Source organism: Trichocoleus sp. DQ-A2, from assembly GCF_039961915.1.
GTDB lineage: Bacteria > Cyanobacteriota > Cyanobacteriia > Cyanobacteriales > FACHB-T130 > FACHB-T130.
On the sequence record NZ_JAMPKD010000005.1, the window covers coordinates 114,897 to 230,239 of the forward strand.

At 44.2% G+C, this 115,343-nt stretch carries 86 protein-coding genes (2 of these 86 cut by a window edge); 48 read left to right on the top strand and 38 right to left on the bottom strand.

Going from position 1 to position 115,343, the window contains the following annotated elements; translation table 11 throughout:
* A protein-coding gene (gatA, locus tag NC997_RS06185; protein WP_190525276.1) for an Asp-tRNA(Asn)/Glu-tRNA(Gln) amidotransferase subunit GatA crosses the window boundary here: on the bottom strand, nucleotides 1–1,038 show its 5' portion. It extends 420 nt beyond the left edge of the window; 1,038 of the gene's 1,458 nt are visible here — the first part of the coding sequence; its start codon is at nucleotides 1,036–1,038; its stop codon lies off the left edge, out of view.
* 236 nt (nucleotides 1,039–1,274) lie between these two features.
* Here gatA and NC997_RS06190 point away from each other — a divergent pair, with 236 nt between their 5' ends.
* Entirely contained in the window at nucleotides 1,275–2,063 is a 789-nt protein-coding gene (locus tag NC997_RS06190; RefSeq protein ID WP_190525277.1) for a thioredoxin domain-containing protein, read from the top strand.
* Nucleotides 2,064–2,171: 108 nt separating this feature from the next.
* Here NC997_RS06190 and NC997_RS06195 read toward each other — a convergent pair whose 3' ends face one another.
* Nucleotides 2,172–5,294 (bottom strand): PAS domain S-box protein, encoded by a 3,123-nt coding sequence (locus NC997_RS06195; RefSeq protein ID WP_190525278.1) that lies wholly within the window; start codon nucleotides 5,292–5,294, stop codon nucleotides 2,172–2,174.
* Nucleotides 5,295–5,821: 527 nt separating this feature from the next.
* On the opposite strand from NC997_RS06195, the gene NC997_RS06200 reads away from it, so the two are divergent.
* Together NC997_RS06200 and NC997_RS06205 are read left to right on the top strand one after the other, a co-directional pair.
* A complete protein-coding gene (locus NC997_RS06200; protein ID WP_190525279.1) occupies nucleotides 5,822–6,538 on the top strand; it encodes a CAP domain-containing protein in 717 nt (238 codons plus the stop codon).
* A 5-nt stretch (nucleotides 6,539–6,543) separates the two neighbouring features.
* Nucleotides 6,544–7,395 (top strand): alpha/beta hydrolase, encoded by an 852-nt coding sequence (locus tag NC997_RS06205; protein ID WP_190525280.1) that lies wholly within the window; start codon nucleotides 6,544–6,546, stop codon nucleotides 7,393–7,395.
* 220 nt (nucleotides 7,396–7,615) lie between these two features.
* Here the strand turns inward: NC997_RS06205 and NC997_RS06210 are convergent, their stop codons facing one another.
* The 6 genes from NC997_RS06210 to trpD form a co-directional block, all read right to left on the bottom strand.
* Nucleotides 7,616–7,903, bottom strand: a complete 288-nt coding sequence (locus NC997_RS06210) for a DUF1816 domain-containing protein (RefSeq protein WP_190525281.1) — start codon at nucleotides 7,901–7,903, stop codon at nucleotides 7,616–7,618.
* Nucleotides 7,904–7,964: 61 nt separating this feature from the next.
* A complete protein-coding gene (rlmB, locus tag NC997_RS06215; RefSeq protein ID WP_347276055.1) occupies nucleotides 7,965–8,885 on the bottom strand; it encodes a 23S rRNA (guanosine(2251)-2'-O)-methyltransferase RlmB in 921 nt (306 codons plus the stop codon).
* Nucleotides 8,886–9,297: 412 nt separating this feature from the next.
* The gene (locus NC997_RS06220; protein WP_242028867.1) at nucleotides 9,298–9,735 is read right to left on the bottom strand and encodes a ribonuclease III domain-containing protein; all 438 of its coding nucleotides are present in this window, start codon (nucleotides 9,733–9,735) and stop codon (nucleotides 9,298–9,300) included.
* 340 nt (nucleotides 9,736–10,075) lie between these two features.
* Nucleotides 10,076–10,444, bottom strand: coding sequence for an anti-sigma factor antagonist (locus tag NC997_RS06225; protein WP_190414821.1), 369 nt, complete (start codon nucleotides 10,442–10,444; stop codon nucleotides 10,076–10,078).
* Nucleotides 10,445–10,666: 222 nt separating this feature from the next.
* Nucleotides 10,667–11,818, bottom strand: coding sequence for a glutamine-hydrolyzing carbamoyl-phosphate synthase small subunit (gene carA / locus NC997_RS06230; RefSeq protein WP_190414798.1), 1,152 nt, complete (start codon nucleotides 11,816–11,818; stop codon nucleotides 10,667–10,669).
* 247 nt (nucleotides 11,819–12,065) lie between these two features.
* Entirely contained in the window at nucleotides 12,066–13,190 is a 1,125-nt protein-coding gene (trpD, locus tag NC997_RS06235) for an anthranilate phosphoribosyltransferase (protein WP_190414799.1), read from the bottom strand.
* A 382-nt stretch (nucleotides 13,191–13,572) separates the two neighbouring features.
* On the opposite strand from trpD, the gene NC997_RS06240 reads away from it, so the two are divergent.
* From NC997_RS06240 to NC997_RS06250, 3 genes are all read left to right on the top strand, one after another.
* Nucleotides 13,573–17,979 (top strand): PAS domain S-box protein, encoded by a 4,407-nt coding sequence (locus NC997_RS06240; protein WP_190525283.1) that lies wholly within the window; start codon nucleotides 13,573–13,575, stop codon nucleotides 17,977–17,979.
* A gap of 140 nt (nucleotides 17,980–18,119) precedes the next feature.
* Complete coding sequence (locus NC997_RS06245) at nucleotides 18,120–20,915, top strand: PAS domain S-box protein (protein WP_190525284.1); 2,796 nt, start codon at nucleotides 18,120–18,122, stop codon at nucleotides 20,913–20,915.
* 212 nt (nucleotides 20,916–21,127) lie between these two features.
* Nucleotides 21,128–21,601 carry a hypothetical protein gene (locus NC997_RS06250; protein ID WP_190525285.1) on the top strand — a complete coding sequence of 158 codons (474 nt, stop codon included), beginning with the start codon at nucleotides 21,128–21,130 and terminating at the stop codon, nucleotides 21,599–21,601.
* A gap of 279 nt (nucleotides 21,602–21,880) precedes the next feature.
* On the opposite strand, the gene NC997_RS06255 is transcribed toward NC997_RS06250, so the two are convergent.
* The gene (locus NC997_RS06255) at nucleotides 21,881–22,720 is read right to left on the bottom strand and encodes a hypothetical protein (protein ID WP_190414804.1); all 840 of its coding nucleotides are present in this window, start codon (nucleotides 22,718–22,720) and stop codon (nucleotides 21,881–21,883) included.
* A gap of 555 nt (nucleotides 22,721–23,275) precedes the next feature.
* Here NC997_RS06255 and NC997_RS06260 point away from each other — a divergent pair.
* Nucleotides 23,276–25,672: a PhoX family phosphatase gene (locus tag NC997_RS06260; protein ID WP_190525286.1), complete on the top strand. Its 2,397-nt coding sequence runs from the start codon at nucleotides 23,276–23,278 to the stop codon at nucleotides 25,670–25,672.
* Nucleotides 25,673–26,038: 366 nt separating this feature from the next.
* Nucleotides 26,039–27,283, top strand: coding sequence for an RNA-guided endonuclease TnpB family protein (locus NC997_RS06265; protein WP_190525287.1), 1,245 nt, complete (start codon nucleotides 26,039–26,041; stop codon nucleotides 27,281–27,283).
* On the opposite strand, the gene NC997_RS06270 is transcribed toward NC997_RS06265, so the two are convergent.
* Genes NC997_RS06270 through hisG form a run of 3 tightly spaced genes read right to left on the bottom strand, consistent with a single transcriptional unit; the run spans nucleotide 27,272 to nucleotide 30,068 of the window.
* Nucleotides 27,272–29,146 (bottom strand): ABC transporter ATP-binding protein, encoded by a 1,875-nt coding sequence (locus NC997_RS06270; RefSeq protein ID WP_190425955.1) that lies wholly within the window; start codon nucleotides 29,144–29,146, stop codon nucleotides 27,272–27,274. The genes NC997_RS06265 and NC997_RS06270 overlap by 12 nt on opposite strands.
* 29 nt (nucleotides 29,147–29,175) lie before the next feature.
* On the bottom strand, nucleotides 29,176–29,409 hold the full coding sequence (locus NC997_RS06275; RefSeq protein ID WP_190414807.1) for a hypothetical protein: 234 nt from the start codon (nucleotides 29,407–29,409) through the stop codon (nucleotides 29,176–29,178).
* Nucleotides 29,410–29,423: 14 nt separating this feature from the next.
* A complete protein-coding gene (hisG, locus tag NC997_RS06280) occupies nucleotides 29,424–30,068 on the bottom strand; it encodes an ATP phosphoribosyltransferase (protein ID WP_190525288.1) in 645 nt (214 codons plus the stop codon).
* An 86-nt stretch (nucleotides 30,069–30,154) separates the two neighbouring features.
* Between hisG and rppA the strand changes: the two genes are divergently transcribed.
* Complete coding sequence (rppA, locus tag NC997_RS06285; protein WP_190525394.1) at nucleotides 30,155–30,862, top strand: two-component system response regulator RppA; 708 nt, start codon at nucleotides 30,155–30,157, stop codon at nucleotides 30,860–30,862.
* 531 nt (nucleotides 30,863–31,393) lie between these two features.
* Here the strand turns inward: rppA and NC997_RS06290 are convergent.
* The gene (locus NC997_RS06290) at nucleotides 31,394–32,797 is read right to left on the bottom strand and encodes a hypothetical protein (protein ID WP_190525289.1); all 1,404 of its coding nucleotides are present in this window, start codon (nucleotides 32,795–32,797) and stop codon (nucleotides 31,394–31,396) included.
* Between NC997_RS06290 and NC997_RS06295 the strand changes: the two genes are divergently transcribed.
* On the top strand, nucleotides 32,796–32,996 hold the full coding sequence (locus NC997_RS06295; protein WP_190525290.1) for a hypothetical protein: 201 nt from the start codon (nucleotides 32,796–32,798) through the stop codon (nucleotides 32,994–32,996). The two genes, NC997_RS06290 and NC997_RS06295, sit on opposite strands and share 2 nt — an antisense overlap.
* Before the next feature lie 96 nt (nucleotides 32,997–33,092).
* Here NC997_RS06295 and NC997_RS06300 read toward each other — a convergent pair whose 3' ends face one another.
* The 8 genes from NC997_RS06300 to NC997_RS06335 form a co-directional block, all read right to left on the bottom strand.
* Nucleotides 33,093–33,875: a DUF72 domain-containing protein gene (locus tag NC997_RS06300; protein ID WP_190525291.1), complete on the bottom strand. Its 783-nt coding sequence runs from the start codon at nucleotides 33,873–33,875 to the stop codon at nucleotides 33,093–33,095.
* A 242-nt stretch (nucleotides 33,876–34,117) separates the two neighbouring features.
* Nucleotides 34,118–34,663: an NUDIX hydrolase gene (locus tag NC997_RS06305; protein ID WP_190525292.1), complete on the bottom strand. Its 546-nt coding sequence runs from the start codon at nucleotides 34,661–34,663 to the stop codon at nucleotides 34,118–34,120.
* A 190-nt stretch (nucleotides 34,664–34,853) separates the two neighbouring features.
* Entirely contained in the window at nucleotides 34,854–35,252 is a 399-nt protein-coding gene (locus tag NC997_RS06310; protein ID WP_242031265.1) for a hypothetical protein, read from the bottom strand.
* Nucleotides 35,253–35,453: 201 nt separating this feature from the next.
* The gene (gene hflX / locus NC997_RS06315; protein ID WP_190525293.1) at nucleotides 35,454–37,154 is read right to left on the bottom strand and encodes a GTPase HflX; all 1,701 of its coding nucleotides are present in this window, start codon (nucleotides 37,152–37,154) and stop codon (nucleotides 35,454–35,456) included.
* A 500-nt stretch (nucleotides 37,155–37,654) separates the two neighbouring features.
* A complete protein-coding gene (locus NC997_RS06320) occupies nucleotides 37,655–39,280 on the bottom strand; it encodes a glycosyltransferase family 39 protein (RefSeq protein WP_190525294.1) in 1,626 nt (541 codons plus the stop codon).
* A 643-nt stretch (nucleotides 39,281–39,923) separates the two neighbouring features.
* A complete protein-coding gene (locus NC997_RS06325) occupies nucleotides 39,924–41,492 on the bottom strand; it encodes a response regulator (protein WP_190525295.1) in 1,569 nt (522 codons plus the stop codon).
* Nucleotides 41,492–47,518, bottom strand: a complete 6,027-nt coding sequence (locus tag NC997_RS06330; RefSeq protein WP_190525296.1) for a hybrid sensor histidine kinase/response regulator — start codon at nucleotides 47,516–47,518, stop codon at nucleotides 41,492–41,494. Before NC997_RS06330 ends, NC997_RS06325 begins: the two co-directional genes overlap by 1 nt.
* Before the next feature lie 334 nt (nucleotides 47,519–47,852).
* Nucleotides 47,853–49,292 (bottom strand): NCS2 family permease, encoded by a 1,440-nt coding sequence (locus NC997_RS06335; RefSeq protein WP_190525396.1) that lies wholly within the window; start codon nucleotides 49,290–49,292, stop codon nucleotides 47,853–47,855.
* A gap of 105 nt (nucleotides 49,293–49,397) precedes the next feature.
* On the opposite strand from NC997_RS06335, the gene NC997_RS06340 reads away from it, so the two are divergent.
* Nucleotides 49,398–51,008 (top strand): phospholipid carrier-dependent glycosyltransferase, encoded by a 1,611-nt coding sequence (locus NC997_RS06340; protein ID WP_190525297.1) that lies wholly within the window; start codon nucleotides 49,398–49,400, stop codon nucleotides 51,006–51,008.
* Between the two features lie 82 nt (nucleotides 51,009–51,090).
* Here NC997_RS06340 and trmB read toward each other — a convergent pair whose 3' ends face one another.
* Nucleotides 51,091–51,726, bottom strand: a complete 636-nt coding sequence (gene trmB, locus NC997_RS06345; protein WP_190525298.1) for a tRNA (guanosine(46)-N7)-methyltransferase TrmB — start codon at nucleotides 51,724–51,726, stop codon at nucleotides 51,091–51,093.
* A gap of 280 nt (nucleotides 51,727–52,006) precedes the next feature.
* Here trmB and NC997_RS06350 point away from each other — a divergent pair, with 280 nt between their 5' ends.
* The 4 genes from NC997_RS06350 (at nucleotide 52,007) to NC997_RS06365 (ending at nucleotide 55,460) form a co-directional block, all read left to right on the top strand.
* Entirely contained in the window at nucleotides 52,007–53,107 is a 1,101-nt protein-coding gene (locus tag NC997_RS06350; protein WP_190525299.1) for a metallophosphoesterase, read from the top strand.
* Nucleotides 53,108–53,248: 141 nt separating this feature from the next.
* Complete coding sequence (locus tag NC997_RS06355; RefSeq protein ID WP_277877460.1) at nucleotides 53,249–53,377, top strand: hypothetical protein; 129 nt, start codon at nucleotides 53,249–53,251, stop codon at nucleotides 53,375–53,377.
* Nucleotides 53,378–53,792: 415 nt separating this feature from the next.
* Complete coding sequence (locus tag NC997_RS06360; protein ID WP_190525300.1) at nucleotides 53,793–54,548, top strand: acyltransferase; 756 nt, start codon at nucleotides 53,793–53,795, stop codon at nucleotides 54,546–54,548.
* Nucleotides 54,549–54,650: 102 nt separating this feature from the next.
* Complete coding sequence (locus tag NC997_RS06365; protein ID WP_199306060.1) at nucleotides 54,651–55,460, top strand: acyltransferase; 810 nt, start codon at nucleotides 54,651–54,653, stop codon at nucleotides 55,458–55,460.
* Between the two features lie 116 nt (nucleotides 55,461–55,576).
* On the opposite strand, the gene NC997_RS06370 is transcribed toward NC997_RS06365, so the two are convergent.
* A complete protein-coding gene (locus tag NC997_RS06370) occupies nucleotides 55,577–56,827 on the bottom strand; it encodes an FIST N-terminal domain-containing protein (protein WP_190525301.1) in 1,251 nt (416 codons plus the stop codon).
* A 411-nt stretch (nucleotides 56,828–57,238) separates the two neighbouring features.
* Between NC997_RS06370 and NC997_RS06375 the strand changes: the two genes are divergently transcribed.
* The 9 genes from NC997_RS06375 to hpsP all read left to right on the top strand — a co-directional run bounded on the left by NC997_RS06375 (nucleotide 57,239) and on the right by hpsP (nucleotide 67,893).
* Complete coding sequence (locus NC997_RS06375) at nucleotides 57,239–57,460, top strand: Calvin cycle protein CP12 (RefSeq protein WP_190410417.1); 222 nt, start codon at nucleotides 57,239–57,241, stop codon at nucleotides 57,458–57,460.
* 457 nt (nucleotides 57,461–57,917) lie between these two features.
* Nucleotides 57,918–58,517, top strand: coding sequence for a DUF3177 family protein (locus tag NC997_RS06380; RefSeq protein ID WP_190410416.1), 600 nt, complete (start codon nucleotides 57,918–57,920; stop codon nucleotides 58,515–58,517).
* 92 nt (nucleotides 58,518–58,609) lie between these two features.
* Nucleotides 58,610–58,909, top strand: a complete 300-nt coding sequence (locus NC997_RS06385; protein WP_190525302.1) for a hypothetical protein — start codon at nucleotides 58,610–58,612, stop codon at nucleotides 58,907–58,909.
* A gap of 153 nt (nucleotides 58,910–59,062) precedes the next feature.
* Nucleotides 59,063–61,036, top strand: coding sequence for an ATP-binding protein (locus tag NC997_RS06390; protein ID WP_190525303.1), 1,974 nt, complete (start codon nucleotides 59,063–59,065; stop codon nucleotides 61,034–61,036).
* Between the two features lie 73 nt (nucleotides 61,037–61,109).
* On the top strand, nucleotides 61,110–62,573 hold the full coding sequence (glmM, locus tag NC997_RS06395; RefSeq protein ID WP_190525304.1) for a phosphoglucosamine mutase: 1,464 nt from the start codon (nucleotides 61,110–61,112) through the stop codon (nucleotides 62,571–62,573).
* 103 nt (nucleotides 62,574–62,676) lie between these two features.
* The gene (gene hpsL / locus NC997_RS06400; protein WP_190525305.1) at nucleotides 62,677–64,359 is read left to right on the top strand and encodes a hormogonium polysaccharide biosynthesis protein HpsL; all 1,683 of its coding nucleotides are present in this window, start codon (nucleotides 62,677–62,679) and stop codon (nucleotides 64,357–64,359) included.
* 49 nt (nucleotides 64,360–64,408) lie between these two features.
* Nucleotides 64,409–65,386 (top strand): hormogonium polysaccharide biosynthesis glycosyltransferase HpsN, encoded by a 978-nt coding sequence (hpsN, locus tag NC997_RS06405; protein WP_347276053.1) that lies wholly within the window; start codon nucleotides 64,409–64,411, stop codon nucleotides 65,384–65,386.
* A 95-nt stretch (nucleotides 65,387–65,481) separates the two neighbouring features.
* Entirely contained in the window at nucleotides 65,482–66,657 is a 1,176-nt protein-coding gene (gene hpsO, locus NC997_RS06410; protein WP_190525306.1) for a hormogonium polysaccharide biosynthesis glycosyltransferase HpsO, read from the top strand.
* 36 nt (nucleotides 66,658–66,693) lie between these two features.
* Nucleotides 66,694–67,893, top strand: a complete 1,200-nt coding sequence (gene hpsP / locus NC997_RS06415; protein WP_190525307.1) for a hormogonium polysaccharide biosynthesis glycosyltransferase HpsP — start codon at nucleotides 66,694–66,696, stop codon at nucleotides 67,891–67,893.
* Between the two features lie 84 nt (nucleotides 67,894–67,977).
* Here hpsP and chlG read toward each other — a convergent pair whose 3' ends face one another.
* From chlG to NC997_RS06430, 3 genes are all read right to left on the bottom strand, one after another.
* Complete coding sequence (gene chlG, locus NC997_RS06420; protein WP_190525308.1) at nucleotides 67,978–68,970, bottom strand: chlorophyll synthase ChlG; 993 nt, start codon at nucleotides 68,968–68,970, stop codon at nucleotides 67,978–67,980.
* A gap of 90 nt (nucleotides 68,971–69,060) precedes the next feature.
* A complete protein-coding gene (locus tag NC997_RS06425) occupies nucleotides 69,061–70,158 on the bottom strand; it encodes an ArsA family ATPase (protein ID WP_190525309.1) in 1,098 nt (365 codons plus the stop codon).
* Nucleotides 70,159–70,164: 6 nt separating this feature from the next.
* Nucleotides 70,165–70,359 carry a DUF2862 domain-containing protein gene (locus NC997_RS06430; RefSeq protein ID WP_190410406.1) on the bottom strand — a complete coding sequence of 65 codons (195 nt, stop codon included), beginning with the start codon at nucleotides 70,357–70,359 and terminating at the stop codon, nucleotides 70,165–70,167.
* A gap of 438 nt (nucleotides 70,360–70,797) precedes the next feature.
* Between NC997_RS06430 and NC997_RS06435 the strand changes: the two genes are divergently transcribed.
* The 15 genes from NC997_RS06435 to rfbC all read left to right on the top strand — a co-directional run bounded on the left by NC997_RS06435 (nucleotide 70,798) and on the right by rfbC (nucleotide 89,302).
* Nucleotides 70,798–71,643: an ABC transporter permease gene (locus NC997_RS06435; protein ID WP_190525310.1), complete on the top strand. Its 846-nt coding sequence runs from the start codon at nucleotides 70,798–70,800 to the stop codon at nucleotides 71,641–71,643.
* Nucleotides 71,644–71,688: 45 nt separating this feature from the next.
* Nucleotides 71,689–72,978, top strand: coding sequence for an ABC transporter ATP-binding protein (locus NC997_RS06440; RefSeq protein WP_190525311.1), 1,290 nt, complete (start codon nucleotides 71,689–71,691; stop codon nucleotides 72,976–72,978).
* A gap of 9 nt (nucleotides 72,979–72,987) precedes the next feature.
* Nucleotides 72,988–76,875: a glycosyltransferase gene (locus NC997_RS06445; RefSeq protein ID WP_190525312.1), complete on the top strand. Its 3,888-nt coding sequence runs from the start codon at nucleotides 72,988–72,990 to the stop codon at nucleotides 76,873–76,875.
* On the top strand, nucleotides 76,872–78,140 hold the full coding sequence (locus NC997_RS06450; protein ID WP_190525313.1) for a glycosyltransferase: 1,269 nt from the start codon (nucleotides 76,872–76,874) through the stop codon (nucleotides 78,138–78,140). The genes NC997_RS06445 and NC997_RS06450 overlap by 4 nt, the downstream gene beginning before the upstream one ends.
* 55 nt (nucleotides 78,141–78,195) lie before the next feature.
* Nucleotides 78,196–78,870, top strand: a complete 675-nt coding sequence (locus NC997_RS06455) for a methyltransferase domain-containing protein (protein WP_190525314.1) — start codon at nucleotides 78,196–78,198, stop codon at nucleotides 78,868–78,870.
* 216 nt (nucleotides 78,871–79,086) lie between these two features.
* A complete protein-coding gene (locus tag NC997_RS06460) occupies nucleotides 79,087–79,731 on the top strand; it encodes a hypothetical protein (RefSeq protein WP_348257769.1) in 645 nt (214 codons plus the stop codon).
* A 114-nt stretch (nucleotides 79,732–79,845) separates the two neighbouring features.
* Nucleotides 79,846–81,237 (top strand): hypothetical protein, encoded by a 1,392-nt coding sequence (locus NC997_RS06465; protein ID WP_348257770.1) that lies wholly within the window; start codon nucleotides 79,846–79,848, stop codon nucleotides 81,235–81,237.
* Nucleotides 81,238–81,820: 583 nt separating this feature from the next.
* Nucleotides 81,821–83,659: a hypothetical protein gene (locus NC997_RS06470; protein WP_190525317.1), complete on the top strand. Its 1,839-nt coding sequence runs from the start codon at nucleotides 81,821–81,823 to the stop codon at nucleotides 83,657–83,659.
* A gap of 60 nt (nucleotides 83,660–83,719) precedes the next feature.
* Nucleotides 83,720–84,190, top strand: coding sequence for a hypothetical protein (locus tag NC997_RS06475; protein WP_190525318.1), 471 nt, complete (start codon nucleotides 83,720–83,722; stop codon nucleotides 84,188–84,190).
* Nucleotides 84,187–85,311 (top strand): FAD-dependent oxidoreductase, encoded by a 1,125-nt coding sequence (locus NC997_RS06480; RefSeq protein ID WP_190525319.1) that lies wholly within the window; start codon nucleotides 84,187–84,189, stop codon nucleotides 85,309–85,311. Before NC997_RS06475 ends, NC997_RS06480 begins: the two co-directional genes overlap by 4 nt.
* 5 nt (nucleotides 85,312–85,316) lie before the next feature.
* Nucleotides 85,317–86,315 (top strand): glycosyltransferase family 2 protein, encoded by a 999-nt coding sequence (locus NC997_RS06485; RefSeq protein ID WP_190525320.1) that lies wholly within the window; start codon nucleotides 85,317–85,319, stop codon nucleotides 86,313–86,315.
* Nucleotides 86,316–87,131, top strand: a complete 816-nt coding sequence (locus NC997_RS06490) for a glycosyltransferase family 2 protein (RefSeq protein ID WP_199306061.1) — start codon at nucleotides 86,316–86,318, stop codon at nucleotides 87,129–87,131.
* 25 nt (nucleotides 87,132–87,156) lie between these two features.
* Nucleotides 87,157–87,921 (top strand): NAD-dependent epimerase/dehydratase family protein, encoded by a 765-nt coding sequence (locus NC997_RS06495; protein ID WP_190525321.1) that lies wholly within the window; start codon nucleotides 87,157–87,159, stop codon nucleotides 87,919–87,921.
* A gap of 20 nt (nucleotides 87,922–87,941) precedes the next feature.
* Entirely contained in the window at nucleotides 87,942–88,754 is an 813-nt protein-coding gene (locus tag NC997_RS06500) for a TIM barrel protein (protein ID WP_190525400.1), read from the top strand.
* A 2-nt stretch (nucleotides 88,755–88,756) separates the two neighbouring features.
* Nucleotides 88,757–89,302, top strand: a complete 546-nt coding sequence (rfbC, locus tag NC997_RS06505) for a dTDP-4-dehydrorhamnose 3,5-epimerase (RefSeq protein WP_190525322.1) — start codon at nucleotides 88,757–88,759, stop codon at nucleotides 89,300–89,302.
* A 99-nt stretch (nucleotides 89,303–89,401) separates the two neighbouring features.
* Here rfbC and NC997_RS06510 read toward each other — a convergent pair whose 3' ends face one another.
* From NC997_RS06510 to NC997_RS06560, 11 genes are all read right to left on the bottom strand, one after another.
* The gene (locus tag NC997_RS06510) at nucleotides 89,402–91,648 is read right to left on the bottom strand and encodes a hypothetical protein (RefSeq protein WP_190525323.1); all 2,247 of its coding nucleotides are present in this window, start codon (nucleotides 91,646–91,648) and stop codon (nucleotides 89,402–89,404) included.
* Between the two features lie 10 nt (nucleotides 91,649–91,658).
* A complete protein-coding gene (locus tag NC997_RS06515) occupies nucleotides 91,659–93,230 on the bottom strand; it encodes a hypothetical protein (RefSeq protein WP_190525324.1) in 1,572 nt (523 codons plus the stop codon).
* On the bottom strand, nucleotides 93,220–94,356 hold the full coding sequence (gene rffA, locus NC997_RS06520) for a dTDP-4-amino-4,6-dideoxygalactose transaminase (RefSeq protein ID WP_190525325.1): 1,137 nt from the start codon (nucleotides 94,354–94,356) through the stop codon (nucleotides 93,220–93,222). Before rffA ends, NC997_RS06515 begins: the two co-directional genes overlap by 11 nt.
* Nucleotides 94,357–94,363: 7 nt before the next feature.
* A complete protein-coding gene (locus NC997_RS06525) occupies nucleotides 94,364–95,233 on the bottom strand; it encodes a class I SAM-dependent methyltransferase (RefSeq protein ID WP_190525326.1) in 870 nt (289 codons plus the stop codon).
* Nucleotides 95,230–95,592: a hypothetical protein gene (locus tag NC997_RS06530; RefSeq protein WP_190525327.1), complete on the bottom strand. Its 363-nt coding sequence runs from the start codon at nucleotides 95,590–95,592 to the stop codon at nucleotides 95,230–95,232. Before NC997_RS06530 ends, NC997_RS06525 begins: the two co-directional genes overlap by 4 nt.
* Before the next feature lie 5 nt (nucleotides 95,593–95,597).
* Complete coding sequence (locus tag NC997_RS06535; RefSeq protein WP_190525328.1) at nucleotides 95,598–95,891, bottom strand: hypothetical protein; 294 nt, start codon at nucleotides 95,889–95,891, stop codon at nucleotides 95,598–95,600.
* A 420-nt stretch (nucleotides 95,892–96,311) separates the two neighbouring features.
* Nucleotides 96,312–97,211 (bottom strand): hypothetical protein, encoded by a 900-nt coding sequence (locus tag NC997_RS06540; protein ID WP_190525329.1) that lies wholly within the window; start codon nucleotides 97,209–97,211, stop codon nucleotides 96,312–96,314.
* A gap of 10 nt (nucleotides 97,212–97,221) precedes the next feature.
* Complete coding sequence (locus NC997_RS06545; protein ID WP_190525330.1) at nucleotides 97,222–97,884, bottom strand: acetyltransferase; 663 nt, start codon at nucleotides 97,882–97,884, stop codon at nucleotides 97,222–97,224.
* Between the two features lie 34 nt (nucleotides 97,885–97,918).
* A complete protein-coding gene (locus NC997_RS06550; RefSeq protein WP_190525331.1) occupies nucleotides 97,919–98,557 on the bottom strand; it encodes a class I SAM-dependent methyltransferase in 639 nt (212 codons plus the stop codon).
* Nucleotides 98,547–99,482, bottom strand: a complete 936-nt coding sequence (locus NC997_RS06555) for a glycosyltransferase family 2 protein (protein ID WP_190525332.1) — start codon at nucleotides 99,480–99,482, stop codon at nucleotides 98,547–98,549. Before NC997_RS06555 ends, NC997_RS06550 begins: the two co-directional genes overlap by 11 nt.
* 1 nt (nucleotide 99,483) lies before the next feature.
* Nucleotides 99,484–100,176: a WbqC family protein gene (locus NC997_RS06560; protein WP_190525333.1), complete on the bottom strand. Its 693-nt coding sequence runs from the start codon at nucleotides 100,174–100,176 to the stop codon at nucleotides 99,484–99,486.
* A gap of 342 nt (nucleotides 100,177–100,518) precedes the next feature.
* On the opposite strand from NC997_RS06560, the gene rfbD reads away from it, so the two are divergent.
* The 9 genes from rfbD (at nucleotide 100,519) to NC997_RS06605 (ending at nucleotide 113,074) form a co-directional block, all read left to right on the top strand.
* Nucleotides 100,519–101,421 (top strand): dTDP-4-dehydrorhamnose reductase, encoded by a 903-nt coding sequence (gene rfbD, locus NC997_RS06565; RefSeq protein WP_190525334.1) that lies wholly within the window; start codon nucleotides 100,519–100,521, stop codon nucleotides 101,419–101,421.
* The gene (locus tag NC997_RS06570) at nucleotides 101,393–102,466 is read left to right on the top strand and encodes a glucose-1-phosphate thymidylyltransferase (protein WP_190525335.1); all 1,074 of its coding nucleotides are present in this window, start codon (nucleotides 101,393–101,395) and stop codon (nucleotides 102,464–102,466) included. Before rfbD ends, NC997_RS06570 begins: the two co-directional genes overlap by 29 nt.
* Nucleotides 102,463–103,308 carry a glycosyltransferase gene (locus NC997_RS06575; protein ID WP_190525336.1) on the top strand — a complete coding sequence of 282 codons (846 nt, stop codon included), beginning with the start codon at nucleotides 102,463–102,465 and terminating at the stop codon, nucleotides 103,306–103,308. The genes NC997_RS06570 and NC997_RS06575 overlap by 4 nt, the downstream gene beginning before the upstream one ends.
* Nucleotides 103,309–103,310: 2 nt before the next feature.
* Nucleotides 103,311–104,384, top strand: coding sequence for a glycosyltransferase family 1 protein (locus tag NC997_RS06580; RefSeq protein WP_190525337.1), 1,074 nt, complete (start codon nucleotides 103,311–103,313; stop codon nucleotides 104,382–104,384).
* Between the two features lie 165 nt (nucleotides 104,385–104,549).
* Nucleotides 104,550–105,440: a lipid kinase gene (locus NC997_RS06585; RefSeq protein ID WP_190525338.1), complete on the top strand. Its 891-nt coding sequence runs from the start codon at nucleotides 104,550–104,552 to the stop codon at nucleotides 105,438–105,440.
* Nucleotides 105,441–105,505: 65 nt separating this feature from the next.
* A complete protein-coding gene (locus tag NC997_RS06590) occupies nucleotides 105,506–108,352 on the top strand; it encodes an HAD-IC family P-type ATPase (protein ID WP_190525339.1) in 2,847 nt (948 codons plus the stop codon).
* 106 nt (nucleotides 108,353–108,458) lie between these two features.
* Complete coding sequence (gene recF, locus NC997_RS06595; protein ID WP_190525340.1) at nucleotides 108,459–109,622, top strand: DNA replication/repair protein RecF; 1,164 nt, start codon at nucleotides 108,459–108,461, stop codon at nucleotides 109,620–109,622.
* A 197-nt stretch (nucleotides 109,623–109,819) separates the two neighbouring features.
* Nucleotides 109,820–110,302: a hypothetical protein gene (locus NC997_RS06600; protein WP_347276054.1), complete on the top strand. Its 483-nt coding sequence runs from the start codon at nucleotides 109,820–109,822 to the stop codon at nucleotides 110,300–110,302.
* A 483-nt stretch (nucleotides 110,303–110,785) separates the two neighbouring features.
* Nucleotides 110,786–113,074 (top strand): CBS domain-containing protein, encoded by a 2,289-nt coding sequence (locus NC997_RS06605; protein WP_190525402.1) that lies wholly within the window; start codon nucleotides 110,786–110,788, stop codon nucleotides 113,072–113,074.
* A gap of 56 nt (nucleotides 113,075–113,130) precedes the next feature.
* Here the strand turns inward: NC997_RS06605 and NC997_RS06610 are convergent, their stop codons facing one another.
* Nucleotides 113,131–115,343 carry the 3' portion of a CHAT domain-containing protein gene (locus tag NC997_RS06610; protein ID WP_190525341.1) on the bottom strand. It continues 409 nt past the right edge of the window, so 2,213 of the gene's 2,622 nt are visible here — the last part of the coding sequence; its start codon lies beyond the right edge, outside the window; it ends in the stop codon at nucleotides 113,131–113,133.

The window sequence follows — 115,343 nt, forward strand, 5'->3', positions numbered from 1 at the left end:
GCGGGTCTGAGTATACATTGACAACAGATTATCCGCGTCAGGCGTCCGGAAGCCATACTTCACGCCGTCGTAACGGGCGAGATTGGCGGATGCCTCGGAAGGAGCAATGATGTAATAGGTGGGCAAACCGTAGCGGAAGCGGGGACAAGAAATTTCTTGAATTTCGGCTCCCAAATTTTGCAGCTGCTCAATCGCTTTTGTGACTGCTTGCCAGACGCAGGAGTCTACACCTTCGCCAAAAGTTTCTTTAATAAAACCGACTCTCAACTGACCTCTAGGTCTCAGGTCAGGTCTCAAGGATTTGGCATAGTTTGGGATTTTTACGTCGAGACTGGTGGAGTCCTTGGGATCGTAACCCGCGATCGCTCCCAGTAAAATTGCCGCATCTTCGACTGTCCGCGCAAATGGCCCAATTTGGTCCAAAGAAGACCCATAAGCAACCAGACCAAAACGGGAAACCAGCCCATAAGTCGGTTTTAACCCGACAACGCCGCAGAAAGATGCTGGCTGACGGATAGACCCCCCTGTATCGGAACCGAGAGACACCACACACTCTCTTGCCGCCACCGCCGCCGCCGAACCGCCAGACGATCCTCCCGGCACCCGCTGTAAATCCCAAGGGTTGGCGGTGACTTGATAGGCAGAGCTTTCTGTAGAACTGCCCATCGCAAACTCATCCATATTCGTTTTGCCCACCATCACCGCACCAGCATCTGCCAGTTTTTGGGTCACGGTTGACTCGTAGGAGGGGACAAAATTTTCCAAAATCTTGGAACCGCAAGTGGTGCGAATTCCCTGGGTACAGAGATTGTCCTTGATGCCAATGGGAATGCCAGCCATCAGCCCAATTTCTTCACCAGCAGCGATTTTGGCATCCACAGCTTGAGCCTGTTCTAATGCTCTCTCTGCCGTCACGCTCAAAAAACTATTCAATTTCGGCTCTAGTGCCTGAATGCGGTCTAAAGCTTCTTGAGTGAGTTCTACAGCGGAGCGTTCTTTACTAATGAGTTGTTTGTGCAACTCGCGGATGGATGGCATGCTTTGCTTCTACCTTTAGTGACTCAAAGTCCAGATATTTAGTATAGGTCGTGGTTTAGACGCGATGGTTAATTCAGCAATCCTTTGGGATTGTGAAATTTTAGCGGGAAGTTTGGCAAACCCGGAAATGCCGAACCGAAGGTTGTTCTACACAAGACATCCCTTTCCCGACGCTGTCCAGTTACCCTCCAAGTCGAGCATACTGGATCGTGTCCGTAACACACGCCAGGTCAATTATGCGTCGATTTCAGTTTTGCGCGATCGCTCCCATCCGCTTTCTCGCTCAGAAAGTTTTGAGACTCGCAACCCTATTGCTATTGTCTCTAACATTTTTCGGTTGGACACTTCCAGCGCAAGCAGCGACCCAAATCAGCCCGCGATTGGAAGAGCAAATTTTACAGGTGATTCGCCAGCACCCAGAAGTAATTTTGGAATCTGTTCAGGCATATCAGCAGCAACAACAACAGCGGCTAAGCCAAGCCCAGCAGTCATTCTTGCAGGAGTTCAAGGCTAACCCCAAGGCAGTGATTGGTGAATCTCCGACGACGGGAACTGAGCCGTCAAAGGTTGTAGTAATCGAATTTTCAGACTTCCAATGTCCTTATTGTGCCCAAGCGCATGACACGCTAAAGGAGCTGATCGCAAAGCATCCGGATGAAGTGACCTTAGCATACAAGCATTTTCCCCTCGCTCCGATCCATGCGGAAGCCATGCCAGCGGCTAAAGCGGCATGGGCGGCAGATCGGCAAGGCAAATTCTGGGAATATCATGATGCTTTATTTGCCAAGCAAGACAAATTGGGCGAGGAGTTGTATGTGGAGATTGCCCAAACACTCAACTTGGATTTAGAGCAATTTAACCGCGATCGCGCTAGCGATACGGCTAGTGCTGCGATTGGACAGGATGTTCAGCTAGCCGAGAGTTTAGGGCTTGCAGGCACTCCCTTTTTCTTGATCGATACTGAGACTTTCTCAGGTCCTATCCAACTGTCAGATATGGAAAATCTACTCACTGCTGCCAAATAGTTCTAGCGTCATCAAGATTGAATCTGGATGGAGCGCTTTAAGCGTTCATTGCCTTTGAGCGCTTCTGACAGCCTCAGTCATTTAGTTCTGAGTTGACAGAATGCCAGATTACAGAGAGGCTGTCACTTTGGTAACTAAAGGCAGTGTAATCAGAAACTCAGCTCCCTTACCGGGAGAAGAAATGCACTCCAGCTGACCACCATGTTTTTCGACGACCACTTGGTAGCTGATGGACAAACCCAATCCGGTGCCTTTGCCAATCGATTTGGTGGTAAAGAAAGGTTCAAACAGGCGCTGTCTAACCGTTTCAGTCATCCCCCGTCCATTGTCAGCGATGCGGATTTGCACCTGCTGGGGGTTCAGTAACTGGGTATAAATGGTGATTCGGCTGGGATTTTCTTTGATGTCCTGAGGCGATCGCTGAGCGTCCCGTTCGTCTAGGGCATCCATCGCGTTGGAAAGCACATTCATAAACACCTGATTCAACTGACCGGCGTAGCATTCCACCAAGGGCAAATTTCCGTATTCCTTGATGATTTCAATGCCGCGACGGTCAGATTTGTCTTTCAGACGGTTGTGCAAGATGGTTAGCGTGCTGTCAATTCCTTCGTGAATGTTGACAGCTTTCACTTCTGCCTCATCCATGCGTGAGAAGTTGCGGAGTGCCAGCACGATCTCCTGAATTCGGTCGGCTCCAACTTTCATCGACGATAGCAGCTTCGGCAAGTCTTGCATCAGGAATTCTAGGTCAATCGCTTCAGCTTCTTCCTGAATTTCTGAATGTGGGTGAGGATAGTGCGTTTGATACAGTTCCAGCAACCTCAGCAAGTCTTGCATATAGTTGTTGGCATAAGTGAGATTGCCGTAGATGAAGTTGACGGGGTTGTTAATTTCATGGGCAACGCCAGCAACTAACTGTCCCAGACTGGACATTTTTTCAGTTTGTACCAATTGCGCCTGAGTCTGCTGGAGTTCCTTGAGTGTCTGCTCTAACTCGTGTGCTTTAGTACGGGTTTGATTGTACAGGTCTGCCTGGTTGAGCGCGATCGCAAACTGCTCGATCACGACCTGTAACAACTCGACCTCGCTATCGTTCCAGCAACGCGGTTCGGTGCTGTGGCTACAGCAAATTGCGACAACCATACCCCCAGGTAACTGAACGGGGATAATCAGTACTGTTCGCATTCCTAGCGTGCGTACAAAGTCTCGCCAAGTGGGATCTTCTACCGTCTCGATATCTTCTATTCGTAAGGTTTCCAGCTTTAGAAGTTTGGTCGCTAACACACCGAATGCCGATGCAGGATAGCGTCCGGTCAAATCGGGTAGGTGAGCAAGGCGAACTTCCGGAGAAATTTCCCAGTATGGCTCCTCTACATTGCCGTGATACCAGCCAAGATGACATCGATCGGTCTGAAGGACTTTCTGGATTTCGTGCAATGTTGTCTCTAAGATGGCATCAAAGTCAAGAGAATTGCGAATCTGGTTGGTGAGCCGATTAATTAACTGTTCGCGCTGTGCTTGCTCTTTTAGCTGCTGAACGGACAATCGCAAGGCATCTTCTACCCGTTTGCGATCGCTAATATCCCTCGTGATGACAACGATACCCAGAATGTTACCGTGAGCATCCCGCCAAGGAGCTTTTGTGGTTAAAAAGGTGGTGTTGATGTCACCATTAGAAACCACTTCCTCATAAGCTTCAGTAACGCCTGCTTCCATAATCTGACGGTCTCTCGCCATGATTTGGTGGGCAATGTCAGGAGGTAGCAGTTCAGAATCGTCTTTGCCAAGAATCTCCTCAATTGGCTTTCCAAAGAAGTTTGCCAAATTAGAGTTGAGCGCGATATGACGCCCCTGCCGATCTTTGACAAGGATGAAGTCTGGTGTACTTTCCAAAATAGAGTTTAAGAGGGCATTGCGTTCGCGCAGGTCTGCTGCTGCTTGTTTGCGTTCGTCTTCGACGCGCTTGCGATCGCTGATATCCGTCGAAATCCCACCCAGCGCGTAAGGCACACCAGCTTCATCCAGAATTGGGAAATGCACCGAAACGTAGGTATGCAAACCATCTTCATGGAGGATAACTTCTTCTGAGACGATGGCTTTTCCCCCTGCCAGAATCCGTCGGTCGTTCTGTGTAAACTGCTGAGCCATTTCTTGGGGAAACAAGTCGTAATTCGTCTTTCCTTTAATCTCCTCTCTGGTAATGCCAAATAACCGTTCAAATTCCCGATTAACCCGAATGTGTCGTCCTTGAATATCCTTTAAATAAATCACTGCCGGACAGTTATCGATAATCGCTTGTAGTTCTGCCTCGCTCTCTTTCAAAGCGGCTTCTGCCTGCTCTCGCTCTCGAATTTCGTCTTGCAGGTGTGCCACCACCGCTCGGAGTTCCTGGGTGCGTTCCTCGACTCGTTGTTCTAGCTCTAGCTTCCCTTGGTTCAGTGCTGCTTCCGCTTCCTTTCGCTCCGTGATATCCAGCAGCACCCCACAGAAGATGATTTCACCCTGATTGTTTTTTGTAGGGATAGAACTACCCTGCCACCAGCGTATCTCTCCATTTGGCTTGATTAATCGCCCTTCATAGTGCCAAGGGATGGATTGCTCAATCACTTCAGTGACCGATGCATAATAGCTTTCTAAGTCGTCAGGATGCACCTGACGAATGAACGCGCCGAAATCTGCCATGACCACCTCAGCCGTCACGCCTAGGAGATTCCAGATTCCTTCGCTCATATAATCTACTCTCCAGACATCCTTCCGGTTGGTGAACTGGAAAATCACCCCAGGTAGATTCGCGGTGGTATCTCTAAATCGTGCCTCCTTAACGGCTAAAGCTGCCTCAGCTTGTTTGCGCTCCGTGATATCTTCAGTTGCCAGGATGATGCCGCCCATCACTCCGGTTTCATCTTGCCAAGGACGAATCTCCCATTTGCGCCAGCCAGTTGAGCCATCCGTTCGCTGAAACGGTTCTTCAACCAACATCTCGACTGCTTCGGTCAAACAACGTTGGTATGCTGCCTGTAAGGGTTCCCAATCCGAGGGGCAAACCTCAGGATGCGATCGCCCAATAATTTCTGGTTGCTTCAGTCCCAGTTCGCTCAACCACCGCTGGCTGAAGAGCAGATAGTTGAGGTTGCAATCGAGAATGGCAGCCGCTAAGGGTAGGTTTTCAATGAATTGGAAACAAAGGCAATCGTGCTTCATCTGGCTCTGAGCCGGGAAGTGCTGTTTCATGAATTAGGGATTGGTTCCTACACTGGACAGTATCCAATACTGCGGCTTCTGCCCCTCCCCATCTGCATACCAAAGTGCATGATGACGAAGAGGATTCAATATCTAGAGTTCCCTCTACACAAAGGCTAGTAACATTTGTTGAAATAACGAATTGCAAAAAAAACAGAAGAATTCTGCGTATATAGATAAGTTTTGTCGCTGACAAACACAAGTGAGAGGCGTGCTACCACTCCACCTTACCAGCGCGCTAAATTCTGAATCAGGTTCAATACAAGAATTTAATTGTGTCGAATTATACAAACTTACTGAACGCGGCTTCCAAGCTAACTTCAAGGCTAAGTAGTACGCGATCGCACCGATGACATCGACTGTAACGCGATTCAAAATGAAACTCAGCTAGCACAAACACTGAAAATTTTAGACGATCCCCTCGTAGTCAAAAATGGGGAAACTTTCTCGTCGGGTGCTGTCTATTTATCTAATACGGACAGTTTATCAACTCGTGGCAGCGAGTCTTAAAGTAACTTATGCGTCGAATTCAATTTTGGGCATTTGCCCCCATCGTTCTACTCGCTACGTTCTCTCCTTTGATGGTTCAAGCGCGGCAGCCTCTAGCAAATGTTAGCGGTAATATTGTCCCCGTTGGTTTTTCTCAAGAAGGCTCTCTCTTGCTAGCGCAGGCAACTACTCTCTCACCGCTGGAACAAGGAGTGATTGCTGAAATGAATAAGGCGCGGAAAAATCCCGCCGCCTATGCCGCCGTACTGGAGAATTGGAAAAAACGCTTCCAAGGTAAGCAAGTGAGAATGTCTGGAAACATCTTTTTACAAACCCAAGAAGGTGTGAAAGCCGTCGATGAAGCGATTCGCTTCCTGAAATCCACTCGTCCTCTCCCACCTCTAAGTGCATCTAAAGGGATGTCATTGGGGGCTAGGGATCATGTGAAAGACCAAGGACCAAAAGGTAAGGTTGGTCACAATGGGAGCGATCGCAGCGATCCGTTTTCTCGCATCAACCGCTACGGTTCCTGGCAAACCACCGCAGCCGAAAATATTAGTTACGGCTCTGACACCCCTCAATCTATCGTCATGCAGTTAATCATTGATGATGGAGTTCCGGATCGCGGTCACAGAAAAAACATTTTCAACCCGGCTTTCCGAGTCGCAGGAGTGGCTTTTGGGTCTCACGCAAAATACAAATCGATGTGCGTGATTACCTATGCTGGAGGATATAAAGAGAAATAGGCTTCATGCATCACTCGTCCTCTTCATCTCATCACCTCAGCGTTCTCCGCCAGGGAAAAGGCTTTCCAATTCTCTGTCTACACGGTCATCCGGGGTTAGGCAGCAGTATGTCTGTCTTCACTAACCACTTATCCCAAAAATTCCAAACTTTTGCCCCTGACCTCCGGGGATACGGCAATAGTCGCATCAAGGGTAATTTTAGAATGGAAGACCATTTAACCGATTTGGAGGCGCTTCTAGACCGCTTCCAGATTGAGCGTTGCCTGGTATTGGGTTGGTCGTTAGGGGGGATTTTGGCGATGGAGTTGGCGCTGAAGCTACCAGAGCGAGTCACGGGTTTGATTTTGATTGCCACAGCAGCACGCCCCCGTGGGAATCATCCGCCAATCAGCTGGCAGGATAATTTCTACACGGGGCTGGCTTCGATCGTGAACCGAGTACAGCCTGGGTGGGAGTGGAATATCGAGACCTTTGGGAAGCGATCGCTCTATCGCTACCTGATCGGACAACATACCCCTGGCGCTTACCGCTACCTCGCATTGGAAGCGATGTCAGCTTACTTGCAAACCTCAGCGGCGGCAACGCAGGCACTCAATACTGCTCTGAGAGCTGGTTACAACCGATTGGCGGATCTCCAGCAAATCCAATGTCCGAGTTTGATGCTGGCAGGAGCAAGCGATCGCCACATCACCCCTGAGTCCAGTTTAGAAACGGCTCATCACCTCAAGGATTGCCAATGGCACTGCTACCCGAATACCGCTCATTTATTTCCCTGGGAAATTCCCGAACGGGTACTGCGGGACATTGACTTTTGGCTCGATAGCCATCCACAAGTCGTGACGCCAGCCGGAGTTTAGATACCATCGTCGCCTCACCCTGTCCCGAAGTGATGCAGCCCCGACCAGAGGAGATGCATGTTCAAGTCTGGTATCCTTCCAATCTTGTGAATTCTTAGCATCCCAGAAGCATCTATTCCTAGCGAGCGTACCCCTCTGGCAAACCCAGAAAGGTTAGGGGTAAGGTGCCAAAGATGGGGATTCAAAGGAAGTAGATATCACCTGTGAAAAAGCTCAAAACCTAAGAAGGCTGACCGCTAAAAAACGTGGATGTTCTTTGGCGGTCAAAACGCTCCCCCGACTCATCGTAAATCGTCAGCTTCTCTGGCTTACAGCGCTTCACAGTAGCCTTAATGCCTTTCGCTCCTTCTGCTTCCAGGTCTTCGATATAACCAGCTTTGGTTCTATCAGCTTCCTGGGAGCTGAGGAAAGGGCCAAAGTAGTAAGTACAACGGGGGTTGTCTGTGACAATCTCAACCCACGAAGCCCATCCAAAGAAGTGGAGAATGTTAATCAAGAATTCCTTCATGTTTTTGGCCTATCTTAGGGGATACAAAGCAGTCTTCTAAAAGGTTGTTCTTTACATTCTGTTATATTCTGTCATCTTTCTTTTTGAAAGTCTCTTTTGAAAGATTATTCAAGTAGAGCCGATTCGACCAGCGCTGACGATATATCTCATAAAGAGCCATTCCCCCTGCGACTGACGCATTCAGGCTCGGTGTGTTTCCCTGTAGCGGAATCGAAATCAGGAAGTCACAACACTTTTGTGTCAGAAGATTCAATCCTTCACCTTCAGAACCAATCACCAATACTACTGGCCCAGTAAATTGAGTAGTGTGTAACATTTGACCATCGCCTGCGGCGGTGCCATAAATCCAAAAGCCAGCCGCTTTCAATTCTTCTAAGGCACGGCTGAGGTTAACCACTCTGGAAACAGGAAAAGTTTCTAAAGCTCCGACTGCCACTTTCATGACGGCGGATGTGATTCCCACTGCTCGTCGTTGAGGGATCACCAATCCCTGGGCACCCAAAGCTTCTGCCGTGCGAATAATCGCTCCTAGATTGTGGGGATCGGTAATGCCATCCGCTACCACCAGCACTGGCTGCTCCGAGACGGATTTTGCCTGAGCGATTAACTCACTCAGGTCAGTGTAAGCGTAGGGTGCGACTTGAGCGACCACTCCTTGGTGATTTGCCCCGTGGCTAATTTGCTCTAAGCGGCGCGCACTAACTTCATCGATTACCGTTCCCCGTTCCTTGGCTTTCAGTAGGAGGGAGTGAAACCGGGAATCATAACGCAAATTTGGCAGTATCCAAACCCGATTCAGCTGGCGATGTTTTTCCAACGCTGTGAGGACAGGATGCCGTCCATAAATCAGATCGCTTTCTTCTTCGGGTGCGGCTGCTGCTGCTCGATCCTCGTCCTGAAAACGACCTCTGGGGATCTCCCGTTCGTGACGGTTGGGAATTGACTTCTTTGGCTTGAAGTTGTCTGTCGGGCGCGTGTCAATTGAGTCTGTGTTTTTGTGGCGGGAAGCAGGACGGATTTGTTGACGCTCCCGGCGCGTGTCAGTTAAGTCTGTGTCTTTGTGGCGGGAAGCAGGACGGATTTGCTGACGCTCCCGGCGCGTGTCAATTGAGTCTGTGTCTTTGTGACGGGAAGCAGGACGGATTTGCTGACGCTCCCGGCGCTGGAGAATTGGCTTGACTTGCTCGTGCTTCCCAACTGGGCGCGAATCCCGATTGACATCCTCGTTATCAGAGAAGGAACGATCCTGGGGCGTCTGTTGCTCTACAATTCGCTTCCCAATCCGATTGTCCCCAAGACGCTTTGGGAAGGCACGCTTGGCTCGAATGGGCTTCCCTCGACTGGCGCTGGATCTGCTTGGAGGCTGAGGGCGGCGATGTTGATCGGCCATATTGTTAAGAATCTTTAACTTGTGGAAGTGGATTTAGCTCTAAGTAGCTCAGCAGCTGATTCAATCGCTGGGGATCTGTTAGGTAAAGATAGCCCATCAAAGTCTCTAAGCTGCTAGCTTGTTGATAAATTTCGGGATCGAGGCGCTTGGGACGACCTGCCGCAGCGTTACGTCCCCGCCGCAAGATTTCTAATTCTGTGTTGGTAAGGTGGGGTTCGAGCGATCGCAATGCTTTTGCCTGACTTTCAGCTCTCACTTGCGCCACTACCATGTCATGATAAGCGTGGGATCGCTTGGGTGGCAGTAGATAAAAACTACGGATATAAAGCTCATACACGGCATCTCCTAGATAAGCTAAAGACGCCGGGGAAATCCGCTGAATTTGCGTGCGACGATCTGCGATCGCCCAGATCGAGTTCAACGATATTTTGGTTTCACCCAGTACGGGGTTAGTATTCAGCCAATCTGAACACTCTTCCTCCTGTGAACTCACATCTATGCCCTACCTCGCCCTCTAGTTGATCTTAATGCTTTTGCCTGAAAATCAGGGGATGGGGTATGGGGAGTCGGGAGTCGGTAGGGGGTAATCGGTAATTACCTGTTCCCTTGTCTCCTGCGCCTCTGCACTGCTGCTCTTTGTTTCCCCATCATTCCCGGTTCAGGACTTTTGAAAATGATTGGGGCGGGGGCTTTAGAACCCGCCCCTCAAGCGCGAGTAGCCGAATCATCGCGGCATACGAAAAGCGCATCCGCGCCGCTACGCGATCGCGCCTCTGTATAGGTCAAGCAGGCTTGACATTCTCCAATGCCGCTTCGACTGAAGGCTGCAATGACAGAAACTGTTCTAAGCGAACCAGCTTGACAGTTTGAGTCACTCGGGCATTTGTAACAATTTGCAAACTACCCTCAAGGCTTTGAGCCTTTTTCACCAGCTGCACTAGAGCGCCCAATCCAGAGCTATCAACAAAATCAATTTTGGAAAGATCCAGCACAACGTTGCTGGGTCCATCTTCAATACACTTGCTGATAACTTTCCGAAATGTGGGTTCGGAAAAAGCATCCAATAAGCCTGTGAGGCGGAATAGCTGATAATTGTCCCTAACTTCGCGAGTGCCTCTTAAGCTGACAGTTAGGGTTAGTGGCTCAGGAATAACACCCTCCTAGCTGGATTGTCCTTAGTCGAGGCTTTATTATAAAACACAATGCGCGGATATACGCATCTGTTGTAATTCGTCCTTAGTTATTCGCGACCGAGCAAGGATATTAAGACTTTCTACTTCATCCGGGACACCCTTCACCCCTCTTTCCCCCTCTCCCTCAAAGAGGGGGAAATCTACTCGCTAACGGGTCTTATCGAGGCAATGAGATCGCATCTAGGCGCTACGCTTATGCGATCGCATCTGCTCAACAAATTGCTCAAACAGATAGTCGGCATCGTGAGGGCCAGGGCTGGCTTCTGGGTGATACTGCACGGAAAAGAAGGGTAGAGATTTGTGACGCAACCCAGCCACGGTGCGGTCGTTCAGGTTTAGGTGGGTAATTTCTACTTCTGGATTTAGAGAATCTGCGTCAATGGCAAACCCGTGATTTTGGCTAGTAATCTCCACTCGCTGCTTCTCAAAACCGGCGGGTTGATTTAAGCCCCGATGACCAAATTTGAGCTTGAAGGTGTCAGCCCCCAGCGAAAGACCAAGAATTTGGTGCCCCATGCAGATCCCAAACATCGGTTTCTGGCTTTCTAGCAGCGCCCTTGTGGTTTCGATGCCTTCGGTGACAGCAGCGGGATCGCCGGGACCATTGGAAAGAAAAATTCCATCCGGGTTGTGCTTGAGAATTTCTTCGGGGGGTGTATTGGCGGGAACCACGACCACGCGGCAACCGTAACTCGCCAGACGCCGCAGGATGTTCCGTTTGATGCCAAAATCAATGGCAACCACCGTGAGGGGTTCCCCGCTTTCTGAGGGGATTCCAGGGCTAAATTCCCAACTCGACTCGGTGGGGTCAGACCACTCATAGACTTTGGCAGTGGTCACTTCCCGAACTAGATTCAATCCTGCCATGCTGGGAGCTTCTTGCACTTTCTCCAACAATTCAACGGGGTCAAGAATTTCGGTGGAAATTGCGCCATTCATGGCACCAGCAGAGCGAATCTTTCGGGTAAGGGCACGGGTATCGATGCCGTAAATGCCTGGAATGTTGTGTTGCTTGAGATAATCGGGCAAAGACTGGCTGGAACGCCAATTGCTGGGACGGGAGGCAATGTTACGAGCGATCGCGCCCCGCACTTGGGGACCATTCGATTCTTCATCATCTAGATTGACACCAGTGTTGCCTAATTCTGGATAGGTAAAGGTGACAATCTGACCGCAGTAGCTGGGATCTGTCAAGACTTCCTGGTAGCCGGTGATACCTGTGTTAAAGACCACTTCACCGATAGCTGTTCCAGGAGCACCAAAAGACCAGCCTTTGTACGACGTGCCATCGGCAAGGACGAGCAGAGCTGGTTGAGGAGAAGAAATAGACATAAGGGAGTGGTTAGTTTTTAGAAATTACTTCTTAGTTGGTAAGTTAGCATCTCACAGCCGTTGGGATAAGAGGTAGGGGGTACTGTGTGAGAATGCGATCGCATTTGGCAGCTCCTAATTGAAGGGGCGACGATAGCAATTTCAAGGTTGGGTGTATTGGATAGTAGGGGCATGACATTGCCATGCCCCTACTATCGGGAGACCTACTGTATAAACATCGCCCATTCAAAAAAACATGAGCGAATGGCTAATTTTTCAGAAACTCAACTAACTGCTCCAACTTCGACCAGGCAGTACCGCTACTCAAGATTTCTCTAGCCATTGTAATGCCCTCCGCATGGCTACCCATTGCGATCGCGCCGCCAACTTGGAGTGCCAACGCCGCATTCAAAGCCACTACATCTTGCTGTGCAGATGTTCCTTTTCCTTGAAGGACATCGCGCAAAATTTCGGCATTTTCCTCAACATCTCCACCCCGAATCGACGTGGTGGGTGCTGGTGTCAAGCCTAATTCGTGGGGATGCAGCGTTGTCAGTTGTACCTCACCACCAGACAGCACTGCTAAATCTGTCGCGTCTGCTAATCCAGCTTCATCCAGTTTCTCTCGTCCGTGCAGAACAATTGCCTGCTGAGTTCCTAACTGTCCTAAAGCATGGGCAATCGTTACGACCAAGTTAGGATCGCACACCCCAATGATCTGCCCGGTAGGGCGTAACGGATTTACTAATGGGCCTAATAAATTAAAGACCGTCCGCACTTTCAAGGTTCGCCGCAGCGATGCCACCGCTTTGAGCGCTGGGTGCCAACCGGGTGCAAATAAAAAGGTAATCCCGACTTCCTCTAGTGCGGCTTGTGCTTTCTCACTGCTGGCGTTTAGGTTAACTCCCAGCGCTTCTAAGACATCCGCCGATCCAACTTTGCTCGAAGCTGAGCGATTGCCATGTTTGGCGACTGAGACGCCAGCAGCAGCGGCTACAAAGGCGACGGCGGTAGAGATATTAAAGGTTGATGCCCCATCTCCTCCAGTTCCACAGGTGTCAATGACTGGAGTGAGGATTGGGGATTGTGGGCGCTTCGCCTTCTCGGCGAGTGGACTGAGTGGGGAGGATTGAGACTGCAACACCTGAGCCATCCCAGCGAGTTCGTCTGCCGAAACCCCCTTTGCTTGCAGGGCGGCTAAAATTGCCCCCGATAGCACTGGTGGAATTTCCTCGTTTAACCATGCCTGCATGAGAGAGGCGGCTTGGTCATGAGGCAGGGATTGCCGATCGAGTAGCTGTTGTAGCAGGTTAGGCCAAATGGATGTGTCGGTAGAAGCGATCGCTCCTGTCGTCCCAGCATCTTGGCTTATCAGTGAAGGAGTATTAGTCATTGACAGGTCTGGGTGCAGCGCACTCAGTTCAGAGGCATTTTGCAAAAGCTTATCGGATCGCCAAGCTCTCTAGCAACGTCCTGCACGCTTCTGTGTCGTAATTTTCCTGAGAGCGCACAGTGGGTTTTTGATAAATATTAAGATTCAGCTATTTTGCTGATTCCAATTAGACCCTTTTAGTTTGATGATTTTAAATATTCATACTTGTCATTATCAGTATCACCCTATTTATTAACTTTATTTGTGCGTAGGTATACAGCGTTGATTCGCTTCATCAAAACTTTATATTACTAACTTTTTATAAATAAACGAAGCTTCTCAGGCAAAAATGAGTATTTTACGAATTGCCTAAATTAAGGGTAGTTACGGAGGTTTTCTGTTGATGCAGTCTTTCAAGCCAAAAGTGTCTGAAGAGGAAATAAAATTAGATCCTGTATTTGTTCCGGAAAACCATTCTAAAAGACCTCCGAATAATTGGCTAAAACAGCTAATCCGTCGCTTAAGTATCCGGCAGAAAATTGGTTATGGATATGCAGTTGCCATTGGAATAGCAACTTTGGGGGCGAGTGCAGGGCTGCTCGTTGGCGAATATTACCAGCGACAGATGTCCCAGCAACTCAAATATGCACAGCAAGAAGCTTATCTTTTGAATAGTTTGAAAATTGCTGTACTAGAAGCAAGAAACCAGCAGCAGCAGTTAATTTATCGGCTAGGAAAACCAAAAGAGTTTCAACGCGAAGTTTTGCGCTTAGTAGAGAAAATTGAAAAGGTTAAAAAACTTTATTCACAAGTAAAATTATTTGGTAATGAATCTCAATTATTCAAGCATTCAGCTCAAGAGATTGCAGAAGTCGAAAATTGGTTGAAAACTTACGACGGAACTGTAGAAGTTTATAGCCAAAACCTAAATGTAATCTTAAATAAAATTGATAAAGATGGTGGGTTACAGCCTGAAACAGTTCTAATAATCCAAAATTCCTTGCTGAATTTTACCAATACTCAGGAGGCGCTTAAGTTTGATAGTCTCTCAGATGATTTAACAAAATTGATTGAGGTTGCTAATCACGATGAGGAAGAAACAGCGATCGCTTTACAGCAGGTAGAGAAACTGCGAATCCAGATAATTGTTACCAGTATGTTGCTGTCAATGGCGATCGCCGCGATAATCGCCCGCTATTCCAGTCGAGCGATCGCGCATCCTCTGGAAACTGCAACTCAAATTGCTCAGCAAGTTACCGAACAAGCAAATTTTACTCTCCAGGCACCCGTAATTACCGAGGATGAAGTTGGACGCCTGACAACCTCCCTCAACCAGCTAATCCGCAGCGTCGGCACCCACACCCAGGAACTGAAGCAAACCCAAGCACAGCTTCATCGCTTCTTCAACCTTTCATTCGATATGCTTTGTGTCGTCGGGTTTGACGGCTATTTTAAGCAGATAAACCCAGCTTTTGAAACAACACTTGGCTACACTGGCGAAGAAATTTTAGCAAAGCCATTGTTGAATTTTATTCATCCTGAAGATCGAGCAACCAGCATTGCTGAGGCAAGGAAACTTGCTAGCGGAGTCATGGTTAGCTCCTTTATAAACCGCTACGGCTGTAAAGACGGTTCCTATAAATGGCTGGAGTGGACGTGCGTCCCCTTTGCTCCAGAAGGTTTAATCTATGCGGTTGCCCGTGACATTAGCGATCGCATACACGCCGAAACAGCACGGCAGGAAAGCGAGCAGCAATTCAGAGCTTTGGTTGCTAATATTCCAGGTGCCATCTATCGGTGTAGCTGCGATGACGACTGGAAGATGGAGTTTATCAGCGATGCGATCGCAGAAATTTCTGGTTATCCGCCTGGAGACTTTATTCACAATCAAGTTCGCAGTTTTGCCAGTATTATTCATCCTGAAGATACCGCGATAGTGGACAGGCTTATCCAAGAGGCTGTGCAGAAAAAACAGCCTTTTATCATTGAGTACCGAATCATTCGAGCCGATGGAAGTATCCGATGGGTCTACGAGAAAGGTCAGGGCATATTCAATTCCACCGGACAGCTTCTGTGTCTAAACGGGGCAATCTTTGATATTAGCGATCGCAAGCAAACAGAAGAGGCATTACACTCATCAAACCGGCGAGTCTTCAAGGTTCTTGAAAGCATCACGGATGCTTTTTATGCCCTCAACCATCAGTGGCAGTTCACCTATATCAACAAGCAAGCGGAGCTACTTTTACAGAGAACCCGGTCCGAACTTCTGGGCACGAATATTTGGGATCGGTTTCCCGCTGCAATTGGGTCAAATTTTTACAATCAATATCACCAGAGTGCTGCTGAACAAGTCTCTATCACGTTTGAAGAATTTTACCCAGCTCTTGATATCTGGGTTGAAGTCCGTGCCTACCCCAGTGAAGAGGGGCTTTCTGTCTACTTCCACGACATCACTGAGCGGAAAGCTGCTGAGAAAGCCCTAGCAGAGCGAGCTAGACTAGCCGCATTTCGTGCTGATATTGGATCTGCCCTCACTCAAAGCGACACTTTACAAGGTATCCTGCAACGCTGCGTCTTGGCTGTGGTTAAACACCTGGATGCAGCATTCGCCCGCATTTGGATGCTCAATGTTGAGGAAAACGTACTAGAGCTGCAAGCTAGTGCAGGAATATACACTCACCTAAACGGCAATCATCGCCGCGTTAAAGTCGGACAATTCAAAATCGGTCTGATTGCTCAAGAGCGAAAACCACACTTAACGAATTCTGTCCTTGACGATCCTCGTGTTAGCGATAAAGATTGGGCGAAGCGAGAGGGAATGGTTGCTTTTGCTGGCTATCCCTTAATGCTCCAAGGTCAGATGGTAGGGGTGATTGCCATGTTTACCCGCCATACCTTGAGCGAATCTATTTTCAAGGCGCTAGAATTTGCCGCAGATGAAATTGCCATAGGGATTAAACGCAAGCAGGCAGAGGAAGCACTCCAAAGATCGCTCAAAGATTTGTCAGACGTCAAATTTGCCTTAGATCAGGCGGCGATTGTTGCTATTACCGATCGAAGAGGAATGATTAACTATGTCAACGATAAATTTTGTGAAATATCCAAATATTCCCCAAAAGAACTGATAGGACAAGACCATCGAATTCTTAATTCTGTTTATCATCCACAAGAATTTTTTAGCAAGCTTTGGTCAACAATTTCTAGCGGCAAGGTTTGGAGAGGTCAAATTAAGAACAGAGCTAAAGATGAAACTTATTACTGGGTTGATACTGCCATCGTTCCTGTTCTGGACGAGCGAGGAAATCCTTTCCAGTATTTAGCAATCTGCTCCGACATCACCGATCGCAAAGCCGCTGAGGAAGCATTGCGGCTATCGGAAGCCCGGTTCCGAGAACTGGCGGCTCAAGAAGAACTTTTCAATCATTTAGCTAGCCAGATCCGTAACTCTTTAGAACTGGATACCATTCTAGAGACGGCTGTTCATGAAATCTATCATCGGTTACACCTAGATACGTGCATCTTTTCCTGGTACCGTCCTGACATGGAGCCTGTTAGTTGGGAAGCGGTGAAGGAAGCCAAAAAGACCGATCTTCGTAGTTGGGTGGGTTTTTTCCCGGATGAAGCCTTTGGTGCATTTACTGAGAAAATCCTGCGCCAAGAAATTGTTCGCGTCGATGATGTCAAGACTCTAAACAACGATCTGCCGTTACAGCAGCTGTTATTGACAACGGGTGCGGCTTCTGTGTTGGGGCTACCACTTCAAACACAATTCGGTAGGATTGGCTTGATAATTTGTAATCGCATCCAAGAAGCAAAACCTTGGACGGATGCTGATGTGGCACTGCTTTGCGCGATCGCTAATCAGATGGCGATCGCAATTAACCAAGCTGAACTCTACGCCGACGCTAGTAATTCTGCCCATCTTGCCCAAGATAAAGCCTTGCAACTGGAACAAACATTGCAAGAACTCCAAGAAACTCAAATTCAGCTGATTCAAGCTGAAAAAATGTCCAGCCTCGGTCAGATGGTTGCTGGCATTGCCCACGAATTTAATAACCCAGTTAACTTTATCCACGGCAATCTGCAACACACGAACGACTACGTTCAAGACTTACTTAACTTAGTGAAACTTTATCAGCAACAATATTCTAATACCGCGCCTAAAATTCAGAGTTTTGTAGAGAAAATTGACCTAGAATTTATCGCTCAAGACCTACCCAAAATGCTGTCTTCTATGAAGATAGGGACGCAGCGAATTCGAGAGTTAGTCTTATCCTTGCGGAACTTCTCGCGTCTTGATGAAGCGGAGATGAAAGCCGTTGATCTCCACGAAGGCATGGACAATACGCTGTTAATTTTAAATAACCGTCTCAAAAAAGAGATTAATGTTATTAAACACTATGGCAAGTTACCTCTTGTTGAGTGTTATCCTGCACAGCTCAATCAAGTATTTATGAATATCCTGAGTAATGCGATTGATGCACTGCTGGCTCAGAAAGAGCGGGAAGATAAACAAATTGTTATTTCTAGCCAAGTATTAGGAAAAAATCAGATAATCGTGAGAATTCGGGATAATGGTTCTGGAATCCCCCAACCAATTCTAGAGAAAATATTTGACCCGTTTTTTACAACTAAAGATGTCGGGAAGGGAACTGGCTTAGGACTTTCGATTTCCTATCAAATTATGGAAAAGCATCATGGAAAAATTATGGTGAGTTCCCAGATGAATGAAGGAACAGAATTTGCAATTTACCTTCCGATTAAGCAGTCAGGTTTGTCTGCAAAATCGGTTCTAGCCAAGTCAAATTAAGATTCGTATGCTGTAATTTGCTTTCCGCCAACACAAGTCTTGGTTAAACAGTTTTAATCCAAATTTTTGTAGCTGAAGAATCTGAACCAATAGCACCATCATGTAGAATCAACAAATTCTGAATAAGCATCTCAAAAAATATGTCAGAAAGTCGTGTAACCTTCAACGCCGAGGAAGTGTTGCCGGACGAGCGCAACTTCGTCGCCGCTGTTCTAGATACAGCAGCAACTTTGGTAGTGGTTCTCGATACCCAGGGGCGAATTGTCGTTTTTAATCAAGCTTGCCAGCAAACCACTGCTTACTCGGCGGAGGAAGTCAAAGGCAGACCATTCTGGGATTTATTTCTGCTGCCAGAAGAAGTGGAATCTGTCAAAACGGTCTTCAAAAATCTTCAAGCGGGTCAGTTTCCAAACCAGTATGACAACTATTGGTTAACGCGCGATCGCGATCGCCGTTTGATTGCTTGGTCGAATACGGCGCTGCTCGACTCCTCTGGTGGGGTCAAGTACATCATCGGTACGGGGATTGACATTACCGAGCGTCACCAGGCAGAGCAAGCCCTAAAAAAGGCAAAGGCTGAGCTAGAAATCAGGGTCGAAGAGCGGACGGCTGAACTTAGGAAAGCCAACGAGCAATTGCAGGAAGAAATGCTAGAGCGCCAGCGTACCGAGGTGGCGCTCGAACAGAGCTATAGCCTCTTGCAGGCAGTTATTGAAGGAACACCCGATGCCATCTTTGTCAAAGATCTACAATGCCGGGTGGTGATGGCGAATTCAGGTGTTGGCACGATTTTCAATCGGCAGGTAGAGGAAATTATCGGTAAGAATAATGCCGAGTTGTTGCCACCTGAGATTGCCTGTCAGATAACCGAAACTGACTGCCGGATTATGGAATCAGGTGAACCTGAGATAGTTGAGGAAGTTCTCATTATCAAGGGCGTTACCAAAACTTATCTCTCTACAAAAAGCGTTTTGCGTGATGCTTCTGGAAATGTCATAGGTCTAGTCGGCGTCTCGCGGGATATCACCGAGCGTAAAGCTGCTGAGGAGGCGCTACGAGAATCCGAAGAGCGTTATCGTCACTTTATTGAGACTGCCTTAGAAGGAATTTGGGTGATCGACGCTGAAAGCAAGACGATTTTTGTCAATCGCACACTGGCAGAAATGCTTGGCTACAGCATTGAGGAGATGCAGGGTAGGTCGCTATTTGATTTCATGGATGATGAAGGGAAAGCGATCGCGGCTCGCCAAGTCGAGCTTCGCCGCCAAGGTATCGAGGCCAAGATTGATTTTAAATTATGTCGCAAAGATGGCTCGTTTCGATGGGCAATTGTTTCGACCTCTCCCATCTTCGACTCAGCAGGGAATTATGCTGGAGCCTTTGCGATGATTACGGATATCACCGATCGCCGACAGGCGGAAGAAGCACTGCGCGAAAGTGAGGCGCGGCTAAGAGAGCAAGCAAGGCGGGAAAACTTGCTCAACCGTCTCGCTAGCCAAATCCGTAACAGTCTTAACTTAGACAAAGTTTTGGAAACAACCGTGCAAGAGATCCGCAATTTGTTGCAGATTGAGCGGTGTCATTTTGCCTGGTATTACCCTGACAGAGAGGAACCCGGTTGGGCAATTGTCAAGGAAGCTCGCAATTCGGAGCTTTCCGATCTCAGAGGTTATTACCCGATTGCTGCTGTCGGATCGATGGGGCAAAAACTTTTGAACCTGGAAATGCTGCGGATAGATGATATCGAGAAACTGAGCCAGAAGCCGCGAAGCGCAGCTCAGCCAAGCGAGAAGCCGCGAAGCGTGGCATACGCTAGCGATCGCCTGTGGCGTAGATTTCTGCGTTCGATGGGCTTCGCCTCTATCTTGGTGCTGCCCATTCAAACTCGATCGGGTACCATTGGTATCCTGAGTTGTTGCCAGAGTTCTGCACCCAGACCTTGGAGCGATTGGGAAGTCGAACTGCTGCACGCTGTAACCGACCAACTTGCGATCGCGATTAACCAAGCCGAACTCTACGCTGCCACCCGCACCACTGCCAAACAATTCCAAGAACAAGCCGCCAAGCTCGAACAAACCCTCTCCGAACTCCAACAGACCCAAGCTCAGCTGGTACAGACAGAAAAAATGTCGAGTTTAGGGCAGTTGGTTGCCGGTATTGCCCATGAAATTAATAATCCCGTCAACTTTATCTATGGAAACTTAGCTCACGCAGATGAATATACGAAAGACCTCCTCAATCTGCTACAGCTCTACCAACAGCACTATTCCCATCCAGTCCCTGAGATTCAAGACGAAATGGCGGCTATCGATCTCGATTTTCTGATCGAAGACCTTCCTAAGATGCTAGCTTCAATGAAAGTAGGTGCTGAGCGTATTCGTCAGATTGTCTTATCGCTGCGGAACTTCTCCCGTCTGGATGAAGCAGAAATGAAGGCGGTTGATATTCATGAAGGGATTGAGAGCAGCCTCCTGATTCTACAAAATCGCCTGAAAACAAAGCCTGACCATCCTGACATTCAACTAATGAAGGAATACGGCGACTTGCCGCAGGTAGAATGCTATGCCGGACAATTGAATCAAGTCTTTATGAATCTACTGACGAATGCAATCGATGCCTTAGAAGAGAGAATGGAACGTGGGGAAGAAAATACTAAGTTCTACATCCCTAAAATTTGCATTCGCACCTCTGTTGTCAACTCCGATCGGGTATTAATTAGCATTGCCGATAACGGTCTAGGGATGACGGAAGCTATGAAAAAACAGCTATTCAATCCCTTTTTTACAACCAAACCTGTAGGCAAAGGTACGGGGTTAGGTTTATCAATCAGCTATCAAATTGTGGTGGAAAAACATGGGGGTCAATTGCACTGTCTCTCGGAACTGGGGCAAGGTACAGAGTTTGCGATCGCAATTCCCATTCAGCAGCACGGTTAGGCTCCATTGGATAAGATTTTTACTTAAATACACTACACCTAACCACCATCTTCGATTTTTCGTCTTTACTGAGAATTAACCTTAGCTTAGTGGCTGATTAATTCTACGAGTGTTAGTCTGTTAATGCTGAAGTGCGATCGCGGAGATAAGCTGTGTCAAAAGTAACTCTCAGTAGAAGAAATAAAGCCATAAAATTTTAATGAGTAACAGCAATGGATATCCATCGCGGGATCGTTTCAGCTACATTTTTAATTTTGGCAGGATTGAGCGCGATCGCTCCGCCTGTTCTCCCTCAAATTCAGGAGTTTACAAGTCAACAACCGGAACTTCAACAAATCGATTTAATTTTTAGTCCGAATACCAATCAAAGTTTTGAAGAGGTGCTTGAGCAAGCAGAATCTATTGCTAGCAATTCTGTTGAGCAGGGATTCGCACAAAATCCGGAGGTTACACAAATTTATATCAGAATATTCGGTGATGTCAAAGGACTAATAGCCCCGCTTCTATTTTCAAAAGTGTATCGTTCTGATTGGCAAACAGAACCTAAAATTGATCGTTGGATTCGATATTTTGATAATTCTGGATTGCTACTAGGCTTTTATAATTCATCTGATTCCTTCTCATCTCCAATTCCTCCTACACCAACCCTCAGACCCGAAGACGATCCAGGTTTCCGGGATGATTAATATACAGTTAAATATACAGATAAAGGCGCAATAATTGCGCCTTTAATACACTTCGTTAAGATTAAAAAAACTTCAGCATTTTCCAATATTGCCTTAACAAGGCGCAAAAAAAGTAAAAAAGAGTTTTTTCAATATCTATCTGCTTTTTTACTGCTACGCTTAAGCTTTTTTTAAGCTCCTATTCTAATTAATGGAGTTTTGGGAGAATCTAAGAATTACAGCAGTAACCGAAAATTATTCATTGCGTCTCTAAGTATAAAAAACGCTAAAATAATTTTTTTAAGACAACAAACCTGAATTTTTCTTTCTACCCTTTAACCTGGTTACTGCTGCTAAAGTTCCAAAAAGAAGTATACCCAATGTAGGAGTATTTTCAGGAACAACTGCTGCCTCTGCCTCATCAACCACTAAGGCAGAAATCCGTGTTCCATCCCCAACATCCACAACCCCAATCCCTAAAGTATATTCCCCTGAGGCTGGAAGAATATAAGAAAAAGCTTGCCATCCAGTTTCTTTATTAAAGACACTTGAAGAGTTACTGAATTTTGAAATCGTATCCGCTAAATTAAAGAATTGAGTACCAGAATCTGACTGAAGACTTACAAAAGCAAAGTCATTAAAATCAGGATAGGTAAAGTCATCAACCGCAGATTGCTCAACAGCCTCATTCGTGAGGAAGTTCCAAGAAAAAGATAACTTTTGCCCAGCACTGCCTTTAAAAGTTTGCTTAATGGCAGATCCCTCAATCGGCTCTGCGGTAGCTATAGCGTATAAAGATTGATCGCCCAAGAAAGTTGAGAAACCCAAGAATCCTTCTAAAGTTTCTTCTTCAGCAAAGCCAGAAATGAAAGTGACGGGAGCAGCATTACCGCCAATAATCGGATTAGAATTATTGTCGAGACTAAAAGTTTCTTGGTATGCAGTTGAGAGAAAAGCCTGGTTTTTTCCTTGGAATGGCTTAATTCCAAAATCTGAAGTTTCTATTCGATAATCGCCTAGGGCTTTCCAACTCTGAAACCCTTGTTCAAATCCTTTATTCAGAACAGCAGCCTTTACTGTAGATGGAAAAACTACACTTACACTGATAGCCAGTGCTGCAAGACTAATTGTTTTTATCATTAAGTTAACTCCTAATTTTTTTTGCCAAAAAGGTCATTTTTAAAGTTTTGCTAATTTTTAAAAGCAGGCTTAGTTTAGCTTTTTAAGTATTTTCACTGATATCTCTATTAAAAGCATTTTTGGTTAAGCGAACATTAATAGAGGAATAAGACCTGCTAAAATTTGGCTTAACAATCTTATTGACAACTTCTTGATAAATTTATATTTTATTAATCTTTTATTAACCCAGAGATTAAAGAAGCTTAATTCTACGTCAGTAGTATTCCAGAGGGTGCGTAGAAACACTCAGATTTGGCGGTGGAAGTCGAGTATGAGGGAGCCGCCCATTCGACTAAAGAGAACAAAAAGCAGGCAGGATGCTACAGGTATAGATACTTATGCCGATGGCTTGAGGTAATGCTGCGTTGACTAGCCGTTGACATGAATGCTGTGGCTTAGCTGTCGCAGCATTTTTGGTTGACTGTTTAAGCTTTATAGAGGTTAGCTCGGCTAAATTCCTGTCAAATAATGACTCAAAATTTTTGATTATTGCGATCGCAAAAAGAGAGGAATTTAATGTCTAAGTTCAGTCGGAGGCAGCTACTAATTTTTTTTGGGGCGAGTGCGGGTACTGCTGTACTAGCTCCTACTTTGGGGAGACAGCATTTTGGCAGCAATCCTAACGTTGCCCAAGCGGTTCTACCACTGAAATTTACCCCAGTGCGATTGCCGCATCCTTTACCGATTTACCAAGAACAAAAAAGTTTTTACGCCACAGCCATTAATTATCAAGGAAGCGTAATTAATGCTTCTACCGATACTCGGTTAAGCACCTACAACATCGTTGATGATGTAGTGGTGCCCCCAGAGTACGAACGTTATGTGATTGTACGTTGGGGCGATCGCGTTTATCCCAACCCAGAAGAATACTTTGGCTACAACAACGACTACACCGGCTTTGTTCCCCTGGATGGCAGAAATCCCAACGACGGCTACCTTTGGGTAAATCACGAGTATGTCTCCTACCCGTTTACTTTTACACTCCCTGAAGTCCCAGAGGATTTAGCAGGATTACCTGAGTCTTATCCCTTAGTCGTTGGGCAGAGTTTACCGGGTGACAAAACCGATCTTTTCCTGTTGGGCGAAATCATGTACAACATGGGCGGTTCGGTTCTGCGGATGGCACGCCAAAATCGCGCCGGACGCTATTCGATTGTTAAAGATCCCAACAATCGACGCCTTCATGGTCTTTCCGGTTTAGGGATTAACAGCCAGCGTTCCGATCAGTATAAAACTATTACTTCTTGGGGTTCCAAGAGCTACCAGAAAGGCGATCAAAACTACCTGTTGAGTACGGGACCCGCTGCCACCCAAGTATTTCCTCTCAGCGTAGATGGGCTGGGTAACAAAATCATTGGCACTGCCTACAACTGCTCTGGCGGCACTACTCCCTGGGGAACCATCCTCTCAGCGGAAGAAAACTTTCAGGCAAGCACAGCCTTTTTTGTAGGAGTCACAGAATCTGTAAAATCTGATGGTACTCAGACTAGCTACACCGCCGGTACCAGTGGGGAAAAATTTGGCTTGGTTGGCGAGAAATACGGCTGGATGGTGGAAATCGATCCCAGTAACCCGAATTTCCGCCCGCGCAAGCACACTGCATTAGGTCGTTATCGCCATGAAAACATCGCCATGCGGGCGGAAGCTGGGAAAAAATTAGTTGCCTACATGGGTGATGACCGGCGCGGCGGACACACCTGGAAATTTGTTAGCAAAGGCACTGTTTCTGCCCCGAATAGCAAGAATAACAGCGCTTTATTTGAGGAGGGGACGCTGTACGTCGCCCGTTACAATCCTGACGGGACAGGAACGTGGATTCCCCTGGATTTGAATGCTGCTACCAATCCGATTCCGCCCTCCGTTCTTGGCTCAAAAGAAATTGCCGCTTTGGGCAAAGCGAGCCGGAATGGTTTGATTAAATTACCCAGACGGAACGGTATTGCAGGTCAAACTACAGATGGCGGTGCATTCAACCTAGATACCACCAATGAAGCCACAGCCCTGGCAGGTTATCAAGGTAAGAAGCTGTCCAACTTCTATACCAGCCAAGGGGCTGTCCTCGTGGATGCCTTCTTAGCTGCCAACCTCCTTGGCGGAACTCCCACCGCACGTCCCGAAGATATCGAAGTTCATCCTCGCACCAAGGATGTATTTATTGCCTACACGGATGGTGCAGCCGGAAGCGATGGCTACCCCGATTCTCGAATCTTTGTGGTTTCTAAGTACAGCCCTGCCGTCAACGCCGGACAACCTTCGGGCGAACTGTTCAAAATTATGGAAAACAGCTCGGATGGCACGGGTACAACTTTCCGCTGGCAGCGATTTGCTAAAGGTGGGGAAGCGGCAGCAGAACCGGGTTCGGGTTTTGCCAATGTGGATAATTTGGCATTTGACCCCCAAGGAAATATTTGGGGTGTTACAGATATGTCTACTAGCGCTCACAATGGTTTTGATGTTGGTGCTGCCGCAACGCCATTAGCGATAGACCACAGGGTCGTGGGTTCTAACTCTCCTAGTGTGGATGATTCTAATCTCAATGTTCAAACTTCTAACCTGATTGGGGTTTTTGGCAATAACTGGCTCTTTTTCATTCCCACCACTGGCCCGGATGCTGGAGAAATCGTCCCCTTTGCCTACGGTCCTCCACGTTGCGAGTTGACAGGGCCTACTTTTATCGGGGATACGCTGATTATTTCGGTGCAGCACCCTGGTGAAGATTGCCCGTTCAATCCTCAGCAAACTCTAAGCCGAACGATTGAGATGCTGGACTTAAATGGCACTCTCTTTAACCAACAACGCACGGTTCCGCGTGGTAGTAATTGGCCTAGCAATATTGAGGGAAATCCTCAAGGACCACCGCGTCCTTCAGTGATTGGCATTCAACGCAAGCAGTCAAATGGCACGTTTGTTTAACTTATATCTTCCACCAGGCGGTAGAAACCGCCGCTACACAAACGAAACCTGCCTACGCAGGTTACAAAACTCTTGATTTTCGGTTAGTACGCTCCGGCGGACTTGGTTTATGTAGCCCCAGAATTCTATTCTGGGGGCTTGGTGCAAGATATCAGTTTAATTAGATCGGCGTAAGTCCCCCACGCTCATTTGGTACTCCGAATCAATGGCGGGATATAAGGCGGGTGGTGACGATTGTATTTTTTGCCAATGCCGTGAGGCGAGGAAAAAGATGCACGAGGAATCACCCATTATTTTATTTGATTGAACTACTTTGCCACAATATTGATTGATGGTAAAGTATTTTTGCCAAGGAGGTGATGCTGAGTGTTACACAAAGCGGTCCTTGTCCGTTTATATCCAACCAAAGAACAAGAAATACTATTAGCGCAAACATTTGGATGTTCGCGTTGGTGGTGGAACTATGCTCTGAATAAATCTATTGAGACTTACAAGGAGACGGGTAAAGGACTTGGACGTGCAGCACTCAACGCATTTCTTCCAACACTCAAAAAGGCTGAAGATACAGCTTGGTTAGCTGAGTGTTACAGCCAAGTTTTACAGGCGGCAACGCTTAATCTAACCACAGCGTACAAAAACTTTTTTGAGAAACGTGCGGGGTTTCCTCAGTTCAAATTCAAGCATGGCAAACAGTCAGTTCAGTATCCTCAAAACGTCAAAATTGTAGACAGCAATATCAAGCTCCCCGGCAACATCGGGATAGTTAAAGCCAAAATACATAGACAAATTGAGGGGAGAATCAAGACGGTTACTGTGAGCAAAACACCATCAGGGAAATACTTCGCGTCTATCCTGACTGAAGTTGCAGGCGAGAAACCACCTACAGCGGAAGGTAAAATTTACGGAGTTGACTTAGGATTGAAACATTTCGCTATTGTTACTGACGGCGAGAAGGTTTCTAAGTACGATAATCCTAAACACCTCGCCAAACATGAGAAAAACCTGAAATGCAAGCAACAAAAACTAGCCCGTAAACGAAAAGGGAGTAATTCAAGACACAAGTATAGAAAAGTTGTCGCCAAAGTGTACGAGCGAATTACTAATTCGCGGCAAGATTTCCTACATAAACTTAGCCATAAGTTGGTCAGCGATAGCCAAGCTATCATCGTAGAGGATCTTCATGTTAAAGGCATGGTACGCAATCATAAATTGGCGAAAGCAATCTCTGATGTTGGGTGGGGAACATTCACCAACTTTTTAGCCTACAAGCTAGAACGCAAAGGCGGAAAGTTGATTGAGATTGATAGATGGTTCCCTAGTTCCAAACTTTGTTCTAATTGTTTCAATCAAATAGGTGAGATGTCGTTGGAGGTGAGGGAATGGACTTGTCCTCACTGCAATACTCATCATGACCGTGATGGAAACGCAGCGATAAATATTAGAGCAGAGGGGATCAGAATGCTAAAGGCGGAAGGTTCAGCCGTTTCTGCTGTAGGAGGGGAGATAAGACCAAGGTTAGGGCGAAAGTCCAAGCTGCGGCACTCCCCTGTGATTACAGAAGCCCACGCTGACTTGGAGTTCCAAGTCAGCGTGGGTAGTTCACGCGCCTAACATTTGCAACTGATACAAACTGGCGTACAATCCGCCTTGGCGCAACAATTGATCGTGGCTGCCCGACTCTACCAGTTGCCCTCGCTTCAGCACCAAAATCCGGTCTACATTGCGGATGGTTGAGAGACGGTGCGCGATGATAATGGCGGTGCGTCCCTCCAGCAATTTGTCGAGGGCATCTTGAATTAAGGCTTCTGTACCTACGTCTAGACTGGCTGTTGCTTCATCTAGCACTAAAATACGGGGATTGCGGATAGCGGCACGGGCAAATGCTAAGAGTTGCTTTTGTCCGCTGGAGATATTAGTGCCTCGTTCTCTAAGTTGGGTATCGTAGCCTTGAGGCAGTTGTTCGATAAAACTGGCAACATTGGTTTTTTCGGCGGCTTGTCGAATTTCTTCAAAGGAGTAAGTATCTCCTAGAGTAATGTTGCTCTTCACGTCACCGGCAAACAGAAAGCCATCTTGAAGGATGACGCCTAGGTGTTCCCGCAGTTCTCTTTGGGGTAAGTCCCGGACATTGACACCATCGAGGAAAATGCGACCTTCGGTGGTTTCGTAAAGGCGACACAGCAGGCGAATAATCGAACTTTTACCGGCACCTGTGGGGCCAACGAGAGCGACTTTTTCGCCGGGATGGATGGTGAAGTTTAGGTCTTTGAGGACGTATTCATCATTTTTGTAGGCAAAGGAGACATTTTCAAAGCGAATTTCACCTTTGGCGGTTGGGGATGGGGAATGGGAAATTCTCCTGGGTTCCTCTGCTACAGACGGGATAATTCCCCTGTCTATAAGCTGTTTTTGTGTCCCTTCAGGATCGCGGATTTCAATTGGTTCGTTGAGAATATCGGTGATGCGTTCGACGGCGGTGAAACCAGATTGCAGGGAGGTGAATTTTTCAGCAAATTGTCGTAAGGGATCGAAGAGACGCTGGGCATACAGGATAAAGGCAGAGAGGGTGCCAAAACTGAGGGCTTTGCCCATAATCATTTGTCCGCCTAACCAGAGTACGCCCGCGATCGCTACCAGTGCAATCCACTCCAAGGTGGCTGATACGGCTGAGTCGTGAAAAATGGTTTTATCCACTTCCTCGATGTACCGCTGATTCGTCACCCGAAACAGTTCTGAGTTGAATTTCTCTCGCCGGAATAGCTGCACGACGTTCACCCCTACGATGTTTTCTTGCAGCGTTGAGTTGAGTGCAGACAGTTCTTCTCTGGCTTTGTAATTGGCTTTGCGATACTGCTGTTGGAAGTAAATAATCAAAGCCGTGACTGGCACCAACATCAGTGTCAGCATCAATGCCAGCTGCCATTGCAGCAAAAACATGGTGACAGCGATCGCTAAAATCGATACCAGATCGCTGACAATGCCAATGGCACCTGTGGAAAAGACATCCCCTAGTGCTTCGACATCGCTGGTGAGGCGGGTAATCAATCGTCCTACAGGGGTGCGGTCAAAAAATCGCACCGCTAAGGACGTGACGTGATGAAATAAGTCAGTGCGAATCTCGGCGGTAATTTGCTGCCCCACCTTCTGCACGGTGTAACCTTGGGCGGCGGTGAACACCATGCGAACGATCATCGTTAGCAGCAGTAAAACGGCGAGAAGATTGATTCCTTCCAACAAGCCTTTACCTTGAAGAAAAGACCAGACTTCTTCCCCGCGAATCAGCGAAATTGCTTGCCCCACGATGATCGGTTGAATTGCCCCGGCGACTGACAGCGGCACCAACAACAGGATGGAAATTATCAGCAGACGACTGCTTTTCCGCGCGTAGGGGACTAAGCGCAGGAAGAGTCGCCAGTCGCTTTCACGAACGCGCGATCGCTCTCTAGTTTCCGTCAGAGGCGGGGATTGAGTCATGCTGCCAAAGCTATCGTATTTCTACTTTTTTATTGTTCCCCTTTTACCAGTGCTGTAGCAGCTGCCTGTAGAGATAGGTAAGCCGTTTCAGGTTGCCCGTTGATGTAGGATTTGCCATCTACCGATTCGCACAGAGTTCCGACTTTCTCGCCATCAGCGCCATAGACTTCTAGCACGTCTTGGAGAATATTCGGGTCAAAACCTTGCACAACTGAACTCCAAGCATTTTTATCAACCGAGCAAATCCTAATTGTTTCGTCCATTTGATCGCCTTGCGCTAGCAATTAATTAGAACAGCGCTTCTGATATCTTCGACCCATTGATGGATATCGCCCATATTCAGGCGATAACTCCGAGGGTGGGCAATTAACCGCGCTGTACTTTCAAATAGTGTATCAATCTCGATCAAGCCATTTTCGCTCAGGGTGCGACCTGTGGAAACTAAATCCACAATCGCCTCGGACATCCCGGTAATCGGCCCTAGTTCTACGGAACCAGACAAAGGCACAATTTCTACGGGTAAATCTAAGCTTTCAAAGTATTCGTAGGCACAGTGAACAAACTTAGACGCGACTCGACCGTGGGGCGGCAGTTGTAAGACTGACCGATAAAGGCTAGAAGACTTTACCGCCACTGACAGCCGACAAGAACCAAATCGGAGGTCAGCTAGATGAGCAACCTGGGGGTTTTTCTCCCGCAGAACATCGTAACCGACTATCCCTAAATGTGCTTGCCCATATTCCACATAAACTGGGACATCTTGCGCCCTTACCAGTAGGGCTTGGGCGGTGCCGGTGGGGTCTTGTATTTGCAGTTGGCGGTTGGCAGAATCTTTGAAGGCGCTAAAGTCGAGTCCGACACTTTGCAGTAGACGAATGCTATCAGATAAGAGTGCGCCTTTGGGCAATGCAACGGTAAGCATAGAATAGAGTTCTGAGTGTTAAGTATTGAGTTCTGGATGTCACAAGGTAACTCATAACTCATACCTCATAATTCATAACTTTTGTGATGCGAATTCTCTTGGTAGATGATGAAGTTGAGCTGACTGAACCGCTGAGTCGCGTGCTAAGTCGTGAAGGCTACAGCGTTGAGTTGGCTTATGATGGGGCGTCTGGCAACCAGATGGCGCTGCAAGGAGGCTATGACTTGCTGATTTTGGATTGGATGCTGCCGCAGATCAGCGGGTTGGAAATTTGTCAGCAGATGCGATCGCGCAAAGATGCTACACCCGTCCTCTTTCTCACTGCCAAAGATACCCTAGACGACCGCGTGCTGGGTTTGGACGCCGGTGCGGATGACTACCTAGTGAAGCCGTTTGAATTGCGAGAGTTACTCGCACGAGTCCGCGCCTTGCTGCGTCGTTCCGCGACTGATGCGCCTGCTAGCGCGACGATAGAAGCGCACTACCATCCTCACTTACTTCAGATTGGAGATTTAGAACTAGATTGTGAAAACCAGCTAGCTTATCGTCACGGACGCACCATTGAGTTATCGGAGAAAGAAACTCAGCTGCTGGAATATTTTATGAGTCACGCGGGGCAGTTGCTCACTCACGCCCAAATTCATCAACATTTGTGGAACCCAGACGAACAACCCAGCAGTAACGTTTTAGCCGCTTTGATTCGCCTTTTGCGCCGCAAAATTGAGGCATCTGGAGAGACAACTTTGATTCACACTGTCTATGGCAAAGGCTATCGCTTTGGAGATGGCGGCTAAGGCGGCTTTCTGACTTGCTTTCTAACTTTCAGTGGCGATATTCAAAAGGCAATCTTTTGATATTTGTCAACTATCATTAGTAGTATTTCAACACCATTGTCTATATTCGCTTTCCTAACAGTAGCGATCGCTTGGTATCGTCTACACAAAACTATGTGTTTAGCTGTTGAGCTGTCTATTGATATTGCTTAGAATAAGCCTAAATTACAAGGAGCTATTTTATATGATGCTTGGAGATTTGGAAGACCCCTTGATAGCTTGGGATTTAAGAAACTTACAAAGAATTGCTACTACTATTCTTTTTCTCCTTTTAGTATTCTTCTTTAGTTGGTTGAATCGAAAAAATCGATATGTTTTATGGGCTATTTTTTCTGGTGCTATCTTGACATTTATCTTCTTATTGGTTACGCGCAATAATCACGGATTAGCTTTTTTTACTTTTAAATTTTAATGATCAGCATATCGCCTGTGCTTGGGAAGAGATTGTCAGGCGATATTTGCTGGCTATTCTTTTCTGGAAGAGAAACCACTTTAAACAGAGAATTGCAACTCTAACGGCTGGGATGGAATGATGTACATTAATTCTGCACCGTCGGGTTTAGAGTCTATGGAGGGAGTTAATTTCAGCCAGTCATGGAAGGTAATTCCCAATTGTGCGATCGCTTGTATTTCTGTCTGATACGCTTCAAAACGGCGATTGGTTTCCACCATAGATTCCATGACTTCCAGCACTTCGGGAAGCCGTTTATCAGCCTCCCGCTTCAAATCTCCTGCATTTGGCCCAAACCAACCTCCTGCAACCTCAACGCGACTTAGAATTGCCGCTGGTAGAGATTCAGCCCATTTATCAGGATCTTGCGCTATCTTGAGCAAATTCTCACGTTGAAGCTCAAACACAGCATTTTCATCCAAAGCTGGATCGATCCACTGGTAAATCCGGGTTAGCCGCCGCAAATCTATCTGACCTTTAAACTGAGGCTGTAAATAGGCTGCTGGGTTAGAAGTAAGTAGAAGATCAACATATTTCTGAGTACGAGAACGGACAACTTTCGCGCCTTCTTGGAAGCGACTTAGTGCTGTTTCGGGTTCTCCTAACTCAAGATGACAGCGTGCTTCAGCAATATAAGCTAGAGATAACGTCAAAAGATATTCATCAGCAATCTGGCTACCTTGCTCAAGTTCTTTGTCTGTGTAGTCAGTGTAAATATGTTCAGCTTCTAGAAAACGGTTTATAGCTTCAATCGCCATCCGTTCTCTGTTTTCCACTTTGGTCATTGTAAAGGCATTCATCGCCAGACCAATAGCAGCTTTGAAGTTAGCATAATATCCAATGTCAATTTTGCGATTAATTTTGTTTAGCAGTTCCTCACTTTGTTTTAGGCGTTGTTCCAGTTCGTTGAGACGCTGGTTTAATACAGCAAATCCCATCACCGCAACACCTAGATTCAGTACGCTAGCAGCAGAAGCCACTTGCAAAATTCCTTGAGCTTGTTGCAAACCCTGGTGGATATTTCCTACTTGCTGCTCAATTCCACCTAGCCGCTGGTTCACATCAGCTAATCCTTTCCCTGTAACAGCGGCGTTAGCCACTGAAGCGACCAAAGTTACCCCTGAAACAGCGAGATTACCGAAACTGGCTTGTTCAAGTCCACCCAGACGCTGGTTAACAACACCTAATCCTTTCCCTGTCACTGCTGCATTAGCAACTGAACCAGCTAGATTTGCCCCTGAAAAAATAAGGTTGAGTAAATTGGGAGAAGAACCTGTTGGTGTTGGCATTTGAGAAGAATTTGCTGTTATATCCTTTAACCAAGTAACAACGTGTTTCGTCCCTACTTCCCGGATCACACCTCCAAACCGCTCAAAGGTTCCATCTGCAAGTCCTTTGGCGATCCAATCAGCAAGCATAAATGTTGCTGTAACTGTTAAACTCATGATTTTCTCCTGGTTGCTAAAACTTAAGCAGCGCGATCGCATCCTTTCTCAGTATTCCCACGACACAGCTAGCGCTAACAATTTAGCTGCATCACAGAAAACGAGCGATCGCATTCTTTCTCAGTATTCCCACGACACAACTAGCGCTAACAATTTCACTGCATCAGAGGAAACGAGCGATCGCGTCCTTACACGCTAAACCTGACAGAAGCAGAGTTCAATAGTCCGCGCAGGCGGACTTTGTTTGCGTAGCCGCGATTTCCAATCGCCAGGTATTATTTGCTTTTCCTCATCACTAAAACGTTGAACAATTCATGGACAGTAATGCTTTCAGGCGTTCAGCATCGCGGATAGCATGACCATCTGGATCGTTGTTGAAATATACGTACACGTCAATCTTTTTTTGAAGAAATGAGCGGATATGAGAAGCCCAAGTAGACAATTCTTCCTCGCTGTAACCAACACCCCATTGTCCGCTGTGCATGCGAATATAAGTCCAGGGCGCAGTCAAACGAATATCTAGCGGAACTGTGGGACTAACGGGCAAACAAAGGGCTGCACCCGCATCTTCTAATAGTTTGTACACCTGTGGAATCAGCCAGCTTTGGTGCCGAAATTCAAATGTATAACGTTGTTCTGGATAGGAAGAAAGTAATTCCAAAAACGGCTGAAGTCGCTCGATATTCAGGGGCCAGGTATGAGGAAATTGGAACAGAATTGGGCCTAATTTTTCTTGCAAACCCCCCGCTCGTTCCATCAAGCGAGATAGCGGCTCAGCCGGATCTTTTAACTTTTTCATGTGGGTAAGGTAGCGGCTACCTTTCACAGCAAAAATAAACCCTTCAGGTGTTTGCTCTCGCCACGTTTCAAATACAGACCGCTCTGGCAGACGATAAAAAGAAAAGTTAACTTCTACAGTCGGAAAGTGCTGTGCATAAAATGGGAGTTGTTGGTTTCCAGGCATCTGCGCTGGATAGAAAATGTTCATCCAGTGCTTATAAACCCAACCGCTAGTACCAATTTGCAGCAGCGGAGCTGCCGTAAAAGGTTGAGATTCCTGCTCTTGTTCTTCACTCATTCAGTTGTTCCATTTGAACTAAATCATTATCTCTTGCAAATCACCAAGCCCAAGTGACTAAAAGTGCTTGAAAAGGAAGCCGCAACCAAAGTCATAGCTACTATTGCGAGTCACATTTGCCAGCCACATTTGCCAGCCACATTTGCCATTAGCTTAGTTTGAGTACGTCCCAACCGTGAGACTTATTCATAAGTTCCAAAGTTTGTGGTGATATGTTTAGCCAGTGTCAGCGCGATCGCCTATTATTCGCCAAGTACCTTATTCGCTTTCAGAATCAGCACACAGCTTGGCGCGTGTGTGATTACGCTATCCATGACCATCTGCACCGCTTCACTTAAGGGAATCCGAACTGTTTCTATCGTTTCCGTTCCTTCTTGATGGGATTGGGTGAATGTTAATTGCTTTGCTAGAAATAGACGCACCGGACAGCAGACAATTGATGTATCTAAGTCAAAAACTCCGAGATCGAGCCATTCTGAAGCTTTAATTCCCAGTTCCTCTTCAATTTCTCGTTGTGCAGATTCCAGGTGCGGTTCATCCTCCTCAATAGCACCAGCGACAACTTCAATGCTTTCTTTGCCAAGCGCATAACGAAATTGCCGGGTAAGATAGACTACGCGATCGCTATCGATTGGCAAAATAGCAACGCCAGATTTCATCGTGACGGTAGCATACGTAGCCGGTTGTCCATCAGGTTGGAGAACTTGGTCTTCACGAACATTTATAAATGAATTTTGGTACTTTCGATTTGTTTCTTGGATTGTCCAAGGGCCATGTTTTTGTGTCATGTTGCGTTCTCTCCTATTTGAGTTGTCAGATGCGAGATTCAGATACCCGACTTCTCCAAGAAGTCGGGTATCTTGCGTTCAGGAATTATTTATGACTGGTATAATTTCCCGTTGACATAGGAAGGTAAGATTTCTCCCTCCCCGTTCACGGGTAGGGGTGGGGTTCTAAGTTGCATATACTCGACTCTAATTACTCTAAAGCTGGTTTAATCCGCTCATAAGAGGAGAGAAATAAACTAAAGAGAATCGCAAAGGTAAGGTCAATGACACCCGGAACTAAATAAAATGGGTGAAGACCACCGATTAAGGTGTGATAAGCCAAAACGATAAAGACAGAAACTTGGGCGCAAATTCCAAATCTTATAAGATCGTGATTTCGAGAGATATCCTTACCAACCCACCAATAACCAATCCCGATCGTAAATACCAATGCGCCAAACAGATGTAAATATTCAGGATTGGTGAGCGGTTCTTGACCTAGCATTTGGCGAATCCATTGGTCAGATAACAACAAAGCTACAGATTCGACCCAGTTAATGATAGCTTTGGTTTGAAATATGTACTTCCACGTTATTGGATTGTTCATCATTGCAAATAGTGTGTGAATTCTTGTTTGCTTAGCTTGCTGGTTCTTGACTTAACTGGGTGTCCTATACACTCGATCCCCCCTCTCCCCCGAGGGAACCCCGAATCCCCCTTAAAAAGGGGGAAAATGCTTATAACCCCTTTTTAAGCGGGGGACATTGCCAAAAATAGACACCGTAATTACTGGCTTCTTGTCACATTTTTATTAGTGCGGTTGTGAAACTGCTTCATCAACCAGTTGCACCATCCGCTGGCGTAGGGTCTCTAAACCTAAGCGTTGAGTAGCTGAAATAAACACAGCTTCGGGATACTGTTGTTGAGCGAAGGCTAGCGTTTCGCTATCTACTTGATCGACCTTGTTAAAGGCAATCAAAGCTTTACCTGGAAGGGCAGGCATTTCTCCAAGCACTTCCATGACCGACTGGATGTGGCTTTCCCAAGCGGGATGGGATAGATCGACGACATGAAGCATGGCATTCGCCTCCGTTACTTCCTCCAGGGTGGCTCGGAAGGCATCCATGAGCGGTGGCGGGAGTTCGTGAATAAACCCGACCGTGTCTGTCAGAAGAATCGTCCGCCGCTCTTGGGTTTCGGGGTTTGTAATGACTAGCTTTCGAGTTGTGGGGTCGAGGGTGGCAAATAGTTGATCTGCCGTATAAACTTCGGCGTGGGTTAACACGTTCAGCAGGGTGGACTTCCCAGCGTTGGTATAACCAACCACGGCAATCGAGGGAATTTCTTGCTCTTGCCGTTGTTGTCTAATCCGGGAGCGATGCGCTTGTAATTGGTTGACTTCCTGCTGGAGTTGGGCAATTCGGCGCTGAATGGTTCGCCGCTCTGTTTCTAGTTTGGTTTCACCCGGTCCTCTCGTACCAATCCCGGCTCCTAGTCTGGACATTTCCCGACCCCGACCCCTCAGTCGAGGCAGCATATATTCCAGTTGCGCCAATTCCACTTGCAATTTACCCGCTTGGGATTGAGCGCGTTGAGCGAAGATATCGAGAATTACTTCAGTCCGGTCTACGACAGGGATACCGATCTCGGTTTCTAGGTTACGAGCTTGAGAGGGAGAGATATCTCGGTCAAAGACAATGATATTGGCTCCCAGTTGATGAGCGCGTTGTGCAATTTCTTCAACTTTTCCATGACCAACGACCGTTTGAGGATGAGGACGCGATCGCTTTTGTTGCATTGTCTCTAATACCTGTCCTCCGGCACTTTCAACCAAGCGAACGAGTTCCTCCAGACCATCTTGAAACCGCTGCGGAGAGACGTCTTCTGTCATCAACCCAACCAACAGAACGTGATCGCCTTTTGAGTTATTCTCGTGGAATTGCGATGTTTCAAAGCCTGACTCGGAGAACTCACTCTCCCATTCATCTACTAAGTCGTCAAAGCCTTGCTCTGTCAGGTCATCTAAGCTAAGGGGACGAGAAATAACCCAGGGCTTTTCTGCTTCGGGAACCAGGTGAGCAAGATAAGCTTCCTTGACATCGCCTGCGGCTTCACCATTTCGTCGCGCTCCATCGCCCTTTGGAACTAACACTGCTAAGGCGTCGAGGCGCTGCTGTGCCATTGCCCTGAGTGCCGCTGTATCTGGTGGATCGGATTTGAGTTGAGTGGCAAGACAGCGAATTCCACTCAAGTGTTCGCCCTTATGCCGGGGCAACTCTTGGGGCGGAATTTGCGTTTGGCTGGGAGTACCGACGGCGATTCGGATTGGGTGTCCACGTCGATTGATGTAACAGCATACAGGGTGATGAATGGACGTACTAATTTCGGCTAGCGCTTGAGCGAATTCCGGAGTCGTCAGGCGATCGCTTGGTTGGCGCTGTTCGTAAAGCCGCTGTAGTTGCTTGATATGGCTCGATTGTAATCCTTGAAGATTTCCGTAAATAGTTTGCATAAGACGCCCTAAAAACTAGCGTATTGAATCCTTTGCTTCAATATTTACTAATCTTCCTTTTTGACTTAATCTCCCTTTTGGACTAAGTAGAGGTTAAGAAGCGGCAATCGGCAAAAATGGGAGATGGGTGGACAACCCTAGACGTATCAGCCTTTAAGCGCGAACGCCCAACCCAGTTGCTGCCAGATTCCGGTAGCAGGTGTGCGACTGATTTTGCGACTGATTCACAGTATCTAGGATCAGAGCGATCGCTTAAAGTTTGAGCATGAGGATAGCGGCGTTGGAGATTGCGATCGCTAGTTATCTTGTCGGCGCTCTTGAGGTAAAAAATGCAACATTGACAAGGGTTTGAGGTAGAACGACAAACACTTTCTTCAGGCTATAAATAATTTAGTTCGTCCGTTTACTGAATAAGGATATAGATTATTGAGTTTTATCCTAATCCCCAATTACCAATTATTCACAAATTCTTGTTTAGGCATAAAATAGGATTGCCTCCGCTATTTTTTTGCTTCCCAAAGTTCAAACTTGTAGCCTTTGAAAGCTATTTTTAAGTTGTAACCCTGTGTTTTCTCAAGTTGGTTTCGTAAAGTATCTGAGGAATCGAATAAAAATATCTCGCTGAAACCATCAGCAGCTAGAAATGTTTTTGGTTGGCTCACCAACTGTAGCTGTACTTTCGGACTGAGTAGGCGGCTGAGAGATAATACACTTCCCGGAATCTTAGTATCGCTAATCACAAGTGGATGAGAAGCTTGGTTAACGATGCGAGCCACTTGAGGATTATAAGTGTCCATAAACTTGTTCCACCATACGTCTGCTGGAAAGCTGATTGCACAGGACAAAACTCCGCACGAAAGTAGAACAACTATCACAAACTGCCACAGTTTTTGTTGCCGGATGGAATTAAAACTCCAAGTAATTTTACTAGCCAGGAGGTAAGCAACAGCTATCTGGATTCCTAAATAAGATGGGATCAAATATCGCGGTGCTGTAGATAAAAATCCCCCAGTCATTAAGTCTCGTAGCATGAGGGGGATAACCGCAATCCCAGTAAAAGTAAAAATAAATAGCCAAACTTTCGCTGGGGTATGGCGATAGAGAAAATAAATCGAATAACCAACCAAGATTAAAGCAAGCGGAATGGAAAAAGGATCGTCATAACCAATCGGATCGAACCAGTAACCGCTAGGATCTACATCTAAGAAAATGTTGCTGAGATTCCGAGTCCACCATTTAACTAAAGTAAATAAATTGGGTGGTTTTGGAGCTGATGCCACTCTGTCAATGATGCGATCGCTACTTAAAACCACCCAAACCCAGGGTACGAAAGTTAGAAACGCTGCTATCGATGCCACTAAATAAGCAATAACTGTTTTATTTTCTCGATGGGCTTTAGTTAAGATGACATAAATCCCATGACCGATTAAAGTCAGCCCAAAAAATAAGTTTGAATAGAGTCCCAATGCCGCAGTAACTGCATAGATCGCCCAACTTAGCTTAGTTTTAACCTGGATAGCTCGTAGTAGTGCTGCACTCGATAGCAAGACGATAGCCATCCACAAGCTATACTGCCGCGCTTCCTGCGCGTACAGTACGTGTAAAGGTGAAATAGCGATGATAGCGCTCGCTATCCATCCCGTCAACGATGACTCAAATAATTCTCTGCACAGCCAATAAATGCCAGGAAACGCTAGTAAACTAATTAGGGCACCCAAACTTCTTGTCACTGCCACCGAGCTGCCAAAACACTGCACCCAAAATCGTGCCATCACGTAATATAGCGGCGGATGTTCTGGGTATTGCGCTAGCACCTGCATGGTATCGATTAAGTCTTTTTCTGAATTGGGACGCTGATACCTTTGTAAGTCTTCAACACTGATGACACGACCATCAAAAAGTTGCTGTTGCACTTCTGGTTTGGAATAGCCAGAAATCCGCATTGAGGTAAAAGCTTCGTCGTGTTGGTAAACTTTTCGATCCAAATTTGCAAATCGAAAAAATATGCCTAAAACCAGTACGCTAATGACTAAAAATTGTAGCCAAGTTGGAGGAAGTTCCCAGGAGTGGGAACCTCGGCTATTTAGTTTAGTATTAGTTTTAGCCTGAGTCCCAGTTTTTGGCATATAGATTTTCCTATATCCTCTTCCAATCCACAAATATCAAGTACTTAAACCCAGTTTCAAAAGGCTCTATGTTCTTTTGATTAGCCTCTGCACGCTTTTCAGAATCACAAGCCATCTAATTTTGTAGATGAAAATTTAAGGTTCTCGTAAAAACACGTAACTTGTGGAAATCAGTTTCTTGCTCGTTTTGTAGATATAAGCCAAAAATTAAGTAAAAATACCCAGCTTCTTAGGAGTGCTTCCGCTATATCCTAAGCAATCCCTAGGGGAAATACTGACTCTCCGGAGAGTCTTTACAGAAAATTCATCTTTTCCTAGCAAATAACAAAGACTTAGTGAAGTGTTGTCTAAGCTACAGGCAGGTAAGGGATTTAGCAGTATGTACGCCAATCCATCTTTTATTAAATCTCAGTAATATTACGGTTTAGCGTTGAAAAAGTGGAAGTTTGATAGTGTTTAATTGAAGATACTGCTAGTTTTACTGAAGCCCTAGCGACTGGAAGCCACGGCTAAATAAACTAAGTCCGGCTTGCGGGGACTCATGGAATCATAAGTTTTGAACCGGAGAAGGCAGGTTTTGTCTGTATCGCGGTGGTTTCAACCGCTAAGCCAATCTTAAGTTGACACCTGACGGGTTCTGATATTAGACCGAATTTCCGCTTTCTTCCAAAATGGCGCATTGGCAACCTAATTCTGGAGGGCACGACCGAACCGGAATTTTAATCATGAACTCCGCCCCCTGTCCTGGTGCTGAAATACACGTCATCTGACCACCATGTTTGTTGACTACAATCTGGTAGCTAATCGATAATCCCAAACCCGTACCTCTACCCTCTGCTTTCGTCGTAAAGAAGGGATCGAATAGGCGATCGCGTACTTCCTCTGCTATACCGGGGCCAGTATCCCCAATCCAAATTGTCACAAACTCATTGTCCGTTACTTCGGTGCGAATCCGAATCGTACTGCGGCAAAAGAAAATCTCCTCAGGCGATCGCTTTTTGTCATACTCCTCCAAAGCGTCAATTGCATTCGCCAGTAGATTCATAAACACCTGGTTGAGTTGACCTGCATAACACTCCACCAGAGGCAGATTGCCATATTCTTTGACAAGTTGAATACCTGGATGGTTAGCGCTATCTTTGAACCGACTATGCAAAATCAGCAGCGTGCTATCTAGCCCAGCATGAATATCCACAGGCTTCATTTGGGTTTCATCCATGCGGGAAAAAATCCGCAACGACAAAATAATCTCGCGGATGCGGTCAGATCCAACTTTCATCGAACTCAGCAATTTGGGCAGGTCTTCAATTAAAAATTCTAAATCTATTGCCTCAGCGTGTTCCTTAATTTCAGGTGGCGGTGCAGGAGTGTACTTCATATAGAGGCTCAAGAGGTCGAGCAAATCTTGGCTATAGTGATGGGCGTGAGTGAGATTCCCATAGATGAAGTTAACGGGATTGTTAATTTCATGGGCGACACCCGCTACCAGTTGCCCCAAACTAGACATTTTTTCACTATGAACCAGTTGGCTTTGAGTTTCTTGAAGTTGGCGGAAGGAAAGTTTAAGCTGATGCGCTTGTTCTCGATAGCGTGCTTCTGATTCTTGCAAGGCTGCTTCAGTAGAGATGCGCTCTTGGATCTCCTGTTGCAGATGCTGATTTGATTGGGTCAACAGCTGATTGGATAGGAAAAGTTCAGCCGTCCTTTCTTTTACCCGCCCTTCTAACTCAGATGTAAGTTTTAAAAGTGCTTTCTCTGCCTTAGTTCGCTCTTCAATCTCCTGTTCCAGATGCACATTTTGTTGCTGCAATCTTTTAGTCAGATTTCGCAAGCTTAAATGGATTTTGACTCGGGATAAAACTTCTTCATGTTGAAGCGGCTTAGTAATGTAATCAACCGCCCCAAGATTCAATCCCCGGATTTTATCCACAGTCTCAGAAAGCGCCGTCATAAAAATTACGGGGATGTCTTTCGTTGATTCCTTCGCTTTCAATTGCTGACAAGTTTCAAACCCATCTATACCGGGCATGAGTACGTCTAATAAAATCAGATCGGGCGGGGAATAATCAACCTGAGCAATTGCATCCTCGCCATCCTGCGCTACCAATACTTGAAAGCCTGAATTCACTAAAAAATCGAACAACACTCCTAAATTTGTAGGGTTGTCATCAACGATTAAAATTACCCCATTTTCAATATTTGAAGGATTCATTAATTTTTTCCTACAGTCCTTAAAAATTCGCGGATCTTTTTAACTTGAAAGCTTTTAGCTAATTGACGCAATTCGCCTGAAAAAGGTGCATATTTAATATCTAATTTTTCTAGTTGATCGCTTCGCTCTACAATGCCTTTGAGATCGCCCTTCATTGCTAAATCAAATAAAGCTGCAATTTCCTCTGCTGATGGAGTAGCTAATGAATGCTGATTGCTTCGGTTTTTGGGCTGATAATTTTCTTCTTTATAGTCTTTTTCTAGTTGATTTTCGTTTTCTTCATAAACCCACTCCAGCCCTAAGTGAAGTCGTAACTTTTCTAAAAGCTCTGGTATTCGGATTGGCTTGGGTAAAAAATCATTGCAGCCTGCTTCCTTACTTTTGTTCTGATCGAAATCAAAAACGCTGGCAGAAGTTCCAATCACTATCACATCTTTTAGTTCGGGCGATCGCCTAATACGCCGAGTCGTTTCAAAGCCATTCATTTCAGGCATCATCAAGTCCATTAAGATGCAATCGGGATTAAATTCAGCCGCTTTCTTCAGGCAGTCTTTGCCATCTATCGCTTCCAAAATTTCAAACCCTAAAGGCAATAGCATCTTGAGCAAAATTGAGCGATTTTCTCGCTTATCGTCTGCTACGAGGATTTTCCGCTTATAGCCTTTAAATCCTACGATATTTTTTTGATCTTGTTTGACACCTTCAGCATATTGAAAAACTTCAGGCAAATCTAAATCAAAGAAGAAAATACTGCCTTTTCCTAAAATACTTTGGACTTGAATTTCGCCACCCATCATCTGAACTAATTGGCGAGTAATTGCCAATCCTAAGCCGGTTCCCTCAGATTTGCGATGGTTTTCTCCCACCTGCTGAAACGGCAAAAATATCTCTTCTAATTGCTCTGGTGCCATGCCAATTCCTGAATCTTCCACATGGAACCGGATTTTGCCTTTGTAATAGCCGACTTTAAAAGCCACGCCTCCAGTTTCAGTAAATTTGACAGCATTGCCGAGTAAGTTTAGCAAAGCTTGCCGCAATCGTTTCTCGTCAGCCCTAACACCTGTGGGAAGTTGAGTAATCTGCTCGTAAATTAAAGAAATGCCTTTTTGTTCGGCACGGATGTTACAGATTTCGGCAATGCCTTCTAGAAACTCTGGAAAATGAAAATCTGTTGGGTGAAGTTCCATTTTCCTGGCTTCAATTTTGGAAAGGTCTAAAATGTCATTAATCAGGTTTAGCAGATGGTCGCCGCACTGGTGAATAATACCTAAACCATCTTTTTGTAAATCAGTTAAACTTTTGTCTCGCTTGAGGATTTGGGCATAACCTAAAATGCCATTGAGCGGTGTCCGCAATTCATGGCTCATATTTGCGAGAAAATCACTCTTAGCACGGTTGGCTGATTGAGCAATTTCCTGGGCTTTTTGTAAATGGACATTCTTTTCCTGCAACTCCAGCGTTCGCTCTTCTACTTTCGCCGCCAGAGTATTGCTGTATTCTTCTAATTGTTGGTTGGCAGATTCTAAGTGGGCATAGAGTCGTGCATTCTCTAGAGCGATCGCAGCCTGTCCCGATAACATCCGCAATACTTGCACCCGTTGCTGAGTGAAAGCTCCCACAACCAGATTATTTTCTAGATAAAGGATAGCAGCGAGCTTACCTTGATTGAGAATCGGAGTACAGAGCAGTGACTTGGGTTGATGTTGGCTAATGTAGGGATCGGTGTTAAAGATTTGCTCGTGGCTGGCATCATTTAAAACAACATCTTTTTGGGTTCTAGAAACATAATTCAGTACCGAATTAGGCAACTGCTGACTGGTTAATTGGGCCTGGGATTCCAGCACTTGGATCTCATCTTTAGTCCCCAATGCTTCTAGGAAGAATTGACCGTCTCTTGATAAAATCAACGCTCCAGTTTCTGCACCGGCATTCTCTATCAAAATTTTCATCAACTTATCGAGCAAGTTGGCTAGCACAATTTCGCTAGAAATCGCTTGGGATGCTTTCATCACTGTTGCCAAATCTAGAACCTCTGAAACACCGGAAGTGCTAGAACTAATGGTTTTTTGGCGCGTCTGTTTAATCGTAGTGCCTGTCTTTTTGCTCAATTTTTGGTTAAGGACAGAGGCGAGTAATTGGGAGTAGTGTTTTGCTAAATCCTCAACTTTGGCTGTTGCTCCCCAGCGCATATAAGCGTAGTAGGCATTTGTCATGTAAGTTTGAGCAATAGTTTCTTTACCCCATGACAGATAGAATTTAGCAGCTAGTTCGTGAGCCAATGCTTCTTCGTTGATATACTCGTTTTCTTTAGCGAGTGCGATCGCCCGATCGTACATCTCCATCGCTTCTATTTTTCCGCCTAAAATCCGAAGCCGCTCTGCCTCTACTAGATAGAATTTGTGCAGATGATTGATTGGGGCATGATGCGCCCATTTTTGCATTTTTTCTTGATTAGCTTGTACTCGATTAAGAATATCCTGTTGTTCAGACTGTGAATCAGAATATACAGCTAGCCGTACTAAAGAATCATAGAAATAGAAGATAACAACAGTTAGCTGTCCTGTAGACGAACCGAAAGAACTTTCTATCTGAGGAATAGTTTTTAAAGCTTCCGCGTAATTTTCAAAAACATAACTAATCGCAAGCTTGTGCAAGTATAAGTAATGAATTGCTAGTTGGTTGTTGGTTTGCTGATATAGCGGTAGCATTTTATCTTCGTCATAGGCTTCCCCCTTTAACTGGTATACATTTTGGGTTATTCCCATCATGTTTAAGACGGCTTGCCAACAAATTTTTGTATTATTAAGTGCTGTTTTTTGGCTAATTTTATGAAGGGCATCCGTGTAAGTTGCTATCTCTCGTTCGAGTTGCATTAGTTCCTTGCCAACAAAAAACGAGTAATGACTCCACACCATGATGGCATAGCCAGCATATTCTAAATCTCCGGTTTCCAACCCGCTAGAGAAAGTTGACAGGAAAAGTTCTAGAATATTCCTGACGTGTTCCTTCCAATGTTGAACGGCAGCATAGACCAAGTGGCACGTCTTGGCCTCGATTTCTTTAGCATTTAACTTAGATACTAAACGCAAAGCTAATTGACCGAATTCATAACCCCCTTCAATATCTCCTACAGCCCCGCAAAGAAGAAGACTATATACGGCATATGCAAAGGGAGACACAGAAGCATTGCCATATTGAACGGATAAATCGACCTGTTTACATACTGTTAAAGGCACCAGTGAGGGCATCGCAGAATAGCAAGCAGAAAATATACTTGACAGAATCCTTATCGCTGCTAGTTGATGAGGATCGGTCATTTCAGGGAGATCGATTAATTCCTCAGTTCGCTTTCCGCTCAAAATTGCCGCAGTTTCCCCCAGCGCCTGCCCAATATCAGACGGGTTTGGCGAGTCAGGAAGCTCTACCCCCAAATGCTTTAAGACTTGCAGCCCCGTATTCAGTGCTTCCAGCAGCTTGTTCTGCCCCATATAAGCTTGAATCTGGACTTCGGATATCTTCACTTTGTCCAATAGCGTTTTGGCGCAGTTTTGCACGATTTCAGCCAATCTCTGCATTTGAGCAAAGTCACCGCTTAAGTATGCTGCTTCTGCTGCTTCGGTATGCAGCGCTAATGTTAGGTCATACTGACTCTCCCAGCTAGAATCTGCCAACAGTCCCAAACCTACTTGCAAGTATTTAACAGCCGAGTCATACGCTGTAGCTGCTTTGGCTCTCTGACCTGCAATCAGGTTGAGTTGGGCTAGTTCATATTTTTTTGCTTCAGTTTTTAGTAAGTCAGTACCGTAATTGAGTTGGTTAACTAAAGCGAAGATATTTTCTTTTCGTTCTTCTGGCGTTGTGGAGTGTAGCAGTAATTGACCAATCCTCAAGTGTGTTGCTTTCTTCTCTTCATCTGGAATCAAAGAATAGGCAGCTTGCTGCACTCTGTCATGTAAAAACTTGTAGTCAACTTTGACATCAGTCAAGGTAAATCCACCGGATTCTTCTTGACTAAATACCAACGGAATTTTGTACTCATTGCTCAAAGGTAGAATTAAACCTGCCTGAAGCGCTGACCACAACTGCGCCGCTGTAACTAAGGAGGATTCTTCATTGATAACGCTCAAAACTTCTAAATTAAAACTGTTGCCAATACAAGCAGCCAGTTTTAATACTTTCTGGGTGTCTGAATGCAGCTTGCGAATATTTCTTGCGATCAGTTCGACAACATTATAATCGGTGATGCCGATCGCTTGAATTTGCTTAATATTCCAGTGCCATGCTCTAGAATATAAATCATAGGTCAATAAATCTTCTTGGTAAAGGGTTTTGAGCAGTTGGTTTAAGAAAAAAGGATTTCCCTGAGTTTTGTTGAAAAGTAAAGAGGCTAAATTTCGCGTTTCTACTGATTCATTTAAAGTATCGGCAATTAATTCTTCGACATGAACCAGTTTTAAGGGTTGAAGGACAATATCATTTACTGCCGCCCCAGTTTTGCGAATCTTGTCAATCGTTTGAATTGTTGGATGCGTGGGGAAAACTTCGTTATCTCGATATGCCCCAATCAGCAATAAATACTTGTTATCGGTATCGATCATTAGCAGTTCGAGCAATTTCAGCGATGCTGAATCCGCCCACTGCAAGTCATCTAGGAAGATAACTAGGGGATGTTCAACAGTTGTAAATACGCCTATAAATTGTTTAAATACACGGCTGAAACGATTTTGAGCTTCAGTCGCCCCTAGTTCTGCTACGGGTGGTTGTTTGCCGATAATCAGTTCAACTTCGGGAATCACATCAACGATTATTTGCCCGTTAACGCCTAAAGCACCTAAGAGTTTCTCTTTCCAAATTTGAATTTCTGCTTCGCCTTCGGTTAGAAGCTGCTGAGTTAAGGATTGGAATGCTTGAATCAAGGAAGCATAAGGAATATTGCGCTTAAACTGATCGAATTTACCTGCAATAAAATATCCCCGTTGCCGAACGATGGGTTTGTGAACTTCATTGACTAAAACAGTTTTACCAATGCCGGAATAACCGGAAACAAGCATCATTTCTCCGGTACCATTGGAGACTCGCTCAAAGGTATTTAACAGGGTAGTAACTTCCGCCTCACGACCATAAAGTTTTTGAGGAATCAGTAATTGACCTGCTTTGTCAGCACTACCGGGAATAAAGTCAGAAATTCTTCCGGTAGTCTGTAGCTTCATTAGACAGATTTCCAAGTCAAACTTTAAACCCTCTGAACTTTGATAGCGGTCTTCAGCATTTTTAGCTAACAGTTTCATTACAATATTGGAAATTGCCTCTGGAATTTCCGAATTTAGTTGATGAGGTGGAAGTGGCATTTTAGCAATATGGCTGTGTATCAATTCCAGAGGTTCGGTAGCATTAAAAGGCAATTCACCTGTGAGCATTTCATAAAAGGTGACACCTAGAGAATAGAAGTCGGTGCGGTAGTCAAGCGACCGATTCATTCTCCCGGTTTGTTCCGGTGACATATAGGCGAGAGTGCCTTCGAGTAAGGTGGGGTTGCCAAGGGTTTGGTTTTCTCTTTCTAGACGCGATGCAATGCTAAAGTCGATGATTTTAACTTGCTTTGTCTCTGGGTTAATGATGATGTTGTGAGGTTTAATATCTTTATGAATAATCTGGGATGAATGCAGTTGAGCAAGCGTGGATGCTAGCTGAATGGCGATGTTTAAAAATTCGCTTAAGTCTAAAGAGCGATCGCTAATATAATTTTTTAGCGAGATTGCCCCAAAATCTGACAAGATAAGTGCTAGACCATTCTGATAATTTTCTAAAGCTAGGGACTCGACAACTCCTTCTATATCTACTAGCGTTTCTAAAATTTTATATTCATGTTTTAGCCGGGTCAGCTCTTCTAAGGTGGGATACTCGGCTTTGATCGCTTTAACGATCGTTGGTGTTTTATCCAACTGCCTAGAAGCACGATAAATAACGGTATCGGTGCCTTCATGTAGGGCTTCAACGAGTTCGTAACCGGGAAGGGGAAGAATCATTTTTATAAGAGTGTGGGTAGCGTTAATTGGGAATAAATTTATGGGAATCCCTAAAAATAAGGATAATTCGCCAGTCGATTTATCGTTCCCAAACCCCCCTACAAATTCTCGAATCCTAAATAAAGCTCAATATTCAGACATACAAGTTAGTATTTCCACACTACCCAGCTTGATGACGCAAGGGATTGGATAAGATGAACCATAAAGCTACTCAGACATTCAGGAAACACGAAGTTCTTCATCTTGGTGTCTGAGTGCCTTTGTGGTTTAAAAAAGCAATTTTTTGGCAAAAGGATTTAGAAATGGAGTTTCTGCTCGCTTCTAAGTCGTTACTTTACGTAGCAGAGTTTACCGCCATAAATACAAATCTCAGTACAAATACTCCAGCTAAAATCCACACAGCTAAACTGACTTCGTGCGCTTTTCCTTGAAATGTTTTTACCAGTGGATAAGTCATAAAACCAATTGATAAACCTTCGGCAATTGAGTAAGTCAAAGGCATCAGGAGAATCGTCAAAAAAGAGGGAATTGATTCGGCAGGATCGTCCCAACGAATTAGACGGACATTTCCTGCCATCAAGACGCCAACAACGAGCAGTGCGGGTGCTGTAGCAAAGGCGGGAATTGCTGCCAATAAAGGAATAAAAAATATTGACAGAGTAAATAAGGCGGCGACGACAACGGCAGTAAACCCGGTGCGTCCCCCTTCCGAGACGCCAGCAGCTGACTCGATATAGGTTGTGACGGTGGAAGTTCCCAGAATTGCCCCCACAGTGGTTCCCACGGCGTCTGCCATCAGCGCTTCACTCGCGCGGGGCAGTTCGCCATTTTCATCAATGTAGCCTGCCTGAATGCCGACACCGGCAAGGGTGCCGATGGTGTCGAAGAGATCGATGAACAGAAAGACAAAGGTGACAGCGATCAAATTCCAGATGTTGGTTTGGTTAATCTGACTCAACCCCTGAAAAGCTTGACCGAGCAAAGCTCCAGGCCATTGGGGAAGTGCGATAATTCCAGAGGGCGGGGGTACGATGCGAAGAATCCATCCCAACAAGGCAGTGGCGAGAATTCCCCATAATAGCGCTCCTTTGACACGGCGAGCGACAAAAGCAAAGGTGATGAGAATCCCCGCGATCGCTACCAGTGTTTGCGGCTGTTGCAAGTTTCCCAAGGCGGTTTTCGTGACGGGGTTCGCCACAATAATCCCCGCACCCCCCGTTTTCGGATCGCCAGCCAAGCCAATATAAGCGATAAATAAACCAATTCCCGCCGCTGTCGCTTGTTTGAGGCATTCAGGAATGGCGCGGATAATTTGGCTGCGAATACTTGATAGCGTCAAGGCAATGAAAATTAGCCCCTCGATCAAAACGGCGCTGAGGGCAACTCGCCAATCAATTTTCAGTGCCAAAACGACAGAAAAGGCAAAAAAGGCATTGAGTCCCATTCCCGGTGCCAAGGCAAACGGATAATTAGCCGTTAATCCCATCATCAAGGTCGCAATGGCGCTGGAAATCGCGGTTGCGATCGCCAACTCCCCAAATAAATCTTGCGGTTTTTCCAGAAAAATGGCATTTGACAAAATTCCCGGATTGACTGCCAGAATATATGCCATTGTCATAAACGTGGTCACGCCTGCCAACACTTCGGTGCGAAAGTTGGTGTGGAATTCCTCAAATTTAAAAAATCGCGCGATCGCACCCTGCCACCCGGTCGGCGGGGGCGAAGATCCTTGACTGGCAACGACTTCAGTTTTGCTCAACTCATCCTTGTTCATTTTTTTGTCTGACACGCACTCTACTCAGAGTAAAGTTTTATTGAGAAATTTTTGGGATGATGCTACACAGTTTGGAAATGCCTTGAAGCGTTTGAGCAGGTTTTTATGTTCTTGTTTAACAAACGTTCTATCAGCCAACGGTGGTTCTGGATTGGAATGGCTGGCGTATTCTTGGTTTCGCTTGCCCTGCGTTTTTGGGGGCTGGAACGATTTAATACTTTAGTTTTTGATGAAGTTTACTATGCGAAGTTTGCCAACAACTATTTAACCCGGACTCCCTTTTTTGATGGGCATCCCCCTTTGAGCAAGTACATCATCGCCGTGGGGATGTGGATAGGAGATCGCTTACCGTTCGGGAAAGATACGATGAACGGGCTGACGGGTTCTCTGCATTCGCCTTGGAGTTACCGTTGGCTCAATGCGCTGACTGGCTCATTTATTCCCTTAGTGCTGGGGGGAATCGCCTATCAACTCACTTATCGGCGCAGCTATGCGTTAATCGCTGCTATCTTTGCTGCCGCCGATGGTTTATTTCTGGTAGAGTCGCGCTATGCCCTGAATAACGTTTATCTAGTTATTTTTGGACTGCTGGGGCAGTGGTTTTTCTTACTAAGTCTCGCGAATCAAGCGATGCGACGCTGGTTTTGGCTAGCGCTAGCCGGTATTTTTTTCGGGGCGTCCGTGGCTATCAAGTGGAATGGCTTGTGGTTTCTGTTGGGTGCCTACTTTATGTGGGGTTTTGCCTGGGCGCTACAATGGGCGCAACAGGTATTCAACAAAGCCAGCAAAAAAACTGGAGAACCTGGGACTCAAGGATCGGAGGAGCAGAGGCGATTTTTTCCTGATTCCTCAGTCCAGACTGCTGACCCCTCAGTCCTAAATCCTAGCTCCTCAGCCCTGACTCCTGACTCCTCAGCCCTGACTCTGACCCCGTTACAAAACCTGACGCAGCTAAATTTACTTCACATTTTAGTGAATTTAGCAATCATCCCATTCCTTTTTTACGCCGTTATTTGGATTCCTCACATTCAACTCAACCCAGAATTTGGGTTTTGGGAGGTGCAAAGGCAAATTCTGGCATACCATCAACGAGTGGGTGATGGGCCGAAAATTCATCCTTACTGCTCCAGATGGTATACCTGGCTGTTGATGCTGCGCCCGGTGGCGTACTTTTACCAAACGGCTCAAAATACGGATACGGCGGTACCCGCACTTCCGCCTTTACCGAAAGGGGTGGGTAACGTGATTTACGATGTCCACGCGATGGGAAATCCAGTGCTGTGGATTCTTTCAACGGCGGCAATTTTACTGCTGCTGTTTTTGCTAGCTCAATACTTCTTGACTGGGAAAGGGTGGAAATTTACTCCAAGCGTTTCAACTTGGATTGCCTTGTACTTGGTTCTAAACTGGCTGGCGAATGTGCTGCCTTGGGTGCGGGTAACTCGCTGCACGTTTTTGTACCATTACATGGGAGCGTCTGTGTTTTCGGGGCTGGCGCTTGCCTGGATTGTCGATCGATGGCTGCAAAGTCCGGCGCGTGAATTAAGAGCGATCGCGCTGACGGTAATTTTTGCGATCTTGGCAGCTTTTGTGTTCTGGATGCCAATCTATTTAGGTTTGCCCTTATCCCCCAGAGATTATCAAATCTTGATACCGCGCTTCAATGTTCGGTATGTGCCGCCTTGGTTGCGCCAGTGGGTGCCGAATTGGATTTAGGAAAGTCTGGAAGGTTTAGGGTTGAGTAATGAGTTTGAAAATGCTCTCTTTTTCTAATCATTAAAAACTCAACCCTCAAACTTCAACTTCTGATAAATAAAGCGCGATAAACGGGTTCGCCGCGAGAAAGGGTACTGATTTCGCGTTCAGTTGGTACTGGCAGGGGATTCGTGTCTAACCATGCGTCGCCTCCCTGTCTTTGGAAGGCTGGGGAAGAGGAGAAGCGATCGCGCATTTCCACTGCGATCGCCTCAACATCTGACTGAACAAAAACCACTCCTCCAGTAACCAGGTACTTTGCCAAAACTTCTAGCATTTCTGGCTGCACCACGCGGCGTTTGGCGTGTCGATTTTTAAACCACGGATCGGGAAATTGAATGGTGACGCGCTGCAAGGTTCCGACTGGCAAAGAACTCAAAATAGGATTTAATGAGTTATTGGCATTACAAAATAAGTAGTGAAGATTTTCTAATTGCGCCTGCTGTTTCCATTCATTGGCTTCTTCTACCAACGTTTCTCGAATTTCTAAACCCAGATAATTCCAATCGGGTTCTACAGTCGCCATTTTCAATAAAAACCGCCCCTTAGCGCAACCAATATCTAAATGCAGCGGCTTTGTCGGATCGGCATAAATATTCTGCCAGTCGGGAGGATTTACCGGCGTTTGATACTTGGCGGAAAGTGGATTAACGTGTTGGCGAACTCGGACGGGTGACAATCTGAAACTCCTTTTTTGGCTGTTAGCGATTCAGTAACTAATATCATTCAACACAAAGTTTTTTCCTCTCCTTAACTCTCTCCTACAAGGAGAAGAAACAGGAATATTTTAGCCTCCAGAGCGCATTTCGCTCCCTTTCCTAGTAGAGAAGGCGGTTGGGGATTAGGTTTTGATGCAAAGGCGCACTAACTGCTTCGCGTGCGGAAGAGAATGTACCAAAGGTTATGATCGACGGGGATCGCTATTATCACATCCCCTCATCCATTTTTGCGTTGGCGCTATGAGTCTCAATTTTCGTTTTGCTGTCATCAGCGACTTACACATTGCACTTCCTAACACGATTACGGATCATCCCAGCCGTTTTCACATGGTAGAAGTCAGCATCCCAGCATTGGAGATTGTACTGAGACATCTGGAACAACTCAACTTAGATTTTCTGTTGATACCGGGAGACTTAACGCAGGATGGGGAACCAGAGAATCATGCTTGGCTGCAAAAACGCCTCTTGAAGCTCCCTTTTCCCGTCTACGTGGTGCCGGGGAATCATGATGTACTCAGTTTACTCCCCACTGATAGCGCCATTGGACTCCAAGAGTTTCCCCACTATTACCAGCAGTTTGGCTACGAGAATCCAGAGCAACTGTATTACACGAGTCAAATTTTACCCGGAGTGCGTTTAATTGGGCTGAATTCCAATAATTTTAGCGATCGCGGGAAACAGGTAGGGCGTTTGGATGATGCTCAGTTGGCATGGCTGCAACAACATCTGAAAGAGATTAATGATGAGTTAGTGATGGTAATGGTGCATCACAACGTCATCGAGCATCTACCCGGACAATCCAGCCACCAGCTAGGACGTCGGTATATGTTAGAGAATACACCAGTGCTACTGCAAATGCTCCGCGAGGCGGGGGTAAATCTAATTTTTACAGGGCATTTGCATATTCAGGATATTGCTCGCGATCGCGGTGTTTATGAGATTACCACAGGTTCTCTGGTTAGCTATCCTCATCCCTACCGGATCTTGAACTTCCGCACCGATAAGCAAGGCAAAAAATCCTTGCAGATTGAGTCGCATCGGGTGGAATCTGTCCCCCATTTCCCAACGCTGCCACAATTCTCACGAGATTGGATGGGCGATCGCTCGCTTCCCTTCATGCTCAAGTTGCTGACTGAGCCACCCTTAAATATCCCGATTACAGAGGCAGAGGGACTCGCCCCCAATTTACGCTATTTCTGGGCAGATGTTGCCAAGGGGGATGCTTTATTTGATTTCTCCCACTTCCCCCCAGTCGCAAAGCGCTATTTCGAGTCATTTGGCGCGATCGCTCCCGATGGCACCCCCGCCCTCATTGACAATTACACAACTTTATCTCTATAACCTAATTCATCAGCTCTTTGATCTATCTTTAGTAAGATGCTGTTCAATCTTTACCTTCAGTAAAGTGTCTCTAAAGTGCCATAGCATTGCTTAAGCTCACTTTCAGTCTAGATACAAGTCTCTAAATCCACGCTCTACATCGTGACCTTAGTAGTAGACCAACGAAACTGGATAGAAGAAAGTCGTCATAGCCATCGCGGAAGTGCCATGTTGTTTGCACCGATGGTGGAATTTAATGTGATGGCTGAAGTTGGAGATACTCCTCCTTAGTTAAGGCGGTTTAGAGGCGAAGCCAGACGATTAGGCGATCGCAGTGAAAAGAAACTAAGCTAGTTTCCTAAAATTTTCAGGATTTCGGCAAGCATAACTAAAAATTTTGCTTGCTCATAGTAACTATCTTTAAAGCCTATAGCTTAGGCTTCTAAGCTTCCTTGGGTTTGGAGGCATTGAAACTAACACGAGTAAGAGTCTGTTGTATCGAGCAGGTATTACTTTTGAAATGGTTGTAAGTTAACAACAACTCCAGCTTTTTTGGAGAATCTTGCCTCTAATCGTTGCCTTAGGTTGATGGCTTGAAGTCAAAGACAAGCTTGCTGAAGCTGTACTGATTTCGCTCAAGAGATAGTTACTCCTACAAATCATCAAATGTTAGTTTTCCTTAGGATGATTTTGGAGTGCATTTGCCATGACTAATAACATAAGTGCGGAAAAATCCCAACCTTTATCACAAAAATATTTAGAACCTTCCCGATGGTCGCGGATGAACGAATTCCTCTTAATTACCTTAATAGGAGGAATTCGGCGACCGTTGGGTACGATGCTGCGAAGACTACTCTACCCAACAATTTTAGGTCGGGTAGGTAAAGCTCTATACATTCAAAGTGGAGTTGAATTGTTGAATGCTTCTTCTATTGAAGTTGGAGACAATGTCAAAATTCTTCGAGACGTTCGCCTAAACGCTAGCGGCGAAAACAGTAAGATTTCTCTGGGAGATTTAGTATGCCTCGATCGAGGCGTTGATATTAATGTTACCGAACGAGGTAACTGCAATATTGTAATTGGAGAACGAACGCATATTTCTCCCTACACCTGTTTAGGTGGCCCAGGTCATATCAAAATTGGCAAATTCTGTTTAATCGCATCACACGTAGGAATTTATGCCAACAATCATAACTTTGCAGATCCTACAGTTTATATCTGGAACCAAGGTATCACTTGCAAAGGAATTGTGATTGAAGATGACTGTTGGCTAGGCAGTGGAGTCAAAGTCTTGGATGGAGTCACCATTGGAAAGGGAAGCGTCATCGGCGCAGGCGCAGTTGTAACCAAAGATATTCCCCCTTACTCAGTTGCAGTTGGTGTTCCTGCTAGGGTTATTTCTCAGCGAAATAGCATTTGCGAACGCGAAATACAACAGGGAATTTTAGTTGCGGACTCTTAACAATTGAATAGAGAAGGCTATTTTAAATAGCCTTCCTGCTGCTGAGCAAAAACTCAATTCCTGTTACAGATCGCTTGATATCTGTTATTACCCAAATCAGATTTGACAGAAACAGCAATGGACATTCAAAATTACCGCTATCCTTCCCAATGGAACCGTAAAAAAGAATCTTTATTCATTACATTTTTTGGGTGGTTCCCCTTATCAATCGGTTTAAAACTGCGAAACTTTTTTTACCGGAGTATTTTAGGACGCATAGGTACGTCTGTTTTGATTCAACCAGGTGTTGAGTTTATTCGCGCTTGTTGTATTGAAATTGGAGATAAAGTTAAAATTTTTCGGGGAACTCTCTTAGAAAGCGGCGACCAGAATAGTCGAATTTATCTTGAAGAGGAGGTGTCCCTAGGCAGAAATATTTATTTATATGCTGGTGGTCAAAACAGTAAAATTTGTCTGAAAAAGCGGGTTAGGCTCGACCGTGGCGTTGATATCAAAGTTATGCCTGGAGGTTGCATTGAAATTGGAAACAATACGTATGTTGGTCCATACACTTGTTTATCTGGCAGTCAAATCAAAGTTGGCAGAGACTGTTTAATTTCTTCGCATACCACCATTTATGCTAGCAATCATAACTTTGCCGATGCCACAAGTCCGATTGTCAGCCAAGGTGATACCTGCAAGGGAATTGTGATTGAAGATGATTGTTGGCTGGGAAGCAAAGTAACCGTCGTGGATGGAGTCACGATTGGTAAGGGTAGTGTCATCGGTGCAGGCGCAGTCGTAACTAAAGATATTCCTCCTTATTCGGTTGCTGTAGGTGTACCGGCTAAGGTTGTTTCCAAACGCAATGGTACGGCTGAGAATTTAGTAAAAGTTGGGGGTCTTAAACTTACCGATTCCAGCAACATTTAATCAAACTGTGCCGGAATTGTGAAACAAATAGTTTGGGAACTGGTAATCGGTAATTGTTTTTTCAGGAATTACCTGTTCCCCGTCTTGAGGTATAAAGTTTCCAAACTGTAATCAATTTATTTTTGGCGACAAATACCAAAGACTGAAGTGTATCCATGCAGGAAGGTACTTCCTCCTACAGGGCCAATTTCACCATTACAGAAGAAACCCGCCAGGGGGATGTCTTTTAGATAGCGACGAAATAGCTCGGAGTCAAAGTTAGGCTGCCCATAAAGCCCTTCTCCTCGCCCCAGGCAGGAGAACATCAAAGCACCGGCAGATGGAGAATCGTTAGGTGCCTGTTTTTGATAGCGCTGGAGGAGGAGTTCTAAGTCTTCTGCGGAGGTTAGGGCGTCTCGGAGGTGGAATTGGATGCGCTGACCGGGGCGGACGCGATCGCCAATTGCGATCGCCCCCACTCTAGGATCTACGCCCAGTAAGTTGCGGATCAAAAAATCTCCCGGCTCCAGGTTTAACTTAAATTCATCCCTCACCAAGCCTACAAACAGCGAATGCTGTGCTAACTGTCGGTCTGCCTCGCTCAAATTCTCGATTAAATCCTGTAAGATTTCCAGAGGCGTCCCAGATTTTCCAGCACAGTCATTCACATCCGCACTATCCTCTTGGGGAGTCAGTTCCAAAAGAATATTTCGTTCTCCTTTCGTGATTCGATAAGGCTTCCCAATCGGGCGACAGCCCTGTGCCACAATTGTTTCCAGTACAATATTGCCACTTAAAGCGACGCCAACCGTTCCTTCGCGGTAGAGCTGGTAGTTACAAAATAAACCCGTGTTGTTACCCAAACTGCCAGTGCTAGCCAGTCCCCCCACTTTCACCGAGCCTGGATAAGCAAAATCCAGTCCTTGAAGTAAGTCATTAATCTTGGAAGAGAAAGGATCGGCTAACAAGATGAACTGGGGTTCATCAGCGGGTGATACGCCAATCAGGTCAACCCAATTATCCGGTGAGCTATCCAGGTCAGGCAGAGCATCACTAGAAATCTCAAATGCGCGAACATTGACTCCAGGAAGATGAGCCAAGCTAAGGCTTAATGCGGGTTCTTGTTCGACTTCTTCCACTTCGTCCTGCGAATTCATGCCAATAATGCCGCCGCCACCACAGCCAATCAGCGCTTTGATATTAAGTTGTTCTTGTAACAATGGCATCAGCCGTGAATATTCACTCGCATAGGCAGACGAGATGAACACCAGCCCCAAGTCAGCCGGTGCCTGCAACGCCAGAGTCGTACGTTCAACCACTTCTGCCACTGCCGCTTCTAAAGACGGACGGGTTGATAAGGCGTTCGTCCACTTGATCTGCTTAGCCATAGGGATTACACAAAAATGCGCTTTTGTAAGCCAATGCTCTTGGGCGGATTGGCAGGGTATCAAAGCCTTATCATTACCCTAACACTCGCAAGGCACAGGTTGTAGAGTCCCTTACTTCAACCCTAGGGGAGGAGTTGGCGAGTGGCAGTAGCGCCTTAACATTAGTTAATATGGTGAAGATAACCATAGATTAGCCGGTTAAGTGTATACTGGCACCTCGGTGAGTCAGAAACGACCAAATCTTAAAAGATAAAGATCGATCCTGTTCAGGTGCTGTCACTTGCTGATATGACAAAGAAAGAACGACTGAAAACTTAGAGTCAGCGAGCAGAACACCTGATTGGAGATTACCGATAACGGTCGAAATTCACCAGGTTTCCTGAATTAAAACAAGAAACGGGGACGAGAATTATGAGCAACATCCAAGACCAAATTGAACAAGAGCGCGAGCAAGCCCGGACTGTGTGCGATACAAAGGGCGCAGGTTCCGGTGAGTGTGCCGCTGCCTGGGATGCCGTTGAAGAATTGCAAGCAGAAGCATCCCATCAGCGGGAAACCAAGCCGAAGAATTCTCTGGAGCGGTATTGTGACGCTAATCCAGGAGCCGATGAGTGCCGGGTCTACGAAGAATAAACTTAATTCAGTGCTAAATGCCGCCAGTCCAAGCTGGTTTTCGCTGCACGAATTCACCGGATAAATTTCTGGCACTTACAAGCAACAAGAACCTGATTGAAGTCGTTCGAGTTGCTTGTTTTTTCGTTTTGTGTAGCTATCTATACCGATATTTGTTTTGATGCGACAGATGCGATCGCTCTGAAGCGGCTTCTCGCGTAAGCCAAAAAAGTAGCGGAGGGGTTTCCCTGCCCCTACTGAGCAATCGGGAAACGAATCTAAGCTGCCTGCCCCCACAAGTGAAAAAGAAGCAGTTTTGGAGCGGGAAAGTAAAGATAAGGGAAAGAGAAAAAATTCCCTTTCCTCAAGTGTAGGGAGCTGTTGCAGGCAATTAGAGCAACGAGATTCGTTGAGTGGCAGTTGCACCTAGACAGTTAAAATGAGTGGGTAAAATTCCCCTTTCTGCCATACACAGCCAATGGACAATGACAACCTCTGGTTTCGACCGTTAGTTTGGATGGACTACCGACTAGCGCTACTATTTACTGTTATCATTCCGCTGATTCTGCTGATCTGGGCTTTTATCCAGAAAGCGGATGCAATGGTGCGCTTGTTAATCATCTACTGGCGGGTTTCTAGTCTGCTGGCGATTACAATTTACTTGATGATTGCTGGATGGCCTATTTCCTACGTGTCGTCTTTCTTTGCCCGCCTGTTGATTCCCATATCCCTCTGGTTTTGGGTGGATATTAACGATGAAATTGACGATCAACCACTGCGTCCTCTAAAGCTAGTGCTAACAGCGTGGCGTTGGGCTGTCAGTGTTTATTTAACATTGGGCGCTTTAGCTTTCCTTCCTTTCCTGTCTTGTGCATTTTCCCCAGGAGCAATCCAGAAACCATTTTGTGACGTTTGGTTAGAAGCACCTAGGATGTACAAACAGTATTTCCATCCCAGTTATACACCTCGATTTCTAGGCTTTTTGGCGATGGTGGGATTGGTGATTTATGTACTTTACTTGAGTTATTTTGTCTTGATCCGGCTGGGCAAGGAGGGACGCTCAGCAATGGAACAGTAAAAACAATTAAAAATTAAAAATTAAAAAATCAATATTTTTTAATTTTGGCTTTTTAATTGTTTGTCCTTAACCTTTTACACCCCGCATCAAATATGAGTAATGCTGTTGGGCAGCGTCTAGAGCGATATACCGCCAAGCGCCCTCATGAAGTCCTGGTTGTCACGGCTGAAATTGCTGGAGAAGAAGACAAAATTGCCATCTTTAAAGGATATTCTAGTTCTTTGATGCGCCCAACAGCGTTCGATCCGGATGTGCCGGTGCTACCAGATAAGGCATCGATTATCTCTATTGATAGAGTTCTTTCCCCTTACAATCCGGAAGCTCCCCATTATCTAGAGCAAGGATTAACTTGGGAGACAATCCAACCCTTGTTGTTAGAGGCGGGAGTTTAATCAACCAGTTAGTTTAGCTTTGCGAAAGCTAAGGAAGTAGGTAAGAAATAAACATTAGCGGCTTAGGTCAGACAAAATCTAATATTTATCTATTGTTAGATTAAATATTTTTAAGGGAAAACTATCATTGAGTATCCCACTGGAATTTCGACTATGCCATCTCCAGACGCTAGCTTTACCCCACACGAACGGGTCGTTGCTGCTAAGTCTGAGCCACAAAGCCAACTCAGACCCCCAGAACCTTCTCCAGACTGGGCAAACCGATTGCTCCATCGTCTCAGTATCCGAAAGAAAATTGGTTTTGGATATGCCCTAACTCTGGCTGTGGCGATTGTAGGAACCGCCATAGGACGTACGGTAGGAGATTATTACTATGAAGATCAATCTAGGGAGAATCTAGAGAGGGTACATAAGGAAACACTTCTTTTCAATGACTTGAGGTTTAACGTCCTAGAGGCACGAAACCACCAGCAACAATTTATTTCTTTAATATCGCAACCAGAGGTATTTAGGGAACACTATGCTCATTTCATTGAGCATAAAGCGGAGGTTGAGAATCGGCTATCTGAAATCAGAGCTTTAGCAGATAGAACTAATCGCCGGGATTTGAAGCAATTTCTTCAAAATAACCAGAATCCGGTAGAAAGTTACTTTCAGCAAGTAGAATCTCTCCTTAAAAAAATTAATGAGTTGAATTTAAAAACGCAGGATGTTTCAGCCGCACAGCAGGTACTGATCGCTTTTACGAATAATAAAGTAGCTACTGAGTTTGACAACTTTTCAGAAGACGTAGAAATCTTAATTACAAACGCTCACAAGGCAGAAGAAGAAGCCTATGAGGGTCTAGAAAAGGCAGAAAAGGTAGGAACCCAGGTTACGATCGCTGCCATGCTACTGTCGAGTGCGATCGCAACCGCGATCGCCATTTATACCAGTCGCGCGATCGCTCATCCGATTGAAGCAGTTACTAAAGTAGTGACTCAGGCGAATGAGGAAGCTAATTTTGACCTGCAAGCTCCTGTCCTTACTCAAGATGAAGTTGGAGTATTAGCGATTTCCTTCAACACCCTCATTCAACGAGTTGCAAATTATACTCAAGAATTGGAGTTCGCTCGCCAGACTTTGGAAAGACGGGTAGCAGAACGGACTGAAGAACTAGAGGGCAAAAATGAGCAGCTAGAAGCAGTTCGTGCTCATTTGCAAGAACTGAATGCTGAGTTAGTGTCTCAAGCTGGTGAACTCAGCCATACTTTGCACGATCTCCGGCAAACTCAAGCCCGTTTGATTCAAACGGAAAAAATGTCTAGTTTGGGTCAAATGGTAGCAGGAGTGGCTCATGAAATTAATAATCCAGTTAACTTTATCTACGGCAACTTGAGCCACGTCAGCGAGTACACGCAGGATTTACTCGCTCTGGTCGATCTTTACCAGCAACATTATCCCAACAGCGCCCCGGAAATCCAAGCTCAAATTCAAGCATTTGACCTGGAATTTGTCGCTGATGATTTGCCGAAAATACTCTCTTCGATGAAGATGGGAACTGAGCGCATCCGTCAAATCGTGCTGTCTTTGCGAAATTTCTCTCGCCTAGACGAAGCGGACATGAAACCAGTTGACATTCATGAAGGAATTGACAGCACTTTATTGATTCTCAACCATCGCCTTAAACGCGGCATTGAAGTAACTAAGCAATATGGAGAGTTGCCTTTAGTTGAGTGTTATCCAGCGCAACTGAACCAGGTATTTATGAATATTTTGAGCAATGGGATTGACGCCTTGCTTGAGCAAAGCCAGCAACCCAGCCCGCAGATTTTGATTCAGACGGAAATAGAAACAGAAAATCCCGGGTTTGTACGAGTGCGGATTAAAGATAACGGTCTCGGTATTCCCCCAGATATTCAAAACAAACTATTCGATCCTTTTTTCACGACTAAGCCTGCGGGAAAAGGTACTGGGCTAGGACTGGCAATTTGCGCCCAAATTATGGAAAAGCATCAAGGCAAAATTGAGGTGAATTCGCAGCTGGGGAAGGGAACTGAGTTTGCACTGGTCTTGCCCAGCAAACATCCGAATGCGATCGCACTCAGCAGCCGCCTTGAGCTAGAGCAAGCCAACGGCAGACCCTAAGAGAGGTTTGGGTTATTCCGGAAGGTGCTATCCTCCACTGTAAGTGTGTTGTGTGTTGGAGTGGTTTAAAAATATGGTTTCATCCCCAAGCCGTCCTCAGCTCTCTAGTCCTGTGACTGAGGTAGAGCAACCAGGCATCCGGATTGGTAATAATCCTGCTTCCAGTTTCCTCGCGTTGCCAACGACTCCCCTGTTTGGCACCGATGGCATTCGCGGAAAAGCTGGAGAATTGTTGAGTGCATCCCTAGCCTTGCAAGTGGGCTTTTGGGCAGGTCAAGTGCTGCGGGCATCGGCAACCACCTCAGGGCCGGTGATTTTAGGGCAGGATTCTAGAAACTCTAGCGATATGCTGGCAATGGCGCTTGCCGCTGGTTTAACGTCAGCGGGACTGGAAGTGTGGAATCTAGGGCTATGCCCGACTCCCTGCGTGGCTCATCTCACCAGCGCCTCCCAAGCCGTAGGCGGGGTGATGATCTCTGCTAGCCACAATCCGCCAGAAGATAACGGAATCAAGTTTTTTGGATCGGATGGTACAAAGCTACCCCCCGCATTGCAGCAGGACATTGAAGCGGCTTTAAGAGGAAGGGCGAATTTCGCCACGTTGAATGGTAGCTGGGGACAGCATTATCATCGACCGGAGTTAGTGACAAATTATCTGGACTTGCTGAAGCGATCGCTCGCACCAGGGATCGGGCTAAAAGGGTTGCGAGTCGTGCTGGATCTGGCTTGGGGCGCAGCGGTTCATCTAGCACCAGCGGTGTTTCAAGAGATGGGGGCAGAAGTCATCTGCTTGCACGATCGTCCCGACGGCGATCGCATCAATGTAAATTGCGGTTCGACTCACCTCGGCTCCCTCCAGTCAGCCGTCAAGCAGTATGGTGCTGACTTAGGCTTTGCTTTTGATGGAGATGCCGACCGAGTCATGGCAGTCGATGCCCAAGGTCGCGTCGTTGACGGCGACTATATCCTCTATTTTTGGGGCAATACCCTGAGGCAAGCTGGACAGTTGCCTGGAGATTTGATCGTGGCGACCGTCATGGCGAATTTGGGCTTTGAACGCGCCTGGAAACAGCTTGGCGGTTCTTTCGTCAGGACAGCCGTTGGCGATCAGTACGTACAGGCGGAAATGCTCCGGACTGGAGGAAAGCTGGGCGGCGAGCAATCAGGACATATCCTCTGCCACCATTACAGTCTCACTGGAGATGGCTTGCTGACCGCTTTACATATAGCAGCACTGGTGCATAGCACTGGGCAATCCCTCTCGGAACTGATCGATGGAAGCTTTCAGACTTATCCGCAGCTGCTGCGAAATGTGCGGGTGGAAGACCGCGAAAAGAGACGGCGCTGGCAAGAGTGCGACGCTGTGACAAATGCGATCGCTCAAGCGGAAGCAGCGATGGGAGACCAAGGAAGAATTTTAGTTCGCGCCTCTGGCACCGAACCCGTCATCCGAGTTATGGTGGAAGCCGCCAGTGCCGACTTAACAAATCACTGGACAGAACAGCTGGTTCTCGCCGTCGAACAACATCTGGCGTGATTTTGAGAAAGAGATGCGTGGATAGGTGGATGCGATCGCTAATCCACGCATCTCAAATCATGTATGCCAAAATCGATGGGTACCGGCAGCTTCAAGCTCCCCCATGCCGAAATCAAAGCTAAAATCCAAAAAGTCTAAAAATACAAAACAGCAGTCTCAAACGCCAACCCTAAGTCTTAAGGAGCAGTTAGCCCAAAAGCGCAAGGCGCAGCTGGCGCGAAAAGAATTCACTCAATTTGCCTTTGCCAGCGTGGGGATTGCCGCCGTTCTTGCTATCTTCCTGTTTCTCGCCGCTGGACCAAAAGCAGCCTTAGCCTCTTTAGCAATTCCGGCTCTGGGATTTTCCTACAAATATCCCCGTAAAGCCCTATGGGCATTCCTCCTTTACCTACCGATTAATGGCACCGTCACCTACTGGATTGGCGGCGGGAATCCTGTATTCCAGCTGGCTAAAGATGGAATCTATATTCCCGCATTGATTGCTCTAGTAAAGGACTGTCAAAGGAAAAAGCTACCCATCCTGATTTCCAAAGAGATCAAGCCGAGCTTGTACATTCTGTTAGTCTTTTCTGGGCTGACGCTGTTTCTTGTTAACGGCTTCCTACAATTTTCGGGCGGTAGGTCGGGACAACCCTTTTTGCAGGGAGTTTTGGGTCTAAAAGTTTTTCTGGGGTATGTTCCCCTGGCTTTTTGTGCCTACTATCTGATTCGGACAAAAAAGGAATTGCTCTTCCTGACACGAATGCATCTGGTTCTCGCCATCATCTGCTGTATCCTTGGCTTTATTCAGTACTCGATGCTGACTAGCGGTAGATGTGCTGGTACCAGAGGACTGGTTGCTGATGCTTTATTTAAGGCAACCCTGGATGCCAAGTGTTTTGTCGGTGGCGCTTTGGTTTACAGCCCGGAAGTCGGGATGATTCGCTTACCAGGTACGTTTGTCTCTCCTTGGCACTGGGCATGGTTCCTGATTTCCAACGCCTTTTTTACCTTTGCAACTGCCTTCTGTGACACTTCGTTTTTCTGGCGGATTGGTGGTTTAGTCGGTATGGCACTTGTCTTTGCCAATGCGGTGATTTCTGGTCAAAGAATTGCCCTGTCGCTGGTTCCCGTTGTCTTCGTACTGCTGCTGGTGCTTACAGGACAAGTAGCGAACCTCAAACGGTTTATCCCCGTTGGAGTCGGGCTAGGTGTGGTGTTGAGTATCGCCGCCGCTGCCAACCCAGCTTTAATTCAGGAGCGGATCGATAGTTTTGTCAGCCGCTGGAATGCTTCACCTCCCCAAGCATTTATTGTGGAGCAATTTAATTGGGCAATGAAGAAACAGCGGGGATTTTTGGGACGCGGTTTGGGAACGGCTACCAATTCCACCCGAATTTTTGGTGATGCAGCGCTGGTTGAAACTTACTACCCTAAGGTTCTATACGAAATTGGCCCGGCAGGCACGTTGGCGTTTCTAGTTTTCGTGACTTGCTTGACAGCGATTACTTTCAAAATTTACCGCTCGGTGAAAGACAAAAGTTTACGCAGTTTTGGTGCCAGTTTTTGGGTTTTGATTTTAGTGCTAAGTTATAACACTTACTGGTATCCCTTGGATACCGAGGTGGCAATTTATTACTGGTTTTTTGCCGGTGTTATTTTTAAATTGCCAGAAATAGATAAGCAGGAACAAGAGAAGCGATTGGCAGAGGAGGAAAATGATGAGGCTAAAACGAAGAAGAAAGGACGCCGCAAATCATCTGGAAGGCGTACTGTCGGTAAAACAAGCCCGGTACCTGCCACATAATTAAGGCAGCGATCGCTCACTATTCAATTGCATTTCGGAGCAGTAAACCGTGAAGCCTTTGATTTCGGTAATTATCCCCACTTACGGACGTGAAGAACCTTTGCGAGACACGCTCAAAGATGTCTTGCTGCAAGACTACCCAGCCTTTGAAGTGCTGGTGGTCGATCAAACCGCTACGCACCAGCCAGAAACTCAAGCGTATCTTGAGGAGTTGGCAAACAGCGGTAAAATTCGTTGGTTTCGCGTAGATTGGGCAAGTTTACCGGGTGCCCGAAATTATGCGGTACGGCGGGCAGTTGGGGAAATTGTGTTATTTCTGGATGATGATGTCTTGCTAAAGCCTGGATATTTAGAGGCTCATGTCCGCAATTATTTAGAGCGCCCGGAAGTGGGTGCGGTAGCGGGGCGAGTATTTGACCGGATGAAGTTGGAAGATTCCGGCAATAAGTTGACGATTGAGGATTTGCCCCCAGAAGCGATGGACCCTGGAATTGCTTGGTACCACATTGACTTAGTGCATACAGTGAAGCCGCAGCGCGTTCTCACTGCCAGAGGCTGCAATATGTCCTTCCGGCGAGAAATCTTTACCAAGCACGGACTGCATTTTGATGAGCGGTTTCGAGGTAGTGCGGTGCGCGAAGAGTCGGATTTTTGTCTGAGGTTGCGGCAGACGGGGTATCAGATTTGGTATGACCCCGATGCTGATTTAGTTCACCTAGGAGAAGAAACAGGCGGCTGTCACGATATTAGTACGCGATCGCTCCAGTACCAACTTACCTTCTATCACAACCACTTCCTGCTGGGACTTAAAAACCTTACCCCAAGTCAATGCCTGCGATTCTTCGCTAAGCTTTTTGACTGTCACGTACTGGGGCATCCTCCATGCAACAAAAGCGGCTCCCCGTTAAAAATTTTGACTCGCTTTGTCTCCTACACTTTAGGCTTTTTCAACGCACTTGGTACAGTTATCCAGTCAAGTTGGGAAGACGGTCAAGTTTATACTCGTCAAGATGGAATTTCAACGTAAAGAACGCAAAGTAAACGCAAAGAAAAATTTTCTCTGCGAACCTTTTTGGCGCTCCTTTGCGTTAAAAAAAGATTTTCGCTACTAGGAGTTGCGCGATGAGGATTTTGGTTGCCAGTCACACTTATATCGTTGACCTCAACTGCGAGAAACTAAGGGCGTTAGCTCAACTGGAACCCGGAATTGAAGTAACTGTAGTCGTGCCGCGCCGGTGGCAGCCTGGGGGTGTCCAAAATAAGACGATTGAAACTCAGCTGCGTCAAGAAGGCTCTTTTCAAATCGTGCCAGTTTCTAATTTCAGCCAGAACAACCAGGGAATGCTTACCTTTGGGGCTGACTTGATTTCATTGTTGCGCCAGTTTCGACCCCAGATTATTCAAGTGGAACAGGGTTCAAAAGCTTTAGGTTATGCTCAGCTGATTACGCTCAATCGACTGTTGGGGCTGAAGGCAAAAAATGTGTTTTTTACCTGGTGGAACTTACCCTACGAACTAAAATTTCCGGTTTCCTTGCTAGAAGCTTATAACCTACGACACACTCACGGACTGATTGCTGGAAATCAAGATGGTGTGGATATATTGCGGCAGCGTGGCTACGACGGCCCTAGCAAGGTGATGCCGCAGCTGGGTGTAGATGAGAGATTGTTCTCACCAACACCGCAGCCAGAATTGGCAGCAAAACTGGGGATTCAACCGGATGAATTTGTAGTCGGGTTTGTGGGGCGGTTTGTGGAAGAAAAAGGTCTGCTGACGCTGTTGCAAGCGTTGAAAGGCTTGCAGTCACGCCCCTGGAAATTGCTTTTACTCGGTCGCGGCCCCTTGCAATCGGTACTACTAGAACAAGCCGCTGAGGCGGGGATTAAAGATAAATTGATTTTGGTGGAAAGCGTTCCTCATGACGCAGTTCCCTGCTATATCAACCTGATGAATACGCTAGTGTTACCTTCAGAAACAACTTATAAGTTTAAAACTTTGACTGCCGCTGGTTGGAAAGAACAGTTTGGTCATGTGCTGATTGAAGCGATGGCTTGCCAAGTTCCTGTAATTGGTTCTGATTCCGGGGAAATTCCGCACGTCATTGGAGATGCGGGGTTAATCTTTCCAGAGAAAGATGCAGCAGCTTTGCAAAATTGCCTGGGGCAATTGATGGAACAACCAGATTTAGCCCAGAAGTTGGGTAAGCTGGGTTATGAACGAGCGATCGCGCAATATACAAATACTGCATTAGCCAAGCAGCAATTAGATTTTTATAAACAGTTAGTCAAGAGTCAGTAGTCCTTAGCAACTGACACCTGACGCCTGACAAACAAAATGAAAATTTTACAAATTGTCCCTTCGATTTCTTTAGTTTATGGGGGTCCCAGTCAGATGGTTCTGGGACTATCAGAGGCACTGGCATCTGAAGGGGTGGAGGTGACAGTATTAACAACAAATAGCAACGGAGATGTCGGTCAGCCGCCCTTGGATGTGCCTCTTGACCGTCCGGTGGAACAAAATGGCTATCAGGTGCGTTATTTCCCCTGTTCCCCGTTCCGGCGCTATAAGTTTTCCCTGGATTTGTTGCGCTGGTTAGCAGGACATGCGGCTGAATTTGATTTAGCTCATATCCACGCTTTGTTTTCGCCTGTAAGCACGGCGGCAGCGACTGTGGCGCGATCGCGTCATTTACCCTATTTAATGCGTCCTCTGGGGACGCTAGACCCCTCAGACTTACGCAAGAAGAAGCAGTTGAAGCAGATTTACGCGGCACTGCTAGAACGTCCCAATTTAGCAGGTGCGGCGGGAATTCACTTCACCAGCCCCCAAGAAGCTAAGATTTCCGAACGCTTCGGAACTTCAACGCCGGATGTGGTAATTCCCTTAGGCGTAAAGCAGCCAGCAATCCTACCGAAAGGTCAAGCTAGAAGGAAATTAGGCATTCCGGAGACTCAGCCTTTGCTGCTGTTTATGTCTCGGATTGACCCGAAAAAAGGGCTAAATTTACTGATTCCAGCCTTGGAAAAACTTTTAGAAGAGGGTGCTGATTTTCACTTTGTGCTGGCAGGTGGAAATCCGCAAGATCCAGCTTATGAGAACAAAATTCGAGAACAGTTGCAAGCGTCACCTTTACGCGATCGCACTACTATAACCGGATTTGTAACTGGTGAGTCGAAAACTGCCTTACTACAAGATGCCGATTTATTCGTCCTCCCTTCTTACTACGAAAACTTTGGCATTGCTGTAGCCGAGGCGATGTGTAACGGAACCCCAGTGATAATTTCTGACCAAGTTTATATCTGGGAGGAAATTCAACAAGCAGAAGCTGGCTGGGTTTGCGCCTGTGATGTAGAGAGTTTAACTAAACAATTGCGCGATTCGCTTGCTGATGCTTCGGAACGACAACGGCGGGGAATAAATGCCCAAGAGTACGCTTTGAAAAATTACAGTTGGAAAGCGATCGCTCAAACAACGATTAAAGCTTACCAACAAATTCTTACAAGCAAAAGTAGTAGCGCGTCCAGTCTAATTTAGTGGGCTTACTCAGACCTGAAAAGCTTGAAATGTAAGCTTTCGGGCATTTGTTTAACCAAGCATTCTAGGCTAGACGCGCTACTACTAATAAGCGGCGTGACCTAACGCCAAACCAGCAACAAGCATTCCTAGAACTAGGAAAGGTTGAGCGCTTGCCTGATATTTCACATCATTTTTCAGGGGATCGCGCAGAAAATACATATCCTGAAAAGTGATTTGGGGGATGATGAGTAATATCAAGATTGCCGCATAAAGATTTTGGTGGATGCTTATCAAATACGCGGCAATTCCAGCTTGAAAGATATCGATCATCAGCACGCATATCCATGCAGCCGTGCCAACACCAAACATCACCGGAAGCGATTGTAGACCGAGTTGGCGATCGCCTTCAACGCTCTTGAAGTCATTCACCACCGCAATTCCTAACCCTGCCAAACTGTAGAACAGCGTCAGAATCATAATCGTAGGGTTTAACTCCCCAAACAGCGCGTGACCCGTCCACCAGGGGAGAGCAATATAACTGGCACCCAGTGCGTAATTACCCAGCCAGCCATTTTTCTTCAGCTTCAGCGGTGGCGCAGAGTAAATATAGGCGAGGAACGTGCCGCCCAAGGCAATGCAGGTGATGGTAGGAAAATCATGCCCCACCCATCTATCTAAAACGTAGGAAAGCCCTAACCCCGCAAATAACAGTACCAAAATTTGCGTCACCACTTGGGGAACAGAAATGGCACCAGAGGGAATCGGACGGTAGGGTTCGTTAATCGCGTCGATATCGCGATCGTAAAAATCATTTAAAGTTTGGGTATACCCAACTAAAATAGGTCCCGATAGCAGCATACAAGTAGCGGCTTTCAGGACATTTTCCAGCGTCCAAGTGTATTCACCGGAAGAAGCCGCACCGCAGACAACGCCCCAAATCAAGGGAATCCAGGTAATCGGCTTCATCAACTGCAAGCGAATTTTCCAGATAGAAGTCTCGCCAGGAGCCGCACCTTTCATGCCCAGCAGTTGACGAGTTTTCGCACTCCGCTCAGATGGGTTGTTATCGGTTGTTTGTTGTTTGTCGGTTGTCATTTGCTAATGGGTAATAGGTAATAGGTAATGGGTAACGGGTAATGGTCATTATCAAGTACCCATCACCCATTACCAATTCTCAATGACCAATTAGAACGAAATCGCCAAGTAACTATTTTGAAATTTAGCGCCTTTGACGGGTTGACCGCTCAACTGGGGGGGTAAGGAGATATTGCGCCGCTGATCTCCGGCTTCGATGGTGACTTCAGGGCCGTATTGGGTGAGTTTTACCTGCTTTTTATCAAAACCAGGCAAGAATAGACGTACCTGACGAGCTGGAATGTCAATCTCGATAGGTTTGGGCAGCCCCGATACTTGACGCAAATCCGGGAGGGCGTCGATTAGCGGTTGCCAGTCACCCGGTGGTGAGCTGGGAAGGGAGCTGACTGCAAGAGGGGTAAAGTTTGCCGAAATGGCTTCTGTGTCCGACTCTTGGTTGAGCAGAACGCCTCCCACGGTCAGTCCGACTTGTTGGGCACTGCCCCAAAAATACTGGGCAGTCGCAACAGCAGTTGGCGCACTCGTCGTCACCAAATAGGCAGCAACGCGGTTAGGATCGGCGACTGCGGCTCTCCCTCGCTCCAGCAGATTGTTCACCTCATTGGTGGGCTGTTGGGCAAAGTTATCCCCACTCCATGACACATTGAGAACAGCGCTGCTAATGGGTTGAATGAACGGCGAAACAGTTCTCCACAGGTCGGAATCTTCCACGACTTTTCGGAACCGGCGAATATACCAGCTGAGTATCTCTGGCATCCCCAGCATCCGTAGGGTAGTCTGGTCGCCGCTGCCGTCGTAGATGATTACGTCATACTTGCCACTGGCTTCGTACTCGCGGATGGCGTTGAGAGCCAGGGCGCTGTCCATCCCTGGCAGAACGCCCAACTCCTGACCGTAGACATTTTTCAGCAGAGGCGTCCGTAGATACTGCGCTTCCAGTTTTTTGACTTCTTCCCAGCTGCGTTCGAGTAGCACGGCAGACTGGAACTGTACTACCTGTAAATTTTGAGCCAGTTCCTGGGGATCAGGGCTAGGGGACGCCCCCAGGAGCAATCCGAGGGTGGGGCCGGGGTCTTGTCCGGCAAGTAGCACTCGCGCTCCCTTGCTTGCCAGTTGTTTGGCGGCTGCGATCGCGACTGTGGTGCGACCCGTGCCGCCTTTGCCCAAAAACGTTAAAATCAGGGCCATCTGTTCTTATTGTGCGGGTTTCAGTTCATCTTCAAAAAACCAAGTGGTCGAGTTGTCGTCAAATTGCACGACGACCCCAACGCCACTACCATCCGTCATTTTGTAGCCTTTGATGGTGCCAACTTTCCCCAGTTTATTAACAACGGCGGGAGAAACCCTGTCTCTGAGGCGGTATACTTTTACTTTCTGACCGATCTCCATTGCTGCTCCGATGCAAATGAACCATTCCGAATCATTCCACAGTTTAGGGCAAAACCTCGGAGATTGGTTTGCTTAAGTGGTGGTGAACCGAAGGTCGTCCTCTTAGGACATCGTTTTCTTTTGGTTCAGATCACCTCTGAATCAATACCCAAGGACGGTATTTAGACCCGAACTCTAGTTGCTCTACCGCTTTGGCGTAGCACCAAGATGACCTTGAGGCTGCTAAGCTTTACCTCGGCAGAAGCTGCCACTCGCAAAACTTCTGCTTGTATTGCAGCAAATTTCCTATATCATCTTTAACTTAATAGACTAGACTTGTTACAAAATCCAACAAATGCCAAAAAGCGGCAATGGGAACTCTAAGGTTTGACTCAGCTTCATAGAAAAAAGTGGCTTCGTGTTTTGGTTGTGAGAGAGTAGCGGGATTTGTTGAAGTCGATGAAAGCAGTTGTTCGCAAAGCTGGCAGGGTGAGGCGTTTGCTTCCGGTTAATGACCTATGGTGGGCAAAGCTAGACTTGTTGAGAACCCTGGTGCGGCGGGATTTGGAAGCGCGATATAAGGGTTCGGTTCTAGGCAATTTGTGGCCTTTGGTCAATCAGCTGTCACAGTTGCTGATTTACACTTATGTTTTCTCAATTGTATTGAAGATAAAGCTGACCCTGAAGGGATTGCCAGAGAATAACATTACCTTTGGGTTATGGCTATTTGCCGGGTTGCTTCTCTGGATTGCTTTTACCAGTGGCCTTACCCAGGCAGCAGGTTCGGTGGTGGGGCAGCCAAATTTGGTGAAGAAGGTCGTGTTTCCGCTAGCTTTATTGCCCCTAGTACCCGTGCTGTCAACGTTCATTGAGAGTACATTAGGCTTGATGGCATTGATTCTTTTAGTGGCATTGACATCCCAAACAATACACGCTACGTTATGGCTGCTGCCGTTGGTTTGGCTACCGCAGCTAATGTTGACAGCTGGGTTGGGGTATTTTACTGCAGCTCTAACAGTTTTTTTGCGAGATATTCCGCAAACATTATTAGTTATCTTAAATTTTTTATTCTATTTGACACCTATTGTTTATCCAGCAAAGCAGATTCCAGAACCGTGGAGAGGTTGGGTATTTTGGTTGAATCCAGTGGCGACGCTGGCAGAAGTTTATAGAGATTTAGTATTAGTGGGAGAGATGAATCACTGGGCACAGTGGGGTGTGGCGTCTTTAATTTGTCTATTAATATTTTTGGGAGGATTAGGGGCGTATCAAAGGTTACGTCCGGCATTTGCTGATGTACTTTAGGTTGTGATTGAGTTTGTGAGTTGTGGTGTTGGCAGCAGTGGTGTAATGAGTGAGATTGCGATTTCGCTGAAGAACGTCTCGAAGTGCTTTAAGCTGTATGGGCATCCCGTAGATCGGTTAAAAGATTTATTGCTGCCCGGTAAGATTAGAGCTAATGAATTTTGGGCGCTGCGAGATATTAATTTGGAGGTGCCAAAAGGGCAAACACTAGGAATTGTTGGGCAAAATGGTTCTGGCAAAAGTACACTCCTACAAATTATTGCCGGGACGCTAACGCCAACTACAGGAGATATACAAGTCAATGGTCGGGTTGCAGCGTTGCTGGAATTAGGAAGTGGTTTTAACCCTGAATTTACCGGGCGGCAGAATGTATTTTTTAATGGAAGATTATTAGGCTTAAGTCAAAGAGAAATAGAAGACAAATTTGATACAATTGCTGAATTTGCTGAAATTGGAGATTTTATAGAACAACCCGTTAAGGCTTATTCAAGCGGTATGTTTATCAGGTTGGCTTTTGCTGTTGCAATCAATGTTGAACCAGATATTCTAATTGTTGATGAAGCTTTATCCGTAGGTGATATTAAATTTCAATTTAAATGCTTTTTGAAATTTAAAGAATTTCAGGAAAAAGGCATAACAATTTTATTTGTTTCCCATGATGGAAATTCCGTAAAACGTTATTGTAATAATGCTATTCTTTTAAATTCAGGTCAAAAGATTTTGGAGGGAATACCGAATCAAGTAATTAATCATTATACAAAAATTATGTTTCCCGATGAAGAGGTGAGAGAATTCAGAGAAATACCAAATAAAGAATTGATATTACCTGCCGCTCCAGAACGAAAGAAAGAAAAGTTAGAGTATAGATATGGTGATGGACGGGGGGAAATCATAAAAATTATTACTAAAAATAGTAACGGGGAAACAACCAAAACTTTCCTTTCTTGTGAGAAAGTAGTTGTTAGTATTGAAGCTTTGATTAAAGAGTTTTTAGAAGCTCCAGTGTTTGCTATGACAATAAAAGATTGTAGGGGTGAAGATATATATATCACCAATACGTATGCCCAGAAGATAAATGTGCCAAATTTAAAGCCTGGAAACTTGGTTAATGTGTCATTTGAACAACACCTGATGCTTTGTCCAGGTGACTACTTTATTTCTTTTGGCTTTGTCTCTCTTGCTCAAGGAAGGCTAAGTCCAATAGATCGTAGATATGATGCTGTCCAAATAAAAGTGACTCAACTGGGAGACGATATGAGTGGCGGCATAGTAAATCTTCAGAGTCGGATTAATTTTTCCATTGAAAAGGCTACTCTTGAAAGTAGTAAGTATTAGAGTCTTTAAATGAATTATCCAGAGGATTTTTTTAGATTTCAGGAATTGAACCTTTGGTTACCAAAGCGAAATTACTCTGTATTCAATTATTCAGATGGCTCTGAGGAAGAAGCTTATTTGGAGAATTGCCTTAAAAAAGTCTCAGATCTCAGATGTCATTCTTCTGAACTAGTTGGGTACATACGTAATTGGCCTTCTGAGTATCATCTCAGTCCTAAGCGAAGTAATTTGCTTCGTCCTATACTGCTAAATAAAGGTAGCTCGATACTAGAATTGGGTGCAGGCTGTGGAGCTATTACTCGATATTTAGGGGAGAACGTTGATAAAGTTATTGCTGTCGAGGGTAGTGACAAGCGAGCAAATATTGCTGCTCTAAGATGTAGGGATCTGGAAAATGTACAAATAGTTCATGGGAACTTCCAAAACATTGAATTCAATGAAAAATTTGATGTAGTTACTTTGATTGGTGTATTAGAGTATAGCGGACAATACATTAATTCCGGAAACCCGCAACAGCAAGCTTTGGAAATAGCAAAACGGCATTTAAAAAATGATGGGATCTTGATTTTAGCAATTGAGAACAAACTGGGGTTAAAATACTTTGCCGGATGCTCTGAAGATCATACGGGCATACTATTTGATGGGCTAGAAGGTTATAGTAGTGGTAGCTTAGTAAGAACTTTTGGAAAGCAGGAACTAGAGAAACTATTGAAAATATCTGGTTTTACAGATATTGATTTTCTGTATCCTTTTCCAGACTACAAGCTTCCTGACGTTGTTATTAGATTAAACGAAACTAGCCCGCATTACTCAACACCCTTTTTGTATAACTGGCTGGGATATGTAAATTCTAGAGATTATAGTAATCGCAAAATAGAGATATTCGAAGAATTTTTGGTGACTAAACAGATAGAAGCTAATGGCTTTTTGTCTCAAGTAAGCAATTCGTTTTTAGTATTAGCTAGTGGAGGCAAATTAATCTCAGAAAAATTCCTAGATCCAGAAGCGATCGTGTGGAAGTACAATGTGATGCGTAGTAAGGAGTTCATGACTCAACTCTGTTTACGCAGGAATAGAAGTGATGGTTCGTTGTTTTTGAAACGAGAACCTATCTATACTGAACTGACACTGGAGCAAGAAACAGATCCAACAAAAGAATTGAAACACTATGCCAATGAATCCACACAAATTGTGAGTGGTACAACACTCATTGAGCAAATAATTCAAGCAATCAGGTTTAGGGCTTCGGGAGATGAAGAGTTTTTGAAATCGTGTATTAATATTTGGTATAAGTTCTTGGTTAAAGAAGCCCAAAGATGTCTGGGAAGCAAAACCGAGTTACCTGGTAATTACGTGGATTGTACTCCGTGGAATTTGATAGTAACGCCAAAAGGCGCTCTTAATTACATTGATAGAGAGTGGAGTTATTTAGCTCGGCTTCCTATTAAATTTATATTATTTAGGGGGTTTCTTGGGATTTACAACTGGGCTTACTTATGGATAGATGCCGGATGGGATATTTTACAGCCAGATAAATCATTTAGGTCTTTTCTGAATTTTTGTCTACAGTTAGTTGAGTTGGATATAAATGCAGAAGAATTTAATAGGTTTGCTTTGTTGGATTGGGAGTTTCAAGAAAGAACTAAGCTGGTTGCGAGCGGAAATTTTGATGAGTTCACAAGATTTCTGAATTCAATCCCACAGTCAATGCTATTCGTTAAGTCAATTGAGCGATCGCAGTCGCAGTTGCATCAAACTCAAGCAGAACTGCAACACTCGCAGTCGCAGTTGCATCAAACTCAAGCAGAACTGCAACACTCGCAGTCGCAGTTGCATCAAACTCAAGCAGAACTGCAACACTTGCAGTCGCAGTTGCATCAAACTCAAGCAGAACTGCAACACTCGCAGTCGCAGTTGCATCAAACTCAAGCAGAACTGCAACACTCGCAGTCGCAGTTGCATCAAACTCAAGCAGAACTGCAACACTCGCTGAGTATTGTTGCTTCAATGGAAACCAGTAAGTTTTGGAAACTACGAACAATATGGTTTAAGTTCAAAAAAAGCATAAGCTCTGTACTGCTTCCCTTTGTAAGACTTTCTAATAAAAGTATTTTTGTTATACGTAATGAAGGATTTTACATATTTACTCAACGTACCGCTAAATTTTTAATACATCGGATGACGAGCTTCCACACTAGAAGTTATTTGACGGATACATTAGTAGCTAAAATTTTACAGAGTTTGGCAGAGCCTCCAGAATATACAGAATGGATCAATGACTACGAACCTAATGATGAGGAGCTTAAACAACAAAAAAATAAAGCTCTGTCATTTAAGTACAAACCCCTGCTTAGTGTGATTCTTCCAGTATATAAAGTGCCATTTTTTATTCTTGAAGAAACCCTGAATAGTGTTTTAAACCAAACTTACACTAACTGGGAGTTATGTATTGCCTTTGCTGATATCGGCAATTTGCAAACAAGTCAATACCTAGAAGCGCTCAGTTTACAAGATCAAAGAGTGCGGCTAACTATAATGCTAGAAAACCAAGGGATTTCTGGTAACTCTAATGCTGCTATAAAGCTGGCTTCAGGTGAATTTATAGTACTACTAGATCATGATGATTTATTAGCACCTTCGGCTTTCTATGAAGTAATAAAAAAATTAAACGAGCAGCAAAACTTAGACTTCCTATATTCAGACAAAGATTGTGTGAGTGCAAATAGTAAAGTAAGGTCACGGCTGTTATTAAAACCCGAATGGAGTCCAGAAATTTTATATTCGGCTAATTATTTAACTCATTTATGTGTTGCTCGTCGTGAACTTGTGGAGCGTATTGGCGGCTTTCGTCCAGAGACAGATGGAGCGCAAGACTGGGATATATTTTTTCGCATTACAGAACAAACATCACGTATTGCTCGGATTAATAGTGTTCTTTATCACTGGCGCATAATACAGGGTTCTACTTCTCTAGGGATAGATTCTAAGCCCTATGCCCTTGAAGCACAATTACGGACTATCCAAGACCATCTAAGTCGAACACAATTGCCAGCAACCGTTTCACCACACCCAGAATCCGGTTTTAGATTAGAATGGCAAACTCCGCCCGCCAAGGTAACAATTATTATTGATGGTGACGTTCCTTGGGAGTCTTTATCTAGTTGCATTCGTGCAGTTTCATCGTTTGCTGATTCTAGTATTCATACAGCGAAAGTAGTTTTACCAGAGTCTAGTTATAACTCACAAAAGAGCGAACGAGACACTATCATCAAAAATACCAACTTGCCTATTGAGTGGCTGATATTCAGAGAGAATAAGCTAGAAACTTTAGCAAAAGCTGCGAAAAAAGAACCGACTGACGTAGTTTTGTTTGTATCAGGTGAAATTACTAGATTTCAAGAAGGATGGATACAAGAATTAAGTGGTTGGGTTCTCAGTCATCCAAATATTGGATTTGCTACAGCGCTCATCTTAACAGAGGAAAATATTGTTGTTGAAGCAGGAATAATTGTTGATCAATACGGAAATGGCTCCCCGCTATTGCGTGGTAGGAACTTATATTCTTGGGAAATTTTTGGGGGAGCGCTATGGTATAGAAATTGCACTGCAAGCTCTCCTAAAGCTGTGGCGTTTAGTTATGACCATTACTTGACCTTAGATGGATTACCTACAAATGTATCTTCTTTATCGTCTGCAATGATAAAACTGTGTCAAGCTAGTCGCCGTAAAAATAAACGTGGTTTAGTAAATCCACACGCGCGAGCATTCTTGAAAGATTTACCCAACGATGATATTCCAGAATTTCATGAATCTTTAGCTGATGATCCCTATTTTCATCCTGCTTTTGATTCAGTTGCTCCCTTGAAATTAAGATTGAAAAATGGAAAACATTTATGAGAATTAAAGCGTTTCTAAAGAAAGTAATTAATCAGACATTGTTACCTTTAGATAGCTATAGTAGAGATGCTACTGCACTGGCACGAGTTATTGATTTTTCATACGCAGATATCTCGGAATTTCAACAACATCCTGAAAGAGTTAGCAAATCAGGCACTCACAGTGTGAATTGGTATTTGCCATCTTTTGAGAATGCTTTCTATGGTGGAGTGATGACAATACTCCGCACTGCGGATTATTTATTCCAAAAGGGAGGGATGCACCAGAGATTCTTGATTTGTGGTGATATAAATGCTGATGCTGTAGCTGAAAAAATTACGAAGGTATTTCCGGCTTTAAAGAGCGCAGAGGTGATAATCCTCAACTCTGCCCAAGCAATTCAGAACATACCAGTATCAGATTTCTCAATCGCTACACTTTGGACAACTGCCTATGTTCTGCTAAAGGTACAAAATACGGGGTTGAAATTTTATTTTATTCAGGACTTTGAACCGTTATTCTATCCCGCTGGCTCCACCTATGCTCAAGCTGAAGCTACATACCGATTTGGATTCTATGGGATTGCTAATACTATAAGTTTGAAGAAAATATACGAGATCGAATACGACGGAGTATCAGTTCACTTTACTCCTTGTATCGATACTAATGTTTTCTATAGTGAAAATAGTTTAAAGAAGAATGACCAGCCGAAACGTGTCTTTTTTTATGGGCGACCAGGACATCCACGCAATGGTTTTGAATTAGCAGTTGAATCAATGCGTCAGCTAAAGAAACGTTATGGTTCTGGTGTGGAAATTTTATCAGCTGGGGCAAATTGGAAGCCTGAAGACTATGGATTGGGGGGAGTACTAGAGAATCTAGGGTTGTTAAATTATGAAGCAACAGGACATCTCTATCGTTCTTGTCATATTGGACTTTCAATGATGATGACACGACATCCATCTTACTTACCTTTTGAAATGATGGCATGCGGTGTGTTAGTGGTTTCAAATGTAAATCCGAGTACCCGATGGCTGTTGCGTGATGGTGAAAATTGTCTTCTTTCCAATCCAAGTGCATCCTGTCTTGCTGAAACGATCTCGCTGGCAATTGATAAATATGACGAATTTGCACACATTAAAAAGAATGCAGTTGAGTATATGATGAATTATCACCAGGATTGGTCGGTTGAATTAGCACGAATTCATCAATTTATGTTAAATGTTCCTGGTATAGAAAATCGCAGTAGAGAGGGATTATACGTGAGCAAATTTGCTAAAGTTTAAGTTGATAATGTTTGCTTACATTCACTTGAGCGAATAAAGCTAGGAGATTATTTTAATGAATACAGTAAAATCGCTTATTAAGATAGATATAGGTTGTGGTCCACATAAGAGGGAGGGCTTTATAGGTATAGATAGTAGCAAGCATTCTGGCGTTGATTATGTAGTCGATATAGAAAAAGAAGACCTTCCCTTTGAAAACGGAAGCGTAGACTATATTTTTTCATCACATTGCTTGGAGCATATCTCAAATACAAACAGGTTTTTTCAAGAAATTTGTCGTGTGGCTTGTGAGGGAGCAACCGTAGAAATTTGGACCCCGTATGCGTTTAGCAACGGAGCCTTCATATTTAGTCATGTTCAGTTTCTGAACGAAGAACACTATATGCATATGTGCGTACTATTTCCCGAAGTTTATAAAAAGTTAACTGGAGGCTTTTGGGTATTAAATGAGATAAAGTACGTAGTATTGCCTAGCACACTAGTGGATATTGACAGAAGTGGTCATAGCCTAGATTTTGCCCTCAAATACTTTAAAGGCGTGGTTCAGGAGTTCGGCGTTTTTATGAATATTTATCGTTCAAAGCCACCTAAAGAAAAGGTTCCTGCATGGTGGGAGGTGAGGACATTTTCTACAGACCGTTATGAGAAAAGCATGAGAATTAAAGAACTCGCACCGTCAACTGATGAAGAAGTATCTAAAGCTATAAAAAAGTTTGCTTTAGATGGTTAGAAATCGAAGAATTCTGAGTACTTAGCTATATTCTGTATCAACGCTATTGTGGTATGGAAATAAATAGGCTTACCAACAATAATACAAAAGCTAAAACTAGAAAGCCATCAGCGACAACAGTGGAAATACACAGTCTAGTCCAAAATAACTATATCCCGCACTAGCTGAAACACTATAAAATGCCTACCTTACCAAATCCAATAACCTTAATGCACAATGAGAGTTAAGGATAATTCACAAGATAGGTTAGCGCTCATATTCTTCTGGCTTATATATTCAGCAATAATAGGGCTGTTGACACTACTGGGGTTTAACGCGATTTTTCAGTACTATGCTCCTAATGGCATAGCTGCAACGCTACCACTAGCTAGGCTTAGCGAACCTTTTGCCTTAGTGACGGCTATTGAACTATGGGATAAATCCAATCTGACACAACCTTTCGTAGCAGAATTAAATGGTTTGGGAAGAATAGATATTCAGGTAGTTACCTGGCTCGAGCGACCCCGACAAAATGATGTATTTTGGCAGTTGAGTGAAATAGGCGACGACGGCAAAAAGATTCTCAAGCGTAAGGGTAGTTTTCACGCCCGTGATGCCAAGGACTGGAGATTTGTTAGTCTTAAGTTTCAGCCACTTCCTGAAAGTGCCTGTAAGCACTACGAAATTTCATTTTCTGCTGCTGGTACTTCTCAGCCTGAAAGTATTGGTTTACCAATTTATAAAACTCAGGAAGCTCCTCTGCCTGAAGAGATGCCAAGGATAACTTCAACCGTATTTAAACAGACAAATTTGAATCAAACAGTGTATTCTCCAGGAGCTATCAGCGCCTCCCTATCTTACTTTTACCATAAATCAACTTAATTTACAATGAAAAATAGAGGGTTAAACGTAAGAAAGTGGTTCAATTTCCTAATATATCTGCTCAATAGACATCCTCATCATAAACAGTTAGTTTTGTTTATTGGATGTTGGGCAGTGTCATTTCTAATATTTTTCTTCCGCAACCCCGATCCATTCATAAACCCTGTATTTTACGCGGAAGATGGACATGACTATGTTGGTCCTATCCTGACTCAGGGATTTTGGTCAACCTTATTTACTCCTCACATAAATTATTATGTATTTGGAAACGTTATTTTGGCAGGAATCGCCATAAAAATTAGCAATATTTTATATCCGGATAATTTATTGTACATCCCTCAAAGCATAGCCCTTGTTTCTTATATATTTTATGGCTTAGTAGCAACTTTACCCCTTTTATTATTAGGAGACTGGATCAGGTTGCCATATCTGATTGCACTGGCGTTAGTATCTAGCTTTTTTCCGCTACATGATGCAGATGCTGAAGTACTGGGTAGAGTTTCAAACGTTGGGTATTCATTCGTTTATATAGCATTTGTTTTAATTGTTTATCGCCTCTTTTGTATGAAGCGATCGCGTTTCATACTTTTAGTCGATTTTATAATACTTATATGTGCTGGAACCAATCCGGTAGTTTATCTTTTAATTCCTGTAATTTACATTCCCTATTTAAAGCAGCTTTTAATTGAAAAAAAATCTTTAAAGTTTATTTTTAAAACTCCTGCTTTTTTAAGCGCTGTTATCCTTGGTTTTCTAGCTTTATTTAAAATAGTTTATATTACGCTTAATTTTGGAATGACTGGAACAAAACCAACAGGACATTTTTTAGATTCACCATTTATTTTAGGCAATGCTATCGAAATGCTTATTGCTAGATCGATGCTTCATCCTATCATTTACTCAATTTACGAAAAATTTAATGATTTCGTTGCTATTCTCGTTTTTATAGTAATTATTATTGCTGCCAGCCTAGCTTCAACCAAAGCAAATCGGTGGTTATTCGTCTTTGGCTTTTATTCATTGCTTAGTTTTACAATTATAGCAGCAGTATTTAGACCAGGCCTCAGCGCCTTGTTCAATAATTACACACTTACAGGACTTCACAGATACTATTATGGTCAAAACTTACTCGCAATTTTCTTAATAGTCTTATGGTTTCATGACATGGCTCTTCGTATTAAAAAAAATCTACTTCGTCAAGCATTAATGGTAGTAATGTTAACAATATTTATGACTGGTTGGCGAGATTTATCTACTTATGGGAATCCCGCTTATCCAATGAGAGAAATAGGTAACTTCGAGCAATCATTAATAGTTGCATTAAAAGAGAGAAGATTTGTGGACATTCGTGGAATACCGGATAGTAAGGGTCGTTTTCTTGAAGTGCCGATATATCCAAGAACTTCCACCTGGAAGATGGTAATACCAAAGGAGTTAGCTGAGAAGTCGGCTGACAAAGGTAACATAATGAGTAGCATGGTTAAATGCCAGTCAAAGCTACGTTAACCATGTAGGGTTAAGCAAATGTACCTGTAATGAGTCAGTCAAAGCACGAAGCTATCATAATTGGTGGAGGATTCTTCGGATGTAAAATGCCTTTATATCTAAAGAAATACATGAATAAGGTCATTTTATTTTAACCAGAAAATAAGCTTCTTCAACGTGCATCTTACACTGACCAAGCTAGAGTCCACAACGGTTATCACTACCCAAAAAGTATCCTTTCTAAAGTCATTAAGTTACGAGACAGCAAGGCTTCCCGGATTGAAGTATTTTTCAACTCTGGGGATAGGGAATAGGGTCAGCGCTAAATACGTCTTTAACTGCACTTACTCAGCAATTAACAAAATTATTTCGGCTTCTCGACTTCCCATTATCCCTTTAAAGCATGAGTTAGCTGAGATGGCATTAGTTGAAGTACCTGAACCTCTGAAGCACTTAGGTATTACCGTCATGTGCGGTTCCTTCTTCTCCATTATGCTTTTTCCACCACGCGGACTGCACACATTGAGTCATGTGCGCTATACACCCCACTTCTACTGGCAAGAGACTGAAAAGTTTTGTCGTTAACGGAAAATCCTTGAATTATATGAAAACCATCTGGAGTCAAAACCTAGTTTCTATATCTATAAAGATTTTTTATAAAGGCGTTTTCATAATTTCGTTATTTTTACTTTTAAATTTGTTATTTTATCAATTTATACAGGCGTATTCTGTAAGTATTCATTTTAATGGTAGCCCCATTAATGGAAGCTTTCAGATATTCAATCCCCTACGCAGAATTGGGGAAGGTCAAACTCCTGGTCGAGATTTTCAATTTTTTCACGGTTTAGGTACTCTTTATCTCCATTATTTACCTTATGTATTGTTAGGAAAGAATTTATTTAGTTCGGAAATCGCTAGATACTTAATTTCAATGTGGCTATTTACTTTCACTAATTATTTGTTTTTACGCTCAACTAAAATTCCTAAAGAACTGTCTTTACTCATTTCAATAGCTATTACATACAGTAGCGATTTTTTAGGTTTAAATAGCCTTTTGTACCCTGAGAATAGCCTACTTGGTGTAAGGTCAAGTATGCCCATCATTACAGGTGCAATACTAATATATATTAGGACTAATCTTTTTAAGGAAAATAAACGAAGTACGTACTCTTTTTATACTTTTGAAATAGTTACTTCTTGTGTAGTAGCAATATGCTTCTTCATGAGTACAGAACATGGAATGGCTGCACTTGTGAGTGCGTCTATAATGTTTGTAGCATTTCCAGTTTGGGAAAAATCTTTTTCCCAACGATTGCGATCGCTTAGTTTCTTTATTATATTTTATAGTTTGAGCGTATTATGCATTTATGTGTTACTCTGTGGTTATAATTTTTATTTACCACTGAAATATAGTTTAATCGACATACCAACCGATCAGTTTTGGTATTTCGGAAGCCCACCTTCACCGTTTCTAAAAAGTATTTATGAAGTAAACTCCCTAGTCTGTTATAGGATTTATATTGCCTTTTTTCTATTAATTATATCTGCAATCTTATATTTTGTAAGTTCAGAAATTAAAAAGCCTAAATTCTCAATTATTTTATTTCTAATTATTTATGGTATTGCCTCCAACATCAGCTACTTAGGGATTGCTATTATAGAGTACAGTACACCTTTGTACAGGCTAGAAATTTTAATTACAATTTATTATTGTTTAGAAGCTTTTAAGTCAGTTTTTTCTATAAACAAAACAATACAAACGCTACATCACGCACTTAATTCATTACTTTTATTATCTTTAATTATTCTAATTATTAGATTAATATTTAATTTTAACCTATACAACCCAATTTCCCAGTTACAGTTATTGATTACTAACTCTCAACAGATAACTAGCAACAAAGTCTTAGGCGTATACCTTAGTCCTAGCTGGGTGGAAACTCAAAAAATAGCTAAAAATGTCATCGGTAGATTATCCTCCAGTCCTGCCATCTTATTGAGTAGCCCTTTGTCTGATAAAAACTGGATTAACGGCATTAGTAGATTTGCCCCAGGCTTTTTTGTTAGTGATATTTCTGAATTAGTAAACATCAGACCAGGTGATATAGCCACTTTTACTAAAAGTGGTTCAAGAACTATAACCGCAATTAATGGAGATCAAGTATATGTCGAAGGAACCAAATTAGACCCAGTAGCGGATGGATATCCTCATCCTATACAAATACAAAGAAATCCAGAAACACCCAAAATAAATAGTTTTGATATTTGGTCTACTTATTCAGGCCTTTTAGAGGCAGAATATGGAGTATTTCACCCAGAATCGGACTATATAATTCATGCTTTAGGGATTCATGCAAGGAAAAAGTATGTAGATACATTTATAGCTACAAAACCTAAGTTTGTGACTACAATTCGTTCAAAATTTACTCTTTATGAACAGTAGATTCAAAACACATCATGGGATTTTTATGAAATATTATTACAAAACTATAAACCTGTAGCTTTGACCAATCATAGCTTAATTTGGCAGAGGCGTGAGGATGCTTTGTGGAAAACCGATCCAATTTGGGATGGGGAAGTAAGGGTCCGGCAAGGTGAAAGTGCAAAAAACACAGTAATTGAAATACCATTAATTTCAAAACATAGTATCACTCAATCACAAATTTTGCCTATTGTAGTAAATATAAATTATGAGATTAGTAATTACTGGAAATATATCCCCTTAGCCGGAAAGTTGCCTCGTTACTTCTTAAAACCTATCAATACAAAATCAAAACTACCTATCTCACTACCTCCTCATTTGAAGTCTATAAACTTTCCTCTTTATATTGAGCCTAATACTAAGCCTATGCTTAAATTGGATGTGGCATCGTTGCTTCCTGGTGTTAACTTTAAAATTACCAGTTTGCGCTATCGTATTCTTCGAGTACCAGAACAAAATATCTCTGCACTAATGGACATTAAAGCTGAATGAAGCAGTCAAAGTACAATGCAATTGTAATTGGAGGGGGTTTCTTTGGATGTAGAATGGCTTTAGCTCTAAAGAAGCACATGAAGTATGTTCTGATTCTCGAAAAAGAAACTGACATTCTTCAACGTGCATCTTATGCCAACCAGGCTAGAGTTCATAATGGCTACCATTATCCACGAAGCATTCTTACGGCTCTGCGTTCAAGAATAAACTTTCCAAAATTTGTCAGCGAGTATCAAGAATGTGTTGATAGTAGTTTTGACAAGTATTATGCAATGGGTAAGTTATTATCGAAAGTGACGGCTAATCAATTTAAATTTTTTTGCCACCGTATTGATTCACCTCTAAAGCCAGCTCCTAAAAATATAAAAAATCTTTTTAATCAAAATTTAATTGAAGAAGTATTTTTGGTAAAAGAGTATGCTTTTGATGCTGTCAAGCTGAAAAATAGGATGTTAAATGAGCTTGAAGATGCAGGTGTTGAAGTAAAATTAGACTCAAAAGTTGTTAAGGTACAAAATATTGACAAATTAGGGATTAAAGTCTTTGTTGAGTCTGGGGATAGCGATGATAGCATCACCGCTACATACGTCTTTAACTGCACTTATTCAGCAATTAACCATATTCTTGTGGCTTCTGAACTGCCCACTATCCCTCTGAAGCACGAATTGGCTGAGATGGCATTGGTTGAAGTACCTGAACCTCTGAAGCATTTAGGTATTACCGTCATGTGCGGTCCCTTCTTCTCTATTATGCCTTTTCCATCACGCGGACTACATACACTGAGCCATGTTCGGTATACGCCTCATTGCTACTGGCAAGATACCGAAAACTTTTCTGTAGAAATAGGTAATAACCCAAGTAAAATAACACGTAAGACTAACTATCCCCATATGATCAGAGATGCAGAGCGGTATATACCTAGGTTGAAAGACTGTCGCTATGTAGACTCTCTGTGGGAAGTAAAAACCGTTCTTCCTCAGAGTGAGGTAGATGATAGTAGACCAATCCTCTTCAGAAGAGACCAAGGTATAAAAAACTTTACTTGTATTTTAGGAGCTAAAATTGACAATGTTTATGATATCCCTGATGAACTCCAGTTCCTGAATAGTGAAGAAACTTGAACTTCATGCCTAACTCTGATTGTTTTGTTTCAGTAATAGCTCCCGTTTACAATGACTCGCGGATCGTAGAAGCTTTCGTTGCTGAAGTCATACAAGTGTTGCGAAATAATTACGCTAACTATGAAGTTGTACTGGTTAATGATGGATCGGAGGATAACACGTTAGAAAAAATATTTTTTATATTAAAAGAATACGAATGTATTAGATTGATCAGCCTCTCAAGAAATTTTGGTACTGATGTTGCGATCGCATCAGGGTTGGACACAGTTATCGGAGATTTTGTAGTCGTTCTGATTCCTGAATCCGATCCACCGCAACTAATCCCAGAACTAATCCAACAAGCCCAAAATGGCAAAGATATACTGGTAGGAGTCCGCAGAAACCGCCTTGATGAATCTTTGTGGATGAGAGCGGGAGCAAATTTGTTTTATTGGCTCTGTAGACGGTTGTTAAGAATACCATTAATAAAGAATTCAACTCAGTTTCGAGTGTTAAGCCGACAAGTTGTAAATGCGATTACCCAGATCGAAGATAAGCATCGCTACCTACGTCTTCTTAGCTCCTATGTAGGCTACAGAAGCCAGACTTTTACTTATGAGTTTATTAAAAGATACAGAAGACCAAAAGCCAAGAGTTTTCTTGAATTAATTGCTCTAGGTTCACAAATTATAGTAGCCAACTCATCCCGTCCTCTACGATTCGCTAGCTACATAGGTCTTTTAGCCAGTCTCGTAAATGTAATTTATATTGGCTACGTCGTCTTGGTTTACGTGCTTAAAGATCAAGTTGCCGAGGGGTGGGTTACATTATCTCTACAAAATGCTTTGATGTTCTTTTTTGTCTCTATAATCTTAACTATTTTGTGCGAGTATGTGTGTTCCATTTTGGAGCGGCTTAAAGGAGGACCTGCATATTATGTTGCTGACGAAAAGAATAGTTCTGTTTTAATTGCGGATCGAGAACGAAGAAATATCGTAAAAGATTCGGAAAACATTCAAGTCTAAATGCAAAATTCATTTACCATGCCTTCAAGTAGTTGGGAATTCCCAAATTATATAACTGATGAACTCGCGCCCAAACAGAGTAAATACTGTGTGTGTATTCCTGTTATCAATGAGGGAATAAAAATTAGCTCTCAGTTAGACCGTATGAGATGGTTATCTAAAAATATTGACATTATTATTGCTGATGGAGGTAGCACTGATGGTTCCTTATCAGTAGATGTCTTATCTGAACTTGGTGTACGAGTTTTGCTAACTAAGCAAGATACTGGAAAATTGAGTGCCCAATTAAGAATGGCTTTTGCTTACGCCCTACAACAAGGTTACGAAGGAATCATTACAATTGATGGTAATAATAAAGACGATCCAGAGGCCATTATCTCTTTTATTACAGCCCTAGATCAGGGATTTGACCACATTCAAGGCTCCCGATTCATTAAAGGCGGGAAAGCTATCAATACGCCCTTGTCTCGGCTAGTTGGTATTAAACTCATTCATGCCCCTCTAATAAGCCTTGCATCTGGCTTCCGTTATACTGATACTACGAATGGATTTCGGGCGTACAGCCGTAGGTTACTTTTAGATGAACGGGTAGCGCCCTTTAGAACAGTATTTTCAGCCTACGAATTGCACTATTATCTTGCAATTCGCTCGGCTCGTTTAGGCTACCGCATTATAGAGCTACCAGTATCCCGGCGATATCCTGCCAAAGGACCAACTCCAACTAAAATCAGCCCCATTAAAGGAAACTTACTTGTTATGAAGACTCTTATAAAAGCATGTCTTCATCGATTCGATCCACCCCATACAAAAAAGTAATTAGACAAATAAAGAGGGTTTTTATATGAGCAGTGCCCTAATTGGATACAGCGGATTTGTAGGGAGTAATATTGTTCGCCAGAATTACTTTAACAGTTTATACAATTCTAAAAATATTGAATCAATCATTGATCAAAGTTTTGATGTGCTAGTTTGTTCGGGAGCGCCAGCGGTTAAATGGTTAGCTAACAAGGAACCTATCAAAGATTTAGAGAATATTAACCGACTGATAAAATGCTTAGGAAAAGTTTCGGCACAGAAGGTTATATTAATATCGACTGTTGATGTATATCCAGTGGCTGTAGAAGTAGATGAAGATACTGAAATTGATACCAATAATTTGCATCCCTATGGGAAACATCGTTTGGAATTAGAGAGGTTTGTCAAGGAACGATTCGATACACTGATTGTTCGTCTTCCAGGTCTCTTTGGAGAGGGTCTTAAAAAAAATATTATTTATGACTTCATTCACAATAACTGTACTGAGCAAATTCACAAAGATAGTGTGTTTCAATTCTATAACCTCGACCATCTTTGGAAAGATATTCAAGTTTTTCTAAAAAATGATTTAAAACTGGTTAATCTGGCAACAGAACCAATTGCAGTTTGGGAAGTGGCTTCTGAAGGATTTGGTTTTACATTTACTAATGAGCCTTCAAGTAAACCAGCTAGATATGATTTTAGGACTAAATACAGCTATTTGCTAGACAAAAATAATCATTTGTATATGTATAATAAAGAGCAAGTATTAATAGATTTAAAAAATTTTGCATTGAAGCAAATTGTATGAATACAGGACGCTCAAGAACCATGAAAATTGCCATTTCTAACATTGCTTGGCAAATTAGCGAAGAAGCATCTATTGCTACATTGATGCAAGAGCTTAATATTAAAGGTGTAGAAATTGCACCAACCAAGGTTTGGAATACTCCATTATCTGCAAAAGATTCGGAGATTTCTGAGTACAGAAATTTTTGGCAGATCCGAGGCATTCAGATTGTTGCTATGCAATCTCTTATTTTTGGTAGACCTGACTTAACCATCTTTGAAAGTGCAGAGAAGCGCAAGGAAACATTTGAATACTTGTCGGGAATGACTGAACTAGGCAGTAAACTAGGCGTACAGAATCTCGTTTTTGGGTCTCCCAAGAATAGACGTGTTGAAAACTTAGATCAGAAGGAAGCTGAAGAGATTGCAACATCCTTTTTTTATGATATAGGGCAGGTAGCACATCAAAATGGAGTAATGTTTTGTATTGAACCCAATCCAGCCGTCTATAATTGCGACTTTATTACAACTTCAAAGCAAGCTTTAGACCTAGTAGAACGGGTAAACAGTAATGGTTTTGGTCTACATTTAGATGCTGCTGGAATAACTCTAAGCGGAGAGAATATTGAAACAGCTATAAATCTGTCAGGGAAGAAGTTATGTCACTTTCACATTAGCGAACCTCACTTGGAGCCAGTTGGTGCAGGAATTGTCGATCATCCTTTATTTGCTAAAAGCTTAGACAACCAAAAGTATAAGGGCTGGAAATCTATTGAGATGAAAGCGCAAAGTCAAAATTCAAATATTTTAAACGTGACAAAAGCGCTAAAAACAGCGATTAAATACTATAGTTAACAATGAACATTCTGCCTACTGAAATTGCCGATGTTTTAATCATCGAGCCTAAAGTCTTTTCAGATGATCGCGGGTTCTTTTACGAAAGCTACAACCAGAAAGCCTTTAGTGAAAAAGCTGGAATTTCGGCTAACTTCGCTCAAGACAACCATTCCCGTTCAGCGCAATATGTTTTGCGCGGACTGCATTACCAAATCCAACAGCCTCAAGGTAAGTTGGTACGGGCGATCGCAGGCACTATCTTTGACGTAGCTGTAGACATCCGAAAAAGCTCCCCTACGTTTGGTCAGTGGGTGGGCTGCCTCCTCAGTGCTGAGAACAAACGCCAACTCTGGATACCTTCCGGCTTTGCCCACGGCTTTCTAGTCGTCTCAGAAGCCGCTGAAGTGTTGTACAAAACAACTGACTACTATGCGCCGCAGCATGAACGCTGCCTCCTGTGGAATGACCCAGATTTAGCGATTGACTGGCCCCTCACCGACTCGCCAGTGTTATCTGCCAAAGACCAAGCCGGTCAACCCCTCAACATTGCTGAAGTATTTCCATAAGGTGCATACTAATCGGTAGTACCGAACGCTTGGGTAAACAACTCTAACAAAAGTTATTGATCTATGGAGTTCAATCGCAGCCAAGCTTCCTGTTCATAATTATTGGGGTAGAGTACCAAACCGACTTGTACATTTAACAAACCAAATAATTAGTAAGACACAGCCCAAAATTGCATATATTAGTTGTGGTAGCCAGCTCCACAGTACATAGGGCAAAAAAGCCAAATCAACTTCATTAATACCAGGAGGTATAATGACACCTTGATAAAACCCATTAACCATAACTGTTTTTAGTGGAATATCTTTTGAATTTGCTCTCCACTGAGGATGATATTGCTGGCTCAAAAATAAGAGTGTTTCTTGTTCAAGAGGTGTTACTTCAATTTTTTTGAAATCATCAAATAGGATATGTTCTTGTATTTTCAGTGGGAATTTTTCCTCGACAGATGACTTTAAACTTACTTGGTTACCATTGTCGATACTATAATTTGGAGTTTGCGATAGAAGAATTGGCTGCTGTGATTTTTTATAAACTTTAATCTCATTAAGTTCAGCGATTTTTATAAAATTTTGACTTGTTAGAGGAGTTTTGGACATAAGTAGGCTAACTCCTGATAGGCTGAAATCACTATTGCTTATCTTTGATTCTGAATCTAATTTATTAAAGTTTCTTCCATAAGTATTAGTACCAGACTGGCTCCAGTTTAAAACTATTTTCTGATAGTCCTTAGACGATAAAGAATTATAGGAGTGAATGCTTTTTATCTGAAATAAAGCTTCCTGATTAGATGGAACTATACCCACTATTTCATTACCAACAAGAGCAAAGCGAGAACCATCGGATGTTTCTTTTTTTATTAAGCTTATTAAAGGCGATGATGTTTGTATATTATCAAGCGGCCTAACAAGCATTAAAGATTGTCCATAAATAAAGATAGAAATGACAACTAAGCATTGCAGCAAAAATGCTTTATTTACTGCAATGAATAAAGCTAAAGTCATAATAATAATCCAACTCGCTGCAATAAATTTTAGATTTAAATAATCATAGTGTTTATACCAGAAGACTAATTGTAGAGCGCTTAAAGCAGTTAAGGGAACCAACGACCAAGCAATTAAATACCTCGGTTTTACTAATTTATTTCTTACAAGGTTATCGATGGCATAGCCGCAAAGAATGAATCCTGGTATTATAGCTCCACCTAATAACTGAGAACGGGATAGATTAAACCCAAGATGATGAACGGCAAATAGGTACGCTGGAGGCCAAATGGTGCCAATCAGGCAAAGAATCGAAAATAGCTGCCAAGGCCATAAATTACACCATTGTTTATTTAAAAACGAAAATAAAAATAAAGTGAAATAAAATGGATTTAAGCTTAAGCCATTAAAAGTAACTGGATAATTTGGGTCGATAGGATTACCAAGCCAAAAAGGATCGAAAATTGATGTAAAAAAAATTCCTAAATCTCTGAAATTATTGATTTTTGGTAATACAGCCAGAAAGAAATCATCAGATACACCGTTTAATCTAGCAGAACGTTGAGAATTAATAAGTAGGTCAGCATAAGTGGGTGAAGCCATTAATACCCCAGATACAACAAGCCCTAATATCATCAAAGCAGTATAAAATTTATTTTTTACATTTATGGTATATTTACATAGTCTAACTATTGTATAAGAAACAAGGATGTAAGCAGATAATACTATAAATTGAGGATAGCCTGTCATCAAAATGCTATACGTTGCAAATGAAATACCTATAGCGCTTAAAAAAGAGGGCTTTTTGATAAACTCCGTGTTCAGCCAGAGCAGGCAAACAGACCAGCAAATAGTCGAAATAAACATGATGAAGGTTAACCAGTAGGAAACAAATATACCTAAAGATAAACCTATTGCCGCAATAGAACATGCGAGGGGATGAAGGTCTAATGCCTTGAGAAACAAAAATAAAAATATACCCGTAAGGCAAACTGTAATTACAGTTAAAGCAGTATAGAGAATAAAAGGATTTTTGGTAAATATAGACAGCATATTAGTTATCAAATATGCTCGGCTGAAGCCACTAAGCTGAAAAGTAGGGCGGCCTAACTCCACATAAGGGTTCCAGGTTGATAACCAGCTATGATGGTTTCCGTTCAGATGTTGATTAATTTCTGGAATGTATACGGAACTCTGATCGGAAAATTTACGATTGGATATGTAGGTATTCTCAACTATTAAGTTACTACCTACTACTTCATAATTGTTATTGTGAGGAAATATGACTTCTCCCTTTAAAAAAACCGGCGTAAAGTAGAGAAGCTGAACAAAAATCAAAAGAATAAAAGATTGCTTATATTTCATAACCTAGCAGCTATTCTTTTCTCTGTAGGAGTTCATAGTTATCTGGAAGAGATTTAGTGCCAATGACCTCAAAGTCCTCTTGGAAGTGATTCCATAAAAGAGGATGAGTATTTTTGAAGCGTAGTTCATCTCGACCGTCTAAAGCAATATCACCTAAAATTATCCAGTTAACATTTTTCTTGCGAAGCTCCTCTATCATTGTTTTTTGCCTATCTTCCACTTCAGGAAAAAGTAAGTAAATATCCCAAATCGGGGACTTTCTTTGCACAATTGGATAAAAAGTTGGCCAGTGAGGCGCGATGAGCAATCCTTCGTTAGGCTGTATTAATTGATTATTAATTTTTATAACCGTATCGATTAAGTTAGCAGTTGCTACATCCATCCAAAGCGTATCGCCAGTAACGCTTCTTTGAACATACTGCTCTGGCGGAGCAGTTACCCTAAGGTAGTACGGGCTGACCAGACCTACACTAAGCAGTGTTGCAGCGAAAGTAATAGACAGCAGACCTGTATTAGCTTTTTTCTTAAAATTCCCTCGAAACATTGATGGAAGACACATTAATCCAATCAATAATGGATGAATAGCTTGAGCTAAATGTCCTAAGTCTGCGCGAGAAAAGGCATAGTGCATATACAGAAAGCTAACAAACGTAGATGCAATCAGTGGATGCTTTAGCCGAAGAGCATCACGCTTTGAAAGAAATAATTGGATAAGTATTAAAGTATTAAATAAAGGCAATATTAAGAAAAATATTCCTATAGAAAATGCATTGGCAGCCTGAATAAGATTCATTTCAGAATAATTGGGATACCAGACCCAGGGAACTGGTAGCGGTAAATTTGTTCCGCCTAAACGAAATAAAAATTTGATGCTGTCTACAAAGCTTTCAAAGAAACCAGGAACTACGAAAAGCATAAAAAACATGGGGGAGTAGCCCATAAGTATTCCACAACCCCAGGCTACAAAGCGTCTGAAAATATCATTTCTACCGAGCTTTGCCCAAGTGAAGAATATCAAAAGCAAAAAAGATAAGAATGCATACAGACCGTGATTACGCCCTAGAAAAGCTGCCAAGCCAACAAAAACTCCAGCGATAAAATGTCGAAGTAATGAAGGTCTTTCGAGGAGTAAAATACCAAAATACACGGCAGCCATTGCGATACTTGGCTCAAAAAGCTTGTGGCGCGGGAACATCCAGAGCAGTAGTAATAATCCTTCGATAGCCAGTAACCACCAAGATTGAGTTACTCGTTTGAGGGATAACAGTCCAAAAGCCAAACCTATAGTCTGGAAAATGGCTGTGGATATCCTCAAGGAAAGGATGCTATCATTGCCAAAAATTTTGAACCAAGCTGCACCCCAGTAATATCGACCTGGATCGTAAGACTGGAAGTCTCGAATAGGTACTTCGCCTAGAGCTGTATGTATGGTTCCATACCATAGGAAACCTTCGTCACCTAAGTTTATGCCGATATTGCTCTGAAGTATGAATGAGGTAGTAACTAGCGCGGCAGCGAGCAGGAAGACTTTGAGGAAAGCAGGGAGTCGCTGAAAGTAAAGCCAACTAACATTAGTTTTCATGGAAAAACTGCTTCACTGCCTTGGTAATTACTTGAATCTGCTGGTCGCTTAACTCATAAAATATCGGTAAACGGAGCAGCCGATTAGAAATATCGTCAGTCACATTCATATTGCCACAAACGCGACCATACCTTCTTCCGGCTGGGGAAGAGTGTAGGGGTACGTAATGAAATACAGCATTGATGCCACAAACCTTCAATTTTTCTATTAATGCAGTGCGGCTCTCTAAATCTGGTAGAAGCAAATAGTACATATGGGCATTGTGCTGGCATTCTGCCGGAATAATGGGACGGCGCACCGTACCTCGCTCTTCCAAGTCAGCAAACGCCTCGTCATATTGCTGCCAAATGTCCAGCCTTTTGCGGGTGATAGTATTGGCTGATTCTAGCTGCGCCCATAGAAATGCAGCATTGATTTCACTTGGCAAGTAAGATGAGCCAATATCCACCCAAGTATATTTGTCCACTAACCCCTGGAAGAATTGGCTGCGGTTGGTTCCCTTTTGCCAAATTATCTCAGCGCGATCGCATAATTCTGGGTCATTAACCAGCAATGCGCCCCCTTCACCACAAATTACATTCTTAGTTTCGTGAAAGCTAACAGCGGCTAAATGACCAATACTGCCTAGAGAGCGCCCTTTGTAAGCCGCGCCTATTCCTTGAGCTGCATCTTCTATTACTAGCAACTGGTGATGCTGGGCAATTTCCATAATTTTGTCCATTTCACAGCCAACACCAGCATAATGAACTGGAGCGATCGCTTTAGTTTTGGGAGTAATCGCTGCCTCTATTTTGGATTCATTAATATTTAGAGTATCTGGGCGAATATCGACAAACACTGGTACGCCACCCCGCAGCACAAAGGCATTCGCAGTCGAGACAAAGGTGTATGACGGCATAACCACCTCATCTCCTGGCTGGATCTCGGCAAGGATGGCTGCCATCTCTAGTGCTGCCGTACAGGAGTGGGTTAACAATGCTTTGTAGCAGCCAATTTCTGACTCTAACCAAGCATGACATTTTTTAGTAAATTCGCCATTTCCGGAAAGATGGGCGTTAGCGATCGCTTGCTGAAGGTACTCCTGCTCTCTACCAGTAGTAAATGGCTTATTGAAGGGAATGTTCACAAGACTCTCAACTGCGACTTGCTATCAAAAGCAAGGAGCCACCAGCAGGAAATGAGAAGCCAAGACGGATCATGGTCTTTTCCAAGTATAGAATGCTCTCTAAGATAGCATTCATCCAGCCACTAATCCTCAGCTCAGATGTAGCATCATAGTTTGGATTAGGTTTTCGCTGCTGCAAACGAGAGAGCGCCATTAAAGGTAGTAGCAGCGAAACAAAGGATGTCATTCTTACTACTGTGAATCCGGCACATTCCACTTTAGTTTTTAACTCTTGGGCGTGATACCGACGTACATGGTGAGCATAGTCATCAGCTTGGCTCCAGAGCCAACGATGCTGTGGAACAGTCAGCACAATACCGCCCCCTGGCTTAGTTGCTTGATACATTTGGGCTAAAACTTTTCCGTCTTCTTTGATATGTTCCAAAACATCAAAAGCACCAATGACATCAAATTCATTTGCAAAGGGGATTTTACAAGCATCCATCTGAAATAACTCTGCCTTAGATAGCCGCTGAGCAGCAAAATCCAAGCCTATGGTAAAGATTTCACTCCCCCACAAACGAAGTTTAGGAAATGCTTGCTCAATGCCCCACAAGACAAATCCAGTTCCACAGCCGATTTCCAAAAAGCTTTTAGCTTGGGGAAAATAGCGTTGCAAGGCCCAAATTATCAAACGGTTGCGGGAACGAAACCAAAAGTTCTCCGCTTCTAGGGTAGCAAGCTTAGTAAAAAACCTAGCCTCAAAGCCATCACTTGCTTCTGCCAGTTGAGGTGCGAATGCCACATAGCCATCTACCAGCTTTGGTGCATGACCACAAGAGGTACAAGTCCATCCCAATATCTCAAAGTGTTTGCCGCACATACCACACACCTTCATCCCTGACTTCCTATTACTATACCTGCAACGATTAAACCCATCCCTACAACTTTAGGCATTGTGATTGCATCGTGAAAGAAGATGGAACTGAGACTAAGTACTAAAACAAATGTGATGCTCGTGAAGGGATAGGCATAGCTGAGCGTAAACTTAGTCATAGCAGCCATCCATGAAACTGCTGCTAAAAAAGCACAGGCAAAGCTACTAATTATCCAAGGATTAGCTAGCAAGCGTAAAATAAACCACAGTTTTTCTGATGCTTCCACTGGAAATGAACCCGCAGCATTAACTTGCCACTTAATAATAATTTGACCATAAACTGTAAGCAGAATTGTCAGAAGAATATATAGGTGAGTCATTATACTTAACCAACTTTTTTTAAATGTGCTATTGTTTCTTTCTCTCTCTCCTGCAAACCCGAATACCCTGGTGCCAAATCGAAGGCATACTTACAATTTATGTAAAGCGTTAAATTTTGATTAAAGGTCAGACTTAAACTTGCAGTATTTACCGCTGATGTCCAAGCCGTGAATAGAGGCTTTTTTACCATTTCTCTGACGAATACATTAGCTCTGTAAAAACGGAGTTTAGCCAAGCCAGTAATGAAAGCATCCAATTCTGCAACTTTGTGAATTAGTTTCACCGTGGTATCTGACAATTTAGATAGTTCTCCCTTTTCAAATTTAGATGTCCTTGGAGAGCGCTGCCAACTCGCAGAATTGACAAGTACAGGTAATCATTTCTCAAATAGTCTAGTCTGTTTCCTTTGATGTCCATGAATGGAACAACACAAAGTATTTACTCTGTAAAATTTGTCTCAAATAATACAATGTGTGCTGACCCCATTTGTCAATCAGCTTTGTTGAAAACATTTACAGAGCCTTGGGCGAAAGTTTGGATGAAATAAATCCAATTCCAAAGAAAATTCCGCAGAGGTTAATATTTTTTTTCGAATGTAACAGGGCTTACATCGTTGAGAACGAAAGCTTTAAATTCAAAAAAAATTTATATGATAATTAATCAAATAAAATGACAACTAGCTTATACCTTTCAATTCTGCCATGAACTTTACTCAATTTTAGACTAAAATAGCCAATCCAAATCCAGACTTACCATATCCGTTACCATTGTATAACATATATTTTTCATCTTTATAATTAAAAACGAAGGGATACTCAACACTTTCAGAATCCCAGCCTGAAGTAGACACATTAAGGCAAAATTTTTCATCAAACCTTTCCCAGTGAATACCATCTAATGATTCTGCATAGCCAATCCGATAAGCAGTGCCCCGGTATGAATACCACATCTTATATATACCATTCTCTTTAATTACACAAGGTTTGGCTATGGCATATTCATCAGGAGATTTAAAGTTAAGCGCAATCGTCCCTTCTCTTATCCAATTAATACCATCTAATGACTCGGCATATTTGATTAAGTATGCCATGTCAGTCGGTTGGGAACCCCATTTTAGATTAGATCCATACCACATTTTCCAGACTTGACCATCCCGCATTACCCAAGGGTAGGATATAGAAAGCGGGTCAACTTCATTTCTATCGACAATTGGTGCTTTAGAAAATCGTTTAAACTCAGACTCTAGTGAATTGCTAATAGCTAAACCGATACTATTACGCCACGGAACCGTTACGCCCAGATTCCATCCAAGATAGTAGAGATATCTTTTTTCATCAAGGATAGTCAAGCATCCCATAGAAACACCGCTGTCATCAAAGGTGCCTATTTCCCCTGGCTGAACTACAGGTTGATTGGATATTTGTATGACTTGCTGGGGATTGTTAAGATTAATAATTATAAATCCAATACTCGATCTGTTTTTCCTATCCCTACAGCTGAAATATATTTTAAAAGTATCTTTTTCAAGATATTCTGCTACTGGGTTAGCTGCATGAGATATCATCCATTCATAATTATTATTGGGACAAAAAATTAGCCCTAGCTTTTTCCATTTCATTTCAAACTACCTATAAATTTCTTAATCGATTGCTCGGAACTTTGGATAACTCTGCTGCATCAGATGCGTAAACTCCATTTTCTTGAGTATCCTGAAGAATTAATGCTCCAGCGCCAATGACACATCCTTTTGCTACAGTGACATGATCTCTAATAGTGGCATTAACGCCTATAAAGCAGCTTTCACAAATTTTAACTCCACCTGAAATCACAACATGAGAAGTAATAAAACAGTTATCCTTTATCTCAGAATGATGTCCTATATGATTTCCACTCCAAACTGTGACGTTATTACCAATTTTTACAAAGGGTTGGATAGTAACGTCTTCTAAAATAAAACAATTATCACCAATTTGGGTGTCACCCCAATGTGTAGTTTTAGAACTAATGTAACTAATTAACTTATACCCTTTTTGCTTAGCTAAATTATATTTATTTGTCCTAACCGTATTAAGCTTTGCGTAACTAACAGCAATAAACATTTCATGGACTTCAGGCGAGTAATTTTGTTCAACTTCATCAAATGGAACAAGCGGTAGACCACAAAATTCACTTAACTTAAGGTATTCTCTATCTACCGTGAAAGCTACCACTTCATGATTGCTGTCATGGGTCAAATAAAAATGTGCCAGCTGTGCGATGTCTCCAGTACCAAAAATAACTATTTTACTCATTGTGCTTTTAATTGTTATTTTACTTTTATTAAAATTAAATTTTATTTTTTCTAACTATTAGAGTAAATTCATATAGTCCATAATCATGCAGTAAAGCTACATTTCTAGAAAATCTTTTTTTGCATAAATCAAAATAGAAGCATGGATCGGCGTAATATAAATGATCTTGCATATACTCTCTGTCGGAATAACTAGTTAAAATGTTAAATGCAAAACCAGATTGGCTGATAATATTGATACTATTCAAAGTTTCAATAATATATTCTTCCCACTCCTGATTGCTTCTATCCAGTTTTACATTAAAAATCCCGCTAGCAATCGTGTAATCGGAAACCAAAGAAAAATTATTATCCGAGGAAAAATAGCAATTAGGTTTATCGTGATACAATTCTCTTGCTTTGGCAATCATTGCTTCTGACAAGTCAAAGCCCCTATAGTTAAATTTGTAGCTTTTTTCAGCCATAAATGCAAATAAAGAACCGTATCCACATCCATAGTCATTGATAGAAAAATGAGCTGGTTGATTGCATAGCTTTAGCAGTTGCTCAAACCTTATTTGTTGAGACTCTAGAGAATTCCAATCTACACCTTGAGGTACAGAACCGTATATAGCTAGTTTTTCGGTGTAATAATATTTAACATCCTCTTTAATAGAATTAAATTTACTGTTCATGTTTTTCTAACCTCTGATACAATTGCCGAACTATTGTATAAGGTCTATTTTTAGTCTCAATAAATATTTTTGAAATATACATTCCAATTACACCCAAAAAGCATATTATGAGACCTCCTATAAACCATATAGAAACAATCAGAGATGTCCAACCTACAAGGGTAGTATTAAATAAAAGTTTACGCCTTACCAAGTCTAGAATAAAAATAGCAGATATCAATGCCATAAATAAACCTATATAAAAAATATAGATTAAAGGTTTATTGCTAAAAGATGTTACCGCATTTACTAAAATATTCATTTTTTTGCTAAAGCTATATGTAGTTTCTGATTTTGAATGTTTAACTACATACATAGGAACTTGTTCATATCCAGTAATGTGCCAAACTCCTGCTAAGAATACTTCTCTTTCCCTAAATCTTAATAAACTTTTAACATACTTTCTACTCATTAACCTTGCGGTAACAATATTTTGAGGTAAATCAACGTCGGCTAAATAGCTAAGGAGCCGATAAAAAAAAGCACCAGATAGCTGCTCAAAAATTCCCCCTTTTCTAATTTTTTGAACTCCATAAACCACATCACAGTTTCTATCTAATAATTGCTGATAGAACAGACTAAATAATTCAGGTTCCTCCTCTAGATCGCAATCAATTAGAAATATTTTTTCGCCTTTAGCATAAGACAAACCAGTCATCATTGCCTTGTGATGTCCAAAGTTACGAGACAAATCTACTACTCTGATTTTGGAATTCTCTTCGTAGATCGAAACAGCTACTTCTAAAGAATCATCAGGCGACCCGTCATTAACAAAGATAATCTCGTAATTATCAGTTACTTTCTCTACCTCCACCTTTATCCGCCTATAAAACTCCTTCAGGTAAGGAGAAGAGTAATACATAGTTGTAACTATGGAAATGTCCATGTCAAAAACTTTTCATGAATTTTTTTGCGTTTTCACCCTCATTTAATATTAAATCTATAATACTTACATAGTGATCGAAGGGAGGGAACAGTTGTTTATATTCAGGGTATCCTGTGTAATCATAAAATATTACTTCTACTCCCGCAGAATCGAAAATTTCTATATTGAGATAATCATGCGCTGCTGGACCAGAGATGTATTGCGAAGCACCAGCTTGTTGACATAGACTGAGCAATCTCTCTGATTTACCTTCTAATAATTGATAATTTGAAGACCATGTAATTTTAGTTTCTATTTCTAATAAATTACAAATTTTTATAATAAAAAAATGATTGATATCACTCAATTTTGACATTTGTGCCTTTAAATACATATTTTTAAACCTGTCAATGTATTTATCAAAACATTTAGCTTTGCTGTAGTTATGAAAAAGGGACTTTAAATGTTTTTGATTCCAACTTGATTCTGAGATATTTGTTTCGTTGATTTTTTGAAAGTATTTTCCTTTAACCTCAACAGGAATAGTCAACCATTCTGTGCCTTTAGGAGTTTTAATTTTATTTCGATTTCTCCAATCTCTTCGAGTATATTGCATATCATCATACAAAATAAATTCATCTACACTATTGATTAAGTCAAAGTAACCTTTCCAAGGAATATAGTTTGACTGAACAATAGCTACCTTTTTGCCCATGTTACTTTTTTGCTAGAGGAACACTATAAACTTCTGCCATCTCAGCCTGAATCGGGAGTTTATTTAGAATTTTTCAACTACACTCTATTTCCACTAGTCACTTGCAGTGCCAGCACTGCATCAGATTATGGGCACTATAAGTGCTGTCTAACACTAAATAACATACTAAAGATAATAGAATCCGAGTTATTATACAAAACTGCTGAACACTATGCATCACAGCATAAGCGGTGTAACCTTGGAATGACCCGGCTATAGGCATGGCTGGCTTTTGAGCGCACCGCAAGTGTGATTTGCCAAAAATCAATCTGGTCAACCCCTCAAAACCGCTGAAGTATTTCCATGACTCGCATCCTCCTAATCGGCTGTACAGGGCAGGTTGGTAAAGAATTGCAACAAACCCTCGCCCCCTACCAGGAGATAGTTGCTGTTGGACGCCCTACTGTAGACCTCTCCCAGCCAGATATCCTTCGTCAAATAATTGGGGAAGTCCAGCCCCAGATTATCATCAATGCAGCTGCTTATACGGCTGTAGACAAAGCTGAGAGTGAACCGGAACTGGCAAAAGGTGTCAATGCGATCGCGCCCAGCATTCTTGCCCAGGAAGCCCAAAAACAGGGATCTTTCCTGATTCACATCTCTACCGATTATGTTTTCGATGGTAGCCAGAGTCACCCCTACGGGGAAACTGACGCCACTAACCCCGTTAGCGTCTACGGTGAATCTAAACTCGCTGGGGAAGAAGCCATTCGGGAAACCTGCACCCAACACCTGATTTTCAGAACTGCATGGGTATATGGCACTCACGGCAAAAGTAATTTTGTCAAAACCATGCTGCGATTGGGTGGAGAGCAAGAGGAAGTCCGCGTCGTTGCCGATCAAATTGGTAGCCCGACTTGGGCAAAAGATTTAGCACAAGCGATCGCCCAACTCATTCCCCATCTGACACCAGAAATCGCCGGAACCTACCACTACACCAATAGCGGTGTCGCCAGCTGGTATGACTTTGCTGTTGCCATCTTTGAAGAAGCCAAACACGTGGGGTTCCCCTTAAAAGTCCAGCGCATCATCCCCATTACTACTGCTGAATATCCCACTCCCGCACATCGTCCCGCCTATTCTGTCCTTTCGTGTGGGAAAATATCTGCGGTTATGGGAACTTATCCCCCCCACTGGCGACAGGGATTGCGGCAGATGTTACTGGAGTACATAGGCGATGAAAGCTTTAATTCTCTCCGGCGGTAAAGGCACGAGGCTGCGTCCTCTCACCTATACGGGGGCAAAACAACTCGTGCCCGTCGCGAACAAACCCATCCTCTGGTACGGCATCGAACGCATCGTTGCCGCAGGCATTACCGACATTGGTATTATTATCAGTCCCGAAACCGGCGCAGAAGTTCAAGCCAAAACTGGCGATGGCGATCGCTTCGGTGCCAGAATTACGTACATTCTCCAGGAACAGCCAGCAGGACTTGCCCACGCCGTCCAAATTGCCCAACCTTTCTTGGAAGATGCACCCTTCATCATGTACCTGGGCGATAACCTGATCCAGAACAATTTAGATCCATTTCTGGACACCTTCAAAGCCCAAAACTTGGACGCGATGATTCTCTTGCGTCCAGTGGCTAATCCCAGCGCCTTTGGTGTCGCCAAAGTGGATGAGAAGGGACGAGTATTGTATCTGGTGGAAAAACCCCAAGTTCCTCCCTCCAATCTTGCCTTGGTAGGGATTTACTTTTTCAACTACAGCATCCATCACGCCATTGCTTGTATCCACCCATCTAAGCGAGGCGAACTGGAAATTACAGATGCCATTCAATGCTTGATTGACCAGCAAAAAAACGTAGAAGCCTGTCAATTAGATGGCTGGTGGCTGGATACTGGAAAAAAAGACGATCTTTTGTCAGCCAATCAAATTATTCTAGATAGTTATCTCGTTGGTTCAGTTCAAGGTCAGCTGGATGACCAAACTCAAATCATTGGACGAGTGGAAATTGGTGAAGGGTCAAAAGTTGTTAACAGTACCATTCGGGGTCCTGCGATTATCGGTCGAGATTGCCACATCGAAAACTGCTTTATTGGCCCCTATAGTAGCATTGGTGATTGCAGCATCCTAATCGACGCCGATCTTGAGCATAGTGTTATCTTACAGGGCGCTCAAGTGGTGGGAATTCATCAGCGAATTGTAGATAGTCTAATTGGGCAACGCGCCCAGCTAACCGCGGCCCACCGCCGACCCAAGGCCCTGCGTTTTATGATTGGTGATGATTGCCACGTTGAACTAACGTGATCTATTTCGTTACAGTTAACTATTATTCAACAGATTTGGTTACTCAACTCATTAGATCGTTTCCGGAGGATAGCGAGGTTCCCTATCAGGTTGTTATTGTCAATAACTCTTTAGATGATGCTTCAATTGAGCAAGTCAAAACGGATAGTATTCTGATTCTTCAAGCAAAAACTAATCTAGGATTTGGCAAAGGCTGTAACTTAGGTTTAAATTGGATTTATGAGCAAGATAATGAAGCAATCGTCTGGATTATCAACCCGGACAGCTATCTTCTAGAAAAGACTCTAGAACAAGTGCCAGCCTTTTTTAAGACTTATCCAGAACTTTCTATTGTTGGCACTTTTATCTATACACCGGCAGGAGAAGTTTGGTTTGGTGGAGGACGCTTTATTCCTGAAACTGGAACAATTCTCTCTGAAAACCTGTTGTTGACGCATCCAAAATTAGCTTATATGCCCTGCGATTGGGTTTCGGGATGTAGTCTGCTGGTCAATTTCCGAAAGTTTCCCAGTTGTCCTGAGTTTGACCCGGCTTACTTTCTTTATTATGAAGATTTTGATTTTTGTAGACGCTATTCCCTACAGGGGCATTTAATCGGTATTACCTCTCTGATTCGCGTCGGACATCAACCATCTTCGATTACAAACAGAAACATTTTTAATAAAATCAAGCACAGTACCTATAGCTACTTGTTAACCTTGGAAAAATATGCAAGTTTAACAGTGCGATCGCTACGGTTTCTCCGTCTTATTTTCCATGCGTTTATGTTACTTGTAGTAAAACCGTCGGTCGCCCTTGGTAAACTTTACGGCGTCTTCCTCTATTTAAAAAAGCGATACTAACCTTGCTGTCTCCACTCCTAGTCAATCTTTCCTTCATTTTTTCCCAACCGACTGGCATCAGCACCTATGCCATAAATCTTTTTCCGCACCTCCAGCCTCTCGAACCAACCTTACTGACAGCCCAAAATTTTCCCAACTATCGCTGCTATCCAGTTCCGTCGGATCTAACCCCCGCACAAGGGTCAAAAGGGCATTTTCGCCGTCTGCTGTGGACGCAGCGGCAGTTGCCCGAAATTTACAAAAAATTGAATTCTAGTTTAATATTTTCCCCAGTTCCTGAAGCGCCGTTGTATGCGGGTTGCCGTTCAGTGGTAATGGTTCACGATCTCATCCCGCTGCGGTTTCCTAAACGCTTTTCTCCCCTAACGCCCTACTTCCGCTACTATATTCCCCAGGTTTTAGCGCAAGCTGAGCATATTATTTGTAACTCTAGCTCCACCGCTCAGGATATTATTGATTTTTTCCACATTCCAGAAGATAAAATTACGCCAATTCATTTGGCTTATGACGTCAATCATTTTCGGTTTCTAGATATTCCTAGAAGCAATTATTTCCTCTACATTGGTCGCCAAGATCCCTACAAAAATATTGCTCGGTTAATTGACGCATTCGCTACTTTACCAAGTTGCCGTGACAATGAATTATGGATAGCTGGATCTGGGGATAAGCGTTATACGCCTGTGTTGATGGCGCAGGTGGAACAGCTAAATATAAAGAATCAAGTAAAATTTCTAGATTACGTTTCCTACGAGGAATTGCCGACGCTAATCAATCAAGCGATCGCTCTTGTCTTCCCTAGCCTCTGGGAGGGCTTTGGACTGCCCGTTTTAGAAGCAATGGCGTGTGGCACCCCCGTGATTACTTCCAACCTCTCCTCGCTGCCAGAAGTCGCGGGTGACGCCGCCCTTTTAGTCAATCCCTACAACGTGGGAGAAATTGCCGATGCGATGCAGGCAGTGGTGACGGATTCAGGATGGCGATCGCGTCTTCGTCAAGCTAGTCTTGCTAGAGCCAGTCAATTTAGCTGGACAAAAACTGGACAAGCGACTGCCCAAGTCCTTCAGCGATATTTGTAAACACAGCGAAAATTATCAAAATTACAAAGTGGCAAATTGTCAAGTTAAGATTGGGGGTCAGCTCAAGATTCTCCTTCAAGCTTCAATTCCTCTTGCCTCCCCAGGTAGATTTCTTTTTATCAAAGGTTTGTCAAAATAATTGACAATTAATGGAAGAGGCTCAGCATGAACCGGCGAGCATTGTTGCTGCTAAATCGCCACGCACGCCGAGGAAAAGAAGGTCTATCAGAGGCGGTTGCCAAATTGCAGGAGTTAGGATTTGACCTGCAAGAAGAGTCCACACAAAAGCCCCAGCAGATACCAGAAATTATCCGTCGCTACCGCGATCGCGTCGATCTCGTTATCATTGGTGGCGGAGATGGCACCCTAAATGCCGCTGCCGAGGGTCTGATTGACACGCAACTCCCGTTGGGCATCTTGCCTTTAGGAACAGCCAACGACCTGGCACGAACCCTTTCAATTCCTGTCTCCCTCCCCGAAGCTTGCGAGGTAATTGCAACAGGTCAAAAACAGCGAATTGACTTAGGTTGGGTGAATGGAAAGCACTTCTTCAATGTTGCTAGTCTCGGATTGAGCGTGCAAATTACTCAGCAGCTAACCAAAGAAACTAAGCAACGCTGGGGAGTCTTCGCCTATGCAGTCACCGCCATCCAGGTAGTTGGGCGATCGCGTCCTTTTCTAGCAAAAATTCGTCTCAATGGCGAATCTATTCAGGTGAGAACCGTTCAGATTGCCGTAGGCAACGGACGATATTACGGCGGTGGCATGACCGTTGCTGACGATGCTACCATTGACGACCAGCGCTTGGATCTGTACAGCTTGGAAGTTCAAAATGCATGGCAGATCGTCCGATTGCTACCTTCCATGCTAAAAGGAAAACAAGCAGAATGGCCTGAGGTGCGAAGTCTTCAAGGGCGGGAAATTGAGGTATCCACGCTAAAACCTCTCCCGATTAATACTGATGGTGAAATCACCACTTACACCCCTGCCAAATTTCGCCTAATTCCTAAAGCAATATCGGTTTTAGTTCCACAATCACCCCTACGCACTCCTTAAAATACCTCCCAGTCACCGGATTTAAGCCCTATGATTAAGTGCTAGTAGGTGTTAAAGCATTTCCCGTGACCCCATCTCCTTCACATTCAAAACCCGATCTAGCAAGCGTCTGGCATACTCTACCAGTGGACAAGACACTGGAGCAGCTAGCAAGCGACCCAGAAGTTGGTCTGACGACCCAGGAAGCCAAACAGCGGTTGCAGCAATACGGCCCCAACGAACTGCAAGAAACTGCGGGTCGAAGTACCTGGGAAATCTTGCTCGATCAGTTCAAGAACATCATGTTGTTGATGCTGATTCTAGTAGCACTGATTTCCGGGATTCTAGACCTGGTGGATTTACGCGCTGGCAGATTAGCCCCTGGTGAAATTCCCTTCAAGGACACAATTGCAATTTTACTGATTGTCATCCTTAACGGCGTCTTGGGCTATCTCCAGGAAAGCCGCGCCGAAAAAGCACTTGCCGCCCTCAAGAAGCTTTCCTCTCCGAAAGTGCGAACGATCCGCGATGGCAGACAATTAGAGGTGGACGGCAAGGATCTTGTTCCAGGAGACATCATGCTCCTCGAAGCAGGGGTGCAGGTTTCCGCCGACGGGCGTCTAATTGAAGAGTCAAATCTGCAAGTGCGGGAATCGGCACTAACCGGCGAAGCTCATCCATCAAGTAAGCAGGCAGCGGTGCATCTGAGTGAAGAAACCGCATTGGGCGATCGCATTAACTTAGTCTTTCAAGGCACTGAAGTCGTCCAAGGGCGCGGCAAGGTCATCGTCACCGGCACTGGTATGAAGACGGAACTCGGCAAAATTGCCGATATGCTGCAATCCGTCGAAGCTGAAGACACCCCGTTGCAACAGCGAATGACCCAGCTGGGCAACGTGCTGGTGACGGGTTCTTTGATCTTAGTTGCCATCGTCATCGTCGGCGGAATGCTGCATAATTTCTTCAGCCAGGGGCGTTGGAACTGGAATGTCTTGCAAGACCTTGTGGAAGTTTCTCTATCGATGGCAGTGGCGGTAGTGCCAGAAGGCTTGCCAGCAGTCATTACAGTGACGTTGGCACTGGGAACCCAGCGGATGGTACGCCGCCACGCACTGATTCGCAAACTCCCAGCGGTAGAAACCCTCGGTTCTGTCACAACTATCTGCTCGGATAAAACCGGCACCCTCACCCAAAATAAAATGGTGGTGCAGCGGGTAGACACGGCAAACCATACCTTCCGCGTTACCGGCGAAGGTTACATCCCTACCGGAGAATTTTATCTCGACGAGCGGCAGGTAGCCGCAGAGCAGTATCGGGATCTGCAAATCCTCATGCTTGGCTGCGTGCTTTGTAATGACGCAATGTTACAGCACGACAAGAATGAGTGGGCAATTCTCGGCGACCCCACAGAAGGGGCATTAATTGTCCTGGCTGGGAAGGGAGGAATTGATAAGGAACCGCTAAGCCGCCAAATGCGCCGCGTTGCCGAGTTTCCTTTTTCCTCCGAACGCAAGCGGATGAGCGCGATCTGCGAAGCGGGCGCTTGGATTCAAAACACGCCTTTTTCTAGCAGCCACCTGATGTTTACGAAGGGTTCTCCAGAGTTAATTTTGGAGCGTTGTACCCAAATTCAGGTAGGCGACCAGAGCGAAGTTCTGCGCGATGAGCAACGAACTCAAATTCTGGAGCAAAATAACCAGATGGCAAGTAAGGGCTTGCGGGTACTGGGATTTGCTTACAAGCCTTTAGAGAGCGTTCCGCCCGAAGGATCGGAGGAAACAAACGAGCAAGAATTAGTTTGGCTGGGTTTAGTCGGAATGCAGGATGCTCCGCGTCCGGAAGTGCGGGATGCAGTCGCTAAATGCAAAGCCGCTGGAATTCGAGCCATGATGATTACTGGCGACCACCAGCTAACAGCACAAGCGATCGCCCAAGATTTAGGGATTGCCCAAGAAGGCGATCGCGTCCTCACAGGTCAACAACTGCAAAAGTTTAGTCCAGAGGAGCTAGATCAAGTCGTTGACGAAGTTAGCATCTACGCCCGTGTTGCCCCCGAACACAAACTCCGCATTGTTCAAGCCCTCCAGCGTCGCGGTAGATTTGTCGCCATGACCGGCGATGGCGTCAACGATGCCCCAGCACTCAAACAAGCCGACATCGGCATCGCAATGGGCATTACCGGCACCGATGTCAGCAAAGAAGCCAGCGATATGGTGCTACTGGACGATAACTTCGCCACCATCGTCGCCGCTACAGAAGAAGGGCGGACTGTTTACAGTAATATTCGCCGCTTTATTAAATACATTTTGGGCAGCAACATCGGCGAAGTGTTGACCATTGCCGCTGCACCTCTGCTTGGCTTGGGGGGCGTTCCGCTCTCGCCGTTGCAGATTCTCTGGATGAACCTGGTTACGGATGGTTTACCCGCTCTCGCCCTTGCCGTAGAACCCGCAGAACCCGACGTGATGCGCCGTCCTCCCATGAATCCCCGCGAAAGTATTTTTGCCCAAGGGCTGGGTTCTTACATGGTTCGGATTGGGATTGTCTTTGCGATTATCAGTATTGCTTTGATGGCATGGGCTTACAACTATACTCATGCACCCGGCTATCCGGGAAATCCAGATGTTTGGAAGACGATGGTCTTTACAACCTTGTGTCTCGCTCAGATGGGACACGCTTTGGCGGTTCGTTCTAACAGCCAACTGACGATCGAGATGAATCCCTTTACCAACCTGTATTTGTGGGGAGCGGTGGTTGTTACCACGGCGTTGCAGCTAATGCTCGTCTACGTACCCCCTCTGCGTTCTTTCTTTGGAACTCACTACCTGACTCTTACTGAACTCGGTATTTGTATCGGCTTCAGTGCCTTAATGTTCGTTTGGGTTGAGATGGAAAAACTGTTTATCCGTTTTTTTTACAAAGGCAGACGGTAATGGGTAATAAGTAATGGGGAATTAGGGACTGGTTATTGGAAGAATCTAGGCTGAAAATAATCACCCATGCCCCATTACCCATTCCATTACTAATGATCCATTAGCTATGTATCTCAAAACCCTCCACCTGCGCCAGTTTCGCAACTACTTGGATTGTGGAGTTGATTTCGAGGCTCCTAAGACGATTTTGGTGGGGAATAATGCCCAAGGAAAATCCAATCTTTTGGAAGCAGTCGAGTTACTATCAACCCTCAAAAGCCATCGAGCCGGACGCGATCGCGACCTGATCCGCGAAGGCGCGGCGGACGGTAAAATTACAGCCACGCTGGAACGCGCTAACGGCTTAGTGGATCTGGCTTTAACCCTCCGCACTCAAGGGCGTCGTACCGCAGCCATTAACCAAGAAGCTTTGCGACGCCAAATGGATTTTCTCGGCGTCCTCAACGCTGTAGAATTCTCCAGTTTAGATTTAGATCTAGTGCGAGGTGCCCCCGAACAACGCCGCAACTGGCTAGATTCCATCCTCACCCAGTTGGAACCCGTCTACGCCCACATTTTGCAGCAATATAACCAAGTATTACGGCAGCGCAACGCCTTATTAAGACAAGAAGCGAGAAAAGCCCAACCTTCTTCTAGTAACAGGCAAGAGGAAATTTCCACCAAGTCTGGAGACTTGAATCGGGACTCTGAATTGGCGTTGTGGGATGTCCAATTAGCGATCGCGGGTTCTCGCGTTACCCGTCGTCGAGCCAGAGTCCTGACACGGCTGGCACCTCTCGCTCAGGCTTGGCACGCTAGCATTAGCGGTAGAGCTGAAGTGCTGGAATTAAAATATGCCCCCAATGTCACCCTGGAGAAGGAAGAACCCGAAGCGGTACAGCAAGCTTTTTTAGAGAAAATTCAACAGCGTCGGGTCGTCGAGCATCACCAAGGCACAACCCTCGTCGGTCCTCACCGGGACGAAGTTGAGTTTACCATCAACCAAACACCGGCAAGAATCTATGGCTCCCAAGGTCAGCAGCGAACCCTAGTCTTGGCACTGAAACTGGCAGAGCTAAAGCTTATTGAAGAAGTCGTTGGAGAACCGCCGCTGTTGCTACTTGATGATGTTCTAGCCGAGTTAGACCCAAACCGCCAAAATCAACTGTTAGATGCCATCCAAGACCGCTTTCAGACCCTGATTACCACTACTCACTTAGGTTCCTTTGATGCCCAGTGGTTGAATTCATCTCAAATTCTCTCTGTTCAGGCAGGACAAATAAAACGATGAAGTTTGTTAGTTGCATAAGGACGGGTTGAAGCCAAATATTTGTAAATAGCCAACTAGATGGATAAACCTACACCTACAACAAGTCGTTCTTCCTTTTTTAGTGTTAATCCCTGGCTTGCAGCCTCTAACCTTATTCTCAAATCCGGAGTCACCCTCAGAAGTCTCGTATCCACCAATATGTTCTAAAGAGAGAATCCGTGCCTTACTTATTTAACGAACTGTCAACCTACGCCCAGATTGATTGTGACGTAATTAACCTTGCTGCTATGCGAAAAATGGATATGGCTATGGATCGGGATGAGATTGCAGGACTGGGCGCTTCGTTGCGACGGATCAATCAGAAGCTATTGACCTCAGCCAAGGGAGATGGCGTCGAAAGAGTATGGTATCAGGGTGGAGAACCTTATTTCGATCTGTTTATTGACCTGCGAAAAGATGATATCGAGTGGTTTCAGTTGACTTTACGTGGGAAATCGCTGTCGTGGAATCGAGCAGGTTGGCAAACAGGGATAACGAATGAAGGTATTGTCAACGACATTACTTTTTATCCTGCTAGCAAACTGATTAAAACAGACAATCGCCCTGATTTTGCGTTCATTGAATTAGCATATTCCATCCTGCAAACCCGCGCTGGTGATGCGATTTTTGATAAAATACTGGTGCTGTTTAAGCCTGAATAACGAATGGCTAGTCGCTAATCAAAGCCCTTTTTTGCCCAATTAGCAATTAGCCTATACCCTAATCATTAAGCTTATTTGTAAATTCTTTTAGGTGCAATATACCAGCACGAATTTGGGTTTAATGTATTTGTTCTTGCTCGTTATCCTAATTTTGAGTCGTTGCTGGAGCCTTTTTATTATTCTTTTTTGATAAGAAAAATAACCCTCGATTCCTCATTTTTGAAGAGCTAAGAACCATTGGACTCATTGGACTCTCTTCTAGAAAGGGAAATATTTGCTCTTAGGATACTTGTACTGATTTTATATAGACAATTTATGAATTAGCCCTCTATCTAGGGATTTATTTTCTTTCATAAAACATAAATATTTATTGCAATCAAGTAATGATTTATTGCACATAACTAAGAATTAGCAGAAGTTTGGGTGTATCACAGTTTACAATTGCCAACAGTACCCCTGTGGAAATTACTGGATGGGTTCACAATGCAGCCCAACGCCCTGCCGCTTCCTTGCCTATCTCTAGACCCTGCTATTGACCGTCAGCCTCTGACTGTAGCGCCTGACACACCTCTCCTTGATGTATTGGCGCTCATGAGCCAGTTACGGAGTAGTTGTGAGTTGCCCAGAGGAACCCAAGCCAGAGGGACACAAGCAGACACCAGTGCAGCGTCAGAAGACCCAAGCTGGGAGGCGAGCGAGGGAATGAACGCCGCCTTGCCGCACCCTGCATCCTGTTGGTTGTCACAAGAGGAGACCGATTTTGACACTGCCGATGCCGCAGGTCATTGTGTCTTAGTCATGCAAGGATCGCAGCTTGTGGGAGTCTTTACAGAGCGCGATATTGTTAGACTGACTGCCGCCAGAGCTTCCCTAATTAACGTCAAAATTGCCGATGTCGTCACGCAACCAGCCATTACCCTCAGACAATCAGAAGCTCACGATGTTTTCACGGCTCTTTCCTTGTTTCGTCAGCACCGAATTCGCCATTTGCCAATCATTGACGATAATGCAGGGGTAGTCGGAATTGTCACGCACGATAGTATTCGCAAAGCGTTGCAACCCGTTAATCTTCTAACGCGATTGCGATACGTCGCGGATGTGATGACATCCCAAGTCGTTCATGCGCCTATGACGGCTTCTGTTCTCGATTTAGCCCAAATCATGGCTAGTCAGCTAGTCAGCTGTGTCGTCATTACAGAACAGAGGGAAAACCAAATTGAGAACAAGCCAATAAAGACGCTTAATTCTCAATTCCCAATGCCCGTAGGCATTGTCACAGAGCGAGATGTGGTGCAGTTTCAGGCGATGGAATTAGACTTGTCGAAATTGCAGGCAAAAGACGTAATGAGTACACCCTTATTTTGTCTGCAACCCTCAAATTCCCTATGGGTTGCCCATCAAGAAATGCAGCGGCGGCGCGTGCGACGTCTGGTAGTTGCTAGCAATCAGGGCGAATTACTCGGCATTGTCTCCCAAACCAGCCTGCTACAAGTGCTGAATCCGGCGGATATGTACAATGTCATTGAGGTATTGCAGCAGGCAGTAGAAGAGCGTACCAAAGCATTAGAAAATAGCAACGAGCGATTGCGTTGTGAAATTGCTGAGCGCAAACGAGCTGAAAAGGCATTGCGACAAGCGCACGATAACTTAAAAAGACAAGTAGAGGAGCAAACTGCCGAATTAGCTCAAGCGAATGTGCTTCTCAAAAAGGACATTATTGAGCGTGTCGCAGTAGAGGCGGCTTTGCGGAAATCAGAGGCGCAAAAGACAGGATTAATCGCGTCTCTACAACAACAAGCCGAACATCTGGAACAAACTTTACACCAACTGCAAAAAACCCAAGCCCAGCTGATTCAAACAGAAAAAATGTCCAGTTTGGGGCAACTGGTAGCTGGTATTGCCCACGAAATTAACAATCCGATTAATTTTATTTACGGCAATCTCAGCTATGCCGGTCAATATGTCCAGGATTTGCTGAATCTGCTGCAACTTTATATCAAACATCATCCTCAACCAGAAGCGGAAATTCAAACAGAAATTGAGGCAATTGACCTGGAGTTTTTGAAGACAGACCTCCCGAAACTTTTAGGCTCGATGAAGGTGGGAGCCAACCGTATCCGGGACTTGGTACTGTCCCTACGAAATTTCTCCCGATTGGATGAAGCGCAACAGAAATTTGTGAATATACACGACGGGATAAATAGTACTCTTCTGATATTACAAAATCAACTAGAAGCAAAAGCGGGACGCTCTGGGATTAAAATTATTAAAGAATATGGCAATCTCCCTGCTGTGGAGTGTTTGGGGGGGCAGATTAACCAGGTATTTATGAATATTCTCAGTAATGCCATTGATGCCCTCGAAGAGGTCTTTGCTAAGGAATCATGGGGGATGGCTCATGGAGAGGACAGTATCGATTCCCAACCCCCGACAATTTGGATACGCACCGAATTAGTCGGTAAAAATCAGGTAGCTATCAGGATTGAAGACAACGGAATTGGGATGACGGAAGCGGTACGGCGTCAAATGTTTGACCCTTTCTTCACAACGAAACCTGTGGGTAAAGGTACCGGCTTAGGATTATCAATTTGCTATCAGATTGTGGAAAAACACGGCGGTCAGCTGAAGTGTATTTCCGCACCCGGTGAGGGAACTGAGTTTGTAATTCAGATTCCAATCCGACAGACAACTCATGCCGATTCTATGTATACATCCCGTCGTCTAAAGCCTGCCATTGAGCGAAATGAAGAGCAACAGCTACACGGAGCTTAGCGAATGGGAGAAGGAATTAAAAACCGAAGAATTTCTATCTTTCTGTTTTAATTTAATTATTGTGCTTCTCCAATAAGAGTAAAAGCCGCCCAGTCTTTCGGATCGGGGTGTTGCTTCATTGTTGTCAGCATCGCCTGACGCATCGCTTGCGCTTTGTCGGGATTCTTTTGAAGGTTTTGATAAAATTCGGTCATTAAGGATGCTGTAGGGGCGTCTGGAACCGACCAGAGGGACACAATTACACTGGGTATACCCGCAGTAATTAAGCTGCGAGATAGTCCGATAACGCCATCGCCGGTAATTTTGCCTCTGCCAGTGTCGCAAGCACTCAGCACGACTAGCTCAGCATTCAGTTTCATGTCTAGAATTTCGCTAGCGGTGAGTAAGCCAGTATCCTGCTCAGATGGAGCGAGAGCGATCGCACCCGGTACACCCAAACCTTTAAAATCATCCAGCAAACCATGTGTCGCTAGATGAATAATCTTCGCTTTGGGCATCTGTTGCGCGATCGCTATTTTGGTCGCTTGCTTGCCAATGAGCGGTTTGGTTTTGAGGAGAAAAGCGATCGCTTTTGCTTCCTGTTCCGCACCTGGTAGCTGAGATAACGGCTCCGGTTTCTCCCCAATTTTAGGAGCAACGTTAGGCATTGTAGGATTGCCTACCACTAGCACTTCCTTTCCCGATACACGTTGCCGTTGCTTGCGGGTTAGCTCCAGAACCTGAATTGCGGGTGCTGTCACAATAGTGTGTTGTTCGATGAGGTATTTGCCACTGGCATCTTGGAGTGCTGGAAAGGGAACTAGGAACAGTTCACGTTGAGGGATGAAAATAATTCGGTCGTTGGGGTCTTTTGGCAATCGGTCAGCAATCGGTTGAATCAGCAGTTGATGCAGTTGCTGTAATCGTTTATTAGTGCTGGTTTTATCCACTTTAGAGGCAACGGCAAGGCCACGACCTCTAACGCCGATGGAATCACGGCTGCTAGTAACAAGTTCTTCTAGAGAAATATTTTGTTTTTGCCACAGAGGTTTCAAGTCAGCCGTGCGAAACGTTACTTCACCTGTAGGCTTGATGACCCAAATATAAAGTTCTGATTCTTGAGCTTTTTGTTTACCTTGAACTTTGAATGTGTCGTAAATAATCGAATATTGAACAAGAGTGGAGGCTTGCGCTTTAGCAATTTGTTTAATTTGCTCAATGGTAAGAGGTTGAAGGTTAGAAGGTGGAGCTGAACCTTCAACCTGTAACCTGTCATCCTGCAACCTATCAGCGAGTAATTCCACAAAGGCTCGTGCCCTTCCCCGCTCCGCAATTTCCAGTGCTGGCTCAGTTTTACTCTGGGCAATGAGGACTTTTTGTAATGTCTGGTACGTACCAACTTGCCTTTCAAAGATTGACACTTTATTCGCATCGTTACTGCCTAAGCCCGCTCGAATAGATTCCAGAACCTTAATTGCATCCATTAAAATTGGCTCTGCGGTTACGAAATTGCCTTGTTTATAGAGAGTAAAACCTAAATTGTGCAGAGCTATGCCTTCGCCTTCACGGTTTTGAATTTCCTGCGCGATCGCTAACTGTTGCTGAGAGTATTCAAGCGCTTTAGCATAGTCTCCAAGGCGACGGTAAGCCACTCCCAGATTACCTAGTAAAGCTCCTTCATTGCGTCGATCTTTGATTTCTCGTGCGATCGCCAAACTCTGCTGAGTATAATCAATCGCCTTGGTATAGTCATCTAAATAAAGATAAGCTGTTGCCAGATTGGCTAGTGCCGACCCCTCACTTCGTCGATTTTTAACTTCCTGTGCGATCGCTAACTGCTGCTGAGAGGATTCAATCGCTTTAGCATAGTCCCCAAGGTTACTGTAAGCCACTCCCAGATTGCCCAGTGCCGCCCCCTCGCTTCGTCGGTCTCCTATTTCCCGGGCGTTGGCTAACTGCTGCTGAAGGTAGCCAATTGCCTTGGCATAGTCTCCTAGGGAAACGTAAGCTGCTCCTAAATTGGCTACTGCCTTTCCCTCAGCTTGTGGATCTGGAAATCCATCTGCTGCGACGAGCGCCAATACCTGCTGAGAATACTCAATCCCCTTAGGGTAGTTTTCCAAGTTAAGGTAAATCCCTCCCAGATTGGCCAATGCCGCCCTCTCATTGAGTGGGTCTTCTATTTCTCTTGCGATCCCCAACTGCTGCTGAGTGTAATCAATCGCTTTGGCATAGTCACCTAGAGAGTCATGAACCAGTCCTATCCCTCCTAGCGCCAATGCCTCGCCTT

What these genes read in the sequence shown, in the direction of transcription:
- NC997_RS06295 (WP_190525290.1), top strand. Translation starts at nt 32,796, where the DNA reads ATGATTTTCTCCTGGTTGCTAAAACTTAAGCAGCGCGATCGCATCCTT.
- NC997_RS06380 (WP_190410416.1), top strand. Translation starts at nt 57,918, where the DNA reads ATGGACAATGACAACCTCTGGTTTCGACCGTTAGTTTGGATGGACTAC.
- NC997_RS06310 (WP_242031265.1), bottom strand. Translation starts at nt 35,252, where the DNA reads ATGATGAACAATCCAATAACGTGGAAGTACATATTTCAAACCAAAGCT.
- NC997_RS06445 (WP_190525312.1), top strand. Translation starts at nt 72,988, where the DNA reads ATGAATTATCCAGAGGATTTTTTTAGATTTCAGGAATTGAACCTTTGG.
- NC997_RS06550 (WP_190525331.1), bottom strand. Translation starts at nt 98,557, where the DNA reads ATGAACAGTAAATTTAATTCTATTAAAGAGGATGTTAAATATTATTAC.
- NC997_RS06350 (WP_190525299.1), top strand. Translation starts at nt 52,007, where the DNA reads ATGAGTCTCAATTTTCGTTTTGCTGTCATCAGCGACTTACACATTGCA.
- NC997_RS06205 (WP_190525280.1), top strand. Translation starts at nt 6,544, where the DNA reads ATGCATCACTCGTCCTCTTCATCTCATCACCTCAGCGTTCTCCGCCAG.
- NC997_RS06510 (WP_190525323.1), bottom strand. Translation starts at nt 91,648, where the DNA reads ATGAAATATAAGCAATCTTTTATTCTTTTGATTTTTGTTCAGCTTCTC.
- recF (WP_190525340.1), top strand. Translation starts at nt 108,459, where the DNA reads ATGTATCTCAAAACCCTCCACCTGCGCCAGTTTCGCAACTACTTGGAT.
- NC997_RS06515 (WP_190525324.1), bottom strand. Translation starts at nt 93,230, where the DNA reads ATGAAAACTAATGTTAGTTGGCTTTACTTTCAGCGACTCCCTGCTTTC.
- NC997_RS06375 (WP_190410417.1), top strand. Translation starts at nt 57,239, where the DNA reads ATGAGCAACATCCAAGACCAAATTGAACAAGAGCGCGAGCAAGCCCGG.
- NC997_RS06250 (WP_190525285.1), top strand. Translation starts at nt 21,128, where the DNA reads ATGGATATCCATCGCGGGATCGTTTCAGCTACATTTTTAATTTTGGCA.
- NC997_RS06300 (WP_190525291.1), bottom strand. Translation starts at nt 33,875, where the DNA reads ATGAGTGAAGAACAAGAGCAGGAATCTCAACCTTTTACGGCAGCTCCG.
- NC997_RS06305 (WP_190525292.1), bottom strand. Translation starts at nt 34,663, where the DNA reads ATGACACAAAAACATGGCCCTTGGACAATCCAAGAAACAAATCGAAAG.
- NC997_RS06260 (WP_190525286.1), top strand. Translation starts at nt 23,276, where the DNA reads ATGTCTAAGTTCAGTCGGAGGCAGCTACTAATTTTTTTTGGGGCGAGT.
- NC997_RS06385 (WP_190525302.1), top strand. Translation starts at nt 58,610, where the DNA reads ATGAGTAATGCTGTTGGGCAGCGTCTAGAGCGATATACCGCCAAGCGC.
- NC997_RS06560 (WP_190525333.1), bottom strand. Translation starts at nt 100,176, where the DNA reads ATGGGCAAAAAGGTAGCTATTGTTCAGTCAAACTATATTCCTTGGAAA.
- NC997_RS06430 (WP_190410406.1), bottom strand. Translation starts at nt 70,359, where the DNA reads ATGGAGATCGGTCAGAAAGTAAAAGTATACCGCCTCAGAGACAGGGTT.
- hpsO (WP_190525306.1), top strand. Translation starts at nt 65,482, where the DNA reads ATGAGGATTTTGGTTGCCAGTCACACTTATATCGTTGACCTCAACTGC.
- NC997_RS06390 (WP_190525303.1), top strand. Translation starts at nt 59,063, where the DNA reads ATGCCATCTCCAGACGCTAGCTTTACCCCACACGAACGGGTCGTTGCT.
- NC997_RS06545 (WP_190525330.1), bottom strand. Translation starts at nt 97,884, where the DNA reads ATGAGTAAAATAGTTATTTTTGGTACTGGAGACATCGCACAGCTGGCA.
- hflX (WP_190525293.1), bottom strand. Translation starts at nt 37,154, where the DNA reads ATGCAAACTATTTACGGAAATCTTCAAGGATTACAATCGAGCCATATC.
- NC997_RS06200 (WP_190525279.1), top strand. Translation starts at nt 5,822, where the DNA reads ATGCGTCGAATTCAATTTTGGGCATTTGCCCCCATCGTTCTACTCGCT.
- hisG (WP_190525288.1), bottom strand. Translation starts at nt 30,068, where the DNA reads ATGCTTACCGTTGCATTGCCCAAAGGCGCACTCTTATCTGATAGCATT.
- NC997_RS06255 (WP_190414804.1), bottom strand. Translation starts at nt 22,720, where the DNA reads ATGATAAAAACAATTAGTCTTGCAGCACTGGCTATCAGTGTAAGTGTA.
- NC997_RS06570 (WP_190525335.1), top strand. Translation starts at nt 101,393, where the DNA reads ATGAAAGCTTTAATTCTCTCCGGCGGTAAAGGCACGAGGCTGCGTCCT.
- rfbD (WP_190525334.1), top strand. Translation starts at nt 100,519, where the DNA reads ATGACTCGCATCCTCCTAATCGGCTGTACAGGGCAGGTTGGTAAAGAA.
- NC997_RS06605 (WP_190525402.1), top strand. Translation starts at nt 110,786, where the DNA reads ATGCAGCCCAACGCCCTGCCGCTTCCTTGCCTATCTCTAGACCCTGCT.
- NC997_RS06245 (WP_190525284.1), top strand. Translation starts at nt 18,120, where the DNA reads ATGTCAGAAAGTCGTGTAACCTTCAACGCCGAGGAAGTGTTGCCGGAC.
- hpsP (WP_190525307.1), top strand. Translation starts at nt 66,694, where the DNA reads ATGAAAATTTTACAAATTGTCCCTTCGATTTCTTTAGTTTATGGGGGT.
- NC997_RS06360 (WP_190525300.1), top strand. Translation starts at nt 53,793, where the DNA reads ATGACTAATAACATAAGTGCGGAAAAATCCCAACCTTTATCACAAAAA.
- NC997_RS06490 (WP_199306061.1), top strand. Translation starts at nt 86,316, where the DNA reads ATGCAAAATTCATTTACCATGCCTTCAAGTAGTTGGGAATTCCCAAAT.
- NC997_RS06530 (WP_190525327.1), bottom strand. Translation starts at nt 95,592, where the DNA reads ATGACTCACCTATATATTCTTCTGACAATTCTGCTTACAGTTTATGGT.
- rppA (WP_190525394.1), top strand. Translation starts at nt 30,155, where the DNA reads ATGCGAATTCTCTTGGTAGATGATGAAGTTGAGCTGACTGAACCGCTG.
- NC997_RS06485 (WP_190525320.1), top strand. Translation starts at nt 85,317, where the DNA reads ATGCCTAACTCTGATTGTTTTGTTTCAGTAATAGCTCCCGTTTACAAT.
- NC997_RS06195 (WP_190525278.1), bottom strand. Translation starts at nt 5,294, where the DNA reads ATGAAACAGCACTTCCCGGCTCAGAGCCAGATGAAGCACGATTGCCTT.
- NC997_RS06495 (WP_190525321.1), top strand. Translation starts at nt 87,157, where the DNA reads ATGAGCAGTGCCCTAATTGGATACAGCGGATTTGTAGGGAGTAATATT.
- NC997_RS06270 (WP_190425955.1), bottom strand. Translation starts at nt 29,146, where the DNA reads ATGACTCAATCCCCGCCTCTGACGGAAACTAGAGAGCGATCGCGCGTT.
- NC997_RS06425 (WP_190525309.1), bottom strand. Translation starts at nt 70,158, where the DNA reads ATGGCCCTGATTTTAACGTTTTTGGGCAAAGGCGGCACGGGTCGCACC.
- NC997_RS06210 (WP_190525281.1), bottom strand. Translation starts at nt 7,903, where the DNA reads ATGAAGGAATTCTTGATTAACATTCTCCACTTCTTTGGATGGGCTTCG.
- NC997_RS06335 (WP_190525396.1), bottom strand. Translation starts at nt 49,292, where the DNA reads ATGAACAAGGATGAGTTGAGCAAAACTGAAGTCGTTGCCAGTCAAGGA.
- NC997_RS06275 (WP_190414807.1), bottom strand. Translation starts at nt 29,409, where the DNA reads ATGGACGAAACAATTAGGATTTGCTCGGTTGATAAAAATGCTTGGAGT.
- NC997_RS06440 (WP_190525311.1), top strand. Translation starts at nt 71,689, where the DNA reads ATGAGTGAGATTGCGATTTCGCTGAAGAACGTCTCGAAGTGCTTTAAG.
- NC997_RS06480 (WP_190525319.1), top strand. Translation starts at nt 84,187, where the DNA reads ATGAAGCAGTCAAAGTACAATGCAATTGTAATTGGAGGGGGTTTCTTT.
- NC997_RS06330 (WP_190525296.1), bottom strand. Translation starts at nt 47,518, where the DNA reads ATGATTCTTCCCCTTCCCGGTTACGAACTCGTTGAAGCCCTACATGAA.
- NC997_RS06290 (WP_190525289.1), bottom strand. Translation starts at nt 32,797, where the DNA reads ATGAGTTTAACAGTTACAGCAACATTTATGCTTGCTGATTGGATCGCC.
- NC997_RS06340 (WP_190525297.1), top strand. Translation starts at nt 49,398, where the DNA reads ATGTTCTTGTTTAACAAACGTTCTATCAGCCAACGGTGGTTCTGGATT.
- glmM (WP_190525304.1), top strand. Translation starts at nt 61,110, where the DNA reads ATGGTTTCATCCCCAAGCCGTCCTCAGCTCTCTAGTCCTGTGACTGAG.
- rfbC (WP_190525322.1), top strand. Translation starts at nt 88,757, where the DNA reads ATGAACATTCTGCCTACTGAAATTGCCGATGTTTTAATCATCGAGCCT.
- NC997_RS06240 (WP_190525283.1), top strand. Translation starts at nt 13,573, where the DNA reads ATGCAGTCTTTCAAGCCAAAAGTGTCTGAAGAGGAAATAAAATTAGAT.
- NC997_RS06540 (WP_190525329.1), bottom strand. Translation starts at nt 97,211, where the DNA reads ATGAAATGGAAAAAGCTAGGGCTAATTTTTTGTCCCAATAATAATTAT.
- NC997_RS06450 (WP_190525313.1), top strand. Translation starts at nt 76,872, where the DNA reads ATGAGAATTAAAGCGTTTCTAAAGAAAGTAATTAATCAGACATTGTTA.
- trpD (WP_190414799.1), bottom strand. Translation starts at nt 13,190, where the DNA reads ATGACTAATACTCCTTCACTGATAAGCCAAGATGCTGGGACGACAGGA.
- NC997_RS06585 (WP_190525338.1), top strand. Translation starts at nt 104,550, where the DNA reads ATGAACCGGCGAGCATTGTTGCTGCTAAATCGCCACGCACGCCGAGGA.
- chlG (WP_190525308.1), bottom strand. Translation starts at nt 68,970, where the DNA reads ATGACAACCGACAAACAACAAACAACCGATAACAACCCATCTGAGCGG.
- NC997_RS06470 (WP_190525317.1), top strand. Translation starts at nt 81,821, where the DNA reads ATGAAAACCATCTGGAGTCAAAACCTAGTTTCTATATCTATAAAGATT.
- NC997_RS06460 (WP_348257769.1), top strand. Translation starts at nt 79,087, where the DNA reads ATGAGAGTTAAGGATAATTCACAAGATAGGTTAGCGCTCATATTCTTC.
- hpsL (WP_190525305.1), top strand. Translation starts at nt 62,677, where the DNA reads ATGCCGAAATCAAAGCTAAAATCCAAAAAGTCTAAAAATACAAAACAG.
- NC997_RS06525 (WP_190525326.1), bottom strand. Translation starts at nt 95,233, where the DNA reads ATGAAGGTGTGTGGTATGTGCGGCAAACACTTTGAGATATTGGGATGG.
- NC997_RS06500 (WP_190525400.1), top strand. Translation starts at nt 87,942, where the DNA reads ATGAAAATTGCCATTTCTAACATTGCTTGGCAAATTAGCGAAGAAGCA.
- NC997_RS06555 (WP_190525332.1), bottom strand. Translation starts at nt 99,482, where the DNA reads ATGGACATTTCCATAGTTACAACTATGTATTACTCTTCTCCTTACCTG.
- NC997_RS06325 (WP_190525295.1), bottom strand. Translation starts at nt 41,492, where the DNA reads ATGAATCCTTCAAATATTGAAAATGGGGTAATTTTAATCGTTGATGAC.
- NC997_RS06455 (WP_190525314.1), top strand. Translation starts at nt 78,196, where the DNA reads ATGAATACAGTAAAATCGCTTATTAAGATAGATATAGGTTGTGGTCCA.
- NC997_RS06370 (WP_190525301.1), bottom strand. Translation starts at nt 56,827, where the DNA reads ATGGCTAAGCAGATCAAGTGGACGAACGCCTTATCAACCCGTCCGTCT.
- NC997_RS06320 (WP_190525294.1), bottom strand. Translation starts at nt 39,280, where the DNA reads ATGCCAAAAACTGGGACTCAGGCTAAAACTAATACTAAACTAAATAGC.
- NC997_RS06190 (WP_190525277.1), top strand. Translation starts at nt 1,275, where the DNA reads ATGCGTCGATTTCAGTTTTGCGCGATCGCTCCCATCCGCTTTCTCGCT.
- carA (WP_190414798.1), bottom strand. Translation starts at nt 11,818, where the DNA reads ATGTCTATTTCTTCTCCTCAACCAGCTCTGCTCGTCCTTGCCGATGGC.
- NC997_RS06435 (WP_190525310.1), top strand. Translation starts at nt 70,798, where the DNA reads ATGAAAGCAGTTGTTCGCAAAGCTGGCAGGGTGAGGCGTTTGCTTCCG.